The sequence below is a fragment of the Pseudarthrobacter sp. CCNWLW217 genome (assembly GCF_037203985.1).
Taxonomy (GTDB): Bacteria; Actinomycetota; Actinomycetes; order Actinomycetales; family Micrococcaceae; genus Arthrobacter.
Genome location: NZ_JBBCBT010000007.1, coordinates 55,500 through 169,586 on the forward strand (window position 1 = coordinate 55,500; position 114,087 = coordinate 169,586).

The window sequence follows — 114,087 nt, forward strand, 5'->3', positions numbered from 1 at the left end:
GTCGTTCGCTGCGTGGGTTGTCGAAAAGTTCGGCCGGCGTGCCAACCTCCACCACTTCGCCTTCGTCCATGAAGACCACTTGGTCGGCCACCTTTCGGGCGAAACCCATCTCGTGGGTGACCACCAGCATGGTCATGCCCCGTTTTCCGAGCCCGGCCATGAGATTCAGCACGCCCTTGACCAGCTCAGGGTCCAGTGCGCTGGTGGCTTCGTCGAACAGCATCACCTCAGGTTCCATGGCGAGGGCCCGCGCGATGGCGACGCGCTGCTGCTGGCCGCCGGAGAGGTCCCGTGGGCGGTGATCGGCCCGCTCAGCAAGACCCACTTCGGCGAGGCTGCGGCGGGCCCGCTCCCTCGCGTCGGCCTTGGACATTCCCTTGACACTCCACAGGGCCAAGGCCACGTTTTCGAGGGCAGTGTGGTCCGGGAAGAGGTTGAAATGCTGGAACACCATGCCAATGCGGGCGCGCAGCAGGTCCGGTTTGACCTTAAGGGCGCTTTCGCCGGCCAGAAGCACGTCGCCGCTCTTTGGTTCGTGGAGCCGGTTGACGCCGCGGAGCAGGGTTGACTTGCCCGAACCGGACGGCCCGATGATGCACGTTGTGGTACCGGGGGCCACGGTGAGGCTGACGTTGCGGAGCACTTCGATGTCCCCGTAGGCCATTGTGAGGCTCTTCAGTTCAAGGCTGGAGCCGTGAAAGGTGTAGCTCGAGGACGCGGCAGGGTTTGCGGTGTTGGATGCGAGGCTCATGTGTTGCTCCCGGTGATCAGCGGCGAGGCCGCGTCGAGTTCTTTGACTTCTTTCAAGCCGCTGCTGGGGGCAGCCGGGCGGCGGCGACCGGTCCTGAACCTGTTGTCGAAGTAATTGACCAGGTGTGTCAGCGGGACCGTAATCACAAGGTAGAAGATGCCGGCCAGGACCAGCGGGGAAAGGTTTCCGGACAACACGGCGGCGTCCTGGCCCACGCGGAAGAGCTCACGTTCGCTGACAAGTAAGCCCAGGAAGTAGACGAGGGACGAATCCTTGACGATGGCGATGAATTGGTTTACGAGGGCAGGCAGGACACGCCGGATGCCCTGCGGAACTACTACCAACGCCATGGACTTTGCGTAACTCATGCCCAGCGCGCGGCAGGCCTCACCTTGGCCCTTGTCCACGCTTTGGATCCCGGCGCGGAAGATTTCGCCGATGTACGCGCTGGCGATCAGGCTCAAGGCAATGATTCCCAGTGGGTACGGCGAAGGACCAAAGATTGACTGGCTGAAGCGTGCGAAGCCCTGACCGATCAGCAGGATTGTAAGGATTGCCGGAAGGCCGCGGAAGAGATCCGTATATATCCGGGCTGGGATCCGGAGCCATTTGGACGGTGAGATGCCCATGACTGCGACGATCATTCCAAGGACCAGCCCGATGACGGTGGCGGCGATGGAGATGATGAGCGTGTTGAGTAGCCCCACACCGAGGAGTTGGGGCAGGACTTCGGCCATTGCGCCGAAGTCGAAAAACGTGCGGATGATGGTGTTAAGCCAGTCCATGGTTGCTCTCAGACGTAGTTAGCTTGTGAGTCCCGGGCGGACCGCGAACTACGGTCCGCCCGGTGGGTGGCGGCCGGACCATGAGTCCGGCGGTCCGGCCAGCGTGTTGTGGCTACTTGCTCGGGGCAGGAGTAGCAGTCTGTTCTGCTTTGGGCAGGTACTGCTCGGGCATCGGAGATCCCGGGAACCACTTCTGGTAAAGCTTCTTCCAGGTGCCGTCCTCCATAGCTTCTGCGAGTCCCTCGTTCAGTGCCTCCTTGAAGGCCGGCTTGTCCTTCGCGATGGCAAAACCGGCCGGAGCGTCGAAGGAGGGGATGTCCGCGGCGCTGACCAGGCCGTGCTGCTCCTGGTAAGCCTTTGCGGCCTCGTAGTCCAGGAAGTGGGCGTCCACCGTTCCGCTGTTCACGGCGGCGATGGCGGTGTTGTTGTCCGGGAAGCGAACCAGGCTGGCGGAGGTGAAGTTCTTCACTGCGTAGGCTTCCTGGAGTGTTCCCTGCACTACCCCGAGCCGCTTTCCAGCGAGGCCATCTGCATCTTTGATGCCGGAGTCCTTGGTGGTGATGACGGTCAGGTAACCGGCGAGGTAGCCGTCAGAGAAATCGACAGTTTCCTTGCGCTTGTCAGTGATGCCAATAGCAGCCACACCAACGTCGAACTGGCCGTTGGCGACCGCGGCAAGCAGGCCGGAGAAGTCCTGACCGGTGAAGACCACATTGTCAACGCCTGCCCGGTGAGCCACATCCTTGAAGAGTTCAACGTCAAAGCCGGTGAAGTTCCCGCTTGCGTCGGCGAAGGTGTACGGCTTCGAGTCGCCCAGGCTGGCGACCCGGATAGTGCCGGGCTGAATCAGCCCGTAGGGGTTTTCTTCGCTCGGGCCTGTGGAGGCCGGGGTTGATCCGGCGCAGCCCGAAAATGCAAAGAGGGCCGCAACGGCGGCGGCAACGATCCCCCCGCGGCGGTAGTTCAGTCCTTTAGTCACAGCAGTTGTCCAATCAGAAGGAGGCTTAAGGCCTTTGGGTAATTCCCTTGCTGAGTCCGGTCTCACCGGCTACGATTGAGACCGGACTCACAGTGGGTTGTAAAAAATGTAACCCAAGCCACACGGGCCGTCAAGCCCCCTTCCGAAAGGCCTCAATGAGCACCACTGGTTCAAGGCGTCGGGACATCACCGTCGCTGACGTCGCCAAAGCGGCCAACGTATCCAAAGCCCAGGCCGCACGCGCACTCGGTAACTACGGGGCAGTCAGCGATGATGTCCGCGAGCGGGTCCTGGCCGCCGCGGAGGAATTGTCCTATCGCCCCAACGAGCTTGCCCGGAGCATGAATACGGGGAAATCGAACACCATAGGGGTGGTGGTGGGTGATATCGAAAACCCCCACTTCGGCCTGGCTACGAGGGGCATCACCGACGCCGCAAAGAAGGGCGGCTACAACGTCATCCTGATCAACACCGACGAGGAGAGGGCTGCGGAGGTCGAGGCCGTCCAAGTACTGTTGGACAAGCGCGTGGACGGCCTGATCGTGGCGCCGGCCTCGTCAGTGGAGAGCCAGCATTTGCAGCGGGTGCGGGACTCCGGCCGCCCGCTGGTTCTGCTGGATCGCGCTGCTGAGGGCTTGGACGCTGAAACCTTTGCCGTGGACATGGCCGCTATCTCCTTCGAGTCCACGAAGTACCTCATCGAGGCAGGGCACCGCCGCATCGCATTCGTCTCGACAGTCAGGACCGATGGGCCCTACGTGCCCGGAATGGTGTTGGACTCCTCGCAAATCTCGGACCGGCTGGAGGGCATCCGTCGTGCGTTCGAAGAAGAGGGCCTGACCCAGCCCGTGGACCTGGTCCGGCTCAACGCAGGCGGTGCGGAATCCATCAGGAGTATTACCAAGGACCTGCTTGCGGGTCCGGACGCAGCCACGGCCATCATCGCCTCGGACGGCCTCATCGCTTTGAGCGTTGTGGAGGCTATCCAGGAATCAGGCCTCTCCATCCCTGGGGATGTTTCGCTGCTGATGTATGACGATTTTGCGTGGACCCGCCTGACCACTCCCCCGCTCACAGTCATTGCCCAGCCTGTGTACGACATGGGGAAAGCCGCGGCAACCGCGTTGATCCGGCAAATTGAGGGCAGGAAACCCTCCCTTGAGAGCCCGCCCCTGACCGCGAGCCTGATTCGCCGCGGTTCCGTGGGCGCCCCGAAGAGCGCTGAGGTTTACAGCCCGGCAGGCGGTTGACCGCTGGGCAAGACAAAGCGGCGGGCCACCCTCCAGGTTCCATTGGAACCAAGGGTGACCCGCCGTCGTCGTAATTCAGTAAAAGCTAGTCGTTGATGAGGTCGTTGACCACGATCGTCTGGTCCCGGTCCGGGCCGACACCGATCGCCGAGAAACGCGTTCCGGAGAGCTTCTCCAGGGCCAGCACGTAATTGCGGGCGTTCTCCGGCAGGTCCGCCAGGGTACGTGCGCCGGTGATGTCCTCGGTCCAGCCCTCGAAGTACTCGAAGATGGGCACGGCGTGGTGGAATTCCGTCTGCGTCATGGGCATTTCGTCGTGGCGGACGCCGTCGACGTCATAAGCCACGCACACCGGGATCTGTTCGATGCCGGTCAGGACGTCCAGTTTGGTGACGAAGTAGTCCGTGAAGCCGTTGACGCGCGAGGCGTGGCGCGCCAGGACGGCGTCGTACCAGCCGCAGCGGCGGGGGCGGCCGGTGTTGACGCCGAACTCACCGCCGGTCTTCTGCAGGTACATACCCATCTCATCGAACAATTCGGTGGGGAACGGGCCGGCACCAACGCGGGTGGTGTAGGCCTTGATAATGCCGATGGAACGGGAGATGCGGGTGGGTCCGATACCGGAGCCCACCGAAGCACCACCAGCCGTGGGGTTCGAGGAGGTGACGAACGGGTAGGTGCCGTGGTCAACGTCCAGGAAGGTTGCCTGGCCGCCCTCCATCAGGACCACCTTGCCCTCATCCAGGGCGTTGTTAAGGACCAGCGTGCTGTCGATCACCAGCGGGCGGAGGCGCTCGGCGAAGGATAGGAAGTACTCCACGATCTCCTCCACTACAACGGAGCGGCGGTTGTAGATCTTGACCAGGAGATCGTTCTTCTGGCGCAGGGACCCTTCCACCTTCTGGCGGAGGATCGATTCGTCAAAAACGTCCTGGACACGGATGCCCAGGCGGGCCACCTTGTCCATGTAGGCGGGGCCGATGCCGCGGCCGGTGGTGCCAATAGCGCGGCTGCCAAGGAAACGCTCTGTCACCTTGTCCAGCACCTGGTGGTAGGGAGCGACGAGGTGTGCGTTGGCCGAAACGCGGAGCTTGGAGGTGTCCGCGCCGCGGGCCTGGAGTCCGTCGATTTCCTGGAACAGGGCCTCAAGGTTCACCACGCAGCCGTTGCCGATGATCGGGACCGCGTTGGGGCTAAGGATGCCGGCAGGAAGGAGCTTGAGCTCATACTTCTCACCGCCTACGACGACGGTGTGCCCGGCGTTGTTGCCGCCGTTCGGCTTAACGACGTAGTCGACCCGGCCGCCCAAAAGGTCAGTGGCCTTGCCTTTTCCTTCGTCGCCCCATTGGGCTCCTACGATCACGATTGCTGGCATGGGATCCTCCCCCATTCGTTCGGGCCGGCCGGTCCGTCCACCGAAGTGGCAGGCTGGTGCGGCGCCGTTCATGAGAATGCCCCGAATGGACCAGCGTTGCCATCCCGACGTGCGGCCTGGCAATGCAAGAGTTCCGGGGCTCTTACCACCCAAGTTTAGCCGATGGGGCCCGATTATCCCTTGTCAGCGCGCGCCGCCGGCATGAAGGGACACGCCACCAGATCGCTTATACCCCGCCGGTGGGTCCGCCAGCACTATTTGCCGGAGGACCCACCGGCGTTTCGTTTCGCAGGGCTTGCTAGACTGATAGAGACCGACCAGGAATCGGTCCACACACATTTCTAACCATCCCGGATCTGCGGCGTGCTCCAGTGCGCCCATTTTCCGGATTGGCAGCAGCACCGAGCCCCGCAGGAGACATAGCACTACATGACAGCCCTGGCACCTGAATCTTTCCGTGAGCAGCTTCTGAGCCGCCGTTACGAACCCAACGTTGCCGCCGTCAACGAGCTGTGCGATTCCCTGCAGAGCGTTAAGCCCCACACCGAAGTCCCTTACGTTGATCCGATGCACGATGTGGACGAGTGCCGCATCATCAGCCTGTACTCGAACATCGGGGAAGCGGATAAGTCCGGCTTTATCACCGCCGGCGACGACGACGCCGCCACCCGCATGCTGGGGATCCAGTGGAAGCTGGGCCTGCGTCCGGAGTTCGTGATGCCGTGGAACGTCCACCCGTGGCACACTCCCGGCGAGGTCAACGGCAAGTTCACCCCTGACCAGATCTCCGCAGGGCTCAAGCCGCTGCTCAAATTCCTTGCCCTGGTCCCCCGCGCCTCGGTCATCGTGGCACACGGAACCGAAGCCAACCGCCTGGCCAACCTGCTGCTCAAGACCGAGGTGCCCATGATCTGGCGCCGCGGACTCAAGACCTACAAGGTCCGCTCCCTGAGTGGCCGCGCCTTCGCCGGCACGCCCGCACGGCAGGAACAGTACCTCGAGGAAATGCGCGTGGCCTACACGGACGCCATGGCACGCACGGGCCTGGCAAAAGCCTAGGCACACGCTGCTCCCAACCGGCTGTACGACGGCGGGCGGCCACCTTCTTCTGAAAGGTGACCGCCCGCCGTCGAACATTAACTGCTTGTTATTTGCCTTCGATGGCAGCCTTCGCTGCCGGATCCGAGTCGTTCAGGAACTTCTCGATCCGTTCCGGCTCGTCCGCCTCACCTATGGCTGAAGACGCCCGTCCCAGCGAGTAGAGCGCACGCAGGAAGCCCTGGTTGGGCTCGTGCTCCCACGGGATCGGACCCACGCCGCGCCAGCCGTTGCGGCGCAGCGAATCCAGCCCGCGGTGGTATCCCACGCGGGAGTAGGCGTACGAATCGATGGTGCGCCCTTCGGCCCACGCCTCCTCCGCCAGTACAGCCCACAACAGCGACGACGTAGGGTGCTTGGCCACGAGGTCCAGCGCTTCCTGTCCCGCGTCCAGCTGTGCGTAGACCTCTGTCTCGGCAGGCAGGAGCGTGGGCTCAGGACCCATCAGGTTCTTGCGGAACTCATCGGACATTCCTAGAACGTCTTTCCGGCCGAGCCGAGCTGCTTGGTTGCTTCGACCACGCGGGCAGCCAGGCCGGCTTCGGCGGAGGCGCCCCAGACGCGGGGATCGTAGAGCTTCTTGTTGCCAACTTCGCCGTCGACCTTCAGCACGCCGTCGTAGTTCTTGAACATGTGGTCCACCACCGGACGCGTGTAGGCGTACTGCGTGTCGGTGTCGATGTTCATCTTGATCACGCCATAGGAAACGGCGTCGGCGATCTCCTGGTCAGAGGAACCGGAGCCACCGTGGAAGACGAGGTCGAACGGGCTGTCCTTGCCAATCTTGGCACCGACCTGGGCCTGGATGTCCTTGAGGATCTCCGGGCGCAGCTTCACGCCACCGGGCTTGTACACGCCGTGGACGTTGCCGAAGGTCAGGGCGGTGATGTAGCGGCCGTTCTCCCCGGCGCCGAGGGCTTCGATGGTGGCCAGGGCGTCCTCGACCGTGGTGTACAGCTTGTCGTTGATGGCGTTTTCGACGCCGTCTTCCTCGCCGCCGACGATGCCGATTTCAACTTCCAGGATCATCTTCGCGGCAGCGGTGCGCGCCAGCAGTTCGCGGGCAGTGCTCAGGTTCTCGTTGAGCGGCTCGTGCGAACCGTCCCACATGTGGGAGTTGAAGATCGGGTTCCGGCCGGCCTTGACCTCAGCCTCGGAAGCTGCCAGCAGCGGAAGGACAAAGCCGTCCAGCTTGTCCTTGGGGCAGTGGTCCGTGTGCAGGGCGATGTTGACGTTGTAGTTCTTGGCCACTTCGCGTGCGAACGCGGCGAAGCCCAGCGAACCGGCCACCATGTCCTTCGTGGAGGCGCCGGACCAGTAGGCAGCGCCACCGGTGGACACCTGGACAATGCCATCGGACTCTGCCTCGGCGAAGCCGCGCAGGGCCGCGTTCAGCGTCTGCGAAGAGGTGACGTTGACGGCAGGGAATGCAAAGCCGCCCGTCTTTGCGCGGTCGATCATCTCGGAGTAGATCTCTGGGGTTGCAATGGGCATGCTGACTCCTAAAGTGAATTTCGTCTACGGGCTGGTTGGCCCTGGAGTGAACCTCGTCGGCTAGGAACCATCCTAGCCATTTCTGCCGTGGCGCCGTGTTTCGTCTCGCGGACCGGTAACACTCCCGCAGGGGGCAGAGGGCTAGGACACGTGCTGGTTGAATACGTGCCGGCGCACCCACGCGTGCATCGCAATGGCTGCGGCGGACGCCGCGTTGATGGAGCGGGTGGAGCCGAACTGCTCGATGGACAGGGTTGCCAGCGCGGCATCGTGGACTTCCGGGGTGAGCCCCGGGCCCTCCTGGCCAAAGACCAGCACGCAGTCCTTGGGAAGCTCGTAGGTCTCCAGCGGCACGGAATCAGGGAAGATGTCGATGCCGATGATGGCCAGCCCCTCCCCCTGCGCCCACGTCACGAAGTCCTCCACGGTGGGATGGTGGCGGACGTGCTGGTAGCGATCGGTGACCATGGCGCCACGCCTGTTCCACCGGCGTCGTCCGATGATGTGCACTTCCTTGGCGAGGAACGCGTTGGCGGTCCGCACCACGGTGCCGATGTTGAGGTCGTGTTGCCAGTTTTCGATCGCGATGTGGAAGTTGTGCCGCTTGGAATCCAGGTCCGCCACGATGGCGTCGTGCTTCCAGTAGCGGTACTGGTCCACGACGTTCCGCCGGTCGCCGTCAGCCAGCAGTTCGGGATCCCAATGGTCCCCCGCCGGCGCCTCGCCCTCCCAGGGCCCGACGCCGACCTCCGCCTTTTGCCCGGATTCCTCCTCAGGCGGTGGAACGGGCAGCGGCGGGTTCTGGGGATGGTCAGTCACGCTTCAACTCTAGCGGGGGTCAGCCCTCGAGTTTCCAGCGGTTGGCGCGGTAGGAGTTGGCGATCAGCTCCAGCTGGTCAGGGTTGGCTTCCCAGTACGTCGAGTGGCCGCTGACGCCCACCATCTGCGGCGTGCCCCATGGGGTGACACTGAACAGATTGACGGCCTGGATGGTTTCTCCGCGGGCGTTCAGGCAGGTAAAGCCGATCACGACGGCGGCAGTCCGGCGGAACTCCCGGATTTCGGGCGTTGTGGTTTCAAAATTGCTGGTGCATCGGTGGCCCACCAGGTGCTGCGGCAATTCGGCCGCGGGCATGGCCTTGAACTTCGCCTCGATCTCCTTGATGGCGCCCTGGACCTTTTCGGGCTCCTTGCCGTATTTGCCCTCTTCGGCCTCCGCAAAGAAGGCGTAGGCCAGGGCGATGCCGTCCCCGTCCCGTTCCTCCGTGCCCTGCGCTTTTTGCTGCATGGGCGTGCCGGTGGTGGGGTCCGTAGTGATCCCGAAAGTGTCATCGAGGGTCCACGACGTGGGGTACTGGAAGGATGATTCCCCCGTGACAAAGCGGCTGAAGAGCGCGTCGCCCTCGGCCGGAACAGTCGCCGGCCCCTTCAGGTCGGCCCAACCTGGCGGCAGCGGAATGGCTCCGGCCGGAACATCGTCAGCGGTGGCAGAGTCCGACGGCGCGGCCGACTCCTCCGGCGCGGCGCTTTCCTCCGCGGCATGGGACGTCGCCACGGGAGGCGGGGTGTCCTGGGACTGGGGCTTTGCGAAAGTAGGGATCACCCAGGCGAACACCGCCACGAGGGCCACGATCACGACCGCCGCAACGGCTCCCAGAATGATGAACAGCGCCTTTTTGTTGCTGTGGGGCGGCTGCGGAGCCGACGGCTGTGCGTATTGGCCCGGGTACTGCAGGCCCGGGTACCGTGCCTGGGTGTCTTCGTTGCCCGGGTACTGCTGGCCCGGGTACGGACCGTGGGAATGCTGCTGGCCGGGCTGCGGAGCCTGGGGGTTGTCCTCGGCGTCCCTGGGCGGTGGTGGTGGCGCGCTGTAGTTGTTGCTCATGGCGGTCCCTTTCAGGTGCTGGCAGGCATCCTGCGGTTCCCGCGGTGCCCGGTGATTTCCGACGTCGGGGACCTGCCGGCGCAGGCCGGCACAACAACTGCCGCGGACATCCCCCGATCCGCAGCTGTTGGGCACCGTGGCGCCTCTACGAGCCTAGCCGATGGGCCGGACGGCCAAAGCGTTCGCCCGCCGTCGTCATTTCCCAGGCCTCACGTGTTCCGTGGCCTGAAGAATGACAGACTGTAGCCCGGACAAGGCACATCGGCGTTGGAGGAAAAGCATGGCAAAAACAGACGAGGTCAAGGGATCACCCGCGGTTTACCGAAGCGGGCAGGAGATCGAGTGCTGGCTGACGGACATGGACGGCGTCCTGGTCCATGAAAACCAGGCTGTCCCCGGCGCGGCTGAACTCATCCAGCGCTGGGTTGACACCTCCAAGCGGTTCCTGGTGCTGACCAACAACTCCATCTTCACTCCCCGCGACCTTGCCGCGCGGCTCCGCGCGTCCGGGCTGGAGGTTCCGGAGGAGAACATCTGGACGTCTGCGCTGGCCACCGCGCAGTTCCTGAAGGACCAGGTACGCGGGTCCGGGTCCGGAAACCGGGCCTACACCATCGGCGAGGCTGGACTGACGACGGCGCTGCACGAGGCCGGCTTCATCCTCACCGACCAAGACCCGGACTTTGTGGTGCTCGGCGAAACCCGGACGTACTCATTCGAAGCCATCACCATGGCCATCCGCCTGATCCTGGCCGGCGCACGCTTTATCGCCACCAACCCTGACGCCACCGGCCCGTCCAAGGACGGCCCCATGCCCGCGACAGGTGCCATCGCCGCCCTCATTACCAAGGCCACCGGCCGGGAACCGTACGTCGTGGGCAAGCCGAATCCCATGATGTTCCGGTCGGCGATGAACCAGATCGACGCCCATTCCGAGACCACTGCCATGATCGGTGACCGGATGGACACCGACATCATCGCGGGCATGGAGGCGGGCCTGCACACGGTCCTGGTGCTGACCGGAATCACCCAGCGGGAAGACATCGCCTCCTACCCGTTCAGGCCGAACCAGGTCCTGACCTCCGTGGCGGAGCTGAAGAACCAGATCTAGAAGACCGACACGCGGGATCCCCCGCCGGGCAGGGGGAAGAACTCGTTCATGAGTTGTTCCACAACGGCCCTGTATACGGCGGGGTTCCAGCCCGGACTGGCGTGAGCCGGCCGGGCGCCCTCCGTTTGGAGGTTGGTGGAGACCATGTTGGAACGGAAGGCCGCTTGCCAGGCTTCCAGTGCCGTCTGGTAACGCACAGTCTGGTCCCGGGGGTTGCCGATATAGGCCATCTTCGTCCCGCCCAGCTTCTCCACGAACCGGAGTCCGTCGAAGTGGTAGATGTAGGCGGACTCCGACTGGATGAGCACACTGGACGGCGCGATCGGGGACAGCTGTTCCCACGTCTGGTCCAGGATCTGGCGCCAGCTCCGTTCGTCCTTGTGGATCACCCGCTCCCCCAGCTCGTAGCCGCCGCGCAGCACGGACGGCACGCGGAAACCCCGCTCATAGAGGAACACCACGCCGTCGAACCAGCTCTGGTCCAGGACGTCGTGCTTGCTGTACGGGCTGGAGTCAAGCAGGATGAACGCCACTTCCACACCATGGAGTTCACGGAGCCTTGCAGCGACCTGCGTGGCCACCATGCCGCCGAAGCTGTGGCCGTAAAAAAACAGCTTGGTGAGCTTTTTCGCCCGGACGTGCTCAATGACTGCAATGACCAGTTCGTCGATGTCCAGCCCTTGGTTTGAATACCCGACGGCGGCCAGCTTGCCGCGCTTGTTCAGCGCCCCGCGGAGGGCGTTGAGGATCCACTGTGCCTCTTCCCAGCTGGTCTTATAGCCCGGGAACAGGAACCAGCTGGCATCCGGGTAGTAGGCGTCGGCGAAGTCGTCCGGCACCTCCAGGATCCGGTTGACCCGCCGCTCCAACTGGACCCGGCGGGTGAGCAGCATATCCCCGGCCAGCAAGGCGGAGGCTCCTGCGCCCCAAAGGAATCCCCGCCGGGAGAATTCCCTAAGCCTGGCGGCGTCGGCCAGCAGCCGGGCATGGTCAGTTCCCGGCTGTTCAGGCTGTCCTTGCGGATCTGCTTCCCCCCTGTACGGCACATCTCTACCGTACGCACAGCGGAAGCCGCTGCTGCAACTCCCGGGGCAAGGCCTCCGGCGTCAGCTGGCGGCCTGGCCCTCCCTGGCTGGGTCGTACAGGCCTCCGAACGGGTTCCGCCGCGACAACTCGCAACCGATTTCGTTGTAGCGGGCCAGCAGGTCCGAGCCGGCGAATGCTTCCGGCTCATCAAGAAGCGCAAAGATCGAATCACTGGCGGCGAGGAGTTCGTCGTCGGAATACTCGGCTAAGGGCCGGCCGAACAGTGCGTCGATGGGCGCGGGAGCCTCCCCTTGGCCGCCGTCAGCGAAGCCCTCAGTGAGCTCGTCGGTAATGGCCAGCGACAGCTCGTTGACGCCATCCTCCAGCGGGGCCGCGTCGGAGGACTGAGTGAGAACCAGCGAAACACCGCCACTGGCCAGGCCCGGAAGCGTGGCCCCGTCGATGGCGTTGAGATCGCTCCGGAGGCCAGCTAATGCTGATGATTCCACGAAGGCGGCCCTGGAGAGGTCAACGTGGACATGTGAAGGGATACCCATATCCCGAACGCGTCGGATCATCTGCACAAGTGCTGGGCGGGATTCCTCATTGAGGCTGCCCCGGATATCGATCCGGACGGTGTCGGTGAGAACGTCACGCGTAGCGAGGGCGTGTAATTTGCGGTCCATAGGTACTCCAAATAAGGGTGTCTATGGCCGACGGCTCAACCTTGGCAAGCGTATCCTTCCAGCCACCCCGGCACAAGCCATGCGGGCCTAGCCCGCCTGGGCTTGTCCCGGTTCCTGGTAATGCGTGCGCGTGCCGGACCCGCCGACGGAATCCACCAAGGACTTGGCGATATCGCGCAGCTTGGTGTTGCTGTTGCTGGACGCCTCAGTGAGGATGTGGACGGCCGCGTCCTGGCTGCAGCGGTTCTGGGCCATCACGATCCCTACGGCGATGTCGATGATGGTGCGGGATTCCAGGGTTGCGCGCAGATTGGCGGCGCTGTCGGTGTGCAGGGAAAACCTGACGGCGAGGCGCAAGGCCTGCGAAATTTCCCTCGTATAGCCCCTAGCTTTGGCCGCCGCGCGTTCGTCGAACTTGTGCGGTACGTCCGAATAGAGGTTCAGTGCTGCCTTTGCTTCGCCCTGGAGGTTGAACGGCAGGGAGAGGACGGAACGCAGCCCGTGGGATGCCACGGCATTGGCGTAGTCCGGGCCCCAGCGGTCCTCCTCGAACAGGTCGGGGACGTTCACTTCGCGTTCCTCTTCGGCGGCAGTCAGGCACGGGCCCTGCGACAGTGAGTACTGGATTTCATCCACTTCACGGGCGGAGTCGCTGCTCCAGCCGATGGTTGCGGCCTTGCGGTCGCGCAGCAAAGTGATGCCGCACAGGGCGTCGTCGCCGTCCCCTGCCACCTGGTGGGCTGAGAACCTTGCCAGCTCGTTGAGGAACTGCTCAAAATCCGCGCTGTCCAGGATGAGGTTCTGGACCTGCTCGGTGGTGTTCAAAGGGAGTTCCGGTGGGAGCATGGCGCGTTCTCCAATAGCTGCAGAAGAGGGTTGAGCAAATACTAGGACGACCCCCAGCGCCAGTCCAGCCGGCACCAGTTTAGGCGGGTGCCGGCCGGATTAGAACTAGGAAAGACCCAGTTCGTCCTTGCCGAACGCAAAGAGGTACGGCACGCCGGTCTCGGCTTCGATTTTTTCCTTGGCCCCGGTGTCGCGGTCCACGATGACAGCCACAGCCACAACGTTGCCGCCGGCCTTGCGGACGCCCTCAACTGCGGTGAGCGCCGAGCCGCCGGTGGTGGACGTGTCCTCCAGTACCAGCACTTTCCGCCCGTCGACGGACGGGCCCTCGACCTGGCGGCCCATCCCGTAGGACTTCTGCGCCTTACGGACCACAAAGGCGTCAACCGTCCGGCCGGCGTCAACCGCGGCGTGCATCACCGCGGTGCCCACGGGGTCAGCACCCATGGTCAGTCCGCCGGCGCACTCGAAGTCGATGCCGGCGTCGTCCGCCAGTGCCAGCATGACCTGGCCCACCAATTTGGAGGCTTCGTGGTGCAAAGTGATGCGGCGCAGGTCGATGTAGTAGTCGGCCTCCGCTCCGCTGGAAAGGATCACCTTGCCGCGGACGACGGCGAGCTCCTTAATGAGTTCAAGGAGGCGGGCGCGTGCAGCAGTGGCGTCAAGAGGGGGAGTCATGGTCTCCAGTTTAGTGGTTTCCGCGCGTGCCCCGTGGCTGGTGCCGGCGGGCAAAGCCGGGCGCGTGTTCAGGCCTGGGTCCGAACGCTATGAGCCGGGGAAGGAGCCCCCGCATCCTCGGGACGTGCCGGAGAACGAACAGCAGCGCCGGCGGCGGCCCGGGCGTTCTTCCGGCGAACAACGGGACGAACACTACCCGGTGCATGATGCGCTGGACTGTCTGGACAATCACGGTGGGCATCCGGCGCCGCCATTGAACGGCAGCGAGATCCTCCGCCGTGACGCGCCCGCCCAGGAGTGCCGGAGCCAGCCGGTCCGCCGCCGCCACCGCATCCTGGATGGCCAGATTAATGCCCACGCCACCTACCGGAGACATCGCATGGGCGGCGTCGCCAATGCACAACAGCCCGTCCACGTACCAGCGCCGCAGCCGGTCCAGCCGCACATCCAGCCAGTGAAGGTCATCGAGCGAACGGATGGCGTCCACCCGATCCGCCAGGTCCGGGCGCAACGCGGCAACGCGTTCCCTGAAACGGTCCACGCCCTCGGAGCGGATCCTGGCACTGTCTTCCTTGGGGGCGAGGTACCCCATTTGGTAGTAGTCGTCGCGGAACAGCGCGATCATGGCTTCGCGGTCCCGGAAGGCCGGAACGATGCCCGCCACTGCGCCCTTCTCCGAAGCGTAGCGCGGGAGCTTGAACCACCAGGTGTCGAAAGGAACCGGATACTCCTTGGGCTGCAGGCCGGCGGCCCGGCGCAGCACGGAATGGCGCCCGTCCGTAGCCACAACGAGGTCCGCGTGCAGTTCCCCTTCCGTCCCGGCTCGCGTCCGGTAGCGGACACCGGCGACGCGCCCGACGTCGAACATTAACGACGTTGCTTCATGCTCCATCAGGAGCGTGAACGAGGGTTCGCGCGCCGCCTCGGTGGCCAGGAAATTCAGGAAGTCCCACTGAGGCATCATGGCGATGTAGTTGTAAGGGGGCTTCAGTGATGCGAAATCGCCAATGGTGACCATGCCGGCGCCGGGGATGGGGAAAGCCACGCTGTTCAGCCGGCTTTGCGGGAGCCTGCGGAATGCGTCGCCCAGCCCGAGTTCGTCAATCAGCCTGATGGTGGACGCATGCACGGTGTCGCCGCGGAAATCCCGCAGGAAGTCGCCGTGCTTTTCGAGTACAGTGACCCCCACCCCGGCCCGAGCCAGCAGCAGACCCAGCATCATGCCCGCAGGCCCTCCGCCTACAACAGCGCACCCCGTCTGTTCCATGCCCCAACGCTACGCCGGGGGGCGTCACGGCGGATACGGGAGAATGCCCGTTTGCGTGTCCTCAGCCACCAAGCACCTGGCCTGGAAGTTCGGTTATCCCTGGCACTTGCTGTTGTCGCCCCGGGGTGCCAATGGCACCGCGGGGCGAGCTTCCGACGGCGGCACGCTCCGCAGCTGCGATGCCCGCCAATGCGTCGGCCACCACCTGGTCCACCGGGGAGGCGATGTCGACGACGATGCCGGCTTCGTCGGCGTCGAGCGGTTCCAACGTGGCCAGCTGTGAATCGAGCAGGGCCGGGGGCATGAAGTGGCCGGTGCGCCCTTCCGTCCGGGCCCCCAGCACCTCTTTGCTGCCGTGCAGGTGCAGGAAGATGGTGTCCGGCGCCTGGGCGCGGATGGCGTCGCGGTAGCTGCGGCGCAGGGCCGAGCAGGCGAGTACCAGTCCGCCGTTCCCGGCGGCCGCGAGCTCACTGCCCACCGTAGCGAGCCACGGCCACCGGTCCTCGTCCGTGAGCGGCGTTCCGGCAGCCATCTTGGCGACGTTTTCCACCGGGTGGAGCGAGTCGCCGTCGAGGAACGGGACGCCCAGCTCACGGGCCACCAGGTCACCTATCGTGGTCTTGCCGCAACCCGAGACGCCCATGACGATGATGCGATGCTTTGTCATGTCCACTGCCTCACCAGTCATGGACGGTGCCGTCAACGAGGCGGTTGTAGGGCAGGTAGGCCTGCTGGTACGGGTAGGCCGCTGCTGCCTCTTCGTTGAATTCGACGCCGATGCCGGGCTTGTCGCCCGGGTGCAGGTAGCCGTCCACGAACGTCATGGACTGCTCGAAGACCTCGTTGGTCTTGTCCGAGTGCTGCATGTACTCCTGGATGCCGTAGTTGTGGATGGCCAGGCCCACGTGCAGCTGCGCGGCGAAACCCACCGGAGAGATGTCGGTGGGGCCGTGGAAACCGGACTTGATCTGGTACTGCGCGGCGAAGTCCATCACCTTCTTCAAAGGGGAGATCCCGCCAAAGTGCGTGGAGGCGGCGCGGACGTAGTCGATCAGCTGTTCCTTGATCAGGGTCTGGTAGTCGAACACGGTGTTGAAGATTTCCCCGATGGCCAGCGGGGTCGTGGTGTGCTGCCGGACCAGCCGCAGGCCCTCCTGGTTTTCGGCCGGGGTGCAGTCCTCAAGCCAGAACAGGTCATACGGTTCCAGGGCCTTTCCCAGCTTGGCGGCCTGGATGGGGGTCATGCGGTGGTGGCCGTCATGCAGCAACGGGATTTCCGGGCCGAATTCGTTCCGGACTGCTTCGAACACGGTGGGCAGGTGGCGCAGGTAGGCACGGGTGTCCCAGTCCTCCTCCACCGGGAACGCGCCGCGGCCGGCGGGCTCGTAATCGTAGCGCTCGCCGGAGGCCTGCGCCTGGGCGGCCACCCCGTAGACGGCCTTGATGCCCGGAACAGCGGTCTGGATACGGATGGACTTGTAGCCCAGCTCCAGGTGCTCCCGGACCGAATCGAACAACGACTCGATGTCGGCGCCGGACGCGTGGCCGTAGGCGCGCAACCCGTTCCGGGACGCCCCGCCCAGCAGCTGATACACCGGCATGCCCGCCATTTTGCCTTTGATGTCCCACAGCGCCATGTCCACTGCGGCGATCGCGGCCATGGTCACCGGACCGCGGCGCCAGTACGAGGACCGGTACAGGAACTGCCAAGTATCTTCGATCCGGTGCGGGTCCTTGCCGATCAGCAGCTGCGCGACGTGCTCCTTCAGATACGCGGCAACGGCAAGCTCGCGCCCGTTCAAGGTGGCGTCGCCGATGCCGGTCACCCCGTCCTCCGTGGCGATCCGGAGGGTCACGAAGTTACGGGACGGGCTAGTTACGAATACTTCTGCTGCGACAATCTTCATGAAGTTCAGCTGTTCCTTCCAGAAATCAGGCGGGCGGCGGTTGTTGTTGTAGTGGCGTTCTTGGAGAAGGTGCCGCACAGGCCGGCTACCAGGGCAACGGTCTGTTCGTCGTCGCCGAGCCCATGGCTGACGAGGTTGAGGAGGGCGGCCACCCGACCGAGGCCATCGGCCCCGTTCGCCGCACCGATGGCCTCGGACAGCGGGTCCTGGAGCTTTTCGTTGGCGGCCGCATAGTCGATCCAGGCCGCCAGCATCATGGCGCTGCCGGCACCGGAGCGGCCCCGGGATCTTTCGGCCGCCAGGACCGGCAAGGCCCTCATGCGAAGCTTGGTGGACCCATCCACAGCGATCTGGGACAGATGGTGCGCGATCCGTGCGTTGCCGAAACGGGCGACCAGTGCCTCCCGATATTCAGGTATATGCAGGTTTTCGTCGGGCAGATGTTGTGCGGCCTCATCCCAGAAGGCCTCCACCGCGTCCCGGCAGAGCCGATCCTCCAGCGCTTCGGCCACCGTGGTGTGCCCACGCAACTGACCGGCATAGGCCAGGAGTGAGTGCGCTCCGTTCAGCAGCCACAGTTTGCGGTTTTCGTACGGTTCGATGTCGTCCACCAGGACGGCACCGGCGTCTTCCCAGCGTGGCCTGCCCTTCGGGAAATTCCCGCTGATTACCCAGTCCCGGAAAGGCTCTGCGACCACAGGCGAGGTGTCCCGGTAGCCACAGGAATCCTGCACCTGGGCAATATCGGCGTCGGTGGTCCGGGGGGTGATGCGGTCGACGGAAGTGCTGACGAAACTGACGTTCGCACCGATCCATTGGGCAAGCTCCCCGTCCCAGGCCTCGGCGAGTCCCATGATCGAGCGCCGGGCGACTTCTCCGTTGCCGGACAGGTTGTCGCAACTGACAACGGCGATCGGCCCGGCAGCAGCTTCCTTGCGGGCGGCGAGGGCTGAAACGAGCCGGCCCAGCGGAGTGGCCGGCCTTTCGCCGGTACCGGCATCGCCGGCCAGAACCGTGAGATCGGCGGCAAACCCAGGAGCGCCTGCGTCAAAGCGGCCGTTGGAGTCCAGTCCGTACGCGGCTTCGGTGATGGTCAGCGTGACCATCGCGGTTTCCGGCGCTGAGACTATGTCCCGGAGGCGCCCGACGTCGGCGCCGTCCACCGCTTCGGCAACACTGCCGATGATTTCGAAACTGTCCCCGTTGCCTGAGCGCTCAATCAGGGTGAAGAGGCCGTCCTGCGCAGCAAGCGCCAGGGCGGCGTCAGGCCTGCGCCCCGTGAATGCGGCGATCCCCCATTCGGTTCCGTCACCGGCGTGCTGGGTGTACCACGCCTCGTGTGACCGGTGGAATGCCCCGAGGCCAAGATGGACAATCCGCACCGGCGCTTTGGGAAGGCCGGTGAGCGCCCGGTTAAGGACGGGCACTGCGCTCACAGCTTGAACACCCTTCGCGGGGAAGCATCCACGATATCCACGATAAGTTCGTGCGCGCGCTCTTCGCTGATCCGGTGCTCGGCCACCAGTCGCGCCAGGAAGGCGGCTTCGATCCGGCGCGACGTGTCGTGGCGTGCCGGGATGGAGCAGAACGCCCGCGTATCGTCGATGAACCCGGAGGATCGTGAGAAACCGGCCGTTTCCGTCACTGCGGAACGGAAGCGCAGCATCGCATCGGGCGCGTCCAGGAACCACCAGGGAGCTCCGATATACACAGACGGATAGAAACCTGCCAGCGGCGCCAATTCCCGGGAGAACACGGTCTCGTCCAAAGTGAACAGCACCAGGTGGAAGTCCTTGGCGGTGCCAAAGTCCTGCAGCAGCGGCCGGATGGCCTCGGTGTAGTTCACGGCGAACGGAATGTCGTGCCCCGTGTCCGCGCCGAAGGCCTCGAACGTGGGGCCGTGGTGGTTGCGGTAGGAACCCGGATGTAGGGTCATGACCAACCCGTCTTCCACTGACATCCTGGCCATCTGGTAGATCATGTGGGCTTCGAAGGCCTCGCAGTCTTCCGGTGTGGCTTTCCCCGCACGGGCGCGCTCGAACAGACGCCCCGCGTCGGAGGGGTCCAGCTTGAGGGTGGCCGGGGTACGGACGCCGTGGTCGGCGGACACCGCGCCGTGTTGCACGAAGTGGCGCCGCCTTGATTCCAGGGCCTCAATGTATCCGGTGTATCCGGCAGCCCCGGAGCCCGCGGCGATGAGGCGTTCCACATTGTCCTGCCACGCTGGATGGGCGATGTTGAGGTACTGGTCGGGACGGAAGGTAGGCAGGACGCGGCCAGCGAAGGCAGGGTCGGCGGCCAATGCAGCATGGCTGTCCAGCGAGTCCAGCGGATCATCCGTGGTGGCCAGCACCTCGATGTTGAACTCCTTGAACAACTCCCGCGGCCGGAAACCTGGTTCGCCTAGCTTGGCCGAGATCATGTCGTAGATCCTGTCGGCGTTCTCCTCGGTGGGCTCCTCGTGCAGTCCGAAGACGTGCTCGAATTCCTGCCGGAGCCAGTAGCCGGACGCGGTTCCCTCGAACTGGGGCCAGGCGGCAGAGAAACTGCGCCAAATCTCGCGGGAGTCTGAGGTCTGGCCGCCGAGTCCTAACTTGTCCATCGCGATTCCACCGGCGTGGATGAGGCGGGTCACGTAGTGGTCCGGCGTCACCAGGAGAGCGGCGGGATCGGGGAAGGGCAGGTTTTCTTCAATAGTGACTGCGTCCACATGTCCGTGGGGGGAGATGATGGGGAGGCCCGCCACGCGGTTATAGAGGGACCGGGCTATCTCCCTTACGCCGGGTTCGGCAGGGAGGAGCCGGTCGGGATGCGCTGCTATGGAATATGACATGGTCTCAACGTGCCCCGGCGCCGGCGGTAAGCCCGGCGATCGCCGCAGTGCGCCGCACGTAGTCAAGGTTGCCGGCAGTACGTTCGGCCAGTGGAAGCTCTGTGGAGAAATCCTCCACTGTAACCCAGCCGTCGTAGCCATGTGCCGCCAGTGCCTTGAAGTACTCCAGGACGCTGCCCTGTCCGGACTGCAGCGGCGCCCACTCATTCCGGAAGACTGCGGCGCCGGACGGGTCAGGTGTATCCTGGCGAATCCACACGGCATTTTTGACATGGATGTGTGCCAGATATTCCCCCAGCAACTCAAAGGCGGGAAGGTAGTCTTCCTGTCCTTCGATCAGCAGGTTGCCCAAGTCATGAATTACCCCCACATGCTTGGGGTCCAGGCCCTCCAGCAGCCTGCGGGCTGATGATGCCGACGCCGTGATGGTGCGATGGTGGAGTTCCACCAAGGCCTTCACGCCGTGGTGGGCTGCCCGTTCGGCTATCCATTCGAAATCGCGCCGGGCTTCCTCAAACAGGACAGGGTAAGGAACTCCGCTGGGCTCTTCGTCCCCCCAGCCCGCGGTTCCGAGCGGAAGCGTGGTGACGCGGACCTGCCCGGCACCCAAGGCGGCAGTGGCCGCCAGCATACGTTCGACGTCGTCGTGGTTGTCGCATCGCGCGTAGCCGCCGATGCCCGAGAACTCCAGGCCGGCGTCGCGGGTGATGCCGGCAACCCACTCCAGGTTGTTTTCGAGGCCGGTCAGCGGGATGGTTGCGTTATTGCCGGCCCAGAAACCGGGTACAGACGCCTCCGCCTGGTCCGTGATCCGCCACTCGATGCCGTCCCATCCCTGGGCAGCCAGGGTGGCAGCGGCTACTTCCGGAGTCCAGTCGGGTGTGGAGGCCGTGAATACTGAGAATTTCATCTGGTCAGGCGCTTTCTGTCGGCGTGGTGCCAGTTCGGACTTCTAGGTCGTTGTATTTCCCCGCCAGGACGTCTTCAAACAGGACAGCCTGGTTCAGCGTGGCCGATATGTAGACGGCGCGCACGGTGGCCAGGGCATTGACGGCGTCAGTGACAGTCACTCCGGGCTGGCGGCCCTCGGCAACGGCACCAAGGATGTCGCGGTACTGCCGGATGTGCCCTGCCGGATACACCGTCGGATCTTTGGCCTCATAGTCCTCTTCGGGATACTTGGCCAGCTCCTCCTGGGCCTGGTTTCCTCCTCCTTGCAGCCCCATGTCCGACGAGGCTCCGCCAGCGTCCTTGGCATGGAAGTACTGAAGCTGGTCGTTGTCCACCACCGCGGAGCCTTCCGAACCCATCAACTGGACCCTTACTGTCAGTCCCGGGTAGGCGGCAGTAGTGGCGTGCAGGACTGCAAGGCCGCCGTTCTCAAACGTCACAGTGGCAACTGCGGTGTCCTCGACCTCGATCCGTTCGTGAGCCAGGCGGGCCGTGTGGGCATGGATCTCGACCGGCCTTCCCAAAAACCACAGCAGCAGGTCGACCGTGTGTACGCCCTGGTTCATCAGGGCTCCACCGCCGTCCATGGACCACGTGCCGCGCCAGTCACCGGAATCGTAGTAGTTCTGCCCGCGCCACCACGCGACCGAGGCGATCGCGGACGTGAGCCGGCCAAACCGGCCCTTGGCGACGGCGTCGGCAACGGCAACGCTCGCCTGGTCAAAACGGTGCTGGCTGATGACGGAAGCGACCACGCCGCTGCGTGCGGCTTCGTTTGCCGCGGCTTCGATCTCCTGGGCGCGGCTCAGGTCCACGTCCAGCGGCTTTTCAATAACCACATGCTTGCCGGCAGCCAAAACTTCCAGGCTCTGCTGGATGTGCAGTCCGCTGGGTGTGGCCAGCGCCACCAGGTCGATGTCGGTTGCGCCCAAAGCCTCCTCGATGGACGTGTGCACCGTCGGTCTGGGCCGCCCGCTGGCTTCGATAAAGTCCGCAAGCGAGTCGGCTGCGTCCGGGAGGGCGTCGATCAACGCCACGATGCTCGTCTCCGGAAACTCCTGCAGGGCAACTGCGTGCGTGCGGCCGATGACGCCGCAACCGGTGATGGCAATCTTCAACGGGTCGTTCATGCTGTCTGGACTCCTGCTTCTGCGGTGACTTTGGCAAACGCCCGGGCGGCGATGCCAAAAGCGGTGGGACCGGAGAACCCTCCGAGGCCATGAGCGCCGGCCAGATGCGGCTCCAGGGATGCGAAGCCCGTGTAGCCGTCAGCTTTGAGCGCCTCAACGGTGCGTAGAAGATCGCCGTCGCCCTCCCCGGCAGGAACCACGTGTCCGTTGGCGAACAAGGCATCTTTGACCTGCAGGTACTCCAGGTAGGGGCGGAGCTTTGCGTAGGCCTCGTCAAACGGCTTTACTCCGACCTGCACGAAGTTGGCAGCGTCCCAGGCGACTTTCAGCGCGGGTGAGTTCACGGTTTCGATGATGTCCAGCACACGGTCCGGAACGTCACCGAAGATGTCCTTCTCGTTTTCATGCAGCAGGATCACGCCTTCTTCCTCGGCTACCGCCGCCAGTGCGCTCATCCGTTCGATGACGGCGTCGCGGATGCTGTCCACCGGAACGGATTCGCCGTAGTAGAAGGAAAAGATCCGGATGTACCTGGCCCGAAGGACCTTGGCGGCTTTGGCGGCACGGCGCAGGCGGGTCACTTCATGTTCCACCGGGAGGCTGACGTCCACTTTGCCTATTGGTGACGCGATCGCGGAGACCAGCATGTCCTTCTCTTCAAGCAGCTTGGCCAGGGCCGCGAGCTGGTCATCGGAAAGGTCCACGATGTTGGTGCCCCACGCGCTTCGCACCTCGATGTGGTTCGCCCCAAGGGCCTGCAACACTGCGATCTGCACAGCCGGGTCGTCGTCGATCTCATCGCCGAATCCCGACAGGGCCCACGGGGCCTGGGTGGCTGGAACCATGGTTACTTAACTCCTCCGGCGGTGAGCCCGCCAACTAGATAACGCTGGAAAATCAGGTAAAGAATGACTACTGGTGCGGCACAGACCAGGGCGGCTGCCATCATCTGGCCGTAGAACGGGATAGCGCCGCCTTCCTGTGAAGCGCCGAAGATCTGCAGCGCCACGGCGGCGGTCTGGCTTTCCGGCCTGGTCATCACGGATGCGAACAGGACGTCGTTCCAGCCCAGCAGGAAGGCGAAGATGCCGGAAACCACAATGCCGGGCCAACTCAGCGGCAGGATGATCTTGAACAAGACGCCGAGGTTGCTGGCACCGTCAATCCGCGCCGCTTCCTCCAGTTCGCGGGGCAGCCCGCGAAGGTAGGTGACCATGACCCAAGTGGAGAACGGCATGGCGAATGTCAGGTAGGTGACGAACAGTCCCCACTGTGTTCCGATGACCTGGATGCCCAGGTACGTTGCGGCCGAAGAGAACAGCACAAATACGGGGAGCACCATCAGGGTTCCCGGTACCGACTGAAGGGCCAGGAGCCCGCGCAGGATGGTAAGGCGGCCCCGGAAACTGTAGCGGACCAGGACGAATGCGGTGGAAACGGACAGAGCCGCAGAAACAACGGCCGTTGCTCCTGCCACGAGGACACTGTTGGCGAGCCCGGTGGCCAGTCCCACACTGGTCCAGATTTTCGAGTAGTTCTCAAGCGTGAAGCTTGAGGGCCAGAATTCGCCGTTGGCCACACCGATGTCCGAGTTGACCGAGGCAAGGAAGATATACAGCACGGGGATCAGGACCAAGGCACCGAGGAAAACCAGGATGATGGCGAGCATCGGACCGGGCAGCAGCCGGGTTACTTCATGCTGGCGGAAGGAACCCGGACGGGACACTGCAGCTGCAGCGGCGGCATTGCGGCGCTTGGTTGCGGTGGAGGTGCTCATTTCTTGGCTCCCGGTGACTCGGCGTCGTCGAGCTTGACGGCACGCAGGTAGACAAACAGCGGAATGGCGATCAACACCAGGGAAACGAAGGCCATGGCAGCGCTCAGCCCGAAGCGGAAGCTCTGGAAGCTGGTGACGTAGGTGAGGATCGGAAGTACCTCGACGTCGGCCGGAGCCGGAACACCGAACAGCACATACGGAAGCGTGAAGTTGTTGATGTGGTGCAGCATGCCGATCAGGAACGCGAGTGAGAGTGGCCCCTTCAGGTACGGGAAGATGACGTAGCGGAGTTTGTTCCACCACAGAGCCCCGTCAAGGGCCGATGCCTCATGCACCTCGTGGTCCACAGCCTGCAGCCCTGACAGGGCGAGCAGGTAGATGAAGGGCCAGGAAGCCCAGATCTGGACCAATACCAGCGTCCAGAAAGTCTGGGGCCCGTTCAGCCACAGGCCACCATCAATGCCCACGGCTCCCAAGGCCTTGTTCACGATGCCGTCCGGCTGGAACATGGTGCGCCAGACCGTGGCAACCACAAAGGACGGAAGCACGTACGGGATGAGGAAGATGGACCGGACCACCGCGCGGCCCTTGAAGGCGTTCTGCGTGGCGACTGCGGCGGCAATGCCAAGCGGCAGGGTGATGACCATGGCCAGCAGGGAGTAGCTGACGCTCAGCCAGGTCGCGTGAAGCAGGGGCGAGGACGTCAGCGCCTCGACGAAGTTCTCGACGCCGATGAACGGTGAGCTGATCCAGCGGCGGAGCGTGTACTGGTCCAGGTTGAGGGTGGACATGTAGATGCCCAGAATGAGGGGCACCACGATGATGATGATCATCAGGGTCCCGCCGGGAATCAGCATCCACAGGGGGCGGTTGCGTTCACTCAGGCCTTTGCGGCGGCCTTTGCTTTCGCCGGCAGGTGGCGGACCCGCGATGGAGGCGGCTGTCCGGGAGGCCCGGCTTGCGGCGGACTCCGCCACAAGCCGGACTTCGTTGGAGGCGTCAGTAGACATGGGGAGTTATCCTTTGGCGGCCCGGTCAAGGGACGCCTGCCCCTTGGTCTGGGCGTCCTTGATGCGGGCCTCGAGCGTTGAACTGTCGAGCTTGCCGCTTGCAAGATCCGGGATGGACTGGACTGTAACGTTCAGCAGGCCAAGCTGGATGTCTCCCCAAGCGCCTGTGAACGGCGTCGCCTTGGATTTCGCAGCAGCATCGGCGATGGGCTTCAGGGTCGGTTCGCTCAGGGCGGCCAGGGCCTCGGCATTGGCCGGAAGGTCGCCGAAGATCTTCTGGTAATTCAGCTGCTCCTCTTTGGAGGTGATCAGCTTGATGTACGCGAAAGCGAGGTCCTTCTCCTTGGAGTAGTCCGCCACCACCAGGTTGTCTCCTGAGAGGATGCTCGCGGCCTCGTCTCCATCGCCTTGGGGGCTTGATTTCCCCGGCGCGGTGGTGGGCATCAGTGCGTACTCGAACTTCCCGGCGATGGCCGAGTTGTTAAGGGTGGGAATGGAGCTTGAGGTGGTCATCATCAGATATCCAGCCTTGCCGCTGGCAAAGGCGGCCACCGCATTGCTGTTGCTCCAGCCAACGGAAGCCGGGTCCACGATCTTGTCCTTGGTCAACCAGCCAAAGTACGTTTCGTAGGCCTTCTTGACAGCAGGATCGTCCAGTTTGAGCTTGTCACCGTCAACGATCGGGTTGCCGGCCTGGACGGACATGGCCCAAATGAACTTCCAGGGATCGAAGTTGTCCTTGTAACCGGTGGCGAGCCCGTACGTCCCGTCCTTGGTCATTTTCTTCGCCTGCTCAGCAAGTTCGTCCCAGGTGGTGGCGGGCTTTTCAATCCCGGCGGCCGCCAGCAAGTCCTTGTTGTACGCCATCACGAAGGGGCGGCTGACGAACGGAATACCTGCCTGGTTGTCCTCATCCGGGCCGGAGATGCCGAGAGTGGCAGGGTTGAAGCGGTCCTTGCCGCCCACCTTCTTCCAGTCGTCATCGGAGAGGGTCACGAAGGCCTTGGTGGCGAAAGCAGTGGGCGTGAACGTGGTACCAAGCCCGTAGATGTCCGGCCCCTGGCCCGAGACCACGGAAGTCTGGATGCGTGTGAGTTCATCGTTGGCCGAGGCGAATGTTTCAAACTTCACGTCCGCCCCGGTTTCGGCCTTGAACTTGGCCGCGATATCGCTCTGCCATTGTTTCTGCTGTTCCGGGTACTGAGGCAGGACACCGACGAGGACGTTGAGCGTCTTCCCGGTTCCGTCCACTTTTCCGTCTGCGTTTGTTGAACTGGATGTGGTTCCGGAGCCGGCCCCACAGCCGGTCAGGGCCAATGCTGCAGCCGCAGCGACTGCCGCAATCCCGGTAGACGATCTAAACCTCATTGTTTTCTCCTCTGGGACGCCCACATGGCCACACCGTCATGTGGCGAACATCACTGCGGGCGATTCGAACCTCAGTCTAGGGATCATGCAACGCTTGCGGCAAGCGGTTGCCAAAAGTTGCCAATGATGTTTTTATTGAGCCATCGGCCATAGCAACGGAGAGCCTGCAGGATCGGAACCCATGCACTCTTTGAGCAGGCAACAAGGAAAGGACCCCCATGGGCTCTGCAATCAGGGATTCCCCGGAAGAGCGACCACCAGGGCGGGAGACTTCCGAGAAAATGCCCACGATCAGGGACGTCGCCGAACTCGCGGGCGTTGCCACCTCTACCGTCTCCCGCGCGCTGTCCAAGCCGGACCGCGTCAACCGACACACCAGGGAGCGCATCGAAGAGGCCGCCTCCCGGCTCAACTATGTCCCCAGCTCGCAGGCACGCGGCCTCAGTTCGGGCCGCACCAACACGGTAGCTGTCCTGGTACCGGACATTACCAACCCCTTCTACTTCGACATCATCCGGGGGACCCAGCACCAGCTCAAGGCCGCAGGCCTCACCCAACTCCTGGTGGACACCGAGGAGTCCAACGAGATGGAACTCGAAGCACTTCACAAGCTGCGGCGGTCGGCGGACGGCTTCGTCCTGGCGGCCTCACGCCTAACGGATGCGCAACTTGCCGAGGTCTCCGGATCCCAGCCACTGGTGACTATCAACCGTGCGTCAGCGGATGCGCCAAGCGTGGTCATCGATACGCCATCCGCCATGATCCAGGCTTTGGAGCATCTTGTCTCACTTGGCCATCAGCGGGTCTGCTACGTCAGCGGCCCGCCCACATCCTGGTCCAATTCAAGGCGTTGGAAGGTTTTTGAGGAGGACTCAACCCAGCGGGGACTGGAGATCCACAGGATCGGGCCTTACATTCCGAAAACTACCTCCGGCGCAGCCGCCGCGGACGCTGCGGTGCGCACGGGTGCCACGGCGTGCATTGCCTTCAATGACCTGCTGGCCATCGGCATGCTGCAACGGCTGCGGGAAAGGGGCATCCGAGTCCCTGAAGACATGAGCATCATTGGATGCGATGACATTTTCGGTGCAGATTTCTGCAACCCGCCGCTGACAACAATTTCCTCGCCGATCGAGCAGGCAGGCCGCGTTGCCGTCTCGATGCTCCTGTCCCAGCTGAATCCGTTCCAAGGTGGAACGACGAGGAGGCTTGCCGTCATGCCCACCCACCTCACGGTCCGTGGCTCCACGGGACCGGCGCCGGGGGCGCAGTAACGCGGGTGCTGAACCGGCAGTGGGCGTCAATCGCGTGCGAGGCCCGGGGAGGACACAGTTGAGCCATATTGACACCGCTGGCTAGGCTGGGACACATGCGCGAACTCCAGGCCAGAATCGTTGAAGAAATGGGCGTGCAGCCCCGGATCGATCCCGTGGGGGAGGTGCGCAAACGCGTGACTTTCCTCAAGGACTACCTCAAGGCAACCCACACCAAGGGCTTTGTCCTGGGTATCTCCGGGGGCCTGGACTCATCGCTGGCCGGACGCCTGGCCCAACTGGCCGTCGAGGAGCTGGAAGCCGAGGGCGTCGAGGCGAACTTCGTGGCGGTCCGCCTGCCATACGGCGTGCAGCACGATGAGGACGACGCCCAGGCGGCACTGGACTTCATCCAGGCCAAGACCGAGTGGACCTTCAACATCTCAGCTGCCGTAGACGGCTTCGAGGACGAGTTTGAGAAGTCCGTTGGCAACGGGATTTCCGATTTCCACAAGGGCAACACCAAGGCCCGCACCCGCATGATTGCCCAGTACGCGCTGGCCGGCGAGCACAATTACCTGGTCATCGGCACCGACCACGGCGCCGAATCAGTCACCGGCTTCTTCACCAAGTATGGCGACGGCGCCGCGGACATCCTGCCCCTTTTCGGCCTGAACAAGCGCCAGAACCGTGAACTTCTGGCCGAGCTCGGAGCCCCCGCCCGTGTCTGGGAGAAAGTGCCCACCGCAGACCTGCTGGACGGCAAGCCCGGGCGCACCGACGAGGACGAACTGGGCCTCAGCTACGACCAGATCGACGACTACCTCGAGGGCCGGGACGTGACGGACGAGGTAGCCGAAAAGATCGAAGAAAAGTACCTGCGCACCCGCCACAAGCGCACCGTCCCCGTCACGATCTTCGACACCTGGTGGAAGCACGAGGGCCCCGAGGAACCCCGGGCAGGCCTCTAGGGGGGCCTGGCGCACGACGTCGATGACCCACGACGTCGACCGTTACCTCGCGGGAAAGCCGCCGGCCGCCGTCGAACTTTTCCGCCGGTTCCGGGCTATGGTCCTGGCCGCCGGCGAGTGCGAGGAGCGGGTCCACCTCACGGAGGTGGCGTGGGCGGACCGGCGCGTCTTCGCCTCGGCATTCATCGTCTCCGGGCGACTGGAAGTGGCAATCGATCTCCTGCGACAAGTGGAGCATCCAGCCTTGCTGCAGAGCTTTCCCACCACCAGGAAGGTCTATACGCACCGGTTCACTTTCACGACGGCTGACCAACTGGACGCCGACATCGAGGCGTGGCTGGTCGAAGCCCATGATGACGTTGGACCGGGAACGCGTTGAACGGCCGGGGTTTCCAAGGATCAGGAACCCTAGGGCAGCAGGACAATCTTGCCGTGCCCGTGGCCGGTACGGCTGAGTTCCAACGCGTCGGCAGCCTCGACCAGCGGCAACCGGTGCGCAATGGTGAACGTGATCAGGCCTTCCGCTGCGAGCGTCGCCACTTCCATGATGCGCCCCTCCTGTTGCTGCACTGCGGCGATTCCGGCTTCCTGTGAATGCTTGCCGGGCGCCGTGATGACCGCCCGGGTCCTGTCCGGAAGCAGTTCCACTGTTGCCGCCACGGATTCCTCTGTCCCTACAGCGTCCAGCACGGCAGTGACTGGACCTGCCTCTTCGGCGGCTGACCTCACGCGCTCCACCAGTCCCGGACCGTACCTTACGGCCTCCGCGCCCAGCTCGCGCAGGTAGTCCTGGTTGGCTTCCGACGCCGTGCCTATCACCCGGGCGCCGAAGGCTTGGGCAATCTGGACTGCTGCGGAACCCACACCCCCGGCCGCCGCGTGGATCAGCACCGTGTCGCCCTCGCCCACACCCAGCTGCTTCAAGGCCGAATAAGCGGTGCCGCCGGCTACCGGGATGCAGGCCGCCTGCTCAAAGTCGACGCCGGCGGGCAGCGGTGTGAGCTGTTCGGCAGGCACTACGGCCTCCATCCGGTAGCCGCCCGTGAATCCGTTCCAGATGACTTCGTCGCCCACGCTGAAGCCTTCGAACGCCGGGCCCACCGCCGCGACCACCCCGGCAGCTTCACCGCCTGGCACTTGGGGGAGTTCCAGCGGCGCCACTTTGCTGAGGTGTCCTGCCACCAGCCTCCAGTCCATCGGGTTGACGCCAATGGCCCGGAACTCCACCCGCACCTCGCCGTCGGCGGGGTCCGGTAGTTCCTGGGGCCCGACTTTCAGGACTTGCGGGTCGCCGTAGTGTTCGAAGTAGACATTGGTGCTCATGTCCCTGGCTCCTTAGGGGGTGTCCGGCACTCTATCGCTAGCGTAGGCACGCCCCGGCGGCCGTCACAACAGTTCCTTCCCGGGCGTACCCAGCCTGCCGGTGATGCGGTGGGCTTCCTCCATCAAAAGCCGGCCGAGGAATTCCTGCCGGTCTTCGCGGAAGCGGGGTTCGATACCCGTGAGCGAAAGCGCCCACGCAGGACGTCCCGACTGGTCAAAGACGGCGGCACCCATCCCCCAGCTACCTTCCAGGACCAGACCCGGATTCACCGAATAACCGGTCTCGCGCGTCCTGGCAAGGCTGGCACGGACAACCTCCTCTGTGTGTGCCTCGGCGAACGGGCCGGCATGGTCAGCCCAGCGCGCCAGCACCTGCTCCTGCTCGTTTTCCGGCAGAAATGCCATGATCGCGGTTCCGGCCGAGGCGACGCCCAGCGGGAACCGGACTCCTTCGTGGAGCACAAAGGAGCGCACCGGGAAGCTGCCTTCCTCCCGGAGCAGGCAAACAGTCTCCGCCCCTCGGCGGATGGAAAAGAACGCACTCTCCCCCGTCTCTTCCGCCAGCCGGCGAAGGCTGGGCCGGGCGATCTCTTCAAGCGGGAAGCGCGCGGATGCCACAGACCCCATCAACAGGATTTCGGGCCCGAGGACCCAGTTGCCGGTACGGGCATCGTGGTCCAGCAGCCCCTCAGCCGCCAACGAGGTCAGCAGACGGTGGACAGTGGGCCGGGTGAGGCCGGACTCCTTCACCAACTCCACCAGCGGGCTGCCCTCGGGCTTGCGGCCGGCAATGCGCAGCAGCCCGGCGATGCGGCTGACAACCTGCGCGCCCTGCACGGGATTCTGGTTCATGGAAGTCCTTTCGGCCAGGCAATGCATCCATATTGTGGACTTCATCTAGCGTACAGTCCACACTGTAAAACCGCGGCATTTTTCCGGGTTTTGGTGCATTGACAGTCACTGTTTTAGCCCCGTACGCTTCGAAACCAGAGCCGTTGTCCATAAAGTGGATTCCTGGCAGACGCACTCTCAATGAGGAGAAAGATGTCCAAACTCAATTCAAGCGCCGCTGACGCCCTGCACGGTGCCCTGCGTGATGGGATCACCCTCGCCGTGGGTGGCTTCGGCCTCAGTGGCATCCCGGCTGACCTGATCGAGGCTGTCCGCGACTCGGGCGTTCGGGACCTGACCGTGGTGTCCAACAACATGGGCGTGGACGGCAAGGGCCTTGGGGTCCTCATCGAAGCCGGCCAGGTCTGCAAGGTCATCGCCTCCTATGTAGGCGAAAACAAACTGTTCGCCGAGCGGTACCTGGCTGGCCTGCTTGAGGTGGAGTTCACGCCGCAGGGGACGCTGGCCGAACGGCTCCGCGCCGGCGGCGCCGGCATTCCCGCTTTCTACACCAAGACAGGAGTGGGAACCGTCGTGGCCGAGGGCAAGCCGCTGGCAGAGTTCGACGGCGAAACGTACGTTCAGGAGCGCGCCATCCGCGCCGACGTCGCACTGGTCCATGCCCACACCGCGGACACGGACGGGAACCTGATTTACCGCTTCACCGCCCGAAACTTCAACCCGGTTGTCGCTACAGCCGGTGCGGTCACCATCGCGGAGGCAGAAGTGATCGTGGAGCCGGGGGCACTGGATCCCAACCACGTTGTCACTCCCGGCGTCTACGTCCAGCGGCTGGTCCAGGCTTCGGTGCGCGTCAAGGACATCGAACAGCGCACCGTCCGCTCCCGGACCTCCGAGCCCGTCCCCGCCTAGCCCTCCGCGCAGTCCGGCGCGTACGAACACTCAAGCCCCCAAACTTTGAACCCGAGGAGAAACCCATGGCCTGGTCCAGGGATGAAATGGCTGCCATCGCGGCCGAGGAACTGAACGACGGCGACTACGTCAACCTGGGGATCGGCATTCCCACGCTGGTGGCCAACAACCTGCCCCACGGCGTCCGCGTGATCCTTCAGAGTGAAAACGGCCTGCTGGGCATGGGGCCATTCCCCTACGACGGCGAAGAGGACGCGGACCTCATCAACGCCGGCAAGCAGACCGTCACCGTGTTGCCGGGCGGCAGCATCTTCGATTCCGCCACGTCCTTCGGCATGATCCGTGGCGGCCACGTGAAAGTCGCCATCCTCGGGGCCATGCAGGTCTCCGGCAACGGCGACCTCGCCAACTGGACCATCCCCGGCAAGATGGTCAAAGGAATGGGCGGGGCCATGGACCTCGTCGCCGGGACCCCGCGGGTGGTGGTCCTGACCGAGCACAACGCCAAGGATGGCACGGCCAAAATCGTCACGGAGTGCACGCTGCCGCTCACGGGCCTCAGCTGCGTGGACCGGATCATCAGCGACCTGGCCGTCTTTGACCTTCCGAAGAATGAAGGAGGAACGGGCGACGGCGGCGGGCGGCAACTCACGCTCACGCGCCTTGCGCCGGGGGTCAGCGTGGAGGAAATCCGTGCGAAGACCGAGGCCGCATTCGACGTCCAGCTCGAAAACGCAGGAGCCACAGCATGAGCCTGAAGGAACAGTTCGGCAAGGATGTCCTGCTCACCGGCTGGGGCCACAGCCGGTTCGGCAAACTCACCGACGAAACCCTTGAGTCCTTGATCGTCCAGGTGGCCACCGAAGCCATAGCCAACGCCGGCATTGAAGCGGGCCAGATAGACGAGATCTACCTCGGCCAGTTCAACTCCGGGATGATGCCGCTGGCCTTCCCGTCGTCCCTGGCGCTCCAGGTCTCCCCGGACCTGGCCAACGTCCCGGCCACCCGCGTCGAGAACGCCTGCGCTTCCGGCTCGGCCGCGTTCCAGCAGGGCACCAAGGCCCTCCTCGCCGGCACCGCGAAGACGGTCCTCGTGATCGGCGCGGAGAAGATGACCCATGCCGGCGCCGACGTGGTGGGTGCGGCGCTTCTTGGCGCGGACTACGACATGGCCGGCCAGACCTCCACAACCGGCTTCACCGGCCTGTTCGCCGACGTCGCGAAACACTACGACAAGCGCTTTGGACGCGGGGACGGAAAACTGGGCGACGTCCTTGGCAGCATTGCCGCGAAGAACCACCGCAACGGCGTGGACAACCCCTACGCCCAGCTCCGGAAGGACCTTGGCGAGGACTTCTGCCGCACCGTCTCGGACAAGAACCCCATGGTGGCCGATCCCCTGCGCCGCACCGACTGTTCCCCCGTGTCCGACGGTGCCGCCGCCGTCGTGCTCTCAACGTCACCAACCGGCGGGGCTACTGTGCCGGTGCGGCTTGCGGGGTTCGGCCACGCTAACGGCTTCTTCCCGGCCGAACGGCGCGATCCCACGGCCTTCGAGGCCACGCGTGTGTCCTGGCAGCGCGCCCTGGCGATGGCCGGCGTCGGGCTTGAGGACTTGGATTTCGCAGAGGTCCACGACTGTTTCACTATCGCCGAACTGCTCATGTACGAGGCCATGGGGCTCACCGAAACCGGCCAGGGCGCCCGTGCCCTTGAGGAAGGCTGGGTCTTCAAAGACGGCAAGCTGCCGGTCAACGTCTCAGGCGGACTCAAGGCCAAGGGCCACCCCGTGGGCGCCACGGGCGTGTCCCAGCATGTGATCGCCGCTATGCAGCTCACCGGCACGGCCGGCGACATGCAGCTGGCGAATCCGCGCCGGGCGGCGGTACAGAACATGGGCGGAGTGGGTATTGCCAACTACGTGAGCGTGCTCGAGGCCGTCTAACAGAAGCCGGACGTCGGAACAGCCCAGTTTTGAGGCCTTGGTGCACGCCCTGCCACTGTGAATTGCGGGCGACCCGGCCGAAACTGGGCTGTTTCAACCCCCGCCGCGGATCAGGTTGGCGATCTCCACAAAACCCAGCCGTTCGGCGTTGTCCAGGGCGGTCCGGCCCTCCGGATCCCGGATGCTCGGATCCCCGCCGGCCTCCAACAGCAGGCGGACCACTTCCTGTTGCCTGGGTCCGCCGTCATTGAGCAGGATGGCTTCCTGCATGGCGGTCCAGCCCAGGTTGTTCACGTGGTTCACGGGCACGCCGGCGGCCAAGAGGATTCGGACCGTTTCCACATGGCCGTGTTCGCTGGCGGGGATCAGCGCAGTCCCGCCAAACCGGTTGGTGCTCGCAACATCCGCGCCTGCTGCCAGGGTCAGCTGGAGCACCTCGTTGAATCCCTCAGCCCCGGCGTAGAGGAAGGCGGAGTCCTGGATGGCGTCCTTGGCGTTCACGTTTCCGCCCCGGCCGATCAGCTCCCGCACCAGCGCCGCGTTGTTGGCCTTCGCGGCGGCAATCAGTTCTTGGTCAACCCGGGCCTGAGGCTCGGAAGATAGGGCTGGCGGGGTGGCCTGCGTGCTGGGAACGGACGGGGCTGCGGCCCGCGTGGAGGGGGCCGTAACTGGTGGCGCAGGACTCTCCAGGTCGGACGACGACGGCGCCTCCACTCGCTGCGGCTCACCCGGGCCGGCCTGGCACGCAGTCAGGCATCCGGCCACAGCACCAGCCAGAATGAACATCCTGAACCGCCTCATGAAGCCGAGCCTACTTGGCCGGGGCGGCTGCCGCTGCGGCGATGGCCTCGGCGCCGGCGGTGGCGCAGGCTTCGTCCAGGTTGCCATCAGGAGCTCCGCCCACACCGATGCCTGCCACTGAGACGCCGTTGACCTTGAGGGGCACACCGCCGGGGAGAAACAGCGTGCCGGGGAGGTCCGCGATGCTGGGTCCGGTGCCGTTGATGCGCTTGGCCAACTCACTGGTGGGCGCACCGAAGGCGGCGGCGGTGTAAGCCTTCTGCTTGGCCGCTTCGATGGTGTGCTCAGCTGCGTTGTCCCCGCGCAGGAGCGCCTGGACGGTTCCGAACCTGTCCACCAGGGCCACCGTGACGAACGGCAGCTTGTCCGCCTGGCACTTGGCCAGGGCTGCGCTGACGGCAGTCGAAGAAGCGCCAACGGTGATGCGGTTCTGCGCCACCACGGTTTCCGGTGCCTGCGGGATGTCGACGGCAGGCACCGCAGCCGGCGCAGCCGCCTGGCTGGTCCCGGCATTGGCTGCCGCAGTCAGGCCTCCGGTCAACAGCAGGGCCCCTGCGGCCGCAGCGGCGGCAAACGTGGTGGACTTCTTCACGGTGTTCTCCTTGGGTTTAGATGAAATCTCGGCTGGCGTGGCTCGATCCGGACCTTGGCTTGGGCCGCGGGCCTGTTGCCTCATATCCATCCTGTCCAGCCACGCCGGAACAAGCATCGGGCCTTTGGCTGGTCCCCGGTCCCCCGGAAGGCCAGCAGCATCAGCCAAAAGGTTGAGAGACCAGCAACGGCGCGGGCAATAGCATGGGATAGGAACTCCCTCCTGACCCGAACCGGACCCTATGCCTTCCCCAGATGCTCCCCGTGAAACCTTGACCACCGGCCCCGGCCTGCCTGCCGGACCTGAGGCGGAGCCTGGCCGGCTCGGTCGGATCGACACCGCCGTCCACCTCGGCTTCGCGGTACTCCTGGTGGCGTCCGCCGTCCGCTATGCCATGCGGCACAGCATGCAGGACAATCTCCTGGTCCTCGGACTCGCGGGCGCGGTCTGCGCCCTCTACGCCGTCATTGCCGTGCTGGCCCGGCAGAGACGCCCGTGGGCGGTATGGATGCTGGTGCTGGTGGGCGTGTGGGCAGTCCTGGTCATCGCCGCCCCGAGCTTTGCGTGGTGCTCATTCGCGATCTTCTTCCTGTGCCGGACGGCCTTCACGGGTGCCGTGGGCTATGTGGCGGCCGGCGCGACGGCGGCCGCCACCGCCGTCGGGCTCTTCCGGCTCAGCGACGGCACGGATCTTGCGATGCTGCTGGGGCCAGTGGCTGTGGGCGTAATGCTCACGCTGATCTACGACCGGATCGAGCACGACGCCGCGCAGCAGCGCCGCCTTCATACCGAGGTTTCGCTCGTGCAGGGAGAGCTGGCGGCCAGCGAGCGCCGGGCCGGAACCATCGCCGAACGCGAGCGAGTCTCGCGCGAGATCCACGACACCGTGACACAGGGCCTTGCCAGCAGCCTCCTGCTCTTGGAGGCCGCTGACCGTGCGTGGCCCGGCCAGGAATCACGGCGAGACCTTAACCAGGCCACTGACCTGCTGCGCCGAAACCTCTCCGAGACACGCAGCCTGGTCCACGAGCTCGCGTCCCCGGGACTTGACGCGGCGCCGCTGCCCGAGGCCCTCCACCAAGCCGCCACCCAGTACGTCCCGCACGCCCGACTCCTGGTCACCGGCGAACCGAGGGACGTTCCGGCAGAAGTGCGGCACACCCTGCTGCGAGTGGTCCAGAGCGCCGCCGCGAACATCCAGCAGCACGCAGACGCGGCCACCACATCGTTGACCCTCGGATTCCTTCCCGATTCCGTCACCCTGGACATTTACGACGACGGAACGGGCTTCGACCCGTCGGCGGCAGCACCGCCGTCGGATGCCGGCGGTTACGGCCTGAGGGCGATGCGCCAGCGGGTGGAGCAGTTGGGCGGCGTATTCTCAGTGGAAAGTTCACCCGGCGAGGGGACCATCGTGGCTGCACAAGTGCCGGCCCGCCTGCCGCAGAGGACAGATCGGAACGACGCATGAGTGCCATCACCGTCCTCCTGGTGGACGACCACTTAGTGGTCCGGAGCGGCCTGAAGGCCTTGCTGGGCACGCAGCCTGACTTTGACGTGGTGGCCGAGGCAGCTTCCGGCGAGGAGGCCCTGGAGCTGGTGGACCTGCATGCACCTGCGGTGGTGGTAATGGACCTTGCCATGGGGGCCGGAATAGACGGGATCGAGGCCATCAGGCAGTTGCGGCAGCGGAACAGCAGGCAACCCATCCTGGTGTTTACCACCTACGACTCGGACGCCGACATTGTCCGGGCGGTGGATGCCGGCGCCATGGGCTACCTCCTCAAGGACGCCGCGCCGGACGAAATCTTTGCGGCCCTCCGCGGTGCGGTCCAGGGAAAAAGCGTGATGAGTGCGCCTGTGGCCTCGAGGCTCTTCCAGCAACTGAGGAATCCCGACGAGGTCCTGACGCCCCGGGAAGCGGAACTGCTCAGCCTCCTGACCCAGGGGCTCAGCAACCGGGAGCTGGGTCAACGGCTCTTCATCTCCGAGGCCACCGTCAAGACGCATCTGGCTCACATTTACGCCAAGCTCGGGGTGGAGACCCGTGCCGCGGCGATCGCGACGGCCATCCGCCGGGAGGGTATGCGCTAGCACGCAGGGATAGACTCGGTATCCCCGTTGTCCATGCCCGACAGGAGCAGTCATGCGCGCCACCATCATCCACGGCCCCGGTGATATCAGGGTGGAAGACCGCGACTATCCAACGGTCCAACTGCCCACGGATGTGGTGGTCAAAGTGGTGGCGTCGTGCGTCTGCGGCTCGGACCTGTGGCCCTACCGCGGCGTCAAGCCCACGCGCCGTCCTTCGGCCATAGGCCACGAGTTCATCGGCGTCGTGGAGAACACCGGCGACGACGTCACAGCGCTGAAGGCAGGCGATTTTGTCATCGCCCCGTTTGTGGTCAGCTGCGGTGAATGCCCTCAGTGCCTCAACGGCGTGACCGTCGCCTGCGCCCGGCTGGCAGGTTGGGGTGGCCGGGACGACTCCGGAGTACAGATCGACGGCGGCCAGGGCGAGGCCGTCCGGGTGCCCCTGGCCGAATCCACCCTGGTCAAGGTGCCGCTGGCCGGAGAGCCTGACGACGCCCTCCGGAAGAACCTGCTCACCCTGTCCGACGTGATGGCCACGGGCCACCACGCAGCGCTCTCCGCCCAGGTCTCCCCCGGCCGGACCGTTGTGGTGGTGGGCGACGGCGCCGTGGGACTTTGTGGCGTGCTGGCTGCCAGGCGGCTGGGCGCCGAGCGGATCATCGCCATGTCCCGCCATGCGGACAGGCAGGCCATCGCCCGCGAATTCGGCGCCACGGACATAGTGGAAGAACGCGGGGATGACGGCGTGGCGAAGGTCCGTGAACTGCTGGGCGGTGTGCTCGCGGACTCCGTCCTTGAGTGTGTGGGGACCAAGGAATCCATGGAACAGGCGCTGCACTCGGTCCGGCCCGGCGGCGCCTTGGGCTTTGTGGGAGTGCCCACGGGCGGCGCCGAGATTCCGCTGCGCTACCTCTTCGACAAGAACATCACAGTGTCCGGCGGCATGGCGCCCGCGCGGACCTATATCCCCGAATTGCTCGAGGACGTACTGGCCGGACGCATCAACCCCGGCCGGGTGTTCGACGTCGAAATGCCGCTTGAGGACGCGGCCGAAGCATACAAAGCGATGGATGAACGCCGGGCCATCAAGGTGCTGCTGAGACCTTAACGTCAGTTTCCGGCAGGTTACAGCTTAAATAGTTGATGACTCCAGCTATTGCACGCCCACCCTCCGCCCCCTAGGTTGGAAACAGCGGGGGATAATCTCCGTCTCTGCCTGCCGTTGGAGCAGGACCAGAAAAGGGTTACAAAGGAAGTAGCAATAGCAATGGCAACAGGCACAGTTAAATGGTTCAACGCCGAAAAAGGCTTTGGCTTCATCGCTCCGGATGACGGATCCGCTGACGTTTTCGCGCACTACTCGGCAATTGCCAGCAGCGGCTACCGCTCCCTGGATGAGAACCAGAAAGTCGAATTCGATGTGACCCAGGGTCCCAAGGGCCCGCAGGCAGAGAACATCCGCCCGCTGTAACGTCTGAAGAGAACTCCCCCTCGGTGCTTTCGGGCACTGACGGGGGAGTTTTCGCGTGTGCAGCTAAACGAAGGCTGACATTCCTGTTACACCGCGGCCCACAATCAGCGAGTTGATTTCGTAGCTGCCCTCGTAGGTATAGAGGATTTCAGCGTCGCCGAAGAGCTTTCCCATCTCGAAATCCGTGCTGATCCCGTTGCCGCCCAGGATGGAGCGGCCCATGGCCACCGACGCGCGCGCCAGCCGGGTACAGGTGGACTTGGCCATGGCGGCCTGCACCATTTCCAGTTTGCCGTCCTCCTGGATCCGGGCCAGCTGTGCCATCAGGGCCAGCGCAGCGGAGGCGTTGCCCAGGATTTCGGCCAGTTGTTGCTGGATCAGCTGGAAGCGTGCCAGTTCCTTGCCAAACTGCTTCCGAACCAGCGAGTAGGAACGGGCGACGTCGAAGGTCGCCAACTGGATGCCGGCACCTTGCCAGCCCACCCAGGCTCGTGAATCCCGCAGGAGGTCGTTGGCTTTCGAGAAATCGGTGGCGCCCGGCAGCAGATTGGACTGCGGAATGTGCACGTTCTCCAGGACGATGTCCGCGTTCTGCATGATCCGCAGGCCGATTTTATTGGAGATCTTGGTGGCCGAGTACCCGGGCCGGTCCGTCTCCACGATGAAGCCCTTGATCTGCCCGTCGGCGTCGTCGCGGGCCCAGACCAGCGCGAAGTCGGCAATGGTTCCCGCCCCTATCCAGCGTTTCGCGCCGTTAATGACCCATTCGTCACCCTCCAGGCGTGCAGAAGTCGCCAGGCCGCCGGCAATGTCCGAGCCGTGATCCGGCTCGGTCAGGGCAAAGGCCCCGAGCTGGGAAAAGGACGTCAGGCCCGGAAGCCAGCGGTCCTTCTGTTCCTCGGAGCCGAGTTCGTGGATCATCCCCACGATGAGCTCGTTGTGGATGCCCACGAGCGCCGACAGGGAAACATCTGCCCGGGCCACTTCGACATACATCAGGCCCTTGAACAGCTTGGAACTGCCGTCCGTCTGCAGCCCGCCCAGGCCCCGCTTGCCCATCTCCGCAAGGAGGCCAAACGGGAATTCCTCACGGTTCCAATACTCGATGGAAGCCTGCCGCACCGAGCCCTGGAGGAACTCCCTGATTTCCAGGTAGCGTTCCTTCTCCGCCTCGGGGAGCAGGTCCACGATGTACATCAGGTCCGCGTCCGGAAATGGCAGCTTGGCCGTGGATGCCGCCACCGGGGCGGCCAAAACGCCTTCATCACGTCGTTGTGGCGGCACGGGCTAACGTCCCTTCGCTCTTCCGAACCCTTGGATGTCCTAGTATATTGCACAGAGTTGGATATCAGTGATGCGCATCACTTGACGAAAGGGCCGCCATGACAGTCACCGTCGACTTCCACGCAGCACGCGCTGGCCTGCCATTCCGACGCCGGTCACCGCATCCGGCGAAAGGCTGAAGGATGATCGCCCCGTTGCCGCGCGATCCCATCGCCGATGCCCAGCGCAACTGGGAGGAACACGGCTGGGCCGATGTCGCCGCGCCCATGGCAGCCATCACGGCCATCATGCGGACCCAGCAGATCCTGCTGGCCCGGATCGAAGGCGCCCTGAAACCGTTCGGCCTGACTTTTGCACGCTATGAACTGTTGGCCCTGCTGAGCTTCGCCCGCAGCGGGGCGCTGCCCATGAACAAGGCAAGCGCCTTGCTCCAGGTCCATCCCACCTCGGTGACCAACGCCGTCGACCGCCTTGAAAGCGCCGGGCTGGTAGCCCGCTCGCCGCATCCCACGGACGGCAGGACCACACTGATCGAGCTCACCGCGGAAGGCCGCACCGTGGCAAAAAGCGCGACGGCGGTGCTCAACACCGAAGTGTTCGGCCAGTCGGGATTCGCCCAGGAGGACCTGGACCAGCTCATCCGGATCCTGGGCAGCTTCCGTCGGAACGCCGGGGATTTCACGGACTGACGGGCCCTAGCGTTTGGCAGCCTTGCTGCGCCGGACACTCCTGGTCACCAGCCACGCCGCCGTCAGGCCCAGCGTGGCGTACACGGCGTAGTTGAGGAAGCGCGAATACTGCTCGATCACCTGGTACTGCGTGCCCAGCGCGTAGCCGAGTCCTATCAGGGCACCGTTCCACAGCCCGGTCCCGGCAAGCGTGTAGAGGCTGAATGTGGCCAGGCGCATGTTGGAGGCTCCGGCTGGCAGGGAAATGAGGCTCCGTATTCCTGGGAGCAGCCGGCCGAAGAAGATCGACGACCTGCCGTGCCGGCGGAACCACACCGCTGCGTTCTCGAAATCCTCCCGGTCCACGAGCGGGAGCTTCGACAGGCCCCGGATGGACCGCTCAAGACCCAGCTTGGCTCCGAGCCAGTACAGCAGAAGCGCACCCAGGTAGGCACCCAGCGTGCTGGTGATGAACACAAGGACCAGGTTGAGGGACCCCAGTTTGGCAAGATACCCGGCCAGCGGGAGGATGACCTCACTGGGAATGGGCGGAAGGACTGTTTCGGCGAGCGTGAAGAGCCCCACTCCCCATTCGCCAAGGGTTTCGATCCCCCGCGCCGCGAACCCCACGAGGCCGCCCAGGTTGTCCGTCGAGCCAGAGTCGGCGACGCCCGTTCCCCACATGCCAATTCCCCATTCCACTGCGCAGCCATCTGTCCAAGCGGGGATCCCCGCCTCCTACGAGTCTAGGAGGAACCGGGCCGGGCCCTCACGTGCATGCGCTCCCCTTGGGTTCCGAAAAGGCTGAGGAACTCCACCGCCCCCGTATCCGCCCGGCCAAACCAGTGCGGAACACGGGTATCGAATTCAGCTGCTTCGCCAGGTTCCATCACGAGGTCCTGGCCGCCCAGTACCATCCTGAGCCTGCCGTTGAGCACATACAACCATTCGTACCCCTCGTGGACCTGGGGATTCGGCGCCTCCGTCTGGCCGGCCGGCAGGATGTGCTTGTAGGCTTGGATACCGCCGGGCCGCCTCGTCAGCGGAATAATAGTCATGCCCCGGCGGACGATCGGGCGCAGGTGCAGCCGCGGATCCCCGGTGGCCGGAGCACCCACCAACTCATCCAGCGGCACACGATGCGCTTTGGCCAGCGGCAGGAGCAGCTCAAGGTTGGGGCGGCGCTGCCCTGATTCCAGCCTGGACAGCGTACTGACCGAAATCCCGGTGGCTTCGGCGAGCACTGCCAGCGTGGTGTTGCTGCTGAGGCGGAGCGCCCTGAGCCGCGGACCCACGGCCGCAAGGACATCGTCCAATTGGTCTTCCATGCCTCCAGTTTGCCATTCCAGCAAATTCCCTTGCCAGTTCTTTCGCCCACCGCAGAGCATTGAGGCATGAGCACAGAAAATGACACTGCCTACGACGTCCTGATCATCGGTGGCGGGGCGGCGGGCCTGAGTGCCGCACAGATGCTGGGCCGCTCACGCCGCTCAGTGGCTGTGGTCGACGGCGGTGAACCCCGTAACGCCCCTGCCCAGGGTGTCCACGGGTTCCTGTCCCGCGACGGCGCCAGCCCGGCCGAACTCCTGAAGATCGGACGTGCCGAAGCCGAGCACTACGGCGTCCGCATCTTCCAGGACCAAGCCGTGGCGGCAGCGGGCAGCACTGAAGACGGTTTCGACGTGACCTTGGCCGATGGCAGGGTGATCCGCGGCCGGCGCCTCCTGATTACCACCGGCCTCGTGGACGAACTTCCGGAGATCCCCGGGCTCCGCGAGCGCTGGGGCAGGGATGTGCTGCACTGCCCCTTCTGCCACGGCTGGGAGGTGCAGGACCAAGCCATCGGCATCCTGGGCAACGGTCCGTGGTCCGTCCACCAGGCCCTGCTGTTTCGGCAGTGGAGCGGCAACATCACGCTTTTCCTGAACGACCTCACCGAGCCAGCCGGGGACGATCTGGAGCAACTGGCGGCCAGGGGCATCAAAGTAGTGGCCGGCGCCGTCGAATCACTTCGGATAGAGCAGGACAAGCTACGCGGTGTGGCCCTGGCCGGCGGGCCCGAGGTCGGAGTTGACGCCGTGGTGGTTGGACCCCAGGTCCGGGCAAGGTTGGACGCTTTTGTCGGCCTGGGCCTGGCAGCGATACCGCATCCGATGGGGGTGGGCGACTACCTCGAGACCGACGCCGACGGCGCCACCGCCGTCCCGGGCGTGTGGGCTGCGGGCAACGTGACGGACATGCGCGCCCAGGTCCTGGCGTCCGCGGCGGCAGGGGCATGGACCGCCGTCGTGATCAACAACCACCTCATGGCGGAGGAACTGGCGGCCGACGTCGCCGCGTACCGTGAATGCCTGTCGGTGGCTCCGTAACTGCCCGTCAGCGGTGGCTGAAGCCGGGCTGGCGCTTCTCCGTAAAGGCGGCCATGCCTTCTTTTTGGTCCTCACTGGCGAACAGCGAGTGGAAGATCCGGCGTTCGAACAGGACACCTTGGGCCAGGCCGGTTTCAAAGGCGGCGTTTACCGCTTCCTTCGCCAGCATGGCCACCGGCTTGGATTTGGACGCAATGACTTCGGCAGCTTTCAGGGCCTCCTCCACTACGTTCTCGGCGGGAACCACGCGTGAGACGAGTCCGCAGCGTTCAGCCTCCTCCGCGCCGATGAAGCGTCCGGTCAGGATCATGTCCATGGCCTTCGCCTTGCCCACGGCGCGGGTGAGGCGTTGGGAGCCGCCCATGCCCGGCAGTACGCCGAGGTTAATCTCCGGCTGGCCAAACTTGGCGTTGTCACCGGCAATGATGAGATCGCACATCATGGCCAGTTCGCACCCGCCACCCAGCGCAAAGCCGGAGACTGCGGCAATAGTGGGGATGCGCAGCCGCGTGAAGTCCTCCCAGCCGCGGAACCAGTCGGCGGCGAACATCTCCATGTAACCTTGGGCGGCCATTTCCTTGATATCGGCGCCGGCGGCAAAGGCCTTGCCGGAGCCGGTGATCACCACCGCTCCAATGCCGGGGTCTGCGTCCATGGCGGTGACTGCTGCCACGAGCTCCTCCATGGTGGCTTTGTCCAGGGCGTTGAGGGCCTCCGGCCTGTTAAGCGTGACCAGGCCTACCCGGCCCCGCTGTTCCACCAGGATGTTCGTGTATTCCGTCATGCCTGACTCCCGTCGTTTGGGGTTCCCTGGGACTTGTCGCGGATGTCCGTGATGATCCCGGAGAAGTCCCGGCCTGCTCCGCCTTCAGCGGCAAACGTATCGTAGATTTCCGAGGCGAGTGGACCCAGCCGGGCCGCCACGCCCGTGCTTTGCAAGGCATTCAGTGCAAGTTTGAGGTCCTTCGCCATCAGTGCCCCGGCGAAGCCCGGCTGGTAATCGCGGTTGGCGGGGCTCGTGGGGACCGGACCGGGAACCGGGCAGTTGGTGGTCAGCGCCCAGCACTGTCCTGACGCCGCGGAGGCGACGTCGAACAGAGCCTGGTGCGTGAGTCCCAGCTTCTCGCCCAGGACAAAGGCCTCGCTCACCGCGATCATGGAGACCCCGAGGATGAGGTTGTTGCAGATTTTCGCGGCCTGGCCGCCGCCGTGTCCGCCACAGTGGACCACGCGTTTGCCCATAACCTCAAGCAGCGGCCGCACGGCTTCGAAATCTTCCGCTTCGCCGCCCACCATGAACGTCAGCGTGCCCGCCTCGGCGCCTACCACGCCGCCGGAGACAGGGGCGTCCACCGAGCGGTGGCCGGCGGCGACGGCGAGCGAGGCGGCTTCCCGCGCCTCGTCCACGTTAATGGTGGAGCAGTCCAGGAACAGGGTTCCCGGCTTGGCTGCCACCAGCAGTCCGGGCCGTCCGTCCACGCCGCGGTAGGCGTCCAGGACATGCTGGCCACTGGGGAACATGGTCAGGACGACGTCGGCTCCGGCCACTGCGTCCAAAGGGCCGGGCACAGTGGGGACGCCATGGGCTGCCGCAGCCTCCAGCGCTGCGGGCACCACATCGTAGCCGGCCACGCCGTAGCCGGCCTTGACCAGGTTCACGGCCATTGGCCCGCCCATGTGGCCCAGGCCCAGGAAGGCGACGGTGGGGTTCTCAGACATGGTCGGTCTCCTTTGGCTGAAGGTTGAGCTCAAGGTCGCCCAGGGGCGCAAAGAATCGTTCGACGTCGGCCGCACGCACCTCCGCGAGCGTGGCGGGCTTCCAGCGCGGGGTGCGGTCCTTATCCACCACCTGCGCCCGGATCCCCTCGCGGAAGTCAGGACCGGCCAGGCACCTGAGCCCCACCCGGTATTCCTGTGCCAGTGCTTCATCCAACGTCAATCCATTGGCCCTGCGGAGGGACTCCAAAGTCACCTTCACGGCAGTGGGCGACTTCGCCTCAATGGTGGCCGCGGCCGCTTCTCCCCCGGTATCCCCGCCCAGGGTACGGAGCCGGCGAAGGATCTCCTCTGCGTCGTTGCTGGCGTAGCAGGGGTCGATCCAGCTGCGCTGTGCCTCCAGCTCCGAGGGCGGGGCCGCCTGGCTGAACCGTACGACGGCGGCTTCCGCGGTTTCGCTTTCAAGCGCCACCGCCAGTCCGGAAAGGTTCTCCGAGGGGACATAATGGTCCGCCAGGCCCAAAAACAGGGCATCCGCGCCGCTGAGGTGCGCGCCTGTCAGCGCGGCATGGGTACCCCCTTCCCCCGGTGACTTCGCCAGCAGCCACGTCCCGCCGACGTCGGGCACAAATCCAATGGTGGTCTCGGGCATGCCGGTCCGGGTCCGCTCGGTGACCACGCGGAGGGAGCCGTGGGCCGAGATCCCCACACCGCCACCGAGCACCAGCCCGTCCATGAAGGCCACATAGGGCTTCGGGTAGCCGGCAATAAGGGAGTTCAGGCGGTACTCGTCCTGCCAAAAGGCGGCGGTCTGTGTGCCTCCGGCGAGGATGTCCCGGTAGATGGCGACGATGTCGCCTCCGGCACAGAGGCCCCGCTCCCCGGCGCCCTGCACCAGGATGGTGGCCACACCGTCGTCGGCCGCCCAGGCGGTGAGCTGATCCAGCATGGCGGCCACCATGCCGGCGTTCAGCGCGTTGACGGCCTTAGGGCGGTTGAGGGTGACCACGCCCAGCTGGCCGCGCCTCTCGAACAGGACCTCGTGACCGGATCCCTGCTCCGCTCCTGGCAAACCGGCCATCAGCTTCCTTCCGGCATCACGAAGCTGGCGCCCTGGCGGATCCCGGAAGGCCAGCGCGTGGTGACGGTCTTGGTCTTGGTGTAGAAACGGAAGGCGTCGGCGCCGTGCTGGTTGAGGTCGCCGAAGCCGGAGGCCTTCCAGCCGCCGAAGGTGTAGTACGCGATCGGGACCGGGATGGGGACGTTGATGCCCACCATGCCCACCTCCACGCGGCTGGCGAAGTCCCGCGCGGCATCACCGTCGCGGGTAAAGATGGCCACGCCGTTGCCGAACTCGTGCTCGCTGCACAGGCGCAGCGCTTCGTCGTAGTCGGTGGCGCGGAGCACGCTCAGGACCGGCCCGAAGATCTCCTCCTGGTAGATCTTCATGTCCTTGGTGACGTGGTCAAAGAGCGTCGGGCCCAGCCAGAACCCGTCGTCGTAGCCTTCCACGGTGAGGCCGCGTCCGTCCGCCAGCAGGGTGGCGCCTTCCTCAACTCCTGACCGGATGTAGCCCTCAATCCTGTCCTTGGCGCTCGGCGCCACGACCGGGCCGAAGTCCGAGTCCTTGGCCAAGCTGTGGCCTACTTTGAGCCCCTTGATGCGGTCCTGGAGTTTAGCCACCAGCATGTTGGCCGTTTCCTCCCCCACCGGCACGGCCACGGAAATGGCCATGCAGCGTTCGCCGGCCGAGCCGTAGCCGGCTCCGATCACGACGTCGGCGGCCATGTCAAGATCGGCGTCCGGCATGATCACCATGTGGTTCTTGGCCCCGCCGAAGCATTGGGCGCGTTTCCCGCGGGCGGCGGCGGTGGCGTAGATGTACTGGGCGATGGGTGTGGAGCCCACAAAGCCGATGGCTTTGACCCTCGGATCTTCAAGGAGGGCGTCAACGGCTTCCTTGTCTCCGTTGATGACGTTGAACACGCCGTCCGGGACGCCCGCTTCGGAATACAGTTCGGCCAGGCGCAGGGGCACTGACGGGTCCCGTTCGGAGGGTTTGAGGATAAAGGCGTTCCCGGCGGCGAGGGCCGGTCCGGACTTCCACAGCGGAATCATGGCCGGGAAGTTGAAGGGCGTGATGCCCGCGACGACGCCCAGGGGCTGGCGAAGCGAGTGGACGTCGATGTCTCCGCCAGCCTCGGAAAATTCGCCCTTCATCAGGTGCGGGGCACCGGCCGCGAACTCCACCACTTCGATGCCACGCTGGATGTCGCCCTTGGAGTCGGCGAGGGTCTTGCCGTGCTCGGAGGAGAGCAGGGTGGCGAGCTCGTCCAGGTTCTGGTTCACCAGGTCCACGAACTTCAGCAGGATCCGGCCGCGTCGCTGCGGGTTCATGGCGCCCCATTCGGGCTGGGCCTTCTCCGCGGCGGCAACCGCGTTCTGCACTTCCTCCCGGCTGGCCAGTGGCACGCGGGCCTGGACTTTGCCCTCGCAGGGATCAAAGACGTCGCTGTAACGGCCGGATGTCCCGCCGATCCTACGGCCGGCTACGTAATGGGAAAGTTCGCGCACCATGGCTGAATGCTCCTTCGCATTGTGATCCAGGTCATCTCTGCAAGCGAATATACTCGGACTTCCTACTAAATTCCAGAGCACGCCCGGAGGCCGCGCGGCCCCGCTGTCATTAGCTCTGGCACCGCCGTCGCGGGGCACTTTGCCGTGCACGTGGGCCACCCAGGAGCAAGGCGACGGCGTGTCCGCGCCCTAGTGCCCCGTCTTTGCAGTTTGCAGCCGACCCGGCATAGCCAGCAGCGCTCCGCCGTCGTGGGCTATGCCGGGCGCCCAAGTTCGGTAAGTTAGGACTGTGAAGATTGCTACCTGGAATGTGAATTCTCTCCGTGCCCGCGCCGACCGCGTGGAGGCGTGGCTGCAGCGCACTGACTGCGATGTCCTGGCCATCCAGGAAACCAAGTGCAAGGACGAGAACTTCCCGTGGGAACTTTTCGAGAGGATGGGCTACGAGGTGGCCCACTTCGGCGTGAACCAGTGGAACGGCGTGGCCATCGCCTCCCGGGTTGGCCTCGAAGACGTGGAACGGACATTCCTGGACCAGCCTGCATTCGGCAAGGCCGGAAAGGATCCCGTCCAGGAGGCCCGTGCCATGGCTGCCACGTGCGGCGGCGTTCGGGTTTGGAGCCTGTATATCCCCAACGGCCGGTCGCTCGACGACGAGCACATGCCGTACAAGCTCAAGTGGCTCGAAAGCCTGAAGACCCACGCGCAGGGCCTCGTCACCGCCGACCCCCACGCACAGGTTGCCCTGATGGGTGACTGGAACATCGCACCCTTTGACGACGACGTCTGGGACATCGACCTCTTCGTGAACAACAGGTATACCCATGTCAGCCCGCCGGAGCGCGCGGCCTTCCATGCCTTTGAAGAGGCGGGCTTCACCGACGTCGTACGCCCCTACACCCCCGGTCCCGGCGTCTACACGTACTGGGACTACACCCAGCTGCGTTTCCCCAAAAAGGAGGGCATGCGGATCGACTTCATCCTGGCCTCCCCGGCACTGGCCGCGAGGGTGACCGGCGCTTCGATCGACCGCGAGGAACGTAAAGGCAAGGGCGCCTCGGACCACGCACCCGTGCTGGTGGATCTGGCAGACTGATGCTGCAGCCATGGACCGCCGAAAGGGGGAAACGATGACCGGAAACCTCTACCGTGGCCAGGCTGGCCTGCCCTTTTCCTCCACCCTGCGCGTCTACGAACCCCTGGACGCCTTTCCCGAGGACCAGCGCGAGGCCATCCGGGCGGCTGGCGCCCGCACCGCCTCCCGCGCAGCGGTGGAAAACGCCGAGCTGCTCGCGTCCCTTGGCCGGATCACCCGGGCTGGCGGCGATCCTTTCCCCACTGGTCGCACCGACCTGGTCCGGGTCACCACAGCTCCCGGCGTGCCGCCGCCGGCATTGCCCGAAGATGCCCCGGCAACGGGAACGTCCGACGGCGGCGCTGGCGCTCAGTCAAGTGCGGGTGCGGACCCCGTGCTGCTCTACTGCCCCAGCCAGCTGGTGCTGCGGGCCGGCCTGGCAGCCAACGCCCTGATGGAAGGCATCCACGGCCCCCTCGCTGAAATGCTGATTCCGGAAGAACAGCGGGACAAGCACCAGGAACGCATCGACCTCGTCAAGGCCCGCGACGGATCCATCCGGGTCCATACCCGCGCTTCAACCTGGGGCATTCCGTTCAGCTGGTTCTCGCTGTTTATGGAAGGTGACCGCAAGGACGTCGTGGAGTCCGGCGGGCGGATCCTCACCGTCCGCGTCTGGGCCCCCATCACCGACGCCATGGAACGGGCACGCTACGCTGTGGCCAACCTTGCCTTGGCGGCCCCGGACCTGGACATGCTGGACGATCTCGCCCAGCTCACGGAGTGGCTTGAGCTGTTTCACGTCAATTCCATGGTGGAGCTGGATTACGGGGCCGTGGCGGACAAGGTGTATCCGGACGAGTCACCGATGGATATCAGGCTGGGAATCGAGTGCCTCGCCGAGGGTGACATGACCGGCGCAGCGGCAGCATACCGTCGGCTGGCGTCGCGGTGGATCCCCATCAGGCAGCTGGCCAGGGCTTCTTAGTCCCGCGGCGGCGCCGTGGTTCTCCGGATGATGAGTTCATGCGGTGCCACCGCGGAGCGCACTGCCCCCGTCACGCCGTCGAGTTCGTCCAGCAGCATTTTAGTGGCAAGCTCAGCCTGCTCGTCCGGGCGCTGGCCCACCGTGGTCAGGCCCATTGCGTCGGCGAAATCGTGGTTATCGATTCCCACGACGGAGAGCTCTTCAGGAACGCGGACCCCCAGCCGGGCCGCCTCGAAGATGACACCCATGGCCATTTCGTCCGAGGCGCAGAAGATGGCAGTGGGTTTGTCCCCAGGACGGGCCCATAGCCGGCGGAAAGCCTCCTGGCCGCTGCGGACGGTGAAGTCCCCCCATTCATCCCATTCGGGGCGGGTGGGCAGGCCGGCGCCCTGCATTACGTCCTTGAAAGCCAGGATGCGGACCCGGGGAACGTCGAAGTTCAGGTCGGTTTCGTCGTCGCCATGGACCAGGGCAATGTCGCGGTGCCCCAGGTCGATCAGGTGCCGGACGGCAGTGGAGGCGGCGGCGTAGTCATCAATGCCGATATAGGCGCATTCCTCAACGTGGCCGCCCACCACCACCAACGGGATGTCGATTTTTTGCAAATGGTCCAGTTCTTCATGGGTGAGGGCCATACACAGCACCAGCAGCGCATCGATCTGCTTGTAGACCATGGTCTTGCTGAAAAGCCGCTCCCGATTGCTGCCGTGGCCGCCCAGGTTGAAGAGGGAGAGGTTGTAATTGCGGGCGTGGAGTTCCCGGTCGGCGCCCTCAATGGCCTTGGAGAAGAACCACCTGCTCACGAAGGGCGCCAGCACCCCGATGGTCTTGGTGCGTCCGGTGGCGAGCCCGGATGCCGAAGATGAGGCCACGTAGCCGAGTTCGCCGGCCACCTCGAGGATCTTCTCGCGGGTGGCGGGTGACACCCGCGGCAGTCCACGCACCGCCCGTGAGACGGTGGCTGTGGACACTCCCGCTGCGGCTGCCACATCTTCAATGCTGACGCCACTGTGGCCGCCCCGTTGGGACCTTTCAGATGTGCGTGCCACGGTGTCCCCTCATGTACTCCCTGCAGGAGTACGCCCCTGCTCTAGTGCGATACCCCCACGCCATAGTATTTTGACCGCCGCCCTGCTTCGCAGTGTTACCTGCGCAAAAGGGACAGCCGGCCGCGGAATCACAGTGGGGCGTTACCTCCGGTCCGGCAGCTTCCTGCGGAGCCGCAGCATTCCGTAGATCGCCAGGAGTGTGGCCAGCAGGCCAAGTGCCCACCACAGTGCGGGTTGTCCGGTCACCTCCATCCAGACTGTGACCACTACCAGGACCACAGCCCAGAAACCCAGGAATCCGATGATGATGTCAAAATCCTCGCCGGAGCGTGCCAGCCGGCGTTCGTTTCCCGCCCCTTTGGACTTGCCGGGGCGGGAAACGCCTTCCGTCACTTGACTGCACCTGCCGTCAGGCCGGCAACGATCTTGCGCTGGAAGACCAACACCAGGATCACCAAGGGAATGGTGACGATGGTGCCGGCAGCCATGATGGCCGTGTACGGAATCTGGTTCGGCTGGGCGCCGGCGAAGCTCGCGATCGCGACGGTCACGGGCTGCGTGGCATCGCTGGAGAGCTGGCTGGCAATCAGGAATTCATTCCAGGAGGAGATGAACGCCAGGATGGCCGTAGTGAAGATCGCCGGGGCCGCCAAGGGCATGATGACCTTGCGGAAAGCCTGCCCCTGCGTGCACCCGTCCACACGTGCTGATTCTTCCAACTCCCACGGCATTTCGCGGAAGAAGGACGTCAGTGTGTAGACGGTCAGCGGCAGCACGAACGAGATGCTCGGAATGATCAGTGCCTGGTACGTGCCCATCCAGCCGATGTTGGTAAAGAGCTGGAAGAGCGGGGTGATGAGGGCTACGCCCGGGAACATGGACGCCCCGAGGATGAAGCCCAGCACCAGGAACTTGAACCGGAAGGTCAGTCGCGCCAAGGCGTACGCGGCGAACACACCAATGAGCAGCGAAACGGCAGTAACAACCACGCCAATGAAAATACTGTTCAGGAGTGCCTGGCCGAAGCGGTTGCCGAACGAGGTATCGAACGCCGTGACAAAGTTGTCCAGCGTCACGTGCGTGGGCAGGATCGAGGTGTCGTAGGTGAAGCCCACCTCGCGGAATGCCACCACCACCATCCAGTAGGCAGGCGCGAGGCACCAGATCAGGATGACCGCGGCACTGATGTACGTACGGCCCTGTGCCCATTTCTCGCGGTTCTGGGCCGTCTTTCGCCCCTTATCCTGCCGCGCGCGCAGGTCCGTGGCCGCTGTTGACGTGGTCATTTCTTTCCCTTACCTGTGGCGCCGCTTTGCTCCACAACGTTCGCTCCAAGGAAGCGGACGAAGATGAAAGCGACCAAGAAGATGATGATGAACGTAATGGTGGACAGTGCTGCCGCCGCGTTGAACCCTTGCCTGACCTGGTTGATCACCAGGATGGACAACGTGGTGGTGTTGTTTGCACCCTGCGTCAGGATGTACGGAAGGTCGAACATACGCAGTGCATCCAGCGTGCGGAACAGGATTGCCACCATCAGCGCCGGCTTGACCAGCGGTAGAGTAATCATCCTGAACCGCTGCCATGCCGTGGCACCATCCACCTTCGCGGCTTCGTAAACCTCAGCCGGAATCATCTGCAGGCCAGCCAGGATGAGCAGCGCCATGAACGGCGTGGTCTTCCACGTATCGGCGATGATGACCGCCCACTTGGCTGGCCATTCACTGCCTGTCCAGAGAATGCTGACGTTGAACAGCTTGTTGGCAATGCCTTGGAAATCGAAGATGAAGAGCCACAGCTGAGCCGTGACGGCCGTGGGGATGGCCCACGGGACCAACACGGCGGCCCGGACCAGGCTGCGTCCCTTGAAGGTGCGGGCCATGATCATGGCCATCCAGAAGCCCAGGATGGTCTCGAACGTCACCGTGATGACAGTGAAGAGGAAGGTGGTGGCTGTAGCGTTCCAGAACTGGCCGCCCAGGGTGCCGGGAGGGCAAGCAACTGTGCCGCCGCCGGGGGCGGCACACTGCTGGCCGAGCCAGTTCACGTAGTTCTGGATGCCGGCCGGGCCGCCGGCGGTAAAAAGGCCGGTGGCCGGGTCAAGGCCGGCGTCCTTCTGGAAGGACATAACGACGGCGCTGATGATCGGGTAAATGATAACGATGCCCAGCGCAATGATGGTGGGGGCGAGCAACCAGGAGGCCCATTTGCCCTGGCTCAGTATCTTATTGTCCTCCCCCACACCCTTCGGCGCGTGGTGGACCGGGGTCCCGCCCGACGCCGGCTTTGTTGCCGGCGTCGGGCCCAATTCGGTTGCCATGGCTAAGCTACGATCCTGCGCCGGCGGACTCGATGGACTTCTGCATATCGGAGAGAGCCTGCTCTACGGACTTCTCACCCTTGAGTGCGGAGTACGAGTTTTCCTGGATCGCCTGGGTGACGGCCGGGTAGAACGGCGTAACGGGACGCGGAACGGCGTTCTCGATGGACGTCTTCAGCACCGGCAGGTACGGCAGCTTGGTCACAAGCTCCTGGTCCTCGTAAAGGTCGCCAAGCACCGGAGCCAGCGAACCCTGCGTGGCGAAGAACTTCTGCTGTTCCTCTTCAACCAGGAACTTCACGAAGTCCAGGGCAGTGGCCTTGTTCTTCGAGTACACGCTGACGGCAGCGCTGTGGCCGCCCAGTGACGAGGCGCCCGGGCCATCCTTGCCCGGCAGGGCAGTCATGCCCAGGACGTCCTTGACCTTGGAGGAGCCTTCAGTGGTGGCCAGGTTGTAAACGTAGGGCCAGTTGCGCAGGAAGAGCAGGTTGCCGTCCTGGAATGCACGGCGGCTTTCCTCTTCCTGGTACGTGATGGCTTCAGCCGGGATATTGCCGTCCGCGAAAGCCTTGACCAGGTTCTCCAGGCCTGCCTTGGCGTCTGCCGTGTTCAAGCTGGGCTTTCCGTCCTTGTCCAGGACTGAGCCACCAAAGGAGTTGATGGCCTCGGAAGCGTTGACCGTGAGGCCCTCATACTGCTTGAACTGGCCGGAGTAGCAGCCGATGTTGTTGGCCTTGGCGATGGAGCACATCTCCATCATTTCGTCCCACGTCTTAGGCGGCGTGGGGACGAGGTCCTTGCGGTAGTAGAGGATGCCACCGTCAGAAGAAACCGGGGCAGCATACAGCGTGCCCTTGTAGGAACCAGCTTCGATGGTGGGCTCAAGCATGCCGGCCGTATCCACAGCCATCTTGTCCTTGAGCGGCTGTAGCCAGCCCTTGGCGGCGAATTCCGCGGTCCACACGACGTCGACACTTGCGACGTCGTAGTTGGGGTCCTTGGCCTGGTAGTGCTGGACCAGGTCATCGTGCTGCTGGTCGGCCTGGTCGGTCTGCTCCTTGAACGTGACCTTCTCGTCGGGGTGGGCAGCGTTCCATTTTTCGATCAGCGGACGGACAACGTTGCTGTTGTCCTTGCCCTGTACGTAGGTAATGGGGCCGCGACCGTCGAGGTTGGCTTCGGCGTCGGTTCCGCCGCCGCCTGTGGTGCCCCCGCCGCCACCGCCGGCGCAGGCGGAGAGCGTCAGGGCCAAAATGCCGGCAGTTGCTGCCGGGAGTAAGAATTTACGGGTTTTCATGCTTGAGGCTCCTCGCTGAGTGACAAGTAAGTCGGCAGTGCGGTTGATGTGGTGACCATCACACTAGTAACGTTGCCGGAAGAAATGCAAGCGTTTACATCAAAAAGTTACCTGAGAGGAACCAAATGCACCACTCACCCGTTCCCACCCCCGCCTCAGGGGTAAAGTCATGGTGGGCAAGCGCCGTCGTCTATCAGGTCTATCCGCGCTCCTTCGCCGACGGCAATGGCGATGGAATGGGTGATCTCCGCGGAATTACAGCCCGTTTGCCCTACCTGCAACGGCTCGGAGTGGACGCAGTCTGGCTATCGCCGTTCTATAAATCACCGCAGGCGGACGGCGGATATGACGTTGCTGACTACCGGCAGGTTGACCCTCTTTTCGGAACGCTGGCCGATTTCGACGCTATGTTACGAATTGCTCACGACCTCGGCCTGAAGGTCATTGTTGACCTCGTGCCGAACCACACTTCGGACGAACATGTGTGGTTCCAGGAAGCCCTGGCTTCCCCTCCCGGCTCCCGCGAGCGGAACCGCTACATTTTCCGGGCCGGCAAAGACGAAGTGCCTGGTTCCGGTGACGGAAACCTTGCCCCCAACAACTGGCGGTCCATCTTCGGGGGCCCCGCCTGGAGCAGGATCGACGAAGCGGACGGCACTCCCGGCGAGTGGTACCTTCACCTTTTCGACACCAAACAGCCGGACCTGAACTGGGAGAATGCCGAGGTCCAGGAGGAAATGCGCTCCGTGATGCGCTTTTGGCTGGACCGGGGCGTGGACGGATTCCGTGTGGATGTTGCCCACGGCATGGTCAAGGAAGCCGGGCTGCCGGATTGGGACGGCGTGGCGGCAATGGTGGAAGGCACGGTAGAACCGGCGCCGGATTCCGGGCACACCCCGCCCGGCGATGCTCCCGGCGCTCATACCGACGCGCAGGAACCGCACCGCGCCGTATCGCCGGTGTACCCGCCGTCGCCGTTCTTTGACCAGGAGGGGGTGCACGACATTTACCGGGACTGGAACCGTGTGCTGGCCGCCTACGACGGCGATCGCATGATGGTGGCCGAAGCGTGGGTGGAACCCGCTGAACGGCTGGCCCGGTATGTCCGCAAGGACGAAATGCAGCAGGCGTTCAACTTCGATTTCCTCCTGGCCGGCTGGGACGCCGTGCGCATGGCGGAAGCCATTGAAGCCTCGCTCCTGGCCGCGGCTTCCGTCGAGGCACCATCCACGTGGGTCCTGAGCAACCACGACACCGTCCGCCACACCACGCGGTTCGGGCTCAAAGATCCCACCACCTTCCCCAAGGGCATCGGGGCCCGCGACGAACAGCCGGACGCTGCCCTGGGACTGCAGCGGGCGCGCGCCGCCACACTGGTCGCGTTGGCGCTGCCGGGCTCCGTTTACCTGTACCAGGGTGAGGAACTGGGACTTCCCGAGCACACCACCCTCCCGGACGAAGCCCGGCAGGATCCAACGTTCTTCCGCACTCAAGGCGCGGAGATCGGCCGTGACGGCTGCCGCGTGCCGCTTCCGTGGAAAGCGGATGAGCCGGGTTACGGTTTCGCCGAGGCGTACACCGCGGGCTTGGGGGGCACCCCAAACGCAACGCCCGACGCCGGCAGTGGCGGCCGCATGCCCGTAGCACCTTGGCTGCCCCAGCCGGAGTCATTCCGGGAGCTGGCCGCAGACCGGCAGGACGGCGTCGCGGGTTCCACGCTGGAGCTCTACCGTTCGGCGCTGGCGTTCCGGTCCGCCCAGGGGCTTGGATCCGGGTCCTTCCAGTGGGCGGACGTCCACCAGCCACAGGATGGCGTCCTGGCGTTCCACAATGGCGACGTGCTGGTTCTCTGCAACCTTGGGTCAGCCGCAGTTCCGGTACCCCCCGGGTTCACGGTGTCGCTGACAACGTCAACGCCAGCGGCTGGTTCTGTGCCAGAGGTCCCGCCGAACTGCAGCGTTTACCTGACCCGCTGAGTGTCAGCGGACGCGTTCGGCCCGGCCGAACCGCGTCCGCGCACCGGCGCCAATGTGAATCAGCACAGGGGTGGGTTTGCCAACCACCGCGTTCAGGGCCTCAACCAGGCTTGCCACTTCGGCAGCCAGTAGATGCGGGGCGACTCCCTGGCGCGGGAGGAGCCGGATCTTCAAAGCCGGGCTGCCGTTGACCGCGTAGGTTGCCACCGTGGCGCCCGCGAGGTCCGGCCGTTCAGCGAGGGCGTGTTTGAGCGCCTGCTCGGCCACCCCTCCCCCAATCCGCACGTCGCCGGCGACGTCTCCGGCGTCGTCGTCTGAAACCAGCAAATTGGTGCGTCCTTTGCCCTGTTGGGCCACCCAGGCCACCATCAGTCCGATCAGCAACAAGGTCACCAGGACCAGCACGATCCAGAGCCAACTCTCGGGCCGGCCGGGAAACCGGGTGTTGTTGAAAGCCTGGTTTACTCCCTGCCAGGCGTCCGCCGACCACGATTGCCACCACGAGGCGACGGCCGGAACGGTGGCCAGCAGGACCAGGAAGAGGCCAACAACGAACAGCTTGATACCCAAGATCCCCACCAGGATCCTGTTAAGCAGTACAGGGGTGCTCGTCACGCGCCAATCACCCCTGCCGAGGACAGGTTGACCCGGACCTCGGGAACCGGAACCAGCGCCATCTCGCCAAGTTCGAACTGCACGGCCTCAAGGACTGCCGCCTCATCCACCGGCACCCCGGACGTGGGGCGGACATTCACCATGATCTGGCGCCGGGACACCACCACCATCACCTGTTCCGGTGTGACGTTGGCGGCGAGCCGGGCACGGCGGGCCAGTGCGGATGCTATGACTTCATCGTCCACCACCACCGCAGGACTGCTCCAGTCAGCCCCCTGGCCATTGAGCACATGCCGGGCACGGCGGCCGGGAAGGACAGCGTTCAAAAGGAAAAACAGGCCAATCATTGCAAGCACGGCACCCAGGGCGCCGAGCAGCAACGGCGAAATTCCGGAAGGCAATGCCACGATGCGTTCCGCCGCCCTCTGCGGTTCGATCAGCCAGGCAGGCTGGCCAATCGCGTGGACCGCTGATTCCAGGAGGCAATAAGCGCACAGGACCACAACGAGCACTGCTACGAGCGTTGCCACCACAGCGCGGGAGGAGTGGGTCTCCCGGTAGAGGATTCTCTGCTTGTCCGGTTGGCTCATTTCACCCGCCCGCCTTCACTGATCCGGACCCCGCTGATCCGGATATCCACGCGGCTCAGCCGGGCGCCGCTCAGTGCCGTCACAGTTGCCAGGATCCGAGCCTTCGCGGCGACGGTCCGGTCCCAGATCGACCCGCCGAAGGCTGGCACCTTACCGGCGTCGGCAGCAACTGCCTTCAGCGGCGGAACGTTGATGGGCGCCACGAGGGACAACGCCAGCAGACCGTCGTCGTCGGACCAGTCCGCACGGACGTCCTGGGCAGGCACGCCCAGTGCTTCTGCTGCGGCGGCCTTCGCCAGGCTGGTCAGGGCCTGCGTGCTGATGCGGTTGTGGCCGGCAAATACCTGGCCTCGAAGGGCCGGTGCGGGCGAACTCATGACGAGGAGCGCCGGCCGATGATGGCATCCAGGACGCCGCGCAGGTCCAGTTTTCCTTCCGCAGCGCGGCCCAGCAGGGCTCCGATACCCATAAACAGCAGTGACACCAGGAAGCCCCACAGCCCGAACTGGAAGGACATAAACGCCACGAAAGCGCCCACACCGATTCCCACAACGGTCAGATTCACAGGAGGGCCTCTCTTTCTGCGGTGGCCGGACCTGACGATTTCACAGGCGGGGCCACATAGACATCGGTGATTTCGACGTTCACTTCAATGACCTGCAGCCCGACCAGGTCTTCGACTGCCCGGTACACGGAGGACCGGACCTGGTCAGCCAGTGAATGGAGGGGCGTGCCGTAGGTTGCCACGAGGCTGATGTCCACCGCCACCTGGGTCTCGCCGACCTCGGCGTGCACTCCGGCAGCGTGGTCTGAACTGCCGACGGCGTCCCGGATGGCGCCGAGGGCGCGCGATGGAACGGAACCGAGCGAATAGACCCCCGGGACAGCACGGGCGGCGATGCCGGCAACTTTCGCAACGGCAGTTTCAGAAATGACGGTCCGGCCGTGGCCGGGCACCAAACTTCCGGCGCTATGGTTTTGGACGCCCGCATCGGGTTGTGGGTTCTGGTATTCCATCAGGCACTCCCCCTTCTGTTGTTCCCAACCCTATCCCCTGCCTGCGCCTTAACGGCAGGAGGCGGGGACGCCCGGCCATGCCGGACATCCCCGCCTCCATCTGCGGAAGGTTTTGGATCAGCTTCCGCTAGGCGCGGGTCACTTGTAGTGGCCCTCTCCGCCGACGCGGAGGTTGGTGGGCAGGTAGCCGAACGGGCCGAGGCCATTCTGGCCGAAGCTGCGGTCCACCTGGGAGATGCCGTTCTGGAAGTTGATCTTCACCGTCGGCGACAAGGATCCGCCGCGGACGCCGTTGACGTTGTCGATGAAGGACTGCACCAGGCCACCGGGCTGCACGTAGTGCGAGTAGGCCTGGAACTGGCGGCCGTTCTGGAGCGGGTTGGGACCTTCCGGAGCGTTGGCCGGCATGTTCAGGTCCGTCGGGGAACCCAGGGCCAGGGCGCTGTTGTTCATCGGCTGGTAGTCGGAACGGACGCCGTCGCCCACGAAGCCGTAGACGCCGTCGGGGCCGCGCATGCCTGCCGCGTAGGTGAACTGGTGGCTGATGGTGAACAGGTAGTACTTGTTCTTGCCGTTTTCGTTCTGGATGAAGATCTGCGGGCGCTCAGTCTGGTCGTTGACGCAGTTGGCGGACAGGATCGGGGGCAGGAAGGACCATTTTGTCAGGTCCTTGTTGTCCGCGACGGCCAGGCCCACGTTGGCGGTCTGGTAGTAGGCTCCGGAGCTGTTCACTTCATTCAGGTTCTCAGCGTGCGGGTCACCTGGCTGGTAGCCGAGGTCCTCCTCCTCGCAGCGGTACTCGCCACGGGTGCCGCCGGTGTTGCCTTCGAAGACCATAAAGGTCTTGCCGGGGTGCGCCGGGTCAGCGAAGGTGTACGGATCGCGGAAGGCGAAGCCCGGGTTCTGTTCCTTCGTCTGGTACATCTTGCCCTCGGGTTCCAGCAGCTTGGTGTGCTCGAAGCCGTCGAAGGTGACGCCGTTCTCATCTGCATGGATCTTGCCCAGTGCCTTGGCAATGGCCGCATCCGGGGCGATTCCACCGCCGCCCGCATTCCGCTCAGCCACGTCGTAGAAGGTGGTGGCCGTGTAGAACACGTTGACCTGGTTGCCCTGCATCAGGCGGGTGGAGCCGGACCACTCAGTGTTGCCGATTGAGGCACCGTCGGCGAAGACGTGGCCGCCGTAGTTCCACTTGTCCTTGGCCGGATCGGCGTTGGTCTTGCGGAAGAAGTAACCGATCCGGGCGTTCCAGTGGCGCTGGTCGAAGCCGTACCCGGCGTGGCGGTCGGCCACGAGGGAGAAGATGACGTCCCAGCCCTTGTAGCTGATCTGGTTCGCGTTTTCGTCCGTGAGGGACCAGGTGTCCCAGACCCAGACGTCGTCATTCATGGTGGGGAAATCCTCGGGGATTTCCGGCATGGTGACATCCGGGCTCATGGAGTTTTCACCGGGAGCGACCGTGGAGTCGCTCTGCGCCATGATCTGCTTGGCATCCGCGCGGGTCCACTTGGACGTGAAGTCCGACGCCGGGTCGTGGGCCTGCTGGCTGTGCTTGGTGGGCAGGGGGAAGCCCGGGGTCGGGGCTGGCATCTGCTCGGCTGCCGGCGGATCCGCCGGCTCGTTGGCCTGTGCTGACGGGATGGCCAGGAAGGCCGAGGCCGCAACAGCTGCCGCCAGTGCTGCGGCAGCGGGACGCCACCGCAGCATCCGGGGAGTTTGGGGGTGCTTGTGCATTTTTGCTCTTCTCGCGGAGTTGAAACTATTCGTGGAAGACGGGCGTATGCCCTGGTGCCTCGAATAATCCGGCGAGCCCAACAACACCGCAGCGTCATCGAGGACGCCGTTGTATCGAGGGGTAACGGGACTTGGGTGGGGCCCCGTAAGTAGCGCAGGACAAATCGTTATTTTCCTGAGCTGCTTCTACGCTAGGCAGCCCCGGGAGGGCTTTTCAAACCGTGTTTCATCACCCAAATGCCACATGTCAGACATCTCATGCAAGCGCTTACATCTATCAAACCGCGCGCGTGCCATAACGGTTTGGCCGAGTCAAATGTTTCGTCAGAAATAGTCAACCGTGGGAAATGTCACGCCGCGGCCACCCCAGGTTCACTCAAAGTTCCGAGTGTGGCCGGGTGGCGTGCGCGTCAGGGGAAAAGCGGGCGCGGGCCGCTGAAGATCCCTTCCATCCGCCAGGCATCCAACTGCCGAAGGCGGACCGCTCCCTCGGCGGACAGGCGCACGGCGGTCCCGCCGAGCGTCGGATACACCCGGGCGGTCAAAGGTTTGCCATTCGCGAAGATCTCCACGGCCGAGCGATCCACCAGGACGCGGAGCCGGAGCCTTCCACCGGGCAGGGTTACCGGACCGGACTTTTCCTCACCGTCCACCGACAGGTCCAGGCTGCTGCGGGAGCGGTCCAAGGCCAGGAACGAATCCCCACTGATCCCGGCATGGCGCCGGATTTCGATAACCGTTTCCTCGGTCCCGGCACCACCGGGACAGGCAGCCGAGCCCAGTATCCCGAGCCGGAAAACGCTCCCCGTTTCCACGTCAAGGTCAAGCTCCAGGTCCAGTTGGTTCCCGCCAACCCCGGCCAGGACCTCGCTGCCGGCCACCTCCCTCGGACCGATCCGCACGTGGTCCCGCCGAAGTGACTCGATCTCCGCCACAGGCGCAAACGCCAGTTCCCCTTGGGCGTCCAAAGTGGCGACCCGCGGCAGGCTCATCACGCCGGACCAGCCCGCCTCCACCATGGCCCCATCCGTCCGGCCCTCCTGCAGCCACCCGAACATCACGCGGCGGCCCCTATCGTCAGCGAACGACTGGGGGGCGTAGAAGTACCGGCCGCCATAATCCAGCCGGCGCAGCTGCCAGGGGCTGTACGAGTCTCCCGCGTAGCGTCCGGTCCAGTACAGCGGGTGCCGCGTGTCGCCGTCGTCCCATGCGGAAAAGACGAGTACGTCAGGTCCTGCATTCCCCTCCACCAGCGGCCCTGCAGCATCTCCAAGCACCCCGGGACCCGCGCGGAACAGGTCCACGCATTCCCACATCGTGCCTTCCCAGTCCGTTGCCGCGGGGTCGCCGGCGGAGGCGTCGCCGATGAACAGCGGCCCAATGTAGTTCCAGCTCCGGAGGTCATGGGACTCATAGAGGAAGGCCGTCCCGCCCCGGCCGCGGATGCCCGAGCCCACCAGCTGGCGCCAGCCGGAGCCTTCACGCCACACGCAATGGTCCCGGTACGCGGTGATGTCCACTCCGGTGGGAGCGCCGGAAATCACCGGGTTTTCCGGGGCTTTGGTCCAGCTGAGCAGGTCAGGTGAGCCGACGGCCACACAGGGAAGTTCACGTTCGCCCAGGCGGCCTGAATACACCAGGGTGGGCGTGCCGCCGTCGTTCACGAGCACCCCGGACCAGCAGCCGTCAGCGTCCGGCCCATCGGAGGGTTCCAGGGCCACCGGTTTGTCCGTCCAGTTGACCAGGTCCGGACTGGTGGCATGGCCCCAGAGGATGCGATGGTGGAAGGCGCCCTCGGGGTTGTATTGGTAGAAGAGGTGGTAGGTGCCGTTCCATTGGCTCACCCCGTTGGGATCGTTGAGCCAGCCCGCCGGCGAAACAAAGTGGAAGCGGGGCCTGTGCGGATCCGCCTCGGCTCGTGCCACGAGTTCGTCCTGCGGCACGATGGCAAGGGGGTGGGACAGGCCGGTCATGCGGAAACCACTTCATCCAGGGGTTCGGTTGCCAGGGCGTGGCCCGCTGCGGCGGCCGTCGGCCGGTACAGGTGGCATCGGACCCAATGCCGATTGGCGGGATCGCCCACCTGGTGCCGCACCGGCGCGGAGGCTGAACACCGCTGCTGCGGGTCGCCGTCGTACTCGCACGACGCCGGTTCCATCACCGCCGCCCGAAGCGCCGCCCTTGCGGATGGATCGTAGGATCCGGTGCGGGCAGGGTCCGGAACTGCCGATACCAGCAGCCGGGTGTAGGGGTGGGCCGGATTCGCCAGCAAATCCAGGGACTCGCCTTCCTCCACCAGTTCACCGGCAAACATCACGGCGATGCGGTCCGCGAGATATCGCGCGGAGGCGAGGTCGTGGGTGATGTACAGCATGGAGATGCCCTGCCGGTCACGGAGTCCGCGCAGCAGGTTGAGGATGCCGATCCGGACCGAGACGTCCAGCATAGAGGTGGGCTCGTCGGCGAGGATTACGTCGGGTTCGACCGCCAGTGCCCGGGCGATGGCCACCCTCTGGCGCTGGCCGCCGGAGAGTTCGTGCGGGTAGGAATTGAGCATGTCCGGCGTAAGCCCCACCGTGGTCATCAGCTCCTCCAACCGGGTCTGGAGCCCCGCGGGCGTCCCGGCCTTACGGTGAAGGGTCAAGGAACGTGTGAGGAAATGTTCGATCCGGTGGACAGGGTTGAGCGAACCGAACGGATCCTGGAACACCATTTGTACCCGTGACCGGTACTCCTTGGACACCTGGAACCGATCCCGCTTTAGGACGTCCGTTCCGTCCAGCAGGACCTGCCCGGCACTCGGCTTTTCCAGCCGCGCAATGCACCGGGCGAGGGTACTCTTTCCTGAGCCTGACTCCCCCACAAGGGCCACGATTTCGCCCCTCCCGATGCTGAGGTCCACCCCGCCGAGGGCACGCACCGTGGCACGGGAGAACAAGCCTCCGCTGTGGAAATCCTTGGACAGGCCTCTTACCTCAAGGGCTGGGACCTCCGGGGCTGGTGTGTCACTGTGCTTGCTCACGGGTGTGCTCCTTCGAGGGCAGGCTGGTTCTGGGCAATCTGGTCCGGGGAAACCGGGGCCACGAAATGTCCCGGCGCCTCTTCCTGGAGGTCTGCGATGTTGCTGAACTTCACGCCGTCGGCCAGGCCGGTCAGCGGTACCCGCGGACCTGTCAGGGGTGGGAAAGCTCCCATGAGGGCTTGGGTGTACGGGTGGCGCGGGGCCGAGTGGATGTCCTTGGCCTTGGCCGTTTCCACGATCCTGCCTCCGTACATCACCGCCATCCGGTGCGATAGCTCCACCATGAGGGACATGTCGTGCGTAATGAACAGGACGGAGAAACCCAACTGGTGCTGCAGGTCCTTGATCTGGGCCATGATCTCCTGCTGCACCACTACGTCCAGGGCCGTGGTGGGCTCGTCAAGGATCAGGAGCGAGGGCTTCAGCGCCACAGCCATCGCGATGACCGCGCGCTGGCGCATCCCGCCCGAAAGCTGGTGCGGGTACGCCTTCAGCCGTGCCGGGTCGATCCGGACCAGTTCAAGGAGTTCGGCAGCCCTCCGCAGGGACTCCTGACGCGAATAGCCAGCGTGGGTAGTGTAGATATCCACGATCTGGTCGCCGATAGTCATCACCGGGTTCAGCGAGTTCATCGCCGACTGGAAAACCATGGCCACGTCCTGCCAGCGGAAACGACGCAACTCCTCCTTGCCCATGGCCAGTACGTCCCTGCCGCCAAAGCGGATGCTTCCGCCTGCGATCTCCGCGGGGTCGCGCAGCAGCCGCATGATGGTGTTGGCGATGGTGGACTTGCCGCAGCCGGATTCGCCGGCCAGGCCGAAGATTTCGCCGGCGCCAATGCTGAAGGAGACGCGGTCGACGGCGGTAATGGACCTGGTGTCGCTGCGGTACTTAACGGTGAGGTCCTTGATTTCCAGGACGGGCAGGGACGAGCCAAGGGAGGTCTGGGAAACGGTCATTCCGCTGCTCGCTTTCCGGTGGGGAGGGGCTTGGTTTTCTTGATTTTCCGCAAGCGGGGATTGGTAACCTCGTCCACCGCGTAATTAATCAGCGCCAGCGAGAACGCCACCAGGGCGATGCACAGGCCCGATGGGACAAAAACCCACCAGCTGCCCGTCAGCAGGGCCCCTTCATTTCCCGCCCAGTAGAGGTTGTTTCCCCAGGAGACAGTGCTGACGTCACCCAGCCCGAGGAATTCGAGGCCGGCCTGCGCGCCGATGCCGTAGATGATGCACGCCAGGAGTGTGCCCATCACGATCGAGGCCATGTTGGGCAGGATCTCTCCGAACATGATCCGCAGCGGCCGCTCACCCGTGACCACAGCCGCCGCCACGAAGTCCTTGGACCGGATGGACAGCGCCTGCGAACGCAACACCCGGGCGGAGCCGGCCCAGCCGGTGACCACCAGGACCAGGATGACGGTGCCAAGCCCGGGGGGAAGGAACGCGGCCAGGATCACCAGCAATGGCAGGCCTGGCAGCAGGAGGAAGACGTTGGTGGTCAGGGACAGGGCTTCGTCGATGAACTTGCCGAAGTACGCCGAAGCGAGACCCACCAGGATGCCGATAAACGTGGAGGCGAACCCCACTGTCAGGCCCACAAAAAGGGAACTGCGGGCACCGTGGATAGTGAGTGCCAGGACGTCCTGGCCCTTCGCAGTGGTCCCGAGCCAGAACTCAGCGTCCGGTTCCTGGGACGCCATTCCGGTGATCTTGGAGGGGTTATCCGGGTAAAGCACCGGTGCCAGGAGCGCCAGGGCGATGAACACCAGCAGGATGGCAGCGCCGGTCATGGCCTTTTTGTTGGTCAGCAGGCCGTGGAGCAGGCCCTGGTTGGGCCTGCGGGCCGAGCCACCGGACGGAAGTCCGGTGCCGCCGTCGGGCATTTTGCCGGTCAGCGGATCCGCCGCGCGGGTCTCGCCCGGCAGGCTGGAAGCGGTGTTTGCGGTGGAAGTGGTCATGATCAGTCCTAGTTGCTGCGCACGCGCGGGTCGAGGCGGACGTAGAGGATGTCCACCAGGAAATTGGCCAGCAGCACGGCGGCCGTGATGGTCAGGAACAGGCCCTGCATGAGCGGATAGTCCAGGCCCTGTACGGCGGCCAGCAGCTGGTAGCCGACGCCGGGGTAGGCGAACACCACCTCTGTCAGGAGTGCCCCGCCCACTACGAAGCCCAGGCTCATGCCAAAGGCTGTAACGGATGGCAGCATGGCGTTGCGGGCGGCGTAGCGGAACATGATCCGGCCCGGACGCAGGCCCTTCGCCTCGGCCATGGTGATGTAGTCTTCCGCGTTGGTGGCGATCATGGTGTTGCGCATGCCCAGCATCCAGCCGCCAAGGGAGACCAGCACAATGGTGAGGGCCGGAAGCACCAGGTGCATGCCGACGTCGGACACAAACTCCCAGCTGAAGCCAGGGGTGATGGTGTCGCTGAAGGCGTGCCGGATCGGGAACCAGCCCAGCGTGACGCCGAAAAGGTAGAGGGCGCCCATGGCGAGCCAGAAGTAGGGGAAGGAGCCGATGAAGATCAGCAGCGGCGGAAGTGCCGAGTCAACAGCGCCCCCGCGCCGCCACGCTGCCAGGATTCCCAGCAGGTTACCCACGACGGCGGCAATCACCAGCGCGGTTCCGCCCAGCAGGAGCGTCCAGCCCACCTGTGAGCCGATCACCTCGGTGACAGGGGCCGGGAAGCGGGAGATGGAAACCCCCATCTGTCCGGTCAGCATGTTCTGGAGGTAGCCGATGTACTGCTCCCAGAGCGGCCGGTCGTCCACGCCGAGCAGCTTTCGCAGCTGCTCGATCTGTTCAGGCTGCATCCGGTCCTGGGTCCGGGCGAACATCCGGGAGACGGGATCGCCGGGCATAAAGCGCGGGAGCAGGAAATTCAGGGTGATGGACACCCAGAAGGCAATCAGGTAGAAACCCAGGCGGCGCAGGATAAAGCGCACGGTTTCCCTCCATTCGGGAATTGCGGAAAGTTTGATGGCGGGCCCGCGCTGCTGCGTTGATAGGAGCAGCGCGGGCCGCTTGGAGGTACGCGGTTTAGTACGCGCTTACTTGCGCGGTTCCAGCGAGGTCAGGACCAGGACCGTGGTAGGTGAACGTTCCGAGAGCGTCGCGTACGGGTTGTCCTCCGTGGGCCAGCCCGTGAAACGGGTGTCGTTGAAGGCGCCCCAGACCGGTCCGGAAAACAGTGGCACCAAGGGCGCGGCGTCGTTGTACTCCTCCTGGAGTTTGACGGCAATGTCCTTCTGCTTGGACTCGTCGGCCTCCGCCGCGAACTCGGCGAGCAGCGCGTCTGCCTCGGCGTCCCCGAAGCGGTGGTAGTTGTCGAAGGTTTTGGTCCCCACCGGCTTGACCGTTGCGGTGCCCATGGAGGTGTTGAAGTACTTGTAAGGGCTGGGATCGTTGGCGCTCCACACGATGCCCGAGTCGAAGTCCCCCGTCTCATAGCTGGCTACCACCGCGGCCCAGTCCGGGGAATCAACCTTGGCCGTCACGCCGATCTCAGCCAGGTTCTGGGAAATGACGTTGGCCACCGACAGCCAGTCGGACGAGGAAGCTCCTACGGAGATCTTGAACTCGAAAGGCTTGCCGTCTTTCAGCGTGCGTTTGCCGTCGGCTCCCTTGGCGTAGCCGGCTTTGTCCAGCAGCGCGTTGGCAGCGTCCACGTCCAGTTTGGTCCAGGTGCAGCTGTCCTTGACGTCGGCGCTCTTCCACTTTTCATAGTTGCCGGAAAGACCCGTGCAGTCGGCCGGTTTGGCGTAGCCGCTCATGCCGATCTTGGTCACCTGGTCGCGGTCCACGGCCATGCTGAGTGCCTTGCGGACGTCAACGTCGTTGAAGGGTGCCTTGGCGGTATTCAGCTGCCAGTTGATCATCGCGCCCGTGGCCGGGAACCAGTACTGGCGGTGTTCGGGGTCCTTCGAAACGAAAGTCTTCTCGATGTTGGGCATGTACTGCGGGGCCCAGTCCACGTCGCCGTTCGCGGCGGCGAGGTTGGCGCCGTCGTTCCCCGCGAAGGCGAGCATCTTGATGCCGGCGATTTTCTGCTTTTCCGGCTGCCAGTAGTTGGGGTTCTTCTTCAGCACGAAGGACTGGGCCTGGAAGCTGTCCACCTCCGTGTAGGGGCCGGTGCCGACCGGTTTGGCGTTGGCGTCCTTCTCCGGATCGGCCAGCGCGGACCAGATGTGCTTGGGCAGGATAGTGAGCTGGCCCAGGTCGTAGAGGGCCGGTGACCACGGTTTGCTGAAGTTGAACTTCACCTTGTTGGTGCCCTCGGGGGCCACGTTTTCGAGGTAGTCGTAGCCGCCCTTGATCTTCTTTTGGAGTTCGAAGGTGTAAGCGATGTCCTCGGCCACCAGCGGCTGCCCGTCGGACCACTTCACACCGTCGCGCAGTGTGAAGGTGATGGACTTGCCGTCCTCTGCTGCTTGCCACTCCGTGGCGAGCCACGGAGTGGTTTCGCCATTGGCCGGGTTGAAGACCAGCAGGGACTCGTAGATCGACTGCTGCACCATGGGGTTCAACGTGGGTGCGAACGGGTTGAAGTTCTGGACGAACGTGCCCATGTCCTCACGCGGGATCGTGAGTAGTGCGCTCTCTGACGAGCCGCCGCTGGCGCCTGTACTGCCCTGGTTGGCCGAGCAGCCCGTGAGCAGGAGGGCACCTATTGCCAGGGTGGCCGCCGTGATCCGGGCAGGCCGGAAGAATCGCTGTTGTGTCATGATGGAGTTCTCTTTCCTCTCTTCATCGCTGAAGGTGAAGGTGTGGTTGGGGTTTGCTGTTCAGTAGTTGATTTGCCGTCAGACTGAATAGCGTTCTAGCAGCGGACAGTCGACCATTTGCTGATGTGCAGTGATCGGCTGTCCGGCTGTAAGGCTTGCGAGTGTCTGGACACCCAGCGCACCCATCTCCTCGAAGGGCAACGCAACCGTGGTCAGTTTTGGCCTAAGGTAGGCCGCAATGAGTTCCTGGTTGTCGAAGCCGATCACGGCGATGTCTTGGGGGATGGCGAGCCCGCGCTCCTTAATGGCGTCATAGGCGCCCATGGCCATCCGGTCGTTGAGGCAGAACAGGGCAGTTGGCCTGCCTGCCCCCGCTTCAAATTTGTCAAGGATTTCGCAGGCGGCCTCGTAGCCGCCATCTGCCGTCGCGTGGCCCGACACGATGAGTTCAGGATCGAGTTCCAAGCCTGCTTCGGCGAGTGCTTCGCGGCAACCCTCCAAGCGCCCGACAGCGGCGGGGATGTCAGGATCCAGGTTGATGACGCCGATCCGGGAGTGTCCGGCCCGGAGCAAACGTTCGACGGCGACGCGGCCGCCGGCGCGTTCGTCCGGGACGATCGAGGGCAGCTTCCCATCCGCGTCGAAGCAGTTGATGAGGACGGTGGGCACCTCGTGGGCGCTTTGGGGAACGTGCACGGCCCTGTGGTAGGTAGCCGCGTAGAGAAGCCCTTCCACTCTTTGTTCCAGCAGCTTTTCAACGGCGGCATCTTCCATGCCCTGGTTGGGTCCTACGGCATCGGCCTGGTCGGAGGGGGCGATGAGCAGGAACCTGCGGTCCAGCCAGGCCTGGTCCTGAGCGCCCTTGATGATGTCGACGGCGAAGGGTGCCGTGACGATCTCAGTCACCAGTCCGTACCAATCACTCCGCTGCGAAGCCAGGGCCCGCGCGCCGGCGTTGGGCCGGTAGCCCAATGTCTGGACTGCTTCGAGGATGCGGAGCTTGGTGTCTTCGGAGATGCTGGAGTTTTCCCGGTTGCTGAGGACGAAGGAAACGGCGGTTCGGGACACTCCGGCGGCCTTGGCGACGTCCGCCATGGTGACACCGCGGTTGATGGGGACCGCCGTCGTCGTTCGCGTGGCTGCGCCTGCCTCCGCAGCGGGTGCGGGTGGGGTGCTGTTCGCCATTGAATGCTCCGGAATTTCTGTCTGGGGCCGGTCCAGTGACCGGCAACTTGAGTTACTAACGCGCGTTACTTGCGCCGTGTGATTTAGGTTACGCGCGTTAGTTGGGTCATGTCAACGGCTAATTTTGGCCACTCCCCTCGAGACGGACAAATCCCCTTGAAACTCCAGGGGGAATTGTCCAAGCGTCGGGGAGAAGCTGCGGGGAGCGAGTACTCAGGGCCGTGGCGCCACCAAGGAGCGCAGCCGTTAAAGAAGAAAAGCACCAGTTCCGAAGAACTGATGCTTCCCAGTGGTGGCTCCGACCGGCGTCGATCCGGTGACCTTTCGATTTTCAGTCGAACGCTGATGCGCTCTACTTTCCGGCCCGGCAAGGCGCCACGATGGCAATACCAGAGGCATACCAGAGGTTCCCTCCGCGAACCTCTCTATTTCAGGAGCCCATCAAGTCCTGCGGCAGCGTTGAAGAAGTCGTCATCGAAGAGCTCCCCATATGTGTTGAGCGTGGTCGTACCGTCCTTGTGACCAGCGATGCGCTGAACATGCTTCACGTTCTTGGTAACTGACAAATATAGACTGACTGCCGTATGCCGGAGGTCATGGAACACCGGCGGCCGGAAGTCCATGTCTCCGTACGCCAGGGCAATACCTGTAGAACGCAGCAGCAGACCGCGCTGGTCATCCGCAACGCCACTCTGGTCAGCAAGGGCTCGCCAGGTATCCGGACCGATCGATCCAGGATCCGGCAATCCACAGTCGTACTGGAAGCCAGTCAGGGCCGCGAGGGTAAGGTCGCCAAATACTGCCAGTCCCCGTCTCGTTTCCGTCAGGTTCAGGGCCGACTGCACCCTGGCGACGCTGGCCGAGGCCAATTGCCTTGCCGGCTCGTAGTACCTCCTGGTGAAGTTCGAGTTCCGCATAGGCAGGCCCTGCGCCGATGAAAACAGTAATGATCCTGCCGGCTTACCCTCCACCAACGGAAGGAGATGCATGGCCAGCGAAGCTGGGAGCGGCACCTCGCGGGCCGCATGGCCCTTCGTTTCCCCGAGGACCAGCTGGCCATTGACCTCAGAAAATGCCTTGGACACAGACACGCAAGGCCGGGGGCCCAAATCGAGATCGGCCATAGTCAGGGCGGTGACTTCTCCCCATCTCAGCCCCGTTAGTCCCGTGAACCGGACGAGGAGTTCATAACGGCCGCAGCACAGAGCGAGCCGCTCGAGCTGCGGCCGCGTAAGGTAGACCGACTCGCGCCCCGTGCCGACGTGCGGTACGTAGTCCCTCCCGCCTGAGGCATTTTTGGCTGGATTCGCCCCAAGGACTCGTAGTCCGACTGCATAATCCAGCATTCGTGAGAACTGCTTGGATGCCCGGGCTCTTGTGTCATCGCTGGCGTTGGTGCCATCGACACCCTTCATGGTTTGCGTCCAGTGGGCGATGCCGGCATAGGTCACGCTGCTCAGCGGGTATTCGCCCCACTGTGGACCTATCATCCGTGAGTACAGCCACTCGTATCCCTGAACAGTTTTGGGCGTGGCGGGCCGCCTACCGGAAGCGCCTGCTGACTTGATGCGGGCGATCCATGCTTCGTGAAGCTTGGTTACAGTCATTGCGGCCGCAGATCGAGGGTCGACGTAGCTTCCGGCTCTTAAGGACTTTGTCTGTTCGTCAAGGAATTTGGAGGCTTCTTCCTTGGTTGCGAAGCGGCGGGTCATCCATTTCCCTTGCGGGTCTTGATACCCGGCTTCCCAGCGGCGCGTCTTCAGCCGTGATACCACTGGCTCCTCCAAGCGCAAATCTCGCGCACGTATCGCCTGCCGAGCTGCGAACTCCTTGGCCCGCGCCTGGGTGTCGTACTCGTTCCGGAGCCTCTTACCCGAGACAGCCGAATACGACACACCCCAATCCAACCTGCGGACACCCATTTGTTCACCGGCCTCGGTCGTCTCGGCGTCGCTGGAATTCTCGCAGGATGTCTTCGGCCTTTTCCTCATCAGTCATGCCGCTGGGGAAGGGGATAGCAGGCAGTGGGCCATAGTCATCAGAGAAACTCTCGCCCTGTGAGGCAGCCCAAACAAATCGTTCATCTATCCCATACTTGTCTGCAATTTCGCGCTGGGTCATACCAGCCCGCCTGTGTTTGCTGATCCCCGGGAATAACGGATCCGTGTAGAGAACTCCAAGCGGGGTAAGCGCGCCGGAGGCACGCCCCTGTTCGCCAGGGGTCAATAGGGCCCGCCGCCTTGCTTCCTTGATTCGTTGCGCCATGACAGAGGGCGACATATCCACCAGTCCAGCGAGCGTTGCCGTGGCGCGGCTGTTTCCCAGCCGAATCTGCTCAGCATACTTTGCAGCCAAGGCAGCATACTCGACGTTGGTCCGTCGAGCAGTCTTGTCCCGCCATGTTTCAAAGCGCTCCTGTATGAACGCGGAATTCGTGGCGAGTTTGGCGAGCTGCTCGTCCTCCGCGCGGAGCCTGCCTCGCGCCCGGCCCACAGCGGCTTCGACGTAGGAACGAACTTCTGCACTGTTCACGTCGGGAAGGGTCCGCACCTCCCCTGCCGGCGATGCCACGACTTCTGCAATCGACCAGGAATCCGGCGTGAAATCGATCCTAAGCCCGATCGCCCAGCCCCCGGTTACGGCGTACGCGAGAAGGGCAAAGTCTTCGTAGAACCGCTCCTGCGGAGGATATCCAAAGCGCCTTCCGTGGGCAGCCACACCTTCAGTGAGCTTACGGAGAGTGGGGCTGGCGTCTTCTGACTTCATAGCCACACTGTATCGGTTCATAGTTTCAAGCTCCGATTCATAGTTGACAACTTTGAGTATAGCCCATACCTTAGGCATATTCAATTCAAAGCTTTGAACTTTGAACATCCCTGCATACTAGGAGGCGAAATGGCAAAACCCCAATCCGCGCCGGCCCCCGCCGCGCCGGAGTCGGAGGTCTCGCGATCCCCTTACCTGACGCGCCAAGAAGCTGCGCGACACCTGAACGTACCGCCCAGTTGGCTCGCGAATAACGCGAAGCGTGGGCCCCGGTTCATCAAGGTGGGCGGCTTGGTCCGATACACAGTCGAAGCGCTGGATGCTTACATGTCAGCCAATGAGTGCCGGCGATAGCAAGGCGTTACTCACCAGCGACTTCTGGCGCCAATTTGGCGTTGCGAATCAGTTGCGTGGATGCAAGGGCTTCATAGTTCGGCAGCACATGAACGCATGTACGTTGCCTTGGGCGGACCAAGACGGACTCATAGGGTCTTCCGCAGCATGCGGCGGCAACCTGGGACGTTACCAAGGCAACAGGTACAACCGCTCGCCGAACTGGTTGCCATCTCTGTCCTGGCCTGCCCCTGGGCAACAGCCACCAATACTCATAAGAACAGCGGGAAGGCTTACCCGCAGCGGCGGCAACAACCCAGGCCGCTCTATCGTCTTAGTTCCATCCGACCAGAGGCCTCCCTGCCTTTGTCGTGCCCTTTTGACCCAAAAAATGGAGGTAACTAATGATCCAGTTGACCGAACCGCCGTCCGAGGCGGTTCCTGTGAAGCACGCAGGTGAGCCGCCGACGTCCGGCGATCACGGCGGAAGCAACTCCGCGTTCGCGGGGCGGAACCCTTACTTGGATCGCTGGCTCGAGGCAATCGCCAGCGACACCAGCCTCCCGCCCGAGACGCTCGAGGTGGCGAAGGTGATGGCCCTTTCAGTTGGCATCGGGCGCGCGTCCTTTACGGACTGGCAGCGGGTTAATACCTCGCTTGGGCGGGAGAGGCGGGATCCCACGTCATTGGAGATCATGTCCGAACTCCAGTCGAAGGGATACATTCACCGCAATTTCTACGACGGCATCGGCCTCCGCCGGTACGGCTGGACGCTGCTGATTCCGGAGGGAGAACAGTGAGCGTAGTACCTAGCGAGGCATCTCGTCCTTTGCAGTACGGGAAAGCTATCAGGGAGTCCAACCTGCCGTCGGGCGTCAGGGCGACTTGCTGGGCGATTGCCACCTTCGCCAACAACAAGACAGGGAAGGCCTTCCCGACCGTAGAACAGATCGCTACCGCCGTGGGGCTCTCCGGGGAAACCGTCTCGAAGCACACGCGCCATGCAGAAGCAGCCGGATATCTGCGGAAGGTGCGGAAGTTCAACAGCTCCATCGACTACTACATCACCGTCCCTGCCTCCGTCGTGGACGAAGCCCCTGCGCCCCCGATCACCAGTACGGCGGAGGAGGCGCCAGCTAGGCCACCGGTCTTTGAGACCTGGAGCGGAGACCCCGATTCTTACTGGCGGCCTTAGTAACACCCAAGAAATTACGGAGGGCGGCACCCTGGGTAAGGCCATGTATGGGTGGCCAGAAGCCCGGGGGGCTACCCCAAAAAAGTCGTCAGCCCGCACCCCGAGTTTTCTTTCCCGGGACCCCGGAAATACCCTTCCCTAACTACCTTAGTTTTCTACCTTAGGGAGAACTACCTCAAGTAGTTCTACCTCAGTAGCAACTACCTCAACAGGAACTACCTCTCTACCGGCCGGGCCCAACGCGGATGGATCGATGGTGCCCCTTGCCTAAGAGCAAGGGGCACCCTTCCCGAATGAACGGGGAGCCAGACGACTCCACCCCTGGCCACCTATTGCTTGGTCAAGGAAAGAGATGACCCTTGCCTTGAGGGCAAGGTCATCCCGCCGGTCCGCAGCCGAACCATCGATTCGGCTGTCAAGGCAGGCGGAGCGCCGCGCAGCCCGGAGGGCGGAGCAAGCTCCGCGTAACTCAACGATTTCTTGCATTGCTCAGTGTCAATGACGCCAACCCGACGACAAGAACCGAGGTCACCATGAAAGCTTCCACGTCCCGCTGCGCCCAGGACCGGGTTGAAACACTCCGGCAGACGCAGACCTTTGATTCCATAAAGACCCACTATGTGGGTCTCGGACTTTGCCGCGTTTGCGCCGCACAGGCTGCGTGGGGACACCAGTTGGGGTTCTCCAGGGTCACCCAGCAGCCCTGCCAGGAGTGCCAGCCGATCGTTGATAGGTTTCCTCGCGCCAGGCCAGGAAAGTGGCGCTCCTCCTCACCGCGCAGCGGGGCCAAGTTCTCGCCCGGTGTCGGCCCGGCATGAGTCAGTAGAGGCCTTGTAGGGGGAAATTCTGACAGCGGTAGCCATGCACCGCTCCTAGGGCCCCGTCCCCGGCTGACAGCGTCAATAGAAACGCCCAGGGACCCGGCAACGAAGGAGTGGGCCGACGTATTCCGGCTCTTCGGGCCGTTGCCCTTCCCACGAGCTAGGGTGTCCGAGCCGCCCACCCGGCCGTGCCCAGACCCCCGCGGTTGCGCAAAACATTTCTCCCGCGATACGTGCCATGAATGCCACGCGACAGGCCCTGTACGGAGTATTTCTGACAACGGTGCCGCGGCACTGCACTGGAAGTCCCTCGTCGACTGACAGCGTCACCAAACGGGCCACTGGCGCGCTGTTGACCGGCAGCAAAGGATTGCGTGAAGCCGGTCGGGCGCATGGCTTTGGAACGCCTTGTCCTTCCCATGCTGAGATGAAGCCGGCGGACGACGGCTTGGAGTCACCAACACCGGGCCCCTTAGTAGTAGCCGACGATCATCCTGGCCGGGATCAGAGTCCGGGAGCTCCGATAATTTGCTGCCTGTTGAGTGGCGGTGACAATCACGATGATGTCGCCCCGCCCTAACGTTGCAGCCCATTCATCCTGAACCCAAACATTAAATCGTTCCAATCCCGTACAGCAGCTCAGGCGCTATGACGGCCGGGCGGGCGCAATAACCGCTTCGGGTCTCCCCCCAGGGGGTCTTACGTACTGCTCTGCAGCCCTGCCAAGGAATCGACCTTCGCCGCCGTGGCACAAGACGGCCGAGCGCGCAGGAAGCCGAACGGGGCTCCCCCACTCCGGCCACCACCTATCGGCAGCAGCACCGTTGCGAAGTAGACGGCGAGCACGGCGGCGGAGTACACCGCAGCAGCGCCTCTGATGCTGTGGATAACCATAATTATCGCGATGATCGACTTCGGCCCTGTTCAGGAATACCCCGACTGTGTAGCTGTGCCAAGCGCCCGGGGCGCATAATCGCATCTACTCATTGAAGTACCGGTTGTGCTAGTTGGATTTAGTGCGCGCCCCAGGTGTCACTGGTCGCAATGGTGCACCGTTAATTGGGACTGACCACTGACCGCCGCGAAGCGCGGCGCGGGCCGCGCGCGGCCTCCTCCAATGCGGTTTCCACGATCTCCATGTCTGCTTGTTCAGGCTTTGACGTCAACTTCACCCGGCCCTCTCGGGCGAGGGCCTCACCGGCAAGGACGTATGGGCGGACCGTACTGTACGCCTCCCCTAACGCCCTGGCTGCGCCCGAGATGTTCATCCGCTTTCGGGAGGTGACCACGGATGGGGAGATTGCCCGCAAGTACGTGGCCCGAGCCCAGAGCACCTTCCAGTCATTCCGCGCGGCCAGTGCGGCTTCCTGCGCCGCACGGGCGGCTTCTTCCCGCGCAAGTTCGTCGGCGTTCATTTCCATCATTTGCCCTTCCCCTAGGCAACGTGCACAACTGCTCTCCTGTACAAAAGGCATCATAGTTGCGCGGCACCCTGAAATAGAGCGAGACGATGCGTATCCCGTGCACAAGACGCGGAGGTGCCTTCACGACGAGCTCGAACGCGCAAGACGCAGGTGAGCCGGGGGAAGCGCTCTGCGTTGGCGAGAGACGCGGGTGGATATCCCAGCACCGGTGGGCTTCAAATTAGATCCGGCCAGCCCTGCGCAGTTGCGGCCCTGCAAGCCGACAAGTTGTCGGGACACCGTCAGTAGGTGTGTGTGTACGCTTCATCCATGGGGGACTACGAAATATGGGGCTAACGCAGCGGCAGAGCCATAGAGAAAGAATTCTCGAGGTCTTGTCCACAGAGCCATCGGGCAGCCTGCGAAGGGCGTCAGCCTTGCAGCGCCTCGCCGCTGCGTTTGCTTGGTCAGTTGAAGATAACGAGCCTCGGGAAACCCGGCCGTGGGAGACGAAATGGGAGAATCGGGCCAGTTTTGAGCGAGCCGAAATGGTTCGCGCCGGATTGCTAGAAGACGATGAGCACGGGCGATGGACGCTCTCTCCTGCTGGCTGGGCGCAGGCACGAGAAGTGCGCAGCAGGAATCAGCCCGATTTTGGTGACGAGTACACTCGGCGAGAAGAGATGTGGAAGGCCCTCCTGGCGGCTGGTGGTCCGCGTGAAGTGAGCGCGGGACTTATCCGGGACCTAGGCCTCTTCGCGGGAGCTCGAGCAATTTTTGTGAACCAGGAGCGGACCAAGTCCGCTATCGCTCCAAACGGGATAGCGGTCTCTTTCCTCCACACAGGGCGCAGTTACGCAGACGACCTGACTGAAGAAGGCGTTGTCTACCACTATCCAAAGACGAAACGCCCAGGTCACGACATGGTCGAAGTGGCTGCGACGAAAGCCGCCTACCGATCGGGCTTGCCAGTATTCGTAATTGGGCCTGGAAGTACATTGGTCAGACGGGTCGTATACAGAGGATATGTCGAACGTTTTGACGATCAGCTTGGCGCACTGCTAATTACTTTCACACAAGATGAGCTTCCGCCTCCGCCGCCTCTAGGTGAGGACGACAGCCCTTTCACCTTGACTGATGAAGCTTCCAAACGGACTTATAGCCTAAGGCAAAATCGGCCCAACCAAGGCCGCTTCGCGATGAAGGTTTTCCAGCGTTACGGCAGTGCTTGCGCCGTCTGTGGCCTTGACATCTATGGTCTTGTGCAGGCCGCCCACCTTCGGGCCAAGAAGCGAAGCGGTAGTGACGATGAGCGCAACGCCCTACCGTTGTGCGCGAACCACCACCTCGCGTTCGACCGGCTCCTCTGGGCCGTAGAACCAGGGACGCTGAAGCTAGCGAGCCGCATCGGCGGGCCGGATCTCGGCGAGCTGGGAATTTCAAAGCCTGATTTGACCCACCTGAAACGGCCGCCGCACGATGAAGCGGTCGTGGACAGTTGGCAGGCGTGGAAAAAGGGGCAAGGCGACAGTCTCTAATCCACTTCCGTCACGGCTACAGCTTAGTAAATCGAGGGTTACTAAAGAGAATGGATTCTTGCAGGTAGCCTGTCAATAATCGAAGACTTCCTGGTCGGCGCTGGGAGGGCAGTTCGCGGCCCTGCGCTGCTCTCCTTTGACGCCCTGAACCATGTCATCAACCGGAAGGGCCAAGAAGCCCGTGCTATCGATTTGGATCTGTGGACGGTGACCCTAAGTGACCGAGCCCAATGGCAAATGCTGTGACTTTCGCCAAGCCTTCAGGCCTTCTCGCGACTCGGGCTTACGCCGTGTCCCGCAGGACCAGTCCGGCCCTGAGTATGTTGACCGCCGCGTTGATGTCGGCGTCGGCCCGGTGCCCGCACGAAAGGCAGAGGAAATCCTTGCCCTTCCGGTTGGCCGCCTCCCGGCGCCCGCATTCACTGCAGGTCTGGGAGGTGTAGGCGGGGTTGACCTGGATGAAGTCACGTCCGGCGCTTTCAGCCTTGACGCGTAGCAATTCCAGAAACGTTCCCCAGCCCGCATCGAGAATGGACCGGTTGAGCCCGGTCTTCGCGCTCCCTCCGTTGGGTTCGTAGCCCCCGGCCCCGTCCGGCCGTGGTGCGGGACGCCGGGTCATGCCGGCGATTGTGAGCTTCTCGGCCACGATAACGTCGTAGCCGGCCACCAGGCGGTGGGCCGCCTTGTGGAGGTAGTCGTGCCGCTGGTTGCGGACCCTCCGGTGCACGCTGGCAACCCTCTCCCGGGCCTTGCGTCGGCGGTTGGATCCCCTCTTTGTGTGGGACATAGCCTGATTAGCCTCTGCCAACCGGGAAAGGGAGGCCTTGCCGAAAGCCGGGTTGTCGATCCGCTCCCCGAGCGACGTGTAGGCCAGTCCATTGGGCCCTGTGGCCAGATCGATGCCAACGACGGCTCCAGTCTTTGGCAGCGGGGCCGGCAGTTCCTGGTCCGCGGACAACGTAATGTACCAATGCCGGCCTTCACGTTTTGCGGACACGGTCTTAACCCGGCCGGTGACCGCGCGGTGCTGCTTGACCTTAATATCGCCCACCCCTTGAAATCGGACTCGGGCCTGTGTCTGGTGCGAATCCCACTTCGCCCCGTCGCCGTTGCGGTGGACCACCGTGTCGAAGTAGCCGGCACCCTTGAACCGTGGATAGCCTGCCTTCTTCTCGCCGGTCTTGATCCGTCGGAAGAACGCTTGGAATGCACGGTCAAGTCGCCGGAGGGTCGCCATCTGACTAGTGAAGGACCAGCGCGCGTAGTCCGGGTCGTTCGCCCGAATGTCGGAGAGTTGACCAGTCTGTGCGTAGTAGTTAATTGCGATCCGCGAGCGCTTCCAGGCCTCCCTGCGCTCCTGCAGGGCAGCGTTGTAAAGGAACCGATGATCATCCAGCATGGCCCGGAGCAGGTCCTCCTGCTTCGCCGTCGGGTACATGCGGAACTTGTAGGCCCGGATCATGGCATCCGGTCGCGGGCTTCCATAGTCCGCACCTGACTTTCTGTTGGCGGGATGCACCAAATCGATGTATGTATCACTAGTAGAGCAGACAATGCTGGCATTGTCAGTTGACATGGACAGATGCCCACTCGTCCGCACCAGTCTTCCGAGGAGCAGACACTCCGGTGGGCTGAACGCAGGGCAATGGTCGGGGCGCGCATACGAGAGCTGCGACTCGAGCAGGCTCTCTCTCAGGAAGCGCTGGCCCTGGAGTCCGGACTGAGCCGGAACATGGTGATCGGCATCGAGTGGGGCCGGAAGAGCGTAGCCTACGAGCGTCTTTGGGATATCGCTGACGTTCTGGACGTACCGATCAGCCAACTTCTTCTCCCGCCGGATTCGGCTGCCAAGACTTCCCCTTACCGGGGCGGTCGGCGACCCATGGGCCGGTAGCCAGGGAAAATTTGACCGTTTGCCATACCCGGACGCTGACCCCCGCCTGCGACGTGGTCGCTTCCGAAGGGGAGGCACATCCATGAGTCGTCCATCGCCCCTGGCGATCCGGCCCGACGGTGCAGCCCAGGTTCCAAGTCCGCGAAGTTCCCACGTGCTTCAACTGAGGCATCGGAAGGCGGCACATGCCGAAACCTGGTTGACCGCCCAGAAGCCAGCCGACACGCCTCCGGTAGGCCGTCGCTAGGCCACGCTGAACGCAAGAACGACAGGACGTGGAATAGTGGGCAGCTTCCGATTGCTCTATTGATTTCGCCAGGCCGCGCTACTCCCAAGGGCAACTAAGGGCAAGCCGCGTACCATCATGCCAGCAGATGGTGAGTCTAATTTTCGGCAGGCCCAGCAGAGTTGAATCGCAATTCAAACGTTCTGTCTTCGGTAAGGAGGCCTTCCAGTCGGCCCGAGGTTCTCACTAGAATGTGCCATGGACACGCTACTGAATGTGATTGACCGTTTCGGGGCCATTCTTTACGGCGTTCTCGCGTCCGCCGTGAGCCTTGCCTTCATACTGCCCTCAACGTTGAACTCTCTGGATCACGCACGGTCAGCCGCGCCAGATTTCTCAGGTTGGCGTGGAACGCTGACCCAGCCCGACGCACTGTGGACGGCCAGGCCATCACAGCAACTAGAACAGGTTGCGGATTTTGCGGGCTGGCCATGGCTGCATGAACAGGTTCACATGATCGCCGACTACCTGGCAGTCCCACCTCGCCACGAGGCAATTGTGACAGTAGCCTCCGCCGGTACCTTCATAGGGCTGAGCGTTTACGTATGGTTGTTTGCGAAGACGACTTCACCACAGATTTGGCGGCCGCTCGCGTTGACCCTGATTTGTCTATCCATTCTGGCCGAGGTCAACGAGCCAGCTTGGCCGCTGCTGGTAGCTGCCATGTGCGTGTCTATCGGTGCCGTATTGTTGGCCGCAACGATTCACCGCTTCGGGATAGGCGGGCAGCTTGGCGCTCATGTGGTCGAGGTTGTTGGCTTCTTTTGGTTGTATCTAATTTTCTCTATGATGATCGGCTGGATATATGCCGTGGCTCGGCTTCTCGGCGGCCTCGGCTGGAGCGAGAGGCGATAGGAGCGCCCTTGTGAAGGGCGTCGACAGTATCCCTCTCCCAATTGCCCTACGCGACAGGCCTGATGTGCACGCTATCGTGCGCCGCTACGCATGTGGTACGTAGCCCATTTCTGACAGGCCGAACATTATTCAGGCACAATCCACACCCTATGTCTAGTGGCCTACTGTGCTTCCTGCTTTTGCCAGCTTGCGTGTCTTTGGTCCGCACCGCATACCCCTAAGCGCGACGCTCTGCCCTAGCATGCAGGCATGACGCAACTACTCTGGCGCAGATACGCCGAATGGCCGCTACTCGCAGTCGCCATCATGTTCCTCACCGCTTACTCGGCCCAGGTCACATGGATTTGCCGCCGCAGCAGGATGACCTCCTCGAGCTGGTCATTTGGACAACATGGGGGCTCTTCGGGATCGACTACCTGGTCAACCTCACCCTTGCAAGGAACAGGTCCCACTGGTTTTTCCGTAATATCCACGAGCTGATCATCCTCGTGCTGCCGGTGCTTCGCCCGCTGCGACTGCTGCGGCTGGTCACCCTCCTCAAGGTTCTGCACCGGACCGCTGGCCGGTCCCTCCGGGGGCCGGTACTGACCTATGTTCTTAGCGCGGCGGTGCTCGTGACCTACGTCGGAGCGGTCGCCATCCTCGATGCCGAGAGGGGCGCCGAAGGATCGAACATCAACAACTTCGGGGACGCGCTCTGGTGGGCTGCCGTGAGCATCACCACCGTGGGCTATGGCGATCATTTCCCGGTCACCCTCGTTGGAAGACTGGTTGCGGTCGGGCTCCTGCTCGGCGGCATCGCCCTCCTCGGTGTCATTACCGCGGCTGTTGCTTCATGGCTCGTGGAGGCTGTCTCTGTCAAGGTGGCCGACGAAACGGAAGCTACGGAGGCATCCCTTCGCCGCGAGGTGGCCAACCTGAGCCAGCAGGTCCAGAGACTCACAGACCTGCTCGATGCGGGCATGGTCAAACATGGTGACCACCCGGGCCGGTAAGAGTCACCTAATAGCGGCTTCTCCCCTGCCCTGTCACTGGTACTCGTCACGGAAGCGACCACGTCCACTACTGATGCAGGCATCCGGGCAACAAGGCCCTTGCGGCCTCCACGCGCATCTACGGCCCAGGAGGAGCCGCCTTTGGCAAGGGCTCTTCCAAGTCCCTCGATGCTTCATCAGCGCCATAGGATGGCAAGGTTCCCAGCATGAAGTCCAGCAGGTTGGCCATCTGCCGGAAGCCAGCTCGGCAGGGATTGCTCGCTATTGCTGACGTGATCTCATCCTCTGGGCTTAGACCAGCCCGATCCCCCCGCGGATAGACTCGGCAAGGTCATCTGACGCACATCTTTTGGGGAACATTCATGAGCGAAGCACTCGTCCACATCGAGAACATCAGGATGGATTTCGGAGACAAAACAGTCATCCGGGACCTGTCCTTCGACGTGTAAAGAGGTGAAACGTTCGGGTTCCTTGGCAGCAACGGCTCCGGTAAAACCACGACTATCCGGGCGCTGCTGGGCATCTATCAGCCCACCGGCGGGATCCTCCACATCGACGGCCGGCCCTTCCGGCCCGAGGACGGCGACCGGCTCGGCTACCTCCCGGAGGAGCGTGGCCTGTAGAAGAAGGAAAAGGTCATCGACATCATGGCCTACTTCGGCAGGCTCAAGGGCATGGAACGGCACGCCGCCAAGACCTGGTCACTGAAGTACCTGGAAAAGGTTGCCCTGGCGGACAAGGCCAACGTGCAGCTGGACAAGCAGAAAACCAAGGGCGCGACGGTGGTGATGGTCACGCACCAGATGGAGGAAGTCGAACGCCTCTGCGACCGGGTGATCCTGCTCAAGAACGGCACCGCCGAGGCGTACGGGACTATCGACGAGGTCCAGAACCAGTACGGTGGCCGCGTCATCGGCCTCCGGCACGCCGGGCCCATCCCCGCCTCACCGAACTACACGGTGACAGCGAACGGGACGAACTACTCCGAGTTGTCCATCACCGACGCCACCGACGAGGCCGACATCCTCAAGGAGCTCATCGCCGCCGGCGTAGCGGTCCGATCCTTCATAACCACGAAGGTGTCTTTGGAGGAGATCTTCATCCGGGCCTACGGCGACCAGAACAAGGCCGACGCGGCCACCTTCGAACCGGCAGGGGCCTAAAGGGATATGGCACAGCACAACCTTGGCACCGTCGCCAGATTCGAGTTCTTCCGCACCATCAGCAAAAAGGGGTTCTGGGCCGGCACCCTGTCCGTTCCGCTCATCATGGCCGTCGTGTTCGGGCTGATCTATATCAGCAACACCTCCACGGCGTCCGCCGCGGACGCCCAGGAGAACGCCCAGTTCTCCATCTCCTACACCGACGCCTCAGGACTCATTACCCCCGAACAAGCAGCAGCGTTCAAAGCCGAGAAAGCGACTTCGGCCGACGCAGGGATTGAGGCCGTCAAAGCCGGCACGGTGGACGCGTACTTCGACTTCCCGGCCGACCCGGCCACCGACGCCGTGAAGGTCTACGGCGCCGACGAGGGCTTGTTCGAGAACAACAAATACTCCGCCGTCGCCCAGGCCATGCTGACCCAGGCGGTCAACGCCCGCATCGGCTCCGCCGAGCTCGCCACCCTCGCCGCCGGTGACGCGACCATCGACGTGACGGCCTACCGCGGGACCGTTGAATCCTGCCGGTTCAACGCCGCCCTTCCACCGCTGGCGTTCCTGGTGATCTTCTACGGCCTCATCATCCTCTTGGCCGGGCAGATGCTCAGCTCCACCCTCGAGGAGAAAGAGAACCGACCACCCTGATCAGCGGGAAGGTCCTGGCGCTCTTCGCCGTCGGCGCCGTCCAGATGGCCGTGTTCGCCTCCCCGTTCGTCATCGGCTACCTGATCTTCCGCGAGCAGGTCAGCATCCCCGACTTCGACCTAGCCACCCTGGTGTTTGAGCCGGTCCCGATGATCATTGGTTTCCTGATCCTGGTCGGCGGCTTCGCCCTGTTCACCACCACCCTGGTCGCGATCGGCGCGGTCATGCCAACGGCGAAGGAGGCCGGGAACTTCATGGGCGTCATGATGGCCCTGATCTTCGTGCCTTTCTACGCGATTTCCCTGATCTTCTCCAGCCCGCAGGCCCTCATCGTGCAGGTCTTCACCTACTTCCCGTTCTCCTCCCCCGTCACTGCCATGCTCCGCAACGGACTAGGTTCCCTCGGCGTCCTCGAAGCGGCAATCGTCATCGCGATCCTCTTCATCGGGTCCGTGGCCATGTTCTTCCTCGCCGTCCGGCTGTTCCAATACGGATCCATCTCATACACCTCCAAGGTCAACATCAAGACAGCCCTCAGCGACGGCAGAAAAGCCGCGCGTCCAATCACAACCAGTACCCAGTATCTGCTTCTCCCAGGCCTTCCGTCATGGATCAAACATGGGTCCTGTAGCCGTGCGCGAAATATAAAAGGGAAGCGTTTTCCGCTCCTGAACCGAGCTGTTTCCACCGGCGCGCTGTGCTGGGCGTATCCGTCAGCGCGGGCATATCAGGTTTTTCTACCGTTCAGGCAGCCCCGGCCCGTCTGCCCTTGACCTGCTGGAACAGGTTCTGCCTGTATTCGGTCAGGGACTGGTTAGCAAGCGAGATCAGGTGGAAGTGATCGACCGCGACAGCGGTGCTCCAGCGCAGCTGCCGCCTCCTCCTAGTGACGTGGCCACGATAGAACTGGCGGGCGGATCCTTAAGCTGCATGATTGCAGGCATTCATTTGAGCCCTCGACTCGATCCCTTCGCGGAAGCACGGGTGCCCGAGGCTGCGAGGAGGACTGCTACTTCTGCCTAGATCCAGGAACCGCCTGACAGTTCCCCCTGCCCTGAATCCAACGGAGTCCCGCTTCTCGCAACTTGGGAGGTTCCAGTTCTTAACTCTTAAAGGACGTACCGACTCTTATCCAGGTGACCCTTGAAGCTATCGCTCTAAAATCCAACTTTGCCCAGGCCATCTCTGTCCGACGGAGTGCAGCCTCGGAGGAAATTCGTGATTCATGGCACCGAGAAAAGCACACCGGACTCGAGCCGATGAACCTATATGACTAAGCGGTCTATTTACCACACCATCATTGTTGTCCCGGATACCGTGGCGGGAGTGGCAAAGATGGAAGGCCAGAGGCGAGCAACCGTGCCGGCCGAAAGTTGTCCAGAAGCGGGTCAGTCTTCTCCCCCATAACCTCGGCCGCGACCGTTGGGCCGAGATAAGGGGCCAGAGTGACTCCGCTATGAGTAGCTACCATGTATAACCAGGGGACGGCCGGAGCTACTCCTATGATGCTGAGTCCATCCAGCGGCATAGCTCGTTGACCCACGGAGATACTGTTTATCGTCGCGTCATCCGTATTTCTAAGCACTCGTCGCAGGCGCTTGATAAATTCCTTTGCGATGTCCGAACCGAGATCGGGGTCGTCACCGGCCACTGCGCTGGTGTCCAGGTCCAATGCCTGAAGCAGCAGTCTGCCCCCCTCGTGAGGCCGAATATTTAGCTCCGGGGTTGTAAGAACGCGGGTAAGAGATATGTTCAGGGGGTTTGTCGTAGCCAGATATCCAACGGTGACATCGCCCGGGTGCTGGAACTCCGCCACTACCGGCCCTATGCCAGCCGCAGCCGTTATCGTGTTCGTCCAACGTCCGACTGCGGAGATCACATGATCTGCCATCAGTAAGGTTCCATCGCTGAGATGGACTTTTACTCCGCTTGGAGTTTCGGTTAATGCCTCTACCGACAGGCGTGTCAGAAGGCGGACGCCCGACTGCTGGGCTCGCTGCAGCTGATTCCGTACGTAGAGCCTTGGAAAACAGTGCCCTTCATGGGGGAAGTATGCCGCTGTCTTGACGTTTTGAGGTTCAATCAGGTCGGGCACCAAGTCGGTGAGAGAGTTGCCGCTGATCTTCTCTACTTCGTACCCCCGCGCTCTGAGCCGATCCAGTCTTGCCTGCAGCTGATCGGCGTGAACGGTAGACGTTGCGAATTCAACGTGGCCGGTGGGTCGGAACCATTCGTTTCCGTTATTGGCTAGTTTGTAGTGCGCCGCCATGCCGGCACGGTTTAGTGCGTAGTAGCTGCTCGGTTCTTTGTTGTTGGAGTTCACCCATGCATATGAGACCGACGAGGTGCCGGAGCCAGGTTCTGCCTTATCCACGAGGACAACTTCTGCTCCTCTTTCCGCACATTCCGCAGCAATGGATACGCCGATCATCCCTGCTCCGATTACGACTATTTTCATTTTTCTCCACATCGGTGAGGGAAGGAGTTACTGGGCCTTGGTGAGGGAGGACTATTGGGTGTCCGCACCTCTGGGGTGCTCGAGAACGTCGCCTGGCTTGCCGGGGCCCCCGCTCCCCCGATGCTCTGCGGAGGCGACGAGGAGCTGGAGAGGAAATCCACATGCAACTTCCAGAATTCCCCCGATTTGTGGACTACAAGTTCAAACTCATCGTCCTCGTGGAAAAGACGACGTCCAAAAGTCGATGTGACCCAAACAATGGAGCCGTCGCTGGTGCGTGCGTCAACTAGGCCCCGATGCACGCTCATGCCGTTTAGGCGGAGGTCCACATAATCCCCGGTAGCCAGGGAATGCCACCGCTCTCTCAGTGGATCGCTGCTGTCGGAAGCCACGGTTCGGTCTTCTTCTCGTCCAAAGCTGCCGCCGGCAACTCCTTGCGCTAAAAGGTGCTGTTGTGCTGTTCGCTGGTGGGTGTAGGCAGTCATGTTGCTTTACGCGCCTAGAAGGTCAGCACTGATATCGCTGGAACTGTGCGCGGCCCGGCGATCTTTGGCGGCGGTGAGATGTTTTGGTCCAATTTGCCGTGTGGCTGTTGTACCCGTGAGCCCCATAACTGTGCGCAGTTCGTCCTGCAGTATACGAAGAACCCGGTCTACCCCCTTTTCTCCCGCCGCGGCCAGTCCGTAAGCAGCTGGCCGGGCGACGCCGCAAGCCGTTGCTCCAAGGGCTAATGCCTTCACGATGTCTTCCCCGCGGCGGATTCCGCCGTCGAGATAGATTTCAGCCCTACCTGCAACAGTGTCGACAATGCCGGGAAGTACATCGAGAGTTGCGGGTTGCCCGTCAAGCTGACGTCCCCCGTGGTTGGAGACGAATATCCCGTCTACTCCGCGGTCAACTGCCTCCGCGGCGTCGTCGGTTGTCATGGTGCCTTTGATGACCAGATTTCCGCCCCAGCGTTCCCGAAGTTTGCTGATGTCATCCCAGGTAATGCTCGAAATTCGATTCTCTACCTCGAAGTCGATCATTTGTTTTAGTTTGATGGGTTTTCCCCCTGGCTGGTAGTTTCCCCATGTAAAGGGGCGGCCAGTGAGGTAGCGGTACACCCACCCTGGGCGAGTGGCAGTGTTGAGGGTATCCCGAACTGAAAACTTGGGGGGCATGCTGTCTAGGCCATGGTGATAGTCACGATCACGTTTGCTTCCCAAGGCTACGTCTCCCATGACAATGATGGTCCTGACGCCAGCGTTTTTGGCATCCTGTACGTGTTGCCAAAACAAGGCCGTGTCTTTCATGAAAGACAGTTGTGCCCATATGAACGTTGGATCTGCCTTTGCAACCTCCTTGATTCCAATCCCAGCCTTTGCGCTATGCATGAATATGAGATTGTTCCGTCTTGCTGCCTGCGCTGCGGCGATATCTGCCCCCGGATGGAAACCTCCAAGGAGTCCCATCGGCGAGACGAATATGGGGGCCGCCACAGGCGTCCCGAGCATCGTCAGTGTTGTGTCGATAACGGAGACATCCACGAAGTTCCGCAGCCGAAGGTAGTAATCCTGAAAGGCCGCACGATTACGGTCTCTTGTGTACTCTTCGTGGCTGGCACCAGCAATGTAGTCGTAAATCATCGCAGGGAGCTTCTTCCTGGCTGCCGCTTCCACGTCATGAAGGTTGGCGATCCGCTTATTCACGAGGATTCCTATTCGGTGAAGGGGAGAGGACATCCCTTAGCCGGGATCCTCTGGAAGTTATAGAAGTTATGGATGGAGAAGATACTCAAGTGTTCATCCCAACGGGTAGATCCTTAAAGAGGAAAAAGCAGAAGAAATGGCAAGACACAGCCGTCAGCGGTGAAGGGCAACGGCAACGGCTCTGTCGGCTTTCCAAAAGATGAGGGTGGGATCCCCTGACTAAGTCCCACTGAAGAAAGGTTGGCGTCGGGCAACGAAAGCTTCAGCAGCTTCGGAGGCATCCCTGGTTTCTGCGCACATTGAGTGTCGGACGGCCTCATAGCCGAGGGCGTCGGCGAAGGTTGATACCTCACCGTCGACTAGATTCTGCTTGATCAGCCGCAGGGCCGCCGGGGCCGAGAGGGAAAGTTCTCGGGCTGTTTGTAGTACCTCATCCATCAGTTGCTCGGTAGGGAATACCTTGGAAACAAGACCAATGTGCAGTGCCTCGGCGGCATCGAAGGGTTGTGACAGCAGATACTTTTCCCGGGCTCTCCCTGCGCCGATTATCCGAGGAAGGCTCCATGTCCCGCCGAAGTCGCCCGAGAGGCCAGCGTTGAGGAAGGCAACGTTATAACGAGCCTTATCCGAGGAGAACCGCAAATCGGCAGCGCACGCCCATGAAAGCCCTGCGCCGGCGCATGCACCGTTGATGGCCGCGATAGTCACGGCCGGCATTGAGTGCAAGATCATCGAGGTTTCCATGAAGTCCCTTAGCAGTCGAGCTGCTTCTTCACCTCGGAGGTTTCCAGTAACTGCTCCACCAGGTCCTGCGGACAGATCCCCACCAACACAGAACCCTCTCCCGGCTCCTGTAAGGATCATCACCCGGATCAGGGGATTACTTGCCACGGATGTGAAGACCTCTCGGGCCTCCAACAACATGGGACCCGTCATGGCATTAAGCTTGTCCGGTCGGTTGAGGGTGACGAGCGCTATGCCGTCTTCAATTAGTTCGAGGGTTACCAGGCTGTTCATGGAGATTTGTCCATTCGTGGGGTGGGCGTGGATACCGGGGCCTTCGAGGGGTTAGGCCTTGGTTCTATAAGTTCCGAGCTGCGACGCTTCGCTTGTGTCCCGGCACGATCGTTAGTCAGGAAAGTCAGCCAGCGGCCAAGAGAGCCCTGCAGGTTTTGGCCTAAGGCATCGACAGCGTTCTGCACCCTCAGACAGGCCTATTTAGACCGTGACTGTGGGAGTCGGTATAGACCCGGCCGACGACATCGGCTCCCATATCTTGACGCGCAAACGCGCCAGGAAGAATCGGAACGGCACATAGTGTCCTGACGGACTTTTTTACTAGCCCTCCGTGGCGTTTGGCTAAAGCTTCGTCCCAAACTCGTCTCGTCTCCGTGCGTCCATGGCCACTGGGTGGAATTTTGCATAGCTGCGCTCGATATACCGCCGTCTTTCTGGTCAGTTGAGTGATGGTCGCTGCTTCACCGCTGTTAGCGTTGAATGGACTGGTACTCAAGGAATTCACCAATACCCAGCGCGCCAAGTTCGCGACCGTAACCAGAGTTCTTGAATCCGCCGAAAGGCGCCGCTGGGTTGAATGCGCCGCCGTTGATGTCGATCTGTCCGGTTCGGATGGAGCGGGCCACATTGTGGGCACGATTAACATCACGGGACCACACAGCGCCGCCAAGACCAAACCGTGAATTGTTGGCGATCCGGATCGCGTCTGCGTCGTTCGAGTAGCCAATGATTGACAGTACAGGGCCGAAGATTTCCTCTTGAGCAAGCAGGGAGTTCTCGTCAACGTTTGAGAAGATGGTCGGCTGAACGTAGTATCCCGGCCTCTTGGGGACCTCGGGACCGCCATATATTAGCTTTGCCCCACTGGCAATGCCTTCGTTGATTGACGCAACAATGCGCTGCTGCTGTTTCAGACTGACGACAGGGCCTACCCTTGTTGATTCCTCAAGCGGGTCCCCGGGTACATACTTTGCTGCGGCGATCCTCGCAATATTCTCGATCTCATTGATCATCGGCTGAGGGACCAGCATTCTGGACCAGGCATTGCAACTCTGGCCGGCGTTGAGGAAACAGTTCGCCACACCCACCTTTACAGCAGTCTCTATATCAGCGTCATCCAGGATGACGTTCGCCGACTTCCCACCGAGCTCGAGCGTTATCCGTTTGAACGTCTCAGCGGCATCACGGGCGATAACCCTTCCAATCTCCTCCGAACCAGTGAACGACACGGCATCAATGCCTGGATGGGCCACGATGGCGCTTCCAACCACCGATCCTCGGCCCGTTACAACATTGAGCACACCCTGCGGAAGGCCGGCCAGGTCCATAAAGTCCGCCAACAGCAGGGCCGTAAACGGGGTCAGATCGCTGGGCTTCAATACAACCGTGCAGCCAGCGGCGATGGCCGGAATGATCTTGCTGACGACCTGATGAAGCGGGTAATTCCAAGGTGTAATTGCACCTACAACGCCTACCGGAACGGAGAGGACGAGTGAATTACCGATCTCGCGCTCAAAGCACATACCGCGGAGAGCATCCGCAGTAGCCTGGATATCACGGACTGGTAATGCTGCATGCAGGGCCCGGGAGAGCTTGATAGGGGCACCCAGTTCTGACGTAATCGTCCGGGCTATCAACTCAGAGTTAGCCTCAAGAACAGAGCACAACCGATCCAGTAGAGTTGCCCGCTCTTCGATAGTCGTAGCGGACCATCCCGGCAGGGCATCGCGAGCACTGCGAACTGCTGTATCGACGTCCCTGCCGTCGGACTCCGGAATCGTACCAACCAGGTCACCTGTCGCTGGGTTCTCGACCTTTAGTACCCCGCTGCCGAAGGAAGATGTTCCGTTCCCTTCTATACTTCCAGTTCTTAGTTTCATTAAACGTCGACTCCTATAGTCCGTCGTAACTGTGCTATTCCTATTGGGACGTAACTAAATATCTGTTTAGAACAAGTATAACTAAACGGTTGTTCAGGGGGCAACCTTTTGGCGTCTCGTAAGTTACGCTTGCCATATGGTCTCGATCGGGGACGAAAAGCAAACTAATATTCAGGGGCTTATACCCGATTCACTGAAGCCTCAACGAAGATTTTCAATGACCGTCAGTCCGAGCTGAGGTGGAACCACGCTCGGGCCGCCCCTGCCGCATTTCAGAGCGTGAAATCTATAGGCTATTCAGTGTCAAAAGGCCGTCCCGCGGCGACTGGCATCAGCTCCGTTGCAAAGGCCCTGTGGGTTGAAGGCGAGCTGTGGAGCAAGAGGCATGGAGTGTGAATTGCATCGTTAGGCCCCCGGGTCCATAGGAGCCTGGCCTGGCGGAGATCCTGATTCCTTCCTGGCCGTACGCCTATACGATCCACGTAATGCCCAGCCGCCACTAAACATACATTTAGAAATGTACGGTAGATGGGTGGTCAACTTTCAATCCTCGAGCATCCTTGCCTATTGGCACTCAGCCGTTAGCGAAGGCCTTCTCCACCTCGTTCACCGAGCGGACGCGGCCGATCAGCGGAAGGATGTTCGCTACGGTGAACGCATGCCCCTCAGCCGTGACCGACGACATCGCCCCCTCCGCGAACACGACGTTGTAGTAGTGTTCGTAGGCGGCGCGGCCCGTCCCTTCCACACCATAGTTAGTGGACATGCCCACCAACACGATCGTGTCGATGCCGTGCCGGCGCAGTTGTACATCCAAGTCGGAGCCGTGGAATGCGTTCCAGCTGCGTTTAACGATCACCGGCTCGGCCGGCAGTGGTGCAACCTCGGGCACCAGCTGGTCCCAGCGCGGTTCACGGTGCGGAAACGCCGGTCGCATCTGCTCGATGAGCATCGGCTGCAGCGAATCGGACTCGTCCGGCAGCAAACTCGAGCGCACGTGCACGACCAGAGAACCGGCCGCTCGGGCGGCTGCCATCAGCCGCAGTGACTGGTGCAGTACCTGGTGTGGCGTATGTGGCTCGTGCGGATGCGACATGTTTGCCTCCTGCAGGTCGATCGAGACCAAAGCAGTGGCGGTCGGGTCGAAGAGATCCATAAATACTTTCCTTTGAACAAAGCAGTAGATGGTGTGGTCAGGGTAGATCCGCTGTAGTTCAGCCCCTGAAGGCGAGGCAGACTTGGCTCCCTGTTTGATCAGTATGGGAAGTGGCAGGCGACAGCGGCGCCGCCTTCGACAGCCGCCGACAACTCAGGACGGACGTCCCGGCAGTGCTGGCGCTGATCTTCGTCAAGTTCGGACTGATACTTCGGACAGCGCCCAATGAATCGGCAGCCTTTCGGCGGGTTCGTCACATCAGGGGCAACGCCTGCTACAGATGAACGTTCCTTCGCGCGTTCGACGACCGGATCCAGGGTGGCCACTGCTGAAAGCAGCATCTGCGTGTACGGGTGCGCGGGTCGTTTTATGATCTGATCACGCGTTCCGATTTCAATGACGAGTCCGAAGTACATCACCATGATCCGGTCGGAGATATGCGCTATTACGGACAGGTCGTGGGACACGCAGATGGTTGCGACGTGAAGCTGCTCGCGCAGGTCCTGCAGGACGTTGAGAATTCCCGCCTGGATCGACACATCGAGCGCCGAGACCGGCTCATCGAGGATCAGCACCTCGGGCGAGAGCGCCAGTGCCCTAGCGATGCTAACCCGCTGGCGTTCACCGCCAGACAGCTCTCTCGGATAGCGGTGGCGGTATCTCTCCGGAAGGCCCACAGTTGTCAGCAGCTCCCCGACACGTTTGTCGTCCACGGGCACATTGTGGATCCTCAGCGGCTCGTCGATCAGCCGCTCCACCGTCATCTTCGGATCCAGCGACGAGAACGGGTCCTGCATCATGACTTGGACAGCCCGGCGGAATTTCATCTCGTCCCGCGCTGGCAGCCCTTCGATGTTGCGGCCGCGGTAACGGACTTCACCCGCGGTCAGCTTCTCCAAGCCCAGCATGGCGCGGATGAGCGTCGACTTACCGGATCCAGACTCGCCGACGATACCGACGGTCTCGTCACGGTGCAAGGTGAGATCAACACCGTCCAGCGCATGGACCTCGGCACGTTCGCGTCGTCGCCACAGTCCTGATCGCCCCTCTAACGGATAGCGGCGCACGGCGGCGTCCAGCTCAAGCAGTACCCCGGATTCGGCGTCGTCATGCTCAAGCAGCACCGCCACATCGGCGGCGTCATGCTCATTAGCTGTCTGTGCGCCATCAAGCTCGGGTCGGGATTCGCCGGCGAACCCCACGAAAGTGCTCCTGTCAATCTCGGAGGCGAAGTGGCATGCGGCGTCGTGCCCGTCCCTCACAACGATCGGGATCGGCGCCTGGGAACGACAGATTTGCTGCACCATGGGGCATCGATCGGCGAATGCGCATCCGAGGATCGGCTCGCTTAGGTCCGGCAAGCGCCCCGGGATCGGCACCAGCCGCTGCGCCGGCGCGCTCAGATCCGGCACACTGGCGAGAAGGCCGAGCGTGTAGGGCATGCGCGGGTCGGAGAAGATGTCGTCCGCGGTGCCGCTCTCGACGAACTCCCCTGCGTACATCACGTTGACCCGATCCGCGTATCCTGCGATCACGCCGAGGTCGTGCGTCACCAGGACCAGACCGACTCCGACCGCTTCCCTCACGCGGTCGATGCACTCGAGGACCTCCGCTTGCACGGTCACGTCCAACGCGGTCGTCGGCTCGTCGGCGATGAGGACGTCGGGATCGTTGACCAGCGCCATGGCGATGACGACGCGCTGTCGCATTCCCCCGGAGAGCTGGAACGGATACTTCTCGAGCAGCAGCTTGGGATTCGGCAGGCCCACAGCGTCCAGCAGCGAGACCGCACGGGCTAGGGCCGCCGCCGTGCTCACCCGCTGGTGCGCCTGCACCGCCTCTGCGAGCTGCCATCCAATCCGGTAGACGGGGTTAAGGGAGCTCAGCGGGTCCTGCGGGATGAAGCCGACCACGCGGCCGCGAACGGAACGCAATTGCGCGGGGCTTGCATCAATGAGATTCACTCCACCAACTTCGACGCGCCCGGTGGCCTGCGCATTGTCCGGCAGCAGGCCGATGAGCGATCGCGAAACGGACGACTTGCCGCACCCCGACTCGCCGACGATGCCGACGACTTCGCCGCGGGAGAGGTCGAACGAGATCCCTCGGACGGCAGCGGACGCCCCGTGCTTGGTCTGGTAGTTGATCCGCAGGTCCTCGACAGAGAGCACCCTTTCCTGTCCGGATCGCGTGGACGGCATGGAAAGCAGTCCGTTCGGCTGTCCTGTCATTTGCTACGCTCCTCACTCAGTGCGTCCCGGAGTCCGTCTCCGATGAAGCTGAAGCAGATTCCGATGGTCACGATGAACATGCCCGGGATGAGGAACAGCCACGGACGGGTGTTTACGGATGCCTGGGCCTCGTTGATGAGCAGGCCCAGCGACGTGTCCGGCGGCCGGACCCCGAAGCCGAGGTAGGAGAGGGTGCTCTCGGCGAGCACCGAGGTCGCAACAAGGATCGAAGCGGCCACCGTGATCGGTCCCAGAGCGTTCGGCACGATGTGACGGAGCACGATCCAGAGCCGGCTCGCACCAGTGGCCCGCGCGGTCGCCACGTACTCCTCTTGCTTAAGGCTCAGTGAGACGCCGCGGACGATGCGCGCCACAGGGGGCCAAGACATCAACATCAGCACCACCGCGACCCACAGCCAGCCCGAGGCCGACGCTCCGGCCTGGAATCCGAGGAAGGATGCCACCACGATCACGGGGAACATCAGGGTGAGGTCGACACCGCGCATCATCAGCGCGTCGATCTTGCCGCCCGCCAGGCCGGAGATCAGACCCCAGATGGAGCCGATGACGGTCGCGCCGAGCCCGACGACGAGCGCGATAAGAAGAGACCGCTGGGTACCGCGCATCACCTCCGCCAGCAGGTCGTATCCGAGGCTGTCCGTTCCAAACGGGTGCTCGAGAGACGGCGGGACCGAGAGGTCGCGGGTCGGCTCACCGGCATCGTACGTCCAGAACAGAGGCCCGACGTACGCGAAGAGCACGACCGCGAGGAGGACGAAGCTGGCTGCGACCGCGACTTTGTGCCGCAAAAAACTGTCCAGACCGCGGTGGCGGCTACGGAACGTGGGACGTCGGGGGATCCGGTTCACATGGGTCCCGGTGGTCGCCTGGGGCTCGGGTAAATCAATGTTGAAAGTCATAAGAGCCTTCTCATGTCACACGGACCCGGGGGTCCAGCAGTCTGTACAGTAGGTCGGCGATGAGATTGAAAACAATCACTAGCGTGGATGCGACCAGCATCCAGGCGAGCATCACATAGATGTCGTGGTTCGTGATGGCGGTGAGGATCAGATCCCCCAGCCCGCGCCACTGGAACACCTGCTCGAGCACCATGGTGCCGCCTAGGACAGCGCCGATTTCCATGGCGGCGACGGTGACGAACGGGATCAGTGCCGTGCGAAGTCCGTGCAGGATCAGCACGCGGCCGCGCTTCAAGCCCTTCGCCGTGGCCAACTCCATATAGCTGCGGTCGAGCACGTCGAGCATTGATGCGCGGGTATAGCGGCTGAACTGGCCGACCATGGTGGACGAGAGCACGAGGGTAGGTAGGGTCATCACGCCGATGAACACCGCAACCCCCGAGAGAAAGCCGACCGACTGGATGGTGCTGCCGTCGCCGATCGTGTAGAACACCGTATCGCCGGCGGACCTATTGATGCCCACTGCCCACTGCTTGAAGATCATTGCCAGCCAGAACAGCGGCATTGACAGCATCAGGAAGGTGACGAAGGTCGAGATGTGATCGGAGATCCGGTAGCGGCGCACGGCATTCCACACGCCCAGGATCACCGACAGGACCACGGCGAGGCCGAAGGCCAGGAGGACGAGCCGGCAGGTGACCCAGAAGCGCGAGAGCAGCTCAGCCCCAGTGTCGATGCCCGTCAGTGACGGCCCGAAGTCGCCGCGGAAAACGCCGCTGATCCACGTGAAGTACCGCTGCATCAGCGGCTGATCAAGGTAAAACTTGTGCTCGAGTTGACGGATCGCCTCCGCAGTCGGCGCCGGCTGCTGGGATTTGATGGCGGCCAGGGGGTCGCCTGACAGGGATGTCAGGACGAACATGATGAAGGTCGCAATGAGAAGCATCGGTATCGCAACCGCCAGCCGCCTCAGAATGTATGTCGTCATAGTCTGCTCCGTGCGTTATCGAAAGGGAGGGATCCGTCAACTCGTGCGGCTCACTCGGCCTTGATTCCCCAGTCGACCACGTTGTACGTCGGGCCCGAGTTGAGCGAGGGGTTGTCTCGGACGTTCACCAGGTCTCCTTGGTACCCAAACACGGAGGGCAGCTGGAAGAATGGCATCGCTGTTGAGCTCTCCAGCAGGAGGCGGTCGCCCGCCTGCAGCGCGGAGGTCGCCTCCGCCGGGTCGACGGTCCGCATCGCCTTGAAGATCGAGTCATCGACCTCCGCTGATTTGAAGCCCGTTGAGTTCGCTTTGCTCGTCCAGGAGGTGCTCGCCTTGGACGCCGAGAACGGCACCATGGACCAGTTCAGGAGCGAGAAGTCGTAATTGCCCGGAATAACATAGTTGCCGAAGGGCGACGGGTCGGCGACCATCTGGGCGTTGACACCAATAGCGCGGAGGTCGTCAACCGTGGCACGAGCGATGTTTTCGAATGCGAGCCGGCGATAGGTCACGATCTTGATGTCCGGAACGGGATTGCCGTCCGGGGCGTATAGCTTCTTGTCCTTGATCTCGTAGCCGGCGTCGGTGAGCATCTTCGTCGCAGCCTCCACATTTCCGGAGCCGTAATCGACACCGGCCGCCTTCATGGAGTCGGTGTACCCGGGTTGATTGGGTAGGTAGACGAGGCTCCTGCTGGGTTTTACGAAGTCGGCGAACTGGCCGACCGTCCGGTCGATGACACTCTCCATGTCGATCGCGGTCATCACGGCCTCACGCAGCGCCTTATTCTGCCACTTCGGGTCCTTCATGTTGACGCCCAACCAGACCAAACGGTTGCCGGGGCTCAGCTGGTATTTGAAGCCCTGGGGGGTCATGTTGTCGAGCTCTGCGACGAGGTCTGTGGTGGGCTCGGTGGCCATCATTGAGATCTCCCCGTTGGCCAACGCAGTCGGCCACTGGGCCTGGTCGGTGATGATTCGAATATTGACCGTCTTTAGATTCGGCTTGTCCCCGTACCAGGCTTCATTGGGGACGAGGTTGATGGATTCGTCCTTAATGTAATCCGACAGCTTAAGCGGACCCCCGGACCACTCCGGGACCGTCTGGGCGAAGAAGGTGTCGAACGACTCCTTCAATGTGCCGTGCTTGGCGGCGATGTGGCTGGGGAAGATGAACTTGAACAGGCTCTGCCACTCTCCGTAGGTTTCGGAGAACTTCACGATGACGCGCTTGCCGTCGTCGGCACCCTCGACGCTCGCGATGCTGCCGTATCCGCCGATCGCGTTGATCTGGCAGTCTGCGCAGTCCTTTCCGTTCTGCACTTGCCAGGTGTAGACGAAGTCCTTCGCATTGATAGGCGTGCCGTCCGACCACTTGGCATCGGGGTTTATCACGTACTCCACAGTCTGCGGGTCATTAGCGGTCACGTCTGCACTGACCAGCAGGTCCTCGTTTATCTTGAGAGTCCAGTCCGGCTGCGAGATGAACGCGGCCGGCATGATCAAGCTTGCGAGATACTCAGTAACGACGCTGTTGCCGGTCGGTGTGGCGACGTTCCAGTTGGTCGGTGCTGCGGCCACCGCGACTTTCACGTCGCCGGTGCCCGCCTGCGCGGTTCCGGAGTTAACGGTTGTCGGGTCGCCGTTGACCTTTCCGGCGTCCTGTTCTTCACTCGTCCCGCCTACACACGCCGTGAGCGCGAGACTGAGGGCAGCGAGGTATACGATAAGCGGCCTGATCTTCATTGACTTGGTCCTATCTGCTGGAGTTCATCTTAAGGTAGTTATCAGTCGGCTGCTGTGTCAGAGCGCCCATGAGGATGGCGGAACTGCGCCATCCATTGATGGCCGCACGCATGCCCTGGGCTTCATAAGCCGCATTGAGCCCTTGCTTGGCGAATGCGATGGCCCCTGGTGGCATCTGCAGCAGCTGCCCGACCAGGTCGTCGACGGCCGCGTCTAGCTGGTCGGGTGCGACGGCGCGGGTCACGAGGGACATCTGGGCGGCTTCCGTGCCCGAGAGGCGTCTCCCTGTGAGCAGCACGTCCTTGGCGACCTTAGCGTTGACCATCCATGGCAGCATTAAGAATGCGGATCCAGATCCGAACTGGATCTCGGGCAATCCCAGTTGGGCGTCATCGGCGCAGATCGTGAAGTCCGTAGGCGCCACGAGTTCGAAGCCGCCCCCTAGGCAGTATCCGCGGATCTTGGCTACCACCGGTTTCGGTGAGTCCCAGATTCGCCATCTCGCTTCGTTGCCGATGTCAGCGATGTTCTGTTTTGCACGGTCAGCCAAAGTCGTCGGCGGCCTTTTGAAGCCGAGGTCGAAGCCTGACGAGAAGGACTTGCCCGCTCCTTCGAGGAGGATCACCCTGACTTCAGGGTCCGCTTGCAGCGTGTCCATCCCGGCTGTGATGTCCTTGTACATCTGTGGCAGCAGCGCATTGTGTCGATCCGGTCGGTTCAGCAAAATCCTTCCGACGCCGTCTCGGGATTCGACTACAACGTCGTCCCTGGTCTCCTCGATCATCAGGACGCCTCTGCGTCCGCTGACGCCTTTGTGATGACGCCGTCGGCGAGGAAGAGACCGTCTGGGGTTGCGAGCACGGGGTTCATATCGATGTCATCGATCTCCGGGTGTGTGATCAGCAGGCGACCGGCCTCCTTGATCAAGTGCGCGAACGCCTTGATGTCGACGCCGCGCTTGCCTCGTGCACCTTCGAGCACGGGGTAGCTGCGCAGCAAACGCAGGTTCTCGGCGATCTCCTCTTCGGAGGCGTATGGCAGAACCATAACGACGTCGTTGAGGGTCTCGGCGTAGACACCGCCAAGTCCGGCCAGGATCACGGGGCCGATGACCGGGTCGCGGTGCACACCGATGAAGAGTTCGTGATCTGGCGTGAGCTGCCGCATCACGAGAAAACAGACCTTGGCATGGCCGTGCTCGACCATGCGGCGGTTCATGTCCTCTGCTGCCGATATCAGTTCATCGGCGTCAGCGATATCCAGGGTGACACCCCCCATGTCCGACTTGTGGGTGACGCCCTGCACGACGGCCTTGAGCACGACGGGGTACTCGACGTCAGTGGCAACGCGGCGCACGTCCTCGAGGTCTGCTGCACGTTTCCATTCCGCCACCGGGAGCCCGTGGTCCTGGAACATCTGTAGCACGTCGGGCTCGGTCGGCAGCGTGCTTTCGTCGGCGACATCCGTCTCCAGTTTGGTGTGGTCTGGGCAGTTGGGCTCTGCCGGATCGTTGAAGACGATGGTCTTGTTATCACGCAGATAGCGCTTGTGTAGCACGGCCAGGGACCGGGCGGCCATCTGAAGGGTGTTGAACGCCGGAATCCCCGAACGGCGCATGGTGTCGAACGCCGGGATCGGGTCGGCAGCCGAATGTGCGAAGAAGACTATCGGTTTGCCCGTTCGATCCTGAATCGGGGCGAGCTGACTTGCCGCGGAGTCATAGGTCCGCCCGAACCGGTCCTGGTAGTCGAGTCCGCGGTGGGTACCATAAAGGCCGAAGTTAATTGCCCCGCCATAGTCCTGCGGGTCCTCGTAGGCGATCTCGGTGACCTCTGCGAACTTCATGAAGTCCCCTAGGAATGCACCGACCATGTCAACGGGGTTCTTGCTCTGTGCGAACCGGGGGAGAACATTCAGAATCTTCTCCGATGTCTCCTCGGTGAAGCGCACCGGTTCAAGTCCGGCGCGTGTAGCCTCATCGGTCACCATCGTGGCGTGGCCCCCGCCGGAGCCGATGAGCGCGACGCGCGGGTTCTTCATCGGCGGGCATCGGTAGAGAGTCTCAGCGAACGAGACCAGCTCATTCAGATGGGTGGCCTCGATAAACCCAACCTGCCGGAAAAGTGCGTGGTATGCCTCAGCGGAAGAGGCAAGTCCGGCCGTGTGCGAGCTGGCTGCCACGCTCCCGTAGGTCGTGCTGCCTCCCTTGAGCACCACGACGGGCTTCTTGCTCGTGGCCTTGATTCCGGCCTCGATGAAACGCGAGACGTCATCCGGCCGAAGGCTCTCGATGTACATCAAGATCACCTTCGTGTCGTCATCATCAGCCAGGTAGTTCAGGTAGTCGGCCGCCGTGAGATCGGCTTGGTTGCCCGTGCCGACGAACTTGCTGAAGCCGAGGCCCTGAGCGTGCCCCTGGTAGAAAATAGTCTCGGCGACGTTCCCGCTCTGCGAGATGATGCCTACGCCACCCGTGGCGACCGGCCCGAGCCGCATGCCGCGCATTTTGACCTGGTTATTGAAGATGGTCATAGAGTTCGGACCCACCAGGCGAATCCCCAGATCGTTTGCCGTACGCACCAGCTCATCCTGTTCGCGACGACCAGCCTCACCGGTTTCGGCGTAGTCGGCCGTGTAGATGACGCCAAACTGTGCACCCTTTCGCGCGGCAGCGCGCACGCTGTCCAAGGTCAGTGCCTTCGGTACGAGGTTGAGGAACATGTCAATCTCACCGGGGATCTCGTCCAGAGACCGGTATATCTTGTGCCCGAGGATCTCGCCGCCCTTGGGATTGATGAGGTAGATGTCGCCCTCGTAGCCGTTCTCGATGAGTGCACGCGCAAATGCGTTTCCACCCTTCTGCGGGGTCTCAGAAGCCCCTACGATTGCAATCGCCCTGGGAGCGAAAAGTCGTTCGAGTGATGCGAAGTCCGTCACTTTACCTCTTCCTAACTTGTGCCGTCCCGCTCTGGCGAATTCCTAATCGAATGTTCGCTTCGCGGGATATGGTTGCTTGTCGATTCGGCCGATAGCGCGTCACGCTGTCCACTGCCGGTCAACACGTCTTCGTGATTCTTCCTTGCTGTGCAGCTTCTTTTGCTGCGCTCAAACGTATTCAAATGCTCGGTGTTGATGACCTACAATAGCCACCGTAGTACTAAACGATCGTTTAGACAATACTTAAATTTGAAAAAGTGATATTTGGTTTGGCCGACGACGAAGTCGGTGCATGGGGGCGAAGATGGTGTGCGCGTCCCACGTGTCGGTACTGTCAGTGGTAACTCTCAATCGGTCCCGTGCGGCCGCTGATGCGATGACGGCAAAGCTGCTGGAGCAGGCGGTTTCGCATTCGGTGAGGCTGCTGGGCGATAGTGGCATCCGTGTGGAGATCCTCCCGGAGACGACTGATTCGTCCGCGCGTGTGCGACCTGTCAAGGAGCCCCGGCGGGGGCGGAACCCTGGTGATTACAGTCGCGTCCCGATGCCAGCTTGCGCTGGGGCTGAATGACCAAGCCGCGTTAATCCGGCGAAAACGCACGGTTCAACTCAGCGTGCCTGAACGGCGGACTGTCGGGGTGATTTCGGAGGAACTTGGTTGCTGCCGTGACTGGTTGGATTCAGCAGCGTACGTGAGAAGTACTTTGAGCCAGACGTTCGACGCCGAGGTGGCCGCTCATATCGCCCTCGCTTCACGCGCCGTCCCGCTCGACGATCTGCTGGGCGGCGGCATCCGTGCCATCGCCCAGCGTCTCACGTCCGCGTCCCGCCCTGCGCAGAGAGCTGGCACGTAACCGAGGCCTTCATAACCAAGCGCGCGCCCTCAAGGTCACTGGGTCGTGATGTCCTGGTAAGCGGGCAGGTCGATCTGCGGACCGCGCACCGAACGGACCAGCGACAGCGCCATGTGACCGTAGCGCCAGCTGATCTCCTCTGCGGAAAGCGCTCCATCCGGGCGGTACCAGCGGGCGACGAAAGTGCACATCACAGTGATCGCGCGGCTAGCCTCCAAGGGCCACGGGGTGAGGAAGAGCCCATCGCGGCATCCGTCCTCGACCGCCGTGTCGAAGATCCTCTGCAGCTTATCGCGCTGTGCGATGTGTCTGGCGCGGTTCTCCGCTTCGAGGCTGCGGATCTCGCTGTTGACAACGAAGCTGGCTGCAACATCCGAGGTATTCCACAGCACGTGCGACTGAGCGGCGGCGAAGAGGCGGGCGACAGGATCCGAGCCGGCCCTGCTCACGGCATCCTCGGTCGCCTGGATAGACTTCGTCAGGAAGCCCTCGAGGATCTCCATCAGCAGATCCTGCTTGGAGCCGTAATAGTGGTAAACCGCGGCACCTGTCACCCCCGCAGCCTGCGCGACGTCCCGGACCGACGATCCCTCGTACCCGCGCTCGTGGAAGCATTTGAGCGCGGCATCAATGATCGCACCTTTTCCCGGTCGTGCAGAGGAATGCGTTCCCTCTTTGGTCATTTCGGCCTCCTCAGCACTCCGCGCAGATGTCCTCCAATATCGGTAGCCACCGCATCCCCTGTAAGCATGTCGCCCTCAGCGCCCGGAGGCCGTGTCCGTGGTGCTGTGACGTCGAGCATCCCGACCGTCTCCCCCAGGATCATCTGCGCCACAAGACTACCAAACAAGGGCCCCATCGTGAGGCCGCCGGCTCCGTACCCTGTTGCGACGAACAACCCAGAGTGGCCGGGGACGGCACCCACCACAGGTATGGAGTCTCCGGACATCGGACGCAGACCTACCCGAGTCTCGATCAAGGCAGCATCGGCGAGCCCGGGCGCGATGGAGAGCGCGTCGCGCAGGACCTGCAACTGCCCCTGAGCGGTGACGTGCGGAACGAATCCGGAATCGTTCTCGCGCGTCGCGCCGACGACCACGCGTCCGTCATCGAAGGAGGCAAGGTAATGGGGCGCGAGGGGATGCACGCTAGGCCAGGCGGAGGTATCTGCATTATCGAGGCGCAGGTGCGTGATCTGCCCGCGCTGCGGATGCACAGGTACGTCCAGCCCCAGGCCGGCCAGTATCTCGCCGCTCCATGAACCTGCGGTCAAGACGACGGCGTCCGCGGGAAGCGGCTCGCGGCCCACGATGACATCGGTGCCGCCGGCGAGCGACGCCTCGCCAGTCCTCGTCTCACCACCGAGCCGTCGGCCGGCGTCGATCAGCGCGTCCCGCAGTGTCCGTCCATCGACGCGGCCTCCGCCCTCGATGTGGATCGCATCCAAGCCCTCTGCCAGAGGCGGGAACAGATGACGGGCGGAGGTGCCATCGATGCGTTCGACCTGCCCCATGGCCTCCCCATGCGCCGCCCGGCGAGACTCCAGCAGTTCCTGGGCTTCGTCGAGTGCGTGCGCATCCCGGTTGACGAGCAGACTTCCCGTGCGGCGGTAGTCAGTGTGGGTGACGCCAACCTCTGCCAGCTGAGACAGTAACTCGGGATAGTAGGCCGCCCCCGCGGCGTACAGGTCGAAGTACGGTCCAATTGCCTCTGACGACCAGGGCTGGATGATCCCTGCACTGGCGGCGGTGGCCTGTCCCACCGCTCTGTCGTCGACGAGGGTCACTTGCACGCCCCGGCGTGCGAGGGCGAAGAACGTGCTGGAGCCGGCGATCCCGGCGCCCACGATGACGATCGACTGCATCGCATCACCCTTTCGTTCCGGCGGGGTCGTCCCCCGCCCACGACGTCTGTGTCGCAGAACTGGATTGACTGCCTGACCAGGAACTCACGGAGGTCGTGAGTTCCTTGAGTTTTAGCACGACGCGGATGGAGAGACCGACATTCGTGCCGCGCGCCAGCCGGATCGGCTGGCCCAGTCAGCGAGCTCCTCCTCGTGGGCCTCCAGGCAGTCGGCCAACCCTCGCAGGATCGCCACGCGCTGCTCCTCCGTCGTCGCCGACCAAATAGGGAAGGCAGCTACCGCGGTCGCAAGGGCCTCTCGGACGTCCCCGGGAGAGGCTGAATGCACGTTCGCGATAACCGCGTCAGTCACGCGGTTCTCGACGGAGAAGGGTTCCCCGTTGATCACGATGCATCTTGCAAAATAGGGTCCCCAAAGATCGCTCTGCGTTAATCCCACCGTCACCACACTCCTTCTAACCGCTCAATTCTTCAAGCAATGCGCGATTAATAAACTAATCATATGTTTAGAACGATAGTCGCAGAGGAGCCGCGACACAAGGCGAACCCGGTGCGGGAGCCTCAGGCTCGTAAGCAATAAGTATGTGTGTCTGCAGGGTCTGCTTCCTCTGACATGGACAAGCTCCTGGCGGAGTTCGCCCTGGCTTACCCGGACAGCCCGGCACACTTGGCGTATCTGTGCTTGCTCGACAACCATGGGACGAAAAAAGTTCAACTTCGAGACCCGGCAGTGGTACGTCGACGCGGACGGGCCCAGGATTGAGCTGTTGTAGGAGTCCCCCACAGCCACGCCTATGGTCAGCGAGGATGGGCTCATCTGGAGGCGAGCCCGGCCCTCAGGGTATGGCGAAGTGTTCGTCGACCCTGTCGGTATGCGGACGCTCATCCGGACAGTAGACCGATGCCAAGGCGGGCCCCGGGTTCATCCCCGTAGCGGACGCAGGCGCTGACGGTCCTCCCGGACCACCATCCGCCGCTTGTCGTCAGATGTTCGCGGTAGTACCGGTCCGCGTAAAACACGCCATCGGGATCCCAGCCGAAGTCATGTGGAACGTTGGCTCCAAGGAATCTTGACCGCACGCGGTCCCGGTCAGCGGTGTCGACTTGTGCCGTGAACTGGCAAACCACGCCATGCCCTCGGCAGATCGTTCTCGGATGGCACTTCGCCCGATCTTCTCAATGCTCGGAGCGGTACACGAGGACGCGACCAGCAAGATTGCCAGAGCGCAAGCAAGCTCCTGCCACGTGTCATCGATCCCCAAAGGGTCGATGGCCTCAGTAGCGGCGTCTTGGTCTAACGGGGTGACGCCATACTTCGTTACGCGGGATGATCCCCAGAAATATGTGCGCTGCTGGTTATCCGGAGCGCAATATCTGAGGTGGCTGATCTGGTAAACCCTGCGCGCGCTTCTGGGCCAGCGCCGCACCCAGAGATCCTTGTCAATTAGCAATATGAGGAACCAAATGCCATGTTTCCAGAGGTGTCCGCGTTGGCAGCGGGTGCTGCAACTGCGGCTCCCGCACAATTACTTCACCGCCTGGATGATCAAAACCGCCCCGGACCTCCGCGGTGCCCGGCCCGTGGACTGCCTCCGTGAGATGGCGGGGCTGTACCGTGCCATGGAGGGCTTCGCGACGAATCTGCCGGGTCGTCGGCAGCAAGCACCCCGAGCCAATTAGGCTGATCCCGTGGAACTCATCGGAACAATCCAGCGCGCCGACGGCAGCATCGACTACATCACCGCCGACGGTGACAGCTACGACACCACCAAGGCCGCCCTCGAGGCGGCCGTCCCGGAAGGCACGAAGCTGATAGCCATCCGAAAGGACAAGTGACCTGCCATGCCCGAACACAGGCGAAAGGCACCGCACCCGGAATGGGTCCTGATGTACCGGCAGGGCATCGCGTCGCCGAAGATTGGCGCCGAAGCAGGCGTAGCAAAAAGCACCGTACGCTACCACCTCCATATCGCAGCCCAGGCCGACCCATCCATCCGGCACGAACATCGGGCCGCGGCAGGTGCACCGGGCCAACCCTCCGGCGCGGGGTTACGGAACATGGAAAACATCATCGCCCTGTACAAAGCGGAGAGCAGGCTCCCCTACTTCAAGGGCCCCTCATCGCGGGAACGGGCACTCGCGGTGTGGCTGCAGCGACGACGGCAGGACGCAAACCGGGACGCCCTCTCCCCCATCTACAGGGAAGGCCTGAAGGCAATTCCCGGATGGGACCAACAGCCGAGCCGCAAAGCCAAAGATGAAGCACGCTGGCACCAGTGCCTGACCGAGCTGATCGACTACATGGCAACCGGCAACAACTGGCCCCGACACAAGAAAACCGATAGCGAGCAAGAGCGGACCCTGGGCATCTGGCTACACACCCAACGGATGAAGCACCGATCCGGCGAACTGGACCATGACAAGGAAACGCGGCTGGATGCTGATCTTCCGGGCTGGCGGGCTGGGAGGGTGCGCGGGCGCAAACCCCTCACATAACTCTCCGCCCGGCCTTTCGCCCTTGTTAGGGTGCCGCAGCAATGCCTGCCTTGGTTCGTTCAGCCGAGTTGGTCGCTCTCGAGCTGGGCGGCGTGGGACATCACAGCGAAGTTCGGCACAAGCCAGAATGGGGCCATGGAGAAACAAACCGCCCTGCAGCCCAGGATCGCCCTTTTTGGAATGCGATCCAACGCTGGCCCTCTCGATAACGTGACCATCACCTTTAGCCCCGGAGTGACCTCCCTTTACGGGCAAAATGGTGCAGGGAAGACATGGATCCTGGATGCTTTGAGGCACACCTTGCGGGGGCATGCGACGGGGATCACTCAATTGTTCTGTGAATTCGAACCTGGCTCCCCTGGTTATAAGTGGACCTTGGATCAAGTAGCACGAGCAGCCCGTGACAGCAGGCCCTCCGACGCAACACTGAATCTCGATAGAAAATTGCTGCGTGAGGCTATTGAGGCGTGGTTTGACCGCGGTGGCCGGTATCTCAAGACTTACTACAACGAGGGCGACATTCCCTCCGACCTGGTGGACGAATTAGCCACGGTAACGACATTCGCGTTCATCCCGACGGGTGACTTGGAACCTAATTGGGACATCTGGTTATGCATGCCACGCGACATGGCTGGCTTTCCTGCCTGCGCCCGGGTGGTAGCTAACTACTGCCGCGTCGTTGAAGAAGCAGCTCAAGCGGAAGAGCGTCACATGCAGGAGTTCGCAGCCTTGGAATCGGGCGAACTTGGGGACCTGACCGACGAACAATACGACGCTAAATATTGGGAGTTGGACCAGCGATTCGAGAAGGAGGTCATGCCACTGGCGTGGGACCCTCTCTACGAGCCCCTGGCGGCTTTGCTTTGGGAGTATGCGTATCGACCCGATCCCGGCACGGCCCAACGATGGATGGCCCCTATGCTGGCCGACAACTTCCCGATTCCCATGGTTAAACTCTTTGCCTCCCAGGAGATTCCGCTCGTGCTGGAAGATGACGAAGACGCGACAGACGTTGATGCTGCCACAGCCAAGGCTTTCGCTGCCGCTTTCGGCGAAAAGCTCAGCGTCGCTGAGGATTCCCTCGCCCTGACCGACAGCATGAAGCAATGGGCGGTCAGCCTCAACGATGTGGCGAACGATGTCTATGCCTCGCTGTTGCAGGATGCGCCCCGCCTGACGTTAGAGGTGCGCAAGTTGGGCAGGTGGGCCGTGGAAGGTGCGATGCACTGGCACGTTGCATATGGCGACTACGGGAGCAGCAAGATCCCCCTTGCCAGACTGTCCCGCTCGGAAACCCGCTGGGCGCGAATAGCGGTCCGCCGGGCACTGGACCTGACTGGAGCGACAACCGCCCTGATCATCGATGAGCCCGAGGCAGCACTTCACCGAGCCGCCGAACGACATATGGCACGAGGACTCGACGGACTCACCACACTAGGACCGCAGGTCGTAGTTGCGACCCATTCTCCAGAGGTCCTCAATGCACAAACGACTGGACTGATCCACGTCTCCAAGGTCGGTAACCGAACTAGCGTGGGTCAGATCCCTGCGCTGGAACCCGAAACGCTGGAAAAGCTCGGCCTATCACCTTCGGACCTACTTGGCCTTTACAGGATTTTTCTTCTTGTAGAGGGAGAGCACGACGAGGTTGTCATCCAGGCCCTATGCGGTGACTTTCTCGAAGCCGCGCGAGTGAAGATCATTCCCGTGCGCGGTGGAAGCAATCTACCAGGGACAGTGGAGAGCCACGTGTTGTTCGACCTCAGTGATGCACATCTTGTGGCAGTCCTCGACAATGTCCACACTGAAGAAATCACCGCTGCGTGGGTGGAGGCTCAGACGCGCTACTTGTCCGGGGACGGAGAGTCAGCAATTGAGTATCTGGACAGCGAATTCAAAAAGTACAAAGGTAAAAAGGGCAAAGAGGAGTACGGGTGGATCGGCACCTGGCTCAGCCGTGCCCTCAAAAAAGGCGTTGCCGCCCGCATGAATCCCTGGGGACTGATGGCCCGCGACATCATCGAATATCTCCCCGTCGAAGTCCTGGTCCCCAATGCCGGTAAATCCTGGGATGAGCTACGGCATGAGCACGACACCGCGCTGCCATCCCTAGACAGGACCAAGCGCTTGCATGAATTCAAGACTTGGCTCGAACATGCCCACGGGGCCGATACGTCAGTGTCCAATGTCCGTCGCGCAGCAGCGTCCGCGACCGAGGTACCCGAAGAATTTCAAAAACTCGGATATCGCCTCCGCGAAATCAGTTCCCGCCCACGAAACCGGTGATGCGGCGTTTCAATGGGTAAAGCGAAGCACAACCATCTTCTTGATGGCGTTTCCTTGCTCGTATGCGCCCTACTCGTGCGGGCCGGACCCAATATAGAACAAGCGATTACGTGACTGCGGGGCAGCCATACAACTGCCGCGTCGGGTTCGGCTGTCAGTCAGGACGGCCTGCTGGTACGGCGGAAACACGCTCTTGGAGTATCGAGAGGATCTCGGACCGATAGCGTTGCTGCACTCGGTGCCTGGTTCCCTTCCTCATCTCCGAAATCAGTTTGCTGATTGACTCGGCGTGACGGAATTCCCCTCCTGCAGCGAAGAAGGCTCTCAGCCAAGGCTCCCTCTCCAAGGGATATCCACCCTCAGTGAATGCGCGGATCAATTGAACGGCGGCAGCTTTCCCGTTCCCAGTTGAGAGACCGTTGTACTGTTCGTCAACCATGCACCTGGCTGCCTCAAGCTGCACGAGGTCGGGTGCTTCGGGGCACGATCCTGTATCCAAATTCCGAGCACCCCTGCCCTCAAGCCAAATCCGCACCGTATCCATGGGCGACCAAACAACAACAAAAAGGCGCTCAATCGTATTGCTGTCAACGAGCTCCCTGAGCAATTCACAATCGTCCTGCTCATATGGATGCAGAACCGTAAGCGTTCCGTTAAAACGACTGCTTTCCTGTGCAAGCTTTCGCAACTCAGCGATCCCCACAATCCGCTGAGAGCCCTTCTCTACGGCAACATAACTGACGAACTCCATGTCCGCGCTGTCTGGCTTGTGAAGCCTCTTTGGGTCGGAAGCCGCAAATACGTAAGGAGGCTCACCGAGCCACTCGCGGATCACAGCACTTTGGGGCACCATCGCGGTAGCTTCCTGCGCCCAAGCTTCGCGGGTCATATATGCAAGTTCGGTCATGTCGGGATCCTCTCACGCCCCTCCGACAATCAAACCCAGTGGCAAGTTGGTTTGATGGCTGGAAACTCAACTTGCAGACCCGTCTGGAGGCTCGTCGCAGATGAGGGTGTAGGCCGGAGCCCACCGGTACGATCTACCCATGACCGAAACCAAAGAGATTGAGAACTCTGGATCGAACTTCACCCAAGTGCTTGACGCTGCGGCAAAGCTGCCCGGCGTTAGGATCAATAGGGCCGCCTACCTGCGAACAGCTCTCAAGCGCCACTGCACCGAGGAACAGATCGAGAGGGCAATCGCCGACAGTCCAGCGGCAGCGGGTATCCCGCTCAAAGTCATCGCTGAGGTCGCAAACACCTCTATCGCCTATGAGACGAGCAAGGTCACTGGCCTCTCAGCCCTCGCAGGTATCCCCGGCGGTCTGGCAATGATCGGCACTGTGCCAGCTGACCTCGCGCAGTACATGGGCCACATGCTTCGGATTGCCCAGAAACTTGCCTATATCTACAGTTGGCCTGATTTGTTCGCCAATGATGGCGAAGAAGTCGATGAGGCCACCGAGAGCATGCTGATCCTGTTTGTAGGTGTGATGTTCGGCGTGCAGATCGCCCAGGGTGGAGTGGCAAAAGTCGCGAGCATGATCGCCGCAAATGTGGCTAAGAAACTACCGCAGCGGGCACTCACCCAGGGGGTCATCTACCCGATCGTAAAAAAGGTCGCTGGCTATCTCGGTGTGAATATGACCAAGAAGCTCTTCGCCAGCGGACTGGCGAAGGCCATCCCCGTCGTCGGTGCAGTTTTCTCTGGAGGCCTCACCCTGGGCACATTCCTCCCCATGTCCAAGCGGCTGCAAAAGCACCTCGCCAGCCTGGAGCTGACCAAGCCAGGACACCGGACCGAAGAGGCCGAGATCATCGACGCCGAAGTCATGAATTGAATGACCGGATGATGACCGCGACTATTTGGCTTTGGCAGTGTCTTGTCGCCCAAACCCAGTTCGCAACAGAACTAACCCCATACAACTGAACACGGTGATCTCCGGCCGCAATTTGATGAGGGCGGAAGCAACAATGGAGTTGGCGGCTCGGAATTCGGGCCAGGATAAGGATGGAGGGGTCATGGATGTACCCGAGGTTCGCGAACTGGACGAAGAGTCGCTGGATGCGGTCCAGTGGGGAGAGGCTGTGCCGTACGTTGGTGGAAGTCGGGACACCTCAGAATGGATTCTGGTCCTGCTCGATGGCAACGGGAAAGTGCTGGCAGAGGAGGAGTTTAGCTTTACCGGCGACTTCCTCGATCAGGGCCTGAACACGGTCGCGAATATCCTCAATCTGAGGAAACTCGGATACAAAGGCGGCTCCTGGGTAGAAACCGAGAAGGGGTACAAAGCGCCGATCCGAAAAATAAGCTTTGGGCTGGGATAGGCCCATGGCTAATTACTTTCGAGGACCTACTACTCCCCAAATGAGACTGACGATGCTCCTTGTCGGTACTACTGCACTGATAGCCGGTATTTACAGCGGCACCCACGAGGTGGAATCGAGTGCCACAGCCGAGTGGGGTGGCCAGGTGCATGCTACATGCGGATCAGCATTTGACCCGTACCCCAGCAGGCAATTTTTTCCGGAACTCGCAGCCGCCTGTAATGCTGCCATCAGCCCATGGCTTCCCTTGGCGATTGCTCTGCTGTTTATAGCAACCGTCGTTCTCATTCGCTTCCTGTACATGCTTATCGGTCCGAAAACATCGGAGCGATAAGCACACGATTCCCAGTCGCAGCCCCCAAAGACAAATGAAAGCTCCCGCACCGCCTCCGCCTTCGTGCGTCTCACTTCCTTGGAAGTGGGACCTCCCGGCGGGACACCAGTAGCAACGGCCCAGTCCGGTGCGTGATGAAAATGGCGTTGAACGCTCAGCTGGGACCGTTGCGTTGCACCTCTCCCCTAAGGTTAGGGAGAGGCAATGTGTCAGAAGCCAGGGAGGAACACGGTCGGGGAGCTACGAAAAGGTTACGTTCCCTTCATTATCGACCTCGACCCACCGGGTATCGCCCTTGATCTTCACGCCGAGGGCGCGCTCCAGCTTGGGAAGCCAGTTCGCGGCGGTCTGATTGATGTATCGCTTGCCGTCTATCACTTCCACCGCACGGATGCTGCCGGGTCGTGAATTCCAACCGTTCACGGCACGACCGTTCCTGTATCCAGCCTTAAGGGCGAACCGGCGGATTTCTTCGGCGCCGGGGCCCTCGCCCGTCTCTGCGTAGTACCGACCAATACTGCTGATATAGACCAGCGAGCACATGTCCTGGAACTTCTGGTCCGCCTCTCTGTCGGGTGTGGCCTTCATCGGGAGCGGGTCAGTCAGTGGGTCGAACAAGACCGGCTCGGCGGCCGCGGGTGCCCATGTAATGTCCTCGGACCGGGTCATCGAGCTGAAGTCCTCCTCCTCGGCGCCGTGAATCGTAGTGAGGAACGCCTCGGCAGCAGCGGCAAGTGCTCGACTGAGGTCATCTGCGTTGTATGTGCTCATAATAATCAGTCCTTTGTAGTTCGAGTAGGTGCTTTAGCACCGCTTAGCTTGATATAGGACACGATAGCTCAGGTGCTAGCACAATACAATCCCCCTCGAATGACCCTGTAGGACCGAGTAGTACCTTCGTCTACCTAGCATGTGGGCTTGGCGCCGGGGGGAGCGCTTAACGGAACGTGCAGCGGGATCTGCCCCTGATTGCTCGCCCAAGAACAGGGGCACACGTCCTGCTCTTAGCTGGCCACGCTGACGAGACCCCTATGGACGGCGGCTGTTAGCCGGTCGTCTAATTTTGTCGGTGGGTGCTGGTAGCTTTGGCCTCGCTTACATCACATTGGTCGTCGCATCTGCGGCGCAGCGCGCAGAAGAGGACGACTATGCCAATTTCGGAGACGTATGAGTGGTGGTTGCTGGCAGGGATGGCCGGCTTTGCGGCCGAGGCTGATAATCCCTGGGCGCACCTATCACTTCGGGGTCGACGGTGAGTCAGCGAGGGGCCAGTCGCCGTCCACGTCGTGACGAGTGGGAGGGACAGGCCGACCTATTCTCGATAGAGCCAGAGGGCTATGTCTTGGAGAGGTTGGCCAGCCTCGACTGGCCGGCGGCTGACCAGTTTCCCGTCAACCACACGGGCGCGCGAGTGCGGGCAGTGGTGTGGAGCGATCTGGTCTCATCCGACTCGCCGCTGGTCGTTGCGGGTTTTTCCTCGATTGCCGAACTGGTTGATCTCATTGCAGCCTGGGATCGAGAGCCTCATGGTGCACCAGCGAAGGCGAGAGTGCTGCTCGGCACGGAGCCGTTCGCATCGGCCAGGTCCAGCTTCGCCTCGGCTGAGGTGACGTTTACCGATGAGGTCCGGAAGTTCTGGCTTGAGGAAGAGGGCGTGTCCCTGCGGCTGTCGGCGAAGGTTCTCCGCGTCCTCAAAGTATTGGATGAGGGTCGGCTGGATGTTCGCTTTGTTGATGGGTCCACGCGACTGCACGCGAAAATCTATGTTGGATCGGAAGCGGCGACCACTGGATCGAGCAATTTCACAAGTGCTGGCCTCAGCAACCAGATCGAGGCGAACACCAGATTTCAGCGGCGCGCCGATTCGCACCGCTACCGGGACCTGATCAAGGTGGCGGAGAACTATTGGAGTGTCGGGCAACCGTGGAATGACCAGTTTCGTGAGCTGTTGCGCGCCCTTCTTCGGTTTGTTCCTTGGCAGGAGGCGCTGGCTAGGGCGTGTTCTGACCTGTTGGACGGGGCCTGGGCCAAGCGCTATCTGTCCAGCGACGCTGCAGGCTCTCAGCTTTGGCCGTCACAGGTATCCGGGATCGCTCAGGCCCTTTGGATCGTGGAGAATGTCGGCAGTGTCCTCGTTGCCGATGCCACCGGCTCGGGCAAGACGCGGATGGGGGCCCACTTGGTCCGTGCTGTGCGGGACCGGTTGTGGAGCACAGGCCGTGTGAGGCGTGATCTCACAGTGCTGGTGTGTCCGCCGTCGGTGGAGAACACCTGGTATCGCGAGGCGGTCTCATGTGGAGTCTCAATAAACACAGTCTCACACGGACTGCTGAGCCGGCAGTCAGAGGACGGACCACGTGCGCAGGAGCTGGCGGTGAAGAACGCGCAGATTCTCGCCGTAGACGAAGGCCATAACTTCCTAAGCCAAGGCTCGAACCGTACTCGTCAGGTCCGGGAGAGCCTAGCCGAGCATGTCCTGCTGTTCACGGCGACGCCGATCAACCGGGGCTCCGCTGACCTTCTCCAGCTGGTCGGTCTCCTGGGGGCGGACAACTTCGAGGACGACACCCTGGATGTTTTAGAGAAGCTCGAACGACGCCGTAGCCAAAGCATTGAGATCTCATCGGAGCAGCAGGAGTTGCTTCGGCGCGAGATCCAGCGATTCACCGTACGGCGCACGAAGCGAATGCTGAACGCCATGGTCAACGACAATCCCGAGGCCTATCGGCACCCCGTGACGCGGCGGGTCTGCCAATACCCGCGACACGAGTCCATACCGTATCCCACAGGAGAGAGCTGCGAGGATGAGGCGGCCGCGGCCAGAGTGCGTAAAGCATCGGCAGACCTGACCGGCATAGCTCTGCTCGGGAACCAGATCGCAGTCCCACTAACACTCGCTCAAGACTTCACGGACGAGCGCTGGCTCGAAAGCCGACTCGCGGCCGCCCGCGGACTCGCCAACCACCATGTCGTGACAGCTATGCGGTCGTCCAAGGCGGCACTCATCGAGCACGTCGCCGGAACCGAGGAAGCGGTCAGGCGATGTTCAATCCCTAGCGCGTTCAAGCCAAAGCCGACAGGAAATATGCTTGAATCCGTCGCCAGGCTCGCCCGCCAGGGACCTCCGGAGATTGTCCTCACTTGCGAAGTGCCGCCCTGGCTCACGGACGTCGATGCATGGCAGGACGCCTGCCAGCAGGAAATCGAGCGCTACAGCACGATCCTCAACGCGGCCGAACAGCTGTCGACGACACGCGAACAGACCAAGGCCGACCTCATTACACAGCTCAGCCGGAAACACTCCCGAGTCATAGCCTTCGACCATCACCTCATCACCCTCTCGTCGATCCAACCGCTCATCGACAAGGGCGGCACACCGGTGATTGTTGCAACCGGTGCCAACACGAGGAACCGTAAGGAGGTGGAGCGCGTCTTCGCGCCGGACAGCCATGCCCCTGGGATAGCGCTGTGCTCCGATGCCATGAACGAGGGACTCAACCTGCAGGGCGCTTCGGCTATGGTCCACTTCGACGTACCAACGACCCTTCGAGTCGCCGAGCAGCGGGTCGGGCGGGTCGACCGGATGGACAGCCGGCACGATGCGATCGAAGTCTACTGGCCACGCGATGGCGCATTATTCGCCACCCGCGCCAACGAGCTCCTCGCGGCCCGCGCTCAGGAAAGTACCTCACTACTGGGCTCGAACCTTCAGGTCCCGAATCTCACGGAGGGGCAGGAAATCGTCGCGATCGAGCAACACATCGCCACTCTGGAAGCTGGTGGGGACGAATCCTGGGACGGCATCCGCGATGCACTCGACCCCGTGCGCCGGCTGGTTGAGGGACAGGACGCGCTAATCCCTCGCCCCGTGTACGAGGAGCACCGCACCACCACGCATCGCGTGCTCGCCCGCGTCAGCCCTATCAGGTCCACAACGCCCTGGGCATTCCTTGCCGTCGCTGGCGTCGGACACGGCGCCCCGCGCTGGATCCTGCTTGAGGGGACGGACGCTCAACCCATTATCGGTCTGGAGAACATCGTGCAACCTCTCCGCGAGAAACTCAGCGACGACCCGCCCAGCCTTCCCTTCGATCCAAGCTGCGAGGAGTGGCTGAACCGATATCTCACAGCCGCCACGCGCTTCGAACGGCTACTACTTCCACGGCGCCTACTGAGGGCACTCGATCAAATGACTCAAGTCACCGAACATTGGGCAATCAACGCCGCACGAAGAGGAGACCATGAGTCGAACGAGCGATGGCGGAACGTCCGCACACTGGCCGCACCCAGCGATGAGACACACCCTGACCCCTACTTGATAGCCGAGAGATGGCTCGAACTCGTCCAACCGTTACTCAACGAAGCCCGCAGCGCACGCAAGGGC

At 62.8% G+C, this 114,087-nt stretch carries 104 protein-coding genes and 2 pseudogenes (2 of these 106 running past the window's edge); 34 read left to right on the forward strand and 72 right to left on the reverse strand.

Annotation, left to right across the window (positions count from 1 at the left end; translation table 11 throughout):
• The 3 genes from V9L18_RS09865 to V9L18_RS09875 form a co-directional block, all read right to left on the reverse strand.
• A protein-coding gene (locus V9L18_RS09865) for an amino acid ABC transporter ATP-binding protein (RefSeq protein ID WP_337346987.1) crosses the window boundary here: on the reverse strand, window positions 1-751 show its 5' portion. It extends 29 nt beyond the left edge of the window; only the first 751 of its 780 coding nucleotides appear in the window; its start codon is at window positions 749-751; its stop codon lies beyond the left edge, outside the window.
• On the reverse strand, window positions 748-1,536 hold the full coding sequence (locus tag V9L18_RS09870) for an amino acid ABC transporter permease (RefSeq protein ID WP_337346988.1): 789 nt from the start codon (window positions 1,534-1,536) through the stop codon (window positions 748-750). The genes V9L18_RS09865 and V9L18_RS09870 overlap by 4 nt, the downstream gene beginning before the upstream one ends.
• Window positions 1,537-1,648: 112 nt before the next feature.
• Window positions 1,649-2,515, reverse strand: coding sequence for an ABC transporter substrate-binding protein (locus tag V9L18_RS09875; protein ID WP_337346989.1), 867 nt, complete (start codon window positions 2,513-2,515; stop codon window positions 1,649-1,651).
• A gap of 155 nt (window positions 2,516-2,670) precedes the next feature.
• On the opposite strand from V9L18_RS09875, the gene V9L18_RS09880 reads away from it, so the two are divergent.
• The gene (locus V9L18_RS09880; RefSeq protein ID WP_337346990.1) at window positions 2,671-3,765 is read left to right on the forward strand and encodes a LacI family DNA-binding transcriptional regulator; all 1,095 of its coding nucleotides are present in this window, start codon (window positions 2,671-2,673) and stop codon (window positions 3,763-3,765) included.
• A gap of 85 nt (window positions 3,766-3,850) precedes the next feature.
• On the opposite strand, the gene V9L18_RS09885 is transcribed toward V9L18_RS09880, so the two are convergent.
• Entirely contained in the window at window positions 3,851-5,140 is a 1,290-nt protein-coding gene (locus tag V9L18_RS09885) for an adenylosuccinate synthase (RefSeq protein ID WP_337346991.1), read from the reverse strand.
• Window positions 5,141-5,569: 429 nt separating this feature from the next.
• On the opposite strand from V9L18_RS09885, the gene V9L18_RS09890 reads away from it, so the two are divergent.
• Window positions 5,570-6,199, forward strand: a complete 630-nt coding sequence (locus V9L18_RS09890; RefSeq protein WP_337346992.1) for a uracil-DNA glycosylase — start codon at window positions 5,570-5,572, stop codon at window positions 6,197-6,199.
• 88 nt (window positions 6,200-6,287) lie between these two features.
• Here the strand turns inward: V9L18_RS09890 and V9L18_RS09895 are convergent, their stop codons facing one another.
• From V9L18_RS09895 to V9L18_RS09910, 4 genes are all read right to left on the reverse strand, one after another.
• Window positions 6,288-6,710, reverse strand: a complete 423-nt coding sequence (locus V9L18_RS09895) for a DUF3151 domain-containing protein (protein WP_337346993.1) — start codon at window positions 6,708-6,710, stop codon at window positions 6,288-6,290.
• Window positions 6,711-6,712: 2 nt separating this feature from the next.
• Window positions 6,713-7,732 carry a class II fructose-bisphosphate aldolase gene (fbaA, locus tag V9L18_RS09900; RefSeq protein WP_337346994.1) on the reverse strand — a complete coding sequence of 340 codons (1,020 nt, stop codon included), beginning with the start codon at window positions 7,730-7,732 and terminating at the stop codon, window positions 6,713-6,715.
• Between the two features lie 141 nt (window positions 7,733-7,873).
• Complete coding sequence (locus V9L18_RS09905) at window positions 7,874-8,551, reverse strand: TrmH family RNA methyltransferase (RefSeq protein WP_436474556.1); 678 nt, start codon at window positions 8,549-8,551, stop codon at window positions 7,874-7,876.
• Window positions 8,552-8,570: 19 nt separating this feature from the next.
• The gene (locus V9L18_RS09910; protein WP_337346995.1) at window positions 8,571-9,617 is read right to left on the reverse strand and encodes a hypothetical protein; all 1,047 of its coding nucleotides are present in this window, start codon (window positions 9,615-9,617) and stop codon (window positions 8,571-8,573) included.
• Between the two features lie 280 nt (window positions 9,618-9,897).
• Here V9L18_RS09910 and V9L18_RS09915 point away from each other — a divergent pair, with 280 nt between their 5' ends.
• A complete protein-coding gene (locus tag V9L18_RS09915; protein WP_337346996.1) occupies window positions 9,898-10,728 on the forward strand; it encodes an HAD-IIA family hydrolase in 831 nt (276 codons plus the stop codon).
• Here the strand turns inward: V9L18_RS09915 and V9L18_RS09920 are convergent.
• The 15 genes from V9L18_RS09920 to V9L18_RS09990 form a co-directional block, all read right to left on the reverse strand.
• The gene (locus V9L18_RS09920) at window positions 10,725-11,774 is read right to left on the reverse strand and encodes a thioesterase domain-containing protein (RefSeq protein WP_337346997.1); all 1,050 of its coding nucleotides are present in this window, start codon (window positions 11,772-11,774) and stop codon (window positions 10,725-10,727) included. The two genes, V9L18_RS09915 and V9L18_RS09920, sit on opposite strands and share 4 nt — an antisense overlap.
• Before the next feature lie 60 nt (window positions 11,775-11,834).
• Entirely contained in the window at window positions 11,835-12,440 is a 606-nt protein-coding gene (locus tag V9L18_RS09925; RefSeq protein ID WP_337346998.1) for a hypothetical protein, read from the reverse strand.
• 87 nt (window positions 12,441-12,527) lie between these two features.
• Window positions 12,528-13,286, reverse strand: coding sequence for a GAF and ANTAR domain-containing protein (locus V9L18_RS09930; protein WP_337346999.1), 759 nt, complete (start codon window positions 13,284-13,286; stop codon window positions 12,528-12,530).
• Window positions 13,287-13,391: 105 nt separating this feature from the next.
• Window positions 13,392-13,964, reverse strand: coding sequence for an orotate phosphoribosyltransferase (gene pyrE / locus V9L18_RS09935; protein ID WP_337347000.1), 573 nt, complete (start codon window positions 13,962-13,964; stop codon window positions 13,392-13,394).
• Between the two features lie 10 nt (window positions 13,965-13,974).
• Complete coding sequence (locus tag V9L18_RS09940) at window positions 13,975-15,231, reverse strand: FAD-dependent oxidoreductase (RefSeq protein ID WP_337347001.1); 1,257 nt, start codon at window positions 15,229-15,231, stop codon at window positions 13,975-13,977.
• Between the two features lie 61 nt (window positions 15,232-15,292).
• Complete coding sequence (locus V9L18_RS09945; protein WP_443197942.1) at window positions 15,293-15,898, reverse strand: gluconokinase; 606 nt, start codon at window positions 15,896-15,898, stop codon at window positions 15,293-15,295.
• Window positions 15,899-15,908: 10 nt separating this feature from the next.
• Window positions 15,909-17,138, reverse strand: coding sequence for a D-mannonate dehydratase ManD (manD, locus tag V9L18_RS09950; protein ID WP_337347002.1), 1,230 nt, complete (start codon window positions 17,136-17,138; stop codon window positions 15,909-15,911).
• Between the two features lie 5 nt (window positions 17,139-17,143).
• The gene (locus V9L18_RS09955; RefSeq protein WP_337347003.1) at window positions 17,144-18,574 is read right to left on the reverse strand and encodes a mannitol dehydrogenase family protein; all 1,431 of its coding nucleotides are present in this window, start codon (window positions 18,572-18,574) and stop codon (window positions 17,144-17,146) included.
• Complete coding sequence (gene uxaC, locus V9L18_RS09960) at window positions 18,571-19,971, reverse strand: glucuronate isomerase (protein WP_337347004.1); 1,401 nt, start codon at window positions 19,969-19,971, stop codon at window positions 18,571-18,573. Before uxaC ends, V9L18_RS09955 begins: the two co-directional genes overlap by 4 nt.
• A gap of 4 nt (window positions 19,972-19,975) precedes the next feature.
• On the reverse strand, window positions 19,976-20,881 hold the full coding sequence (locus tag V9L18_RS09965) for a sugar phosphate isomerase/epimerase family protein (RefSeq protein ID WP_337347005.1): 906 nt from the start codon (window positions 20,879-20,881) through the stop codon (window positions 19,976-19,978).
• 4 nt (window positions 20,882-20,885) lie between these two features.
• Complete coding sequence (locus V9L18_RS09970) at window positions 20,886-22,052, reverse strand: Gfo/Idh/MocA family protein (protein ID WP_337347006.1); 1,167 nt, start codon at window positions 22,050-22,052, stop codon at window positions 20,886-20,888.
• On the reverse strand, window positions 22,049-22,897 hold the full coding sequence (locus V9L18_RS09975) for a sugar phosphate isomerase/epimerase family protein (RefSeq protein WP_337347007.1): 849 nt from the start codon (window positions 22,895-22,897) through the stop codon (window positions 22,049-22,051). The genes V9L18_RS09970 and V9L18_RS09975 overlap by 4 nt, the downstream gene beginning before the upstream one ends.
• Before the next feature lie 2 nt (window positions 22,898-22,899).
• Window positions 22,900-23,829 carry a carbohydrate ABC transporter permease gene (locus V9L18_RS09980; RefSeq protein ID WP_337347008.1) on the reverse strand — a complete coding sequence of 310 codons (930 nt, stop codon included), beginning with the start codon at window positions 23,827-23,829 and terminating at the stop codon, window positions 22,900-22,902.
• On the reverse strand, window positions 23,826-24,839 hold the full coding sequence (locus V9L18_RS09985) for a carbohydrate ABC transporter permease (protein WP_337347009.1): 1,014 nt from the start codon (window positions 24,837-24,839) through the stop codon (window positions 23,826-23,828). The genes V9L18_RS09980 and V9L18_RS09985 overlap by 4 nt, the downstream gene beginning before the upstream one ends.
• A gap of 6 nt (window positions 24,840-24,845) precedes the next feature.
• A complete protein-coding gene (locus V9L18_RS09990) occupies window positions 24,846-26,207 on the reverse strand; it encodes an ABC transporter substrate-binding protein (RefSeq protein WP_337347010.1) in 1,362 nt (453 codons plus the stop codon).
• Between the two features lie 218 nt (window positions 26,208-26,425).
• Here V9L18_RS09990 and V9L18_RS09995 point away from each other — a divergent pair, with 218 nt between their 5' ends.
• From V9L18_RS09995 to V9L18_RS10005, 3 genes are all read left to right on the forward strand, one after another.
• Window positions 26,426-27,481 carry a LacI family DNA-binding transcriptional regulator gene (locus tag V9L18_RS09995; RefSeq protein ID WP_337347011.1) on the forward strand — a complete coding sequence of 352 codons (1,056 nt, stop codon included), beginning with the start codon at window positions 26,426-26,428 and terminating at the stop codon, window positions 27,479-27,481.
• 95 nt (window positions 27,482-27,576) lie between these two features.
• On the forward strand, window positions 27,577-28,431 hold the full coding sequence (gene nadE / locus V9L18_RS10000; RefSeq protein WP_337347012.1) for an ammonia-dependent NAD(+) synthetase: 855 nt from the start codon (window positions 27,577-27,579) through the stop codon (window positions 28,429-28,431).
• Between the two features lie 22 nt (window positions 28,432-28,453).
• A complete protein-coding gene (locus V9L18_RS10005; protein ID WP_337347013.1) occupies window positions 28,454-28,810 on the forward strand; it encodes a DUF5655 domain-containing protein in 357 nt (118 codons plus the stop codon).
• 29 nt (window positions 28,811-28,839) lie between these two features.
• Here the strand turns inward: V9L18_RS10005 and V9L18_RS10010 are convergent, their stop codons facing one another.
• Both V9L18_RS10010 and V9L18_RS10015 read right to left on the reverse strand, forming a co-directional pair.
• Window positions 28,840-29,754, reverse strand: coding sequence for an NADP-dependent oxidoreductase (locus V9L18_RS10010; protein WP_337347014.1), 915 nt, complete (start codon window positions 29,752-29,754; stop codon window positions 28,840-28,842).
• A 63-nt stretch (window positions 29,755-29,817) separates the two neighbouring features.
• Window positions 29,818-30,606 carry an IclR family transcriptional regulator gene (locus V9L18_RS10015; protein WP_337347015.1) on the reverse strand — a complete coding sequence of 263 codons (789 nt, stop codon included), beginning with the start codon at window positions 30,604-30,606 and terminating at the stop codon, window positions 29,818-29,820.
• 192 nt (window positions 30,607-30,798) lie between these two features.
• Here V9L18_RS10015 and V9L18_RS10020 point away from each other — a divergent pair, with 192 nt between their 5' ends.
• The 3 genes from V9L18_RS10020 (at window position 30,799) to V9L18_RS10030 (ending at window position 33,463) form a co-directional block, all read left to right on the forward strand.
• Entirely contained in the window at window positions 30,799-31,518 is a 720-nt protein-coding gene (locus V9L18_RS10020; protein ID WP_337347016.1) for a CoA transferase subunit A, read from the forward strand.
• A gap of 65 nt (window positions 31,519-31,583) precedes the next feature.
• Window positions 31,584-32,270: a CoA transferase subunit B gene (locus V9L18_RS10025; RefSeq protein ID WP_337347017.1), complete on the forward strand. Its 687-nt coding sequence runs from the start codon at window positions 31,584-31,586 to the stop codon at window positions 32,268-32,270.
• Window positions 32,267-33,463 carry an acetyl-CoA acetyltransferase gene (locus tag V9L18_RS10030; RefSeq protein WP_337347018.1) on the forward strand — a complete coding sequence of 399 codons (1,197 nt, stop codon included), beginning with the start codon at window positions 32,267-32,269 and terminating at the stop codon, window positions 33,461-33,463. Before V9L18_RS10025 ends, V9L18_RS10030 begins: the two co-directional genes overlap by 4 nt.
• A 93-nt stretch (window positions 33,464-33,556) precedes the next feature.
• Here the strand turns inward: V9L18_RS10030 and V9L18_RS10035 are convergent, their stop codons facing one another.
• Together V9L18_RS10035 and V9L18_RS10040 are read right to left on the reverse strand one after the other, a co-directional pair.
• Entirely contained in the window at window positions 33,557-34,264 is a 708-nt protein-coding gene (locus V9L18_RS10035; RefSeq protein WP_337347019.1) for an ankyrin repeat domain-containing protein, read from the reverse strand.
• Window positions 34,265-34,274: 10 nt separating this feature from the next.
• Window positions 34,275-34,856 carry a GlcG/HbpS family heme-binding protein gene (locus V9L18_RS10040; RefSeq protein WP_337347020.1) on the reverse strand — a complete coding sequence of 194 codons (582 nt, stop codon included), beginning with the start codon at window positions 34,854-34,856 and terminating at the stop codon, window positions 34,275-34,277.
• 241 nt (window positions 34,857-35,097) lie between these two features.
• Between V9L18_RS10040 and V9L18_RS10045 the strand changes: the two genes are divergently transcribed.
• The 4 genes from V9L18_RS10045 (at window position 35,098) to V9L18_RS10060 (ending at window position 38,421) form a co-directional block, all read left to right on the forward strand.
• The gene (locus V9L18_RS10045; RefSeq protein WP_337347021.1) at window positions 35,098-36,327 is read left to right on the forward strand and encodes a sensor histidine kinase; all 1,230 of its coding nucleotides are present in this window, start codon (window positions 35,098-35,100) and stop codon (window positions 36,325-36,327) included.
• Complete coding sequence (locus V9L18_RS10050) at window positions 36,324-36,950, forward strand: response regulator transcription factor (RefSeq protein ID WP_337347022.1); 627 nt, start codon at window positions 36,324-36,326, stop codon at window positions 36,948-36,950. The genes V9L18_RS10045 and V9L18_RS10050 overlap by 4 nt, the downstream gene beginning before the upstream one ends.
• Window positions 36,951-37,002: 52 nt before the next feature.
• Window positions 37,003-38,058, forward strand: a complete 1,056-nt coding sequence (locus V9L18_RS10055; protein WP_337347023.1) for a zinc-dependent alcohol dehydrogenase family protein — start codon at window positions 37,003-37,005, stop codon at window positions 38,056-38,058.
• A gap of 159 nt (window positions 38,059-38,217) precedes the next feature.
• Entirely contained in the window at window positions 38,218-38,421 is a 204-nt protein-coding gene (locus tag V9L18_RS10060; RefSeq protein WP_013599688.1) for a cold-shock protein, read from the forward strand.
• A 63-nt stretch (window positions 38,422-38,484) separates the two neighbouring features.
• Here the strand turns inward: V9L18_RS10060 and V9L18_RS10065 are convergent, their stop codons facing one another.
• Complete coding sequence (locus tag V9L18_RS10065; RefSeq protein ID WP_337347122.1) at window positions 38,485-39,618, reverse strand: acyl-CoA dehydrogenase family protein; 1,134 nt, start codon at window positions 39,616-39,618, stop codon at window positions 38,485-38,487.
• 269 nt (window positions 39,619-39,887) lie between these two features.
• Between V9L18_RS10065 and V9L18_RS10070 the strand changes: the two genes are divergently transcribed.
• Window positions 39,888-40,394, forward strand: coding sequence for a MarR family winged helix-turn-helix transcriptional regulator (locus V9L18_RS10070; RefSeq protein ID WP_337347024.1), 507 nt, complete (start codon window positions 39,888-39,890; stop codon window positions 40,392-40,394).
• 6 nt (window positions 40,395-40,400) lie between these two features.
• On the opposite strand, the gene V9L18_RS10075 is transcribed toward V9L18_RS10070, so the two are convergent.
• Both V9L18_RS10075 and V9L18_RS10080 read right to left on the reverse strand, forming a co-directional pair.
• On the reverse strand, window positions 40,401-41,057 hold the full coding sequence (locus tag V9L18_RS10075) for a DedA family protein (RefSeq protein WP_337347123.1): 657 nt from the start codon (window positions 41,055-41,057) through the stop codon (window positions 40,401-40,403).
• 62 nt (window positions 41,058-41,119) lie between these two features.
• Entirely contained in the window at window positions 41,120-41,701 is a 582-nt protein-coding gene (locus V9L18_RS10080) for a helix-turn-helix domain-containing protein (RefSeq protein ID WP_337347025.1), read from the reverse strand.
• Between the two features lie 66 nt (window positions 41,702-41,767).
• Between V9L18_RS10080 and V9L18_RS10085 the strand changes: the two genes are divergently transcribed.
• Complete coding sequence (locus V9L18_RS10085) at window positions 41,768-42,742, forward strand: NAD(P)/FAD-dependent oxidoreductase (RefSeq protein WP_337347026.1); 975 nt, start codon at window positions 41,768-41,770, stop codon at window positions 42,740-42,742.
• A 7-nt stretch (window positions 42,743-42,749) separates the two neighbouring features.
• Here V9L18_RS10085 and V9L18_RS10090 read toward each other — a convergent pair whose 3' ends face one another.
• From V9L18_RS10090 to V9L18_RS10105, 4 genes are read right to left on the reverse strand one after another with little or no spacing between them, the layout of a single operon-like run.
• The gene (locus V9L18_RS10090; protein WP_337347027.1) at window positions 42,750-43,526 is read right to left on the reverse strand and encodes an enoyl-CoA hydratase; all 777 of its coding nucleotides are present in this window, start codon (window positions 43,524-43,526) and stop codon (window positions 42,750-42,752) included.
• A complete protein-coding gene (mmsB, locus tag V9L18_RS10095; protein ID WP_337347028.1) occupies window positions 43,523-44,461 on the reverse strand; it encodes a 3-hydroxyisobutyrate dehydrogenase in 939 nt (312 codons plus the stop codon). Before mmsB ends, V9L18_RS10090 begins: the two co-directional genes overlap by 4 nt.
• Complete coding sequence (locus tag V9L18_RS10100; protein WP_337347029.1) at window positions 44,454-45,539, reverse strand: enoyl-CoA hydratase/isomerase family protein; 1,086 nt, start codon at window positions 45,537-45,539, stop codon at window positions 44,454-44,456. Before V9L18_RS10100 ends, mmsB begins: the two co-directional genes overlap by 8 nt.
• A complete protein-coding gene (locus V9L18_RS10105) occupies window positions 45,539-47,035 on the reverse strand; it encodes a CoA-acylating methylmalonate-semialdehyde dehydrogenase (RefSeq protein ID WP_337347030.1) in 1,497 nt (498 codons plus the stop codon). The genes V9L18_RS10100 and V9L18_RS10105 overlap by 1 nt, the downstream gene beginning before the upstream one ends.
• Before the next feature lie 289 nt (window positions 47,036-47,324).
• Here V9L18_RS10105 and V9L18_RS10110 point away from each other — a divergent pair, with 289 nt between their 5' ends.
• Together V9L18_RS10110 and V9L18_RS10115 are read left to right on the forward strand one after the other, a co-directional pair.
• The gene (locus tag V9L18_RS10110; RefSeq protein ID WP_337347031.1) at window positions 47,325-48,131 is read left to right on the forward strand and encodes an exodeoxyribonuclease III; all 807 of its coding nucleotides are present in this window, start codon (window positions 47,325-47,327) and stop codon (window positions 48,129-48,131) included.
• A 34-nt stretch (window positions 48,132-48,165) separates the two neighbouring features.
• Window positions 48,166-49,098, forward strand: a complete 933-nt coding sequence (locus tag V9L18_RS10115) for a hypothetical protein (RefSeq protein ID WP_337347124.1) — start codon at window positions 48,166-48,168, stop codon at window positions 49,096-49,098.
• Here the strand turns inward: V9L18_RS10115 and V9L18_RS10120 are convergent.
• From V9L18_RS10120 to V9L18_RS10140, 5 genes are all read right to left on the reverse strand, one after another.
• Complete coding sequence (locus V9L18_RS10120; protein WP_337347032.1) at window positions 49,095-50,147, reverse strand: LacI family DNA-binding transcriptional regulator; 1,053 nt, start codon at window positions 50,145-50,147, stop codon at window positions 49,095-49,097. The two genes, V9L18_RS10115 and V9L18_RS10120, sit on opposite strands and share 4 nt — an antisense overlap.
• 141 nt (window positions 50,148-50,288) lie before the next feature.
• Entirely contained in the window at window positions 50,289-50,540 is a 252-nt protein-coding gene (locus V9L18_RS10125; RefSeq protein ID WP_337347033.1) for a hypothetical protein, read from the reverse strand.
• Window positions 50,537-51,433 (reverse strand): carbohydrate ABC transporter permease, encoded by an 897-nt coding sequence (locus V9L18_RS10130; protein WP_337347034.1) that lies wholly within the window; start codon window positions 51,431-51,433, stop codon window positions 50,537-50,539. Before V9L18_RS10130 ends, V9L18_RS10125 begins: the two co-directional genes overlap by 4 nt.
• Window positions 51,430-52,467 carry a carbohydrate ABC transporter permease gene (locus tag V9L18_RS10135; protein ID WP_337347035.1) on the reverse strand — a complete coding sequence of 346 codons (1,038 nt, stop codon included), beginning with the start codon at window positions 52,465-52,467 and terminating at the stop codon, window positions 51,430-51,432. The genes V9L18_RS10130 and V9L18_RS10135 overlap by 4 nt, the downstream gene beginning before the upstream one ends.
• Window positions 52,468-52,474: 7 nt before the next feature.
• Window positions 52,475-53,764, reverse strand: a complete 1,290-nt coding sequence (locus V9L18_RS10140) for an ABC transporter substrate-binding protein (RefSeq protein ID WP_337347036.1) — start codon at window positions 53,762-53,764, stop codon at window positions 52,475-52,477.
• Window positions 53,765-53,889: 125 nt separating this feature from the next.
• On the opposite strand from V9L18_RS10140, the gene V9L18_RS10145 reads away from it, so the two are divergent.
• Complete coding sequence (locus V9L18_RS10145) at window positions 53,890-55,740, forward strand: glycoside hydrolase family 13 protein (protein ID WP_337347037.1); 1,851 nt, start codon at window positions 53,890-53,892, stop codon at window positions 55,738-55,740.
• A 3-nt stretch (window positions 55,741-55,743) separates the two neighbouring features.
• Here V9L18_RS10145 and V9L18_RS10150 read toward each other — a convergent pair whose 3' ends face one another.
• The 15 genes from V9L18_RS10150 to V9L18_RS10220 all read right to left on the reverse strand — a co-directional run bounded on the left by V9L18_RS10150 (window position 55,744) and on the right by V9L18_RS10220 (window position 71,502).
• Complete coding sequence (locus V9L18_RS10150; RefSeq protein ID WP_337347038.1) at window positions 55,744-56,355, reverse strand: hypothetical protein; 612 nt, start codon at window positions 56,353-56,355, stop codon at window positions 55,744-55,746.
• Entirely contained in the window at window positions 56,352-56,945 is a 594-nt protein-coding gene (locus V9L18_RS10155) for a DUF6286 domain-containing protein (protein WP_337347039.1), read from the reverse strand. The genes V9L18_RS10150 and V9L18_RS10155 overlap by 4 nt, the downstream gene beginning before the upstream one ends.
• Window positions 56,942-57,322, reverse strand: a complete 381-nt coding sequence (locus V9L18_RS10160) for a hypothetical protein (RefSeq protein WP_337347040.1) — start codon at window positions 57,320-57,322, stop codon at window positions 56,942-56,944. The genes V9L18_RS10155 and V9L18_RS10160 overlap by 4 nt, the downstream gene beginning before the upstream one ends.
• Window positions 57,319-57,510: a hypothetical protein gene (locus V9L18_RS10165; RefSeq protein ID WP_337347041.1), complete on the reverse strand. Its 192-nt coding sequence runs from the start codon at window positions 57,508-57,510 to the stop codon at window positions 57,319-57,321. The genes V9L18_RS10160 and V9L18_RS10165 overlap by 4 nt, the downstream gene beginning before the upstream one ends.
• Entirely contained in the window at window positions 57,507-57,962 is a 456-nt protein-coding gene (locus V9L18_RS10170; RefSeq protein WP_337347042.1) for an Asp23/Gls24 family envelope stress response protein, read from the reverse strand. The genes V9L18_RS10165 and V9L18_RS10170 overlap by 4 nt, the downstream gene beginning before the upstream one ends.
• Before the next feature lie 138 nt (window positions 57,963-58,100).
• Window positions 58,101-59,696, reverse strand: coding sequence for a glycoside hydrolase family 68 protein (locus V9L18_RS10175; protein WP_337347043.1), 1,596 nt, complete (start codon window positions 59,694-59,696; stop codon window positions 58,101-58,103).
• Window positions 59,697-60,106: 410 nt separating this feature from the next.
• Complete coding sequence (locus V9L18_RS10180; protein WP_337347044.1) at window positions 60,107-61,669, reverse strand: glycoside hydrolase family 32 protein; 1,563 nt, start codon at window positions 61,667-61,669, stop codon at window positions 60,107-60,109.
• A complete protein-coding gene (locus V9L18_RS10185) occupies window positions 61,666-62,718 on the reverse strand; it encodes an ABC transporter ATP-binding protein (RefSeq protein ID WP_337347045.1) in 1,053 nt (350 codons plus the stop codon). The genes V9L18_RS10180 and V9L18_RS10185 overlap by 4 nt, the downstream gene beginning before the upstream one ends.
• Window positions 62,715-63,677, reverse strand: coding sequence for an ABC transporter ATP-binding protein (locus V9L18_RS10190; protein WP_337347046.1), 963 nt, complete (start codon window positions 63,675-63,677; stop codon window positions 62,715-62,717). The genes V9L18_RS10185 and V9L18_RS10190 overlap by 4 nt, the downstream gene beginning before the upstream one ends.
• Complete coding sequence (locus tag V9L18_RS10195) at window positions 63,674-64,603, reverse strand: ABC transporter permease (RefSeq protein WP_337347125.1); 930 nt, start codon at window positions 64,601-64,603, stop codon at window positions 63,674-63,676. The genes V9L18_RS10190 and V9L18_RS10195 overlap by 4 nt, the downstream gene beginning before the upstream one ends.
• An 83-nt stretch (window positions 64,604-64,686) precedes the next feature.
• Window positions 64,687-65,664 (reverse strand): ABC transporter permease, encoded by a 978-nt coding sequence (locus V9L18_RS10200; RefSeq protein ID WP_337347047.1) that lies wholly within the window; start codon window positions 65,662-65,664, stop codon window positions 64,687-64,689.
• A gap of 105 nt (window positions 65,665-65,769) precedes the next feature.
• Complete coding sequence (locus tag V9L18_RS10205; protein ID WP_337347048.1) at window positions 65,770-67,443, reverse strand: ABC transporter substrate-binding protein; 1,674 nt, start codon at window positions 67,441-67,443, stop codon at window positions 65,770-65,772.
• Between the two features lie 78 nt (window positions 67,444-67,521).
• Window positions 67,522-68,538 carry a LacI family DNA-binding transcriptional regulator gene (locus V9L18_RS10210; RefSeq protein WP_337347126.1) on the reverse strand — a complete coding sequence of 339 codons (1,017 nt, stop codon included), beginning with the start codon at window positions 68,536-68,538 and terminating at the stop codon, window positions 67,522-67,524.
• A gap of 515 nt (window positions 68,539-69,053) precedes the next feature.
• Window positions 69,054-70,340: a site-specific integrase gene (locus V9L18_RS10215; RefSeq protein ID WP_337347049.1), complete on the reverse strand. Its 1,287-nt coding sequence runs from the start codon at window positions 70,338-70,340 to the stop codon at window positions 69,054-69,056.
• A gap of 214 nt (window positions 70,341-70,554) precedes the next feature.
• Entirely contained in the window at window positions 70,555-71,502 is a 948-nt protein-coding gene (locus tag V9L18_RS10220) for a hypothetical protein (RefSeq protein WP_337347050.1), read from the reverse strand.
• 629 nt (window positions 71,503-72,131) lie between these two features.
• Here V9L18_RS10220 and V9L18_RS10225 point away from each other — a divergent pair.
• The gene (locus tag V9L18_RS10225; protein ID WP_337347051.1) at window positions 72,132-72,527 is read left to right on the forward strand and encodes a hypothetical protein; all 396 of its coding nucleotides are present in this window, start codon (window positions 72,132-72,134) and stop codon (window positions 72,525-72,527) included.
• Window positions 72,524-72,922 (forward strand): helix-turn-helix domain-containing protein, encoded by a 399-nt coding sequence (locus V9L18_RS10230; RefSeq protein ID WP_337347052.1) that lies wholly within the window; start codon window positions 72,524-72,526, stop codon window positions 72,920-72,922. The genes V9L18_RS10225 and V9L18_RS10230 overlap by 4 nt, the downstream gene beginning before the upstream one ends.
• Window positions 72,923-74,798: 1,876 nt before the next feature.
• On the opposite strand, the gene V9L18_RS10235 is transcribed toward V9L18_RS10230, so the two are convergent.
• Window positions 74,799-75,167, reverse strand: coding sequence for a hypothetical protein (locus tag V9L18_RS10235; RefSeq protein WP_337347053.1), 369 nt, complete (start codon window positions 75,165-75,167; stop codon window positions 74,799-74,801).
• Window positions 75,168-75,493: 326 nt separating this feature from the next.
• On the opposite strand from V9L18_RS10235, the gene V9L18_RS10240 reads away from it, so the two are divergent.
• Window positions 75,494-76,684 (forward strand): HNH endonuclease, encoded by a 1,191-nt coding sequence (locus tag V9L18_RS10240; RefSeq protein WP_337347054.1) that lies wholly within the window; start codon window positions 75,494-75,496, stop codon window positions 76,682-76,684.
• A 283-nt stretch (window positions 76,685-76,967) separates the two neighbouring features.
• On the opposite strand, the gene V9L18_RS10245 is transcribed toward V9L18_RS10240, so the two are convergent.
• Window positions 76,968-78,260, reverse strand: a complete 1,293-nt coding sequence (locus V9L18_RS10245) for an RNA-guided endonuclease InsQ/TnpB family protein (protein ID WP_337347055.1) — start codon at window positions 78,258-78,260, stop codon at window positions 76,968-76,970.
• A 6-nt stretch (window positions 78,261-78,266) separates the two neighbouring features.
• Between V9L18_RS10245 and V9L18_RS10250 the strand changes: the two genes are divergently transcribed.
• The 6 genes and pseudogenes from V9L18_RS10250 to V9L18_RS10270 all read left to right on the forward strand — a co-directional run bounded on the left by V9L18_RS10250 (window position 78,267) and on the right by V9L18_RS10270 (window position 83,292).
• Window positions 78,267-78,578 (forward strand): helix-turn-helix domain-containing protein, encoded by a 312-nt coding sequence (locus V9L18_RS10250; RefSeq protein WP_337347056.1) that lies wholly within the window; start codon window positions 78,267-78,269, stop codon window positions 78,576-78,578.
• 484 nt (window positions 78,579-79,062) lie between these two features.
• Window positions 79,063-79,719 carry a hypothetical protein gene (locus V9L18_RS10255; protein WP_337347057.1) on the forward strand — a complete coding sequence of 219 codons (657 nt, stop codon included), beginning with the start codon at window positions 79,063-79,065 and terminating at the stop codon, window positions 79,717-79,719.
• Between the two features lie 338 nt (window positions 79,720-80,057).
• Window positions 80,058-80,714 carry a potassium channel family protein gene (locus V9L18_RS10260; protein WP_337347058.1) on the forward strand — a complete coding sequence of 219 codons (657 nt, stop codon included), beginning with the start codon at window positions 80,058-80,060 and terminating at the stop codon, window positions 80,712-80,714.
• Window positions 80,715-81,175: 461 nt separating this feature from the next.
• Window positions 81,176-81,337 (forward strand): annotated as a pseudogene (locus V9L18_RS22040) (ATP-binding cassette domain-containing protein); the annotation flags it as partial.
• A 24-nt stretch (window positions 81,338-81,361) separates the two neighbouring features.
• Window positions 81,362-81,877, forward strand: coding sequence for an ATP-binding protein DrrA1-3 family domain-containing protein (locus tag V9L18_RS22045; protein WP_443197941.1), 516 nt, complete (start codon window positions 81,362-81,364; stop codon window positions 81,875-81,877).
• A gap of 105 nt (window positions 81,878-81,982) precedes the next feature.
• Window positions 81,983-83,292: pseudogene (locus V9L18_RS10270) on the forward strand (ABC transporter permease).
• 524 nt (window positions 83,293-83,816) lie between these two features.
• On the opposite strand, the gene V9L18_RS10275 reads toward V9L18_RS10270, so the two are convergent.
• From V9L18_RS10275 to V9L18_RS10325, 11 genes are all read right to left on the reverse strand, one after another.
• Window positions 83,817-84,977: an NAD(P)/FAD-dependent oxidoreductase gene (locus tag V9L18_RS10275; protein ID WP_337347059.1), complete on the reverse strand. Its 1,161-nt coding sequence runs from the start codon at window positions 84,975-84,977 to the stop codon at window positions 83,817-83,819.
• Window positions 84,978-85,468: 491 nt separating this feature from the next.
• Window positions 85,469-86,668 (reverse strand): alpha-hydroxy acid oxidase, encoded by a 1,200-nt coding sequence (locus V9L18_RS10280; protein WP_337347060.1) that lies wholly within the window; start codon window positions 86,666-86,668, stop codon window positions 85,469-85,471.
• A gap of 219 nt (window positions 86,669-86,887) precedes the next feature.
• A complete protein-coding gene (locus V9L18_RS10285) occupies window positions 86,888-87,685 on the reverse strand; it encodes an enoyl-CoA hydratase-related protein (protein WP_337347061.1) in 798 nt (265 codons plus the stop codon).
• Between the two features lie 470 nt (window positions 87,686-88,155).
• Window positions 88,156-89,565, reverse strand: a complete 1,410-nt coding sequence (locus V9L18_RS10290; RefSeq protein ID WP_337347062.1) for an aldehyde dehydrogenase family protein — start codon at window positions 89,563-89,565, stop codon at window positions 88,156-88,158.
• Between the two features lie 574 nt (window positions 89,566-90,139).
• Entirely contained in the window at window positions 90,140-90,721 is a 582-nt protein-coding gene (locus tag V9L18_RS10295; protein ID WP_337347063.1) for an isochorismatase family protein, read from the reverse strand.
• 98 nt (window positions 90,722-90,819) lie between these two features.
• Window positions 90,820-92,952: an ABC transporter ATP-binding protein gene (locus V9L18_RS10300; protein ID WP_337347064.1), complete on the reverse strand. Its 2,133-nt coding sequence runs from the start codon at window positions 92,950-92,952 to the stop codon at window positions 90,820-90,822.
• Window positions 92,949-93,872, reverse strand: a complete 924-nt coding sequence (locus V9L18_RS10305; protein ID WP_337347065.1) for an ABC transporter permease — start codon at window positions 93,870-93,872, stop codon at window positions 92,949-92,951. Before V9L18_RS10305 ends, V9L18_RS10300 begins: the two co-directional genes overlap by 4 nt.
• Before the next feature lie 10 nt (window positions 93,873-93,882).
• Window positions 93,883-94,860, reverse strand: coding sequence for an ABC transporter permease (locus V9L18_RS10310; RefSeq protein WP_337347066.1), 978 nt, complete (start codon window positions 94,858-94,860; stop codon window positions 93,883-93,885).
• Window positions 94,861-94,910: 50 nt separating this feature from the next.
• Complete coding sequence (locus V9L18_RS10315) at window positions 94,911-96,605, reverse strand: ABC transporter family substrate-binding protein (RefSeq protein ID WP_337347067.1); 1,695 nt, start codon at window positions 96,603-96,605, stop codon at window positions 94,911-94,913.
• Window positions 96,606-96,615: 10 nt separating this feature from the next.
• On the reverse strand, window positions 96,616-97,389 hold the full coding sequence (locus V9L18_RS10320; protein ID WP_337347068.1) for an enoyl-CoA hydratase/isomerase family protein: 774 nt from the start codon (window positions 97,387-97,389) through the stop codon (window positions 96,616-96,618).
• Entirely contained in the window at window positions 97,389-99,542 is a 2,154-nt protein-coding gene (locus V9L18_RS10325; protein WP_337347069.1) for an acetate--CoA ligase family protein, read from the reverse strand. Before V9L18_RS10325 ends, V9L18_RS10320 begins: the two co-directional genes overlap by 1 nt.
• Window positions 99,543-100,234: 692 nt before the next feature.
• Between V9L18_RS10325 and V9L18_RS10330 the strand changes: the two genes are divergently transcribed.
• The gene (locus V9L18_RS10330) at window positions 100,235-100,396 is read left to right on the forward strand and encodes a hypothetical protein (protein ID WP_337347070.1); all 162 of its coding nucleotides are present in this window, start codon (window positions 100,235-100,237) and stop codon (window positions 100,394-100,396) included.
• 35 nt (window positions 100,397-100,431) lie between these two features.
• Here V9L18_RS10330 and V9L18_RS10335 read toward each other — a convergent pair whose 3' ends face one another.
• The 3 genes from V9L18_RS10335 to V9L18_RS22050 form a co-directional block, all read right to left on the reverse strand.
• A complete protein-coding gene (locus tag V9L18_RS10335; protein ID WP_337347071.1) occupies window positions 100,432-101,079 on the reverse strand; it encodes a TetR/AcrR family transcriptional regulator in 648 nt (215 codons plus the stop codon).
• Window positions 101,076-102,260 carry an NAD(P)/FAD-dependent oxidoreductase gene (locus tag V9L18_RS10340; RefSeq protein ID WP_337347072.1) on the reverse strand — a complete coding sequence of 395 codons (1,185 nt, stop codon included), beginning with the start codon at window positions 102,258-102,260 and terminating at the stop codon, window positions 101,076-101,078. The genes V9L18_RS10335 and V9L18_RS10340 overlap by 4 nt, the downstream gene beginning before the upstream one ends.
• Window positions 102,261-102,371: 111 nt before the next feature.
• Window positions 102,372-102,707, reverse strand: coding sequence for an aldehyde dehydrogenase family protein (locus V9L18_RS22050; protein ID WP_443198060.1), 336 nt, complete (start codon window positions 102,705-102,707; stop codon window positions 102,372-102,374).
• A gap of 1,241 nt (window positions 102,708-103,948) precedes the next feature.
• Between V9L18_RS22050 and V9L18_RS10345 the strand changes: the two genes are divergently transcribed.
• The 3 genes from V9L18_RS10345 (at window position 103,949) to V9L18_RS10355 (ending at window position 107,041) form a co-directional block, all read left to right on the forward strand.
• Window positions 103,949-104,095 (forward strand): hypothetical protein, encoded by a 147-nt coding sequence (locus V9L18_RS10345; RefSeq protein WP_337347073.1) that lies wholly within the window; start codon window positions 103,949-103,951, stop codon window positions 104,093-104,095.
• Window positions 104,096-104,101: 6 nt separating this feature from the next.
• Window positions 104,102-104,755 (forward strand): helicase associated domain-containing protein, encoded by a 654-nt coding sequence (locus V9L18_RS10350; RefSeq protein WP_337347074.1) that lies wholly within the window; start codon window positions 104,102-104,104, stop codon window positions 104,753-104,755.
• Between the two features lie 135 nt (window positions 104,756-104,890).
• Window positions 104,891-107,041, forward strand: coding sequence for an AAA family ATPase (locus V9L18_RS10355; RefSeq protein ID WP_337347075.1), 2,151 nt, complete (start codon window positions 104,891-104,893; stop codon window positions 107,039-107,041).
• Between the two features lie 154 nt (window positions 107,042-107,195).
• Here V9L18_RS10355 and V9L18_RS10360 read toward each other — a convergent pair whose 3' ends face one another.
• Entirely contained in the window at window positions 107,196-107,948 is a 753-nt protein-coding gene (locus V9L18_RS10360; protein WP_337347076.1) for a hypothetical protein, read from the reverse strand.
• 139 nt (window positions 107,949-108,087) lie between these two features.
• Between V9L18_RS10360 and V9L18_RS10365 the strand changes: the two genes are divergently transcribed.
• Window positions 108,088-108,882 (forward strand): hypothetical protein, encoded by a 795-nt coding sequence (locus V9L18_RS10365; RefSeq protein ID WP_337347077.1) that lies wholly within the window; start codon window positions 108,088-108,090, stop codon window positions 108,880-108,882.
• 181 nt (window positions 108,883-109,063) lie between these two features.
• Window positions 109,064-109,369, forward strand: coding sequence for a hypothetical protein (locus tag V9L18_RS10370; RefSeq protein WP_337347078.1), 306 nt, complete (start codon window positions 109,064-109,066; stop codon window positions 109,367-109,369).
• A gap of 574 nt (window positions 109,370-109,943) precedes the next feature.
• Here the strand turns inward: V9L18_RS10370 and V9L18_RS10375 are convergent.
• Entirely contained in the window at window positions 109,944-110,474 is a 531-nt protein-coding gene (locus V9L18_RS10375) for a hypothetical protein (protein WP_337347079.1), read from the reverse strand.
• A gap of 580 nt (window positions 110,475-111,054) precedes the next feature.
• On the opposite strand from V9L18_RS10375, the gene V9L18_RS10380 reads away from it, so the two are divergent.
• On the forward strand, window positions 111,055-114,087 hold the 5' portion of the coding sequence (locus tag V9L18_RS10380) for an SNF2-related protein (RefSeq protein ID WP_337347080.1). 174 nt of this gene lie beyond the right edge of the window; only the first 3,033 of its 3,207 coding nucleotides appear in the window; the start codon lies at window positions 111,055-111,057; the stop codon falls past the right edge of the window.

Excerpts from the sequence above, each read along its gene's own strand:
- V9L18_RS10015 (WP_337347015.1), bottom strand. The coding sequence starts at position 30,606 with ATGAACCAGAATCCCGTGCAGGGCGCGCAGGTTGTCAGCCGCATCGCC.
- V9L18_RS10295 (WP_337347063.1), bottom strand. The coding sequence starts at position 90,721 with ATGGATCTCTTCGACCCGACCGCCACTGCTTTGGTCTCGATCGACCTG.
- V9L18_RS09965 (WP_337347005.1), bottom strand. The coding sequence starts at position 20,881 with ATGAAATTCTCAGTATTCACGGCCTCCACACCCGACTGGACTCCGGAA.
- V9L18_RS10315 (WP_337347067.1), bottom strand. The coding sequence starts at position 96,605 with ATGAAGATCAGGCCGCTTATCGTATACCTCGCTGCCCTCAGTCTCGCG.
- V9L18_RS10210 (WP_337347126.1), bottom strand. The coding sequence starts at position 68,538 with ATGGCGGACGTCGCCAAGGCCGCCGGAGTGTCCCGAACCGCCGTTTCC.
- V9L18_RS10365 (WP_337347077.1), top strand. The coding sequence starts at position 108,088 with ATGACCGAAACCAAAGAGATTGAGAACTCTGGATCGAACTTCACCCAA.
- V9L18_RS10320 (WP_337347068.1), bottom strand. The coding sequence starts at position 97,389 with ATGATCGAGGAGACCAGGGACGACGTTGTAGTCGAATCCCGAGACGGC.
- V9L18_RS10240 (WP_337347054.1), top strand. The coding sequence starts at position 75,494 with ATGGGGCTAACGCAGCGGCAGAGCCATAGAGAAAGAATTCTCGAGGTC.
- V9L18_RS09915 (WP_337346996.1), top strand. The coding sequence starts at position 9,898 with ATGGCAAAAACAGACGAGGTCAAGGGATCACCCGCGGTTTACCGAAGC.
- V9L18_RS10310 (WP_337347066.1), bottom strand. The coding sequence starts at position 94,860 with ATGACGACATACATTCTGAGGCGGCTGGCGGTTGCGATACCGATGCTT.
- V9L18_RS10195 (WP_337347125.1), bottom strand. The coding sequence starts at position 64,603 with ATGCCCGACGGCGGCACCGGACTTCCGTCCGGTGGCTCGGCCCGCAGG.
- V9L18_RS09925 (WP_337346998.1), bottom strand. The coding sequence starts at position 12,440 with ATGGACCGCAAATTACACGCCCTCGCTACGCGTGACGTTCTCACCGAC.
- V9L18_RS10085 (WP_337347026.1), top strand. The coding sequence starts at position 41,768 with ATGAGCACAGAAAATGACACTGCCTACGACGTCCTGATCATCGGTGGC.
- V9L18_RS10025 (WP_337347017.1), top strand. The coding sequence starts at position 31,584 with ATGGCCTGGTCCAGGGATGAAATGGCTGCCATCGCGGCCGAGGAACTG.
- V9L18_RS10010 (WP_337347014.1), bottom strand. The coding sequence starts at position 29,754 with ATGAGCACCAATGTCTACTTCGAACACTACGGCGACCCGCAAGTCCTG.
- V9L18_RS10145 (WP_337347037.1), top strand. The coding sequence starts at position 53,890 with ATGCACCACTCACCCGTTCCCACCCCCGCCTCAGGGGTAAAGTCATGG.
- V9L18_RS09995 (WP_337347011.1), top strand. The coding sequence starts at position 26,426 with ATGGGCTCTGCAATCAGGGATTCCCCGGAAGAGCGACCACCAGGGCGG.
- V9L18_RS09880 (WP_337346990.1), top strand. The coding sequence starts at position 2,671 with ATGAGCACCACTGGTTCAAGGCGTCGGGACATCACCGTCGCTGACGTC.
- V9L18_RS10275 (WP_337347059.1), bottom strand. The coding sequence starts at position 84,977 with ATGAAAATAGTCGTAATCGGAGCAGGGATGATCGGCGTATCCATTGCT.
- V9L18_RS10190 (WP_337347046.1), bottom strand. The coding sequence starts at position 63,677 with ATGACCGTTTCCCAGACCTCCCTTGGCTCGTCCCTGCCCGTCCTGGAA.
- V9L18_RS09940 (WP_337347001.1), bottom strand. The coding sequence starts at position 15,231 with ATGGAACAGACGGGGTGCGCTGTTGTAGGCGGAGGGCCTGCGGGCATG.
- V9L18_RS10285 (WP_337347061.1), bottom strand. The coding sequence starts at position 87,685 with ATGAACAGCCTGGTAACCCTCGAACTAATTGAAGACGGCATAGCGCTC.
- uxaC (WP_337347004.1), bottom strand. The coding sequence starts at position 19,971 with ATGTCATATTCCATAGCAGCGCATCCCGACCGGCTCCTCCCTGCCGAA.
- V9L18_RS10065 (WP_337347122.1), bottom strand. The coding sequence starts at position 39,618 with ATGTACATCGTGGACCTGCTCCCCGAGGCGGAGAAGGAACGCTACCTG.
- V9L18_RS09980 (WP_337347008.1), bottom strand. The coding sequence starts at position 23,829 with ATGAGCACCTCCACCGCAACCAAGCGCCGCAATGCCGCCGCTGCAGCT.
- V9L18_RS10030 (WP_337347018.1), top strand. The coding sequence starts at position 32,267 with ATGAGCCTGAAGGAACAGTTCGGCAAGGATGTCCTGCTCACCGGCTGG.
- V9L18_RS10105 (WP_337347030.1), bottom strand. The coding sequence starts at position 47,035 with ATGGTGCGCGAACTTTCCCATTACGTAGCCGGCCGTAGGATCGGCGGG.
- V9L18_RS10340 (WP_337347072.1), bottom strand. The coding sequence starts at position 102,260 with ATGCAGTCGATCGTCATCGTGGGCGCCGGGATCGCCGGCTCCAGCACG.
- V9L18_RS10070 (WP_337347024.1), top strand. The coding sequence starts at position 39,888 with ATGATCGCCCCGTTGCCGCGCGATCCCATCGCCGATGCCCAGCGCAAC.
- fbaA (WP_337346994.1), bottom strand. The coding sequence starts at position 7,732 with ATGCCCATTGCAACCCCAGAGATCTACTCCGAGATGATCGACCGCGCA.
- V9L18_RS09885 (WP_337346991.1), bottom strand. The coding sequence starts at position 5,140 with ATGCCAGCAATCGTGATCGTAGGAGCCCAATGGGGCGACGAAGGAAAA.
- V9L18_RS10140 (WP_337347036.1), bottom strand. The coding sequence starts at position 53,764 with ATGAAAACCCGTAAATTCTTACTCCCGGCAGCAACTGCCGGCATTTTG.
- V9L18_RS10045 (WP_337347021.1), top strand. The coding sequence starts at position 35,098 with ATGCCTTCCCCAGATGCTCCCCGTGAAACCTTGACCACCGGCCCCGGC.
- V9L18_RS10260 (WP_337347058.1), top strand. The coding sequence starts at position 80,058 with ATGGATTTGCCGCCGCAGCAGGATGACCTCCTCGAGCTGGTCATTTGG.
- V9L18_RS09890 (WP_337346992.1), top strand. The coding sequence starts at position 5,570 with ATGACAGCCCTGGCACCTGAATCTTTCCGTGAGCAGCTTCTGAGCCGC.
- V9L18_RS10115 (WP_337347124.1), top strand. The coding sequence starts at position 48,166 with ATGACCGGAAACCTCTACCGTGGCCAGGCTGGCCTGCCCTTTTCCTCC.
- V9L18_RS10350 (WP_337347074.1), top strand. The coding sequence starts at position 104,102 with ATGCCCGAACACAGGCGAAAGGCACCGCACCCGGAATGGGTCCTGATG.
- V9L18_RS10215 (WP_337347049.1), bottom strand. The coding sequence starts at position 70,340 with ATGACCCGCCGCTTCGCAACCAAGGAAGAAGCCTCCAAATTCCTTGAC.
- V9L18_RS10005 (WP_337347013.1), top strand. The coding sequence starts at position 28,454 with ATGACCCACGACGTCGACCGTTACCTCGCGGGAAAGCCGCCGGCCGCC.
- V9L18_RS10290 (WP_337347062.1), bottom strand. The coding sequence starts at position 89,565 with ATGAAACTAAGAACTGGAAGTATAGAAGGGAACGGAACATCTTCCTTC.
- V9L18_RS10130 (WP_337347034.1), bottom strand. The coding sequence starts at position 51,433 with ATGACCACGTCAACAGCGGCCACGGACCTGCGCGCGCGGCAGGATAAG.
- pyrE (WP_337347000.1), bottom strand. The coding sequence starts at position 13,964 with ATGACTCCCCCTCTTGACGCCACTGCTGCACGCGCCCGCCTCCTTGAA.
- V9L18_RS10080 (WP_337347025.1), bottom strand. The coding sequence starts at position 41,701 with ATGGAAGACCAATTGGACGATGTCCTTGCGGCCGTGGGTCCGCGGCTC.
- V9L18_RS10100 (WP_337347029.1), bottom strand. The coding sequence starts at position 45,539 with ATGGCCGGTTTGCCAGGAGCGGAGCAGGGATCCGGTCACGAGGTCCTG.
- V9L18_RS10170 (WP_337347042.1), bottom strand. The coding sequence starts at position 57,962 with ATGGAATACCAGAACCCACAACCCGATGCGGGCGTCCAAAACCATAGC.
- V9L18_RS09990 (WP_337347010.1), bottom strand. The coding sequence starts at position 26,207 with ATGAGGTTTAGATCGTCTACCGGGATTGCGGCAGTCGCTGCGGCTGCA.
- V9L18_RS10355 (WP_337347075.1), top strand. The coding sequence starts at position 104,891 with ATGGAGAAACAAACCGCCCTGCAGCCCAGGATCGCCCTTTTTGGAATG.
- nadE (WP_337347012.1), top strand. The coding sequence starts at position 27,577 with ATGCGCGAACTCCAGGCCAGAATCGTTGAAGAAATGGGCGTGCAGCCC.
- V9L18_RS10370 (WP_337347078.1), top strand. The coding sequence starts at position 109,064 with ATGGATGTACCCGAGGTTCGCGAACTGGACGAAGAGTCGCTGGATGCG.
- V9L18_RS10160 (WP_337347040.1), bottom strand. The coding sequence starts at position 57,322 with ATGAGTTCGCCCGCACCGGCCCTTCGAGGCCAGGTATTTGCCGGCCAC.
- V9L18_RS09985 (WP_337347009.1), bottom strand. The coding sequence starts at position 24,839 with ATGTCTACTGACGCCTCCAACGAAGTCCGGCTTGTGGCGGAGTCCGCC.
- V9L18_RS10075 (WP_337347123.1), bottom strand. The coding sequence starts at position 41,057 with ATGTGGGGAACGGGCGTCGCCGACTCTGGCTCGACGGACAACCTGGGC.
- V9L18_RS10090 (WP_337347027.1), bottom strand. The coding sequence starts at position 43,526 with ATGACGGAATACACGAACATCCTGGTGGAACAGCGGGGCCGGGTAGGC.
- V9L18_RS10220 (WP_337347050.1), bottom strand. The coding sequence starts at position 71,502 with ATGTTCAAAGTTCAAAGCTTTGAATTGAATATGCCTAAGGTATGGGCT.
- V9L18_RS10300 (WP_337347064.1), bottom strand. The coding sequence starts at position 92,952 with ATGACAGGACAGCCGAACGGACTGCTTTCCATGCCGTCCACGCGATCC.
- V9L18_RS09930 (WP_337346999.1), bottom strand. The coding sequence starts at position 13,286 with ATGCTCCCACCGGAACTCCCTTTGAACACCACCGAGCAGGTCCAGAAC.
- V9L18_RS10020 (WP_337347016.1), top strand. The coding sequence starts at position 30,799 with ATGTCCAAACTCAATTCAAGCGCCGCTGACGCCCTGCACGGTGCCCTG.
- V9L18_RS09870 (WP_337346988.1), bottom strand. The coding sequence starts at position 1,536 with ATGGACTGGCTTAACACCATCATCCGCACGTTTTTCGACTTCGGCGCA.
- V9L18_RS09895 (WP_337346993.1), bottom strand. The coding sequence starts at position 6,710 with ATGTCCGATGAGTTCCGCAAGAACCTGATGGGTCCTGAGCCCACGCTC.
- V9L18_RS10335 (WP_337347071.1), bottom strand. The coding sequence starts at position 101,079 with ATGACCAAAGAGGGAACGCATTCCTCTGCACGACCGGGAAAAGGTGCG.
- V9L18_RS09910 (WP_337346995.1), bottom strand. The coding sequence starts at position 9,617 with ATGAGCAACAACTACAGCGCGCCACCACCACCGCCCAGGGACGCCGAG.
- mmsB (WP_337347028.1), bottom strand. The coding sequence starts at position 44,461 with ATGTCTGAGAACCCCACCGTCGCCTTCCTGGGCCTGGGCCACATGGGC.
- V9L18_RS10050 (WP_337347022.1), top strand. The coding sequence starts at position 36,324 with ATGAGTGCCATCACCGTCCTCCTGGTGGACGACCACTTAGTGGTCCGG.
- V9L18_RS10235 (WP_337347053.1), bottom strand. The coding sequence starts at position 75,167 with ATGATGGAAATGAACGCCGACGAACTTGCGCGGGAAGAAGCCGCCCGT.
- V9L18_RS10305 (WP_337347065.1), bottom strand. The coding sequence starts at position 93,872 with ATGACTTTCAACATTGATTTACCCGAGCCCCAGGCGACCACCGGGACC.
- V9L18_RS22045 (WP_443197941.1), top strand. The coding sequence starts at position 81,362 with ATGGCCTACTTCGGCAGGCTCAAGGGCATGGAACGGCACGCCGCCAAG.
- V9L18_RS09970 (WP_337347006.1), bottom strand. The coding sequence starts at position 22,052 with ATGAACGACCCGTTGAAGATTGCCATCACCGGTTGCGGCGTCATCGGC.
- V9L18_RS10225 (WP_337347051.1), top strand. The coding sequence starts at position 72,132 with ATGATCCAGTTGACCGAACCGCCGTCCGAGGCGGTTCCTGTGAAGCAC.
- V9L18_RS10360 (WP_337347076.1), bottom strand. The coding sequence starts at position 107,948 with ATGACCGAACTTGCATATATGACCCGCGAAGCTTGGGCGCAGGAAGCT.
- V9L18_RS09975 (WP_337347007.1), bottom strand. The coding sequence starts at position 22,897 with ATGGTTCCAGCCACCCAGGCCCCGTGGGCCCTGTCGGGATTCGGCGAT.
- V9L18_RS10135 (WP_337347035.1), bottom strand. The coding sequence starts at position 52,467 with ATGGCAACCGAATTGGGCCCGACGCCGGCAACAAAGCCGGCGTCGGGC.
- V9L18_RS10245 (WP_337347055.1), bottom strand. The coding sequence starts at position 78,260 with ATGTCAACTGACAATGCCAGCATTGTCTGCTCTACTAGTGATACATAC.
- V9L18_RS10205 (WP_337347048.1), bottom strand. The coding sequence starts at position 67,443 with ATGACACAACAGCGATTCTTCCGGCCTGCCCGGATCACGGCGGCCACC.
- manD (WP_337347002.1), bottom strand. The coding sequence starts at position 17,138 with ATGAAGATTGTCGCAGCAGAAGTATTCGTAACTAGCCCGTCCCGTAAC.
- V9L18_RS10060 (WP_013599688.1), top strand. The coding sequence starts at position 38,218 with ATGGCAACAGGCACAGTTAAATGGTTCAACGCCGAAAAAGGCTTTGGC.
- V9L18_RS10375 (WP_337347079.1), bottom strand. The coding sequence starts at position 110,474 with ATGAGCACATACAACGCAGATGACCTCAGTCGAGCACTTGCCGCTGCT.
- V9L18_RS10255 (WP_337347057.1), top strand. The coding sequence starts at position 79,063 with ATGGACACGCTACTGAATGTGATTGACCGTTTCGGGGCCATTCTTTAC.
- V9L18_RS10155 (WP_337347039.1), bottom strand. The coding sequence starts at position 56,945 with ATGAGCCAACCGGACAAGCAGAGAATCCTCTACCGGGAGACCCACTCC.
- V9L18_RS10035 (WP_337347019.1), bottom strand. The coding sequence starts at position 34,264 with ATGAGGCGGTTCAGGATGTTCATTCTGGCTGGTGCTGTGGCCGGATGC.
- V9L18_RS10175 (WP_337347043.1), bottom strand. The coding sequence starts at position 59,696 with ATGCACAAGCACCCCCAAACTCCCCGGATGCTGCGGTGGCGTCCCGCT.
- V9L18_RS10180 (WP_337347044.1), bottom strand. The coding sequence starts at position 61,669 with ATGACCGGCCTGTCCCACCCCCTTGCCATCGTGCCGCAGGACGAACTC.
- V9L18_RS09945 (WP_443197942.1), bottom strand. The coding sequence starts at position 15,898 with ATGACAAAGCATCGCATCATCGTCATGGGCGTCTCGGGTTGCGGCAAG.
- V9L18_RS10055 (WP_337347023.1), top strand. The coding sequence starts at position 37,003 with ATGCGCGCCACCATCATCCACGGCCCCGGTGATATCAGGGTGGAAGAC.
- V9L18_RS10250 (WP_337347056.1), top strand. The coding sequence starts at position 78,267 with ATGCCCACTCGTCCGCACCAGTCTTCCGAGGAGCAGACACTCCGGTGG.